Source organism: Bacillus capparidis (assembly GCF_017832095.1).
In the GTDB taxonomy this organism is placed as follows: domain Bacteria; phylum Bacillota; class Bacilli; order Bacillales; family Bacillaceae; genus Bacillus; species Bacillus gobiensis.
Genome location: NZ_JAFDST010000008.1, coordinates 1 through 115,343, shown reverse-complemented (window position 1 = coordinate 115,343; position 115,343 = coordinate 1). Strand labels below are relative to the sequence as shown.

Sequence of the window (115,343 nt, the reverse complement as noted above, 5' to 3'; positions counted from 1 at the left end):
AGCTGGATTCGAACCAACGAATGACGGAGTCAAAGTCCGTTGCCTTACCGCTTGGCTATAGCCCAATGTCACAATGACCCGTACGGGATTCGAACCCGTGTTACCGCCGTGAAAGGGCGGTGTCTTAACCGCTTGACCAACGGGCCGCAGTATAAAAACAATGGCGGAGAAGGAGGGATTTGAACCCTCGCGCCGCTTACGCGACCTACACCCTTAGCAGGGGCGCCTCTTCAGCCACTTGAGTACTTCTCCATTGGCTCCACAGGTAGGATTCGAACCTACGACCGATCGGTTAACAGCCGATAGCTCTACCACTGAGCTACTGTGGAATGAATCAGACTTTCTTCATTATATATATCGTCACAATTCGAGTCAAGAAATAATTAAAAAATTAATTCCTTGTTTAACGAAGCTTTTATAATTTAACATGGATGCCAATATAGAGTCAACCTACTTTATTAAATTTCTTTAATTTTCCCGCCGCATTTTCCGCAAACATACCTGCTGATATTCATTGACCTTTTTCTTTTAAAAACTTGAGTGCAGCTAGTACAGGTATAAACATATTTATAAGCTTTATTTTCCTTCAATATTAAAGGAGTACAATGTCTGGGGGCTCCAACCTCTTTAAGCAAGCTTTTAAAATCCCTGTCCCTATGCTTATAACCCTTTCCTTCAAGGTGCAAATGATAGTGGCAAAGCTCATGTTTAATTATTCCTTCAAGCTCAGTAAGCCCATGCTCCTCATAATATACCCGGTTTAACTCAATATTATGGGATTGAAGTAGATATCTTCCGCCCGTGCTTCTCAGCCGGGGATTAAATACCGCTTGATGGCAAAAAGGTTTATGAAAAAAGGAGTTGGAAATCTCCTCAACAAGTTGCTGCAACTGTTTATCATTCATTATTCGAACACCTCTGTTTAAAAATACGAACAGGACAATAATTCATCCGCATACACTAAGAATAAATGTTTTTCACATGCTGAGGAGGGCAGATAACATGCCAATCTGGCTTAGAAATCAAATGCAAAAAGCTTTTTATGAAAAAGACCAGCATCAAATCAAACTTTTAAACCAATGCTGGTATTTTTACAGAAAAAAATATTGCTCTTAGACCAATGATTATACCTCTAAACTTCCTAACCTTTGTTATAAATCATTACTTGGAAACAAAGGGCTTACGGAGTGAAAGCCCTCTGTCTTGCTATTTTCCTTTAACCATAGTTAAGGATACTCTTCCCTTTACGGCATCGACCTGTTCGACCCATACCTCAACGATATCACCTACTGACACAACATCGAGCGGGTGTTTGACAAAATTATTGCTGAGCTTTGAAATGTGCACAAGCCCGTCTTGTTTCACACCTATATCGACGAAAGCACCAAAATCAACGACATTTCTAACCGTTCCTTGAAGCTCCATTCCCTGTTCTAAATCCTCGAGCTTCAATACATCTGTCTTTAAAAGCGGCTTGGCAATTTCATCACGCGGATCACGTTCAGGCCGATGAAGCTGCTCAATGATATCCCGAAGCGTAATACTTCCTATACCTAGTTTTTCTGCCGTTTCTTCAATTTGCAGTGTTTTCAGCTTGTCTTTCAGTTCATCAGTGCCAAGCCCCGATGCACTTATTTCCAGGGATGCAAGGAGCTCCTTTACTTCTTTATAGTTTTCTGGATGTATTCCTGTTCTGTCCAAAGGCTCTGATCCATCCACTACTCTAAGAAAACCAATACATTGCTCATAAGTTTTTGCGCCTAGTCTTGGAATATCCTTTAGTTCTTTACGGCTCGTAAATTTACCGAGTTCCTCTCTTTTTTTCACAACGTTAGCTGCAACGGACTTTGAAAGACCCGCCACGTATTGCAAAAGTGCAGAAGAAGCTGTATTTACATTTACTCCCACCTGGTTAACGACAGTCTCGACGATAAAACCAAGTGATTCCTGCAGTTTCTTTTGGCTTACGTCATGCTGGTATTGACCAACTCCGACTGACTTCGGATCAATCTTGACCAGCTCAGCTAACGGATCCTGAAGTCTTCTGGCAATCGACACAGCACTTCTTTCTTCTACCTGTAAATCAGGAAATTCTTCTCGGGCTAAGTCGGATGCTGAATAAACACTTGCTCCCGCTTCATTTACGATGAGGTAGTAAATACTCCGGTTCGATTCTCTTAAGGCTTGAACAACAAACTCCTCTGATTCTCTGGAGGCCGTCCCGTTTCCGATTGCGACTACTTCAACTTGAAACTGTTCAAGTATTTTTTTTACCTTTTCCAATGCTTGTTCTTTTTTGTTGACCGGCGGATGAGGGTAGATCACATCAATTAAGAGAACTTTACCTGTCTCATCTACGACAGAAAGCTTACATCCTGTACGAAACGCAGGGTCAACTCCTAATACAACTTTCCCTTTCATAGGGGGCTGCAATAGTAGCTTTCTCAAGTTTTCCGAGAAAATATGAATCGCTTGGTCCTCTGCTGTCTCGGTGAGTTCTTTTCTTATTTCTCTTTCGATGGCCGGCTGTATCAGGCGTTTATACGCGTCTTCCAATGTCTCAAGCAGAATATCTCGCACAATCGTTTGCTTACTGCCGATCACTTGTTTTTCTAGATACACCAGGATTTCTTCTATGTTAGGCTCAATTGAAACCCTTAATATGCCTTCCTTCTCTCCACGGTTTACAGCAAGCACGCGGTGAGGGACGATTTTCTGCAACGGCTCTGAATAGTCATAGTACATTTCGTACACATTTTTTTCATCTTCTTCTATTTTCTTTCCGACAGAGGTTAAAGCGCCTCTGCGAAATGTTTCTCTTCGTATCCACTTTCTATATTCAGGTTCATCAGAAATTCTTTCAGCTAAAATGTCCTTAGCTCCCTGCAACGCATCTTCAATGGAATGTATTTCCTTATCTTCCTGTATGTATTTACTTGCTTCCTCCTGTAAATTTCCTGATGAAGGAAGGGAAAAAAGGTAATCCGCTAACGGCTCCAGCCCTCTGCTTTTCGCCACAGTCGCTTTCGTTTTTCTTTTTTGCTTATAAGGGCGGTATAAGTCCTCTATTTCTTGAAGCTTGGAAGCAGACTCTATTTTTTTCTTAAGGTCGTCTGTTAATTTATCCTGCTCGGAAATTAAGCGAATCACTTCTTCTTTTCTTTGATTTACATTTTGGATATATGTCCATCTTTCTGATATCGTCCGGATTTGCAATTCATCCAGTGATCCTGTTTGTTCCTTACGATATCTGGCGATAAAAGGGACGGTATTCCCGTCTTCGAGCAGGTCAATGACATGCTTAACGTTTTTTGTGGGAATTTTCATCTCCTCTGAAATTTGCTTAATGACTACAGTCGTATCACTCACTAGTAAACGTCCTCCAATTTGCATGATATCCTTCATTTTATCATATTAAGTGGACTTTCATGCCAGTCAGGAGGTTATACGTGTTTACTAATCTTTACTTTTCCAATAAAAAAAACAGCCTTAATTACAAAAGCTGTCCAAGAATATAAGTCAGATCATCGTTTCTTTTACGGGTGTAAATATCAAGCTGCTTCGATAGATGTTCTATGGAATAGTCGCTTTTTAGATAGGATCGAATCGTTGGAACTTCCAGCCCGTCAGTGTATATTATAAATTTTGATCCGGGTTCGTATTCATAAGTTTGTGTCTTGTATTTTCGAGGCTTCCCCGACAAGTACCCGCCTACTGGCAGTGGATACACACACTTACCTGATGGAGAATAAAGAATAAATCGCACATTTCCTACTGAACAATACGTGAAATCTTTTTCTACAAATCGAAACTTAAGAACCGAAACGGTTGCACCTCTTTTGCTGCGTAAGGCCACATTGCAGCGCTCAATGATTTCAGCTACCTCTTCATTGCTGTATTTTTCAACTATCTCACTAATGATTGACGAGGATTCATTTGCAGCTTTACCACTTCCTAAACCATCAGCCACAGCGCAAATTAAACCCTCGTCATCTGCACTGATGAAATAGCTGTCACCACAGCAACTGTTCCCATCCTTATTTAATTGAAAAATAATAGCTCGCATATATTCATTTGATTCAAATTCAATCATTACGAAATCTCCATACTCGGATCAGCAGTTAACGCCTCTCTTAATTTTTTAACAGCTTTCCGCTGTAATCTTGAAACGTGCATTTGCGAAATTCCCAAGATATCTCCTGTTTCTTTTTGGCTTTTATTTTGAATATATGTTAAATCAATAATTTGTTTTTCTCGGTCGGATAAAACATACAAAACGCTTTCTAGCATCATTCTTTGGTTCACCTGTTCATAGCCGGACTCTTTAGAACCAACAACATCCAAAATGGTAACAGTACTGCCATCTGAATCCGCTTCAATGCTGTGATCTACGGAAAGGGCTTGATAGCTTTTCCCCATTTCCATCGTTTCAAGAACTTCCTCTTCAGTTACATCTAAAAAATCAGCAATTTCTTCAACAGTTGGTGATTTTTGAGAGTCAATTGTCAGTTGGTCGACAGCCTTTTTAATTCTAGGACCCAGTTCTTTAATTCTTCTCGGGACATGCACGCTCCACGTTTTATCCCTGAGAAACCGTTTAATTTCGCCAATGATGGTTGGTATGGCAAATGCCTCAAATGATTTTCCAACGATGGGGTCATACCGCTTCATTGCCCCGAGCAATCCGATCATTCCTACCTGGCACAGATCCTCATGAAAGCTTTTGCCCTTGGAATATTTTTTCGCCAGCATTTCCACAAGATTTGTATACGCTGTAACCAGTGTAAGCTGAGCCTCTTCGTCTTGAGTTTCTTGATACGTTTTTATGAGCTGATCGACTTCATCTTTATTTAGCTTCGTAGTTTTCGACGGTTGTGTCATGCTCAACCCGCTCCCTGTTTAGAAACTTTGTCATTGCAACAGTTACGCCGGACTCTATTTGGACGTTTACTTCATCCATCAGCGTATCCATTAAATATAGTCCGAGTCCTCCTTCTGCCAATTGATCAACCGATTGGGACGGAGTATAAGGGCCCAAATCCTGTTTCTTTTGATTTATGTCAAAACTTGATCCCTGATCAGATACAATGACTTCTAAACGATCTTCGTATACACCGAAACGAATCGATACATCTCCTGCTGAAGATGATTTATAAGCATGCTGAACCGCATTCGTACATGCCTCGCTCACAGCAATCTTTAAATCTTCAATATCATCATAGCTGTAGCCCATTTTGCTGGAGATTCCGGATAAAGTAAGGCGTACAATGCCAACATACTCAGGCTTTGCCGGAATTTTCATTTCAATATAATCTACAGACGTATTCATTGTACCCCACCTTCTGTTTTTGCAGAAATATCAATAATATCTTTTAACCCTGTAATCTCAAACAACCTGACCAACCGATCGGACAAATTGTATAATTTCAAAGCCCCGTTTTCCGCACGAAGCGTTTTATATAATCCAACAAATACGCCCAAGCCCGTACTGTCCATATATGAAACATTTTCTAAATTTATTTCCAAATGGCTTTCCGGAGCGGCATGAGCCATTAGTTTCTCTCTTAATACAGGCGCCGTATGAACATCAATTTCGCCTGAAACATCTATTTGCTTATGATTTAACTCAGATTTCGTTACTTCAACTAGTAAATTCATATTATCACCTCTATTTATGACTAAAGTATCTATGCATTAATCAGATACCCCAATCTGGCGAAGACTAAACCTTTCGCCTAATCACAATTAAAGTAAAATCATCGTGCAGTTGAAAATCCTGAAGCTGCAACAAGCTGTTATAAATATCATTCACCATATCCTGAGCCGGTTTTGACATGTGCTCAATCAGTAAGTTTTGTATATCTTCTCTGCTTACAAAACCTTCCTCAGATCTGGATTCTGTCACTCCATCAGAAAACAATACAATCATATCGCCTTCTTCAAGCGTTGTGCAACACTGCTCGTACTCTACTTCATGTTTTATTCCAAGGACTAGGCCTTTTGCAGTTAAATCGTAAAAGGCCGCTTCTTTATTCGAATAATAAAAACCCGGCTCATGTCCGGCGGAGGCAAATGTAAATTGATGATTGTTGATATCGTAACTGCCATAACACATCGTAATAAACATGCTTGGATCGACATTTTGTTCGACAACTCTGTTTAGATTTGTCAATACCTTAGAAGGATGAAGACGTAATTCAGGCAGTGAGTCCATCGCATATTTTATCATTGACATGCACAATGCTGCCGGTATCCCTTTTCCGATTACATCCGCAATCGCAATACTAATGCTGTCTTTATCCCGGACAAAATGATAATAATCACCGTTCATTTGTTTTGCAGGGATGCTTATGGCCCCAATATCAATTCCTTCAGCAACCGGTACCTGCGTTTCAAGAAGAGTGTGCTGCACATTTGCCGCTATCTCAATCTCAGACTTAAGCTCCTGCTGAATCCCCCGTAACGTCTGATGCTCCTGATACGCCATTCCGTAGCCAATCATCACTTCGATTAAAAAATCTAAAGAGTGGAAAACATCTTTCGGAAGATCAGGGTACAGCTCCTGAATTACTTTACGGTGAATACTAACGATTTCTTCTGGAGGAATTTGATTTTCCAAAGTTTTCCTGCTGAATTTTTGTCCTTGATACAGCGATGTTTCAGTTAAGTCCGAGATATACTTTGTGAGCAGTTGTCTGTATCTTTGCTCAATCACTTCCCCGAATTCCATAAACTACCTCCTACCTAAGCCACTTCACTGCGTGGATATCAGTTCCTTTCCCCGGATTGGAATGAAGCTGAAATTCATCCATCAGTCGTTTGACACCTGGGAGACCCGCTCCAAGACCTCCTGATGTAGAATAACCGTCTTCCATTACTTTTTTTATATCAGATATCCCGGGTCCATCATCCGAAGCGATCAGCTTTAAGCCGCGTTTTCCTATATCGTGAAGTTCTTCTATACAAATTTGACCTTTTCCCGCGTATAAATAAATGTTTCTTGCCAACTCAGAAATAGCAGTTGTGATTCTCGCCTGATCTACCGTGCCAAATCCCAGCTCCTTCGCAACCTTCCTCCCCAGCTGCCTTGCAGCAACTATATCCCACTCAGTCATTATTTTCACACAGGGTTGGTTTTTCATACCTATTCCCCCAATTCCCGCTTCAATGTCTCAAGCCCTTGTTCAAGATCCAGCCCGGTATCAATTTCGTCCAGTTCTATACCGAGCTCGATTAGAGTAATCGCCACAGCAGGCTGAATCCCTGTCAGGACAACCTTGGCTCCCATTAGTTTCGACATTGTAATAACGTCTCCGAGCACCTTTGCAATGAAGGAATCAATCATATCAACAGACGTTAAATCAATCACTACGCCATTTGCACCAGTTTCATGGATCTTATTTAACAAATCCTCTTGAAAATGCAAGGCGGTTTGATCGTCAAGCTCCCATTGGATCGATACCAATAAACAGTTATAAAGTTTAAGTATAGGAATTTTCGGAAGTCTCATTGACTAATTCCCCCAATGGTACTATTTTTCGATTTGTCATCTCTAATGCGGTTTGAATTCCTTTTTGAAGGGTATTTTTAGTAATAACCTGTGATAAATCAATCCCGAGGGTGACAATCGTTTGGGCAATTTCAGGCCGTATTCCGACAAGAAGGCATCTTGCTCCTACCAATCTTACAGCTTCTGAAGCTTGGATTATATGATGGGCTACCATCGTATCAACAACCGGGACGCCGGTAATGTCGATAAGTACGACCTCTGAGCGGTGCTTCACAACCCCGTGCAGAAGATTTTCCATAATTCTTTTCGCCCGCTCCGTATCAATTGTACCGACCAAAGGCATGACAGTAACATGCTCAAAAACCGGAATAAGCGGCGCAGATAATTCCTGAAGTGCTTCTTTTTGAAGAGAGACCGTCTTTTCCCATGAGATTGAATATTGATTGAGTATTTCATTATTAATCGGAGTAATATTTTCTTCGATTTCCCAAACCAGCTTTAGGCTTTGCTTATCTGATGTGCTTTTCTCATCCATTAACCGATAGAGATACTTCCAAAAATCAGCCAACGCCTGCGCAATTAGTTTTAATGAAAGACCCAGTTGGACAATTTTCACTGCAAATTCAAAGATTTTCTTATCTGTATATTCATCATTAGTTTCCGGAGAAGTTAAAATAATTGCCATATATTCTTCACAAATTGTGCGAAACATTTGCTCATTTACAGCTTTTAAAGAGTCATTTTCTCCAAGTTGTGATAAGATACTTGTCCATTTTTCAATGAGATCTTGCCGGTTGTCAGAGATAAATTCAAAGACTTGCTGTGTAGACATGCATCGTTCCTCCCTATATATGTATAAAGTGCATCTGCAATCTGTGGATGATCGCCTAGTTTCCCGATGTTGAACGACGAACCAACCATATTTTTTCAGGCAGCATCTATTGCCTGCAAAGATTGCTTAATTTTAGCCGGTGCTTCCCCGTTAAAGGTTCTCTGCCTTTTATTATAACGTTATTTTATATTTAAAACAAAAAAAGTTGCCCTGTAGTGTGAGCAACCTTGATATGTGACCTATTAAAAATCGATAAGAGCTAAACTGACTTGCAAGGCCTCATCAACCTTATCCATCATTTCATCATCAAGATGTGTGATTTTATCTGTCAGCCTTTGTTTGTCAATCGTTCGGATCTGTTCAAGCAATATGACGGAATCCCTTTCAAAACCGTAACGTTTCGCATCAATTTCGACGTGGGTAGGCAATTTCGCTTTTTGAATTTGAGCTGTTATGGCTGCAACAATAGCGGTCGGGCTAAAGCGATTTCCTATATCATTCTGAATCACTAAAACCGGGCGAACACCACCCTGTTCTGAGCCAACAACAGGAGATAAATCAGCAAAATAAACATCACCGCGTTTGACAATCAAATGTTTATCCTCCGCTTACTAAGCGCTCAACGGTGTTTTCAGCCTCATACTCCGCGAGAAATGCTTCAGAAGCGATGTTCAAGTTGATTTTCGCCATCTCCATATAGCCGCGTCTCATAGATTCACGAATTTGTCGTTTTTTGCGTTCACGTAGGTACATTTTAGTTGCTTGATAAATTAATTCATTTCTGCTTCCGTTATCCTGCATGACGACACCATCCAATTCTGATAACAATGCTTCTGGTAAACGAACCATAATTTCAGTTGTTGCGCTGGATTCAGACAAAAACCATACACCTCCACAAAACTTCCGGATACAAACGCTATATCCAATTCCAATCATAATCATATCATTATTCCTAAGTCGTGCAAAGCTGTTTTCAAAATAATCCGTGGAACACGACAAATTTTTTCTCCCGCATTAACACACTGCAAGACTTCCTCAAGCAGTCTCTCGCACGGATGAACGAAGGCTAAAAAACGTGCGCCAGGTAACTCTTAGATTGAAGGTTCGCTTTATCAAACGTCCGATAATAAAGAATTCCTTATCTCCATTATACTCCCATTTTTCAAAAACATACGAGGAACGCGTGAAGTAATTGTACAAGGTATTTCATAATTAATCGTATCAAGCCGCGAAGCAATTTCATCAATCGTGATCATTTCATCTCCTTGTGTCCCGATCAATGTCACCTTCGTTCCAACAGGAAGAGCTTCAGGCAAAGTCACCATCATTTGATCCATGCAGATTCTTCCCGCCGTTTTTTGCCGTATGCCGTCTATGAGCACCTCGCTTCCTGATAGCTTTCGGAGCCACCCGTCAGCATAGCCGATCGGCATAGTTCCGAGCCATTCATCTTGTTTCGCTGTGTAGGTTGCACCGTAGCTGACACTTTCTCCTTTTGCAATTTTTTTAACGTGCACAAGCTTTGTGTGAAGCGTAAAAGCTTGCCGCAATGGAAAAGGAAGCAGGCTTTTCATTTCCTCAGAAGGAGACAGACCATACATACTTATGCCAAAACGGACAGCGTTAAACAATGAGTCTTTATGCCGCAATCCTGCCGCACTGTTTGAGGAGTGTACCAAAATGTCATCCAGAGGCAGAGAACGGATAAGCGTTTTGAAGCAGGTAAGCTGCTTTTGAAAATAGGCAGTGTCTAATTCGTCCGCAGTAGCAAAGTGCGTATACACGCCTTTTAAATGCAGGTTTTCATGGGAATTTGCCAAACGGGTCATTTCCAACACTTCATTTTCTGTTTTCAAACCGATTCTGCCCATGCCTGAGTCAATTTTCATATGGAACAAAAGCGTTGCTCCCTCCAAGTAAGGAACAGCCGCATTAAGCCATTCGTTCGAGTAGGCAGTCACAGTAAGCTTCTGGTCAGCACAAGTCTTGACAGCTTCAGGTGGTACAGCACCCAAAATCAAGATAGGAGCTGTAATCCCCTGGTTTCTAAGGGCTAATGCCTCATCCAAAAATGCAACGGCAAGCATCGCTGCTCCCGCCGATAGAGCCGTATTTGCCACTTGGGCGTCTCCGTGCCCATATGCATTTGCTTTCACTACAGCAATGAGATCAACTGAGCTGCCAATGTGATGCTTCATACTTAAAATATTTTCTTCTATGGCTGAAAGGTCTATTTCCGCCCATGTATCTCTGTAAAAACTGTTTCCAATCATGCTGACACTTCCTAGTACGTGAATTTCTAATCCAATCATACTAGAAAGAAAGGATAAAGTGAACCTTGATTCAGTGGTGGTTACGACGAACAATGCTACTATATCCTGACTCGTCCAATTCAGAACTAAAAAAACAGGCGAAAGCTCCGCCTGCTATTTTGTAGACTGTCCATACACGCTCTTCGCTATTTGAACAAGCTCTTCCTGCTCGATATTATCAGACGCAAGCAAATACTCCACTCCGTCATACGTCCAAGAAACTGAATTGTCTGTTAAGGCGCCGATCGCAAACCCGAGATCAACCGGGTTTCCGCTTGCTGTAACAGATGCCGCGGCTTGCGCGACACGTGCTTTTTCTTGTATTAACGTAAATGAATGCTTTCCGCCATATGTCGTAATGATCCGTTTTCCATCTGCCGTTGATATTTCTTTTTCTTCCAGCTTTTCCGTTCCTTCAGGCAAATACACCGGAGCGGCAACAGCAAAATCATCAGAGGCTTCTGCACTCGTAGCTATATCCATATGGGAAAGAGTCATATTTTTCTTCTCATCAAACGATTCCTTTTCAAGCGGTTCGTCGAAGGCAAACTTTTCAAAATCAACTTTAACCATCTCTTTACGGTCCGTGTCCATGACTTTTACTGATTTTGGAGCAAGATTTTTTTTATTTAAAACGATTTCTTGAACAGGCAGCGATTGATTATGCTGATAATTCGTTTTCGTTTCAAACACATAATTTTCTTCGTTCGTGCTAAACTCTGCCTCTGTGTCTTTTTTAATGTCGTTTACAAGGGAATCAAACAAGTAAACCTGGCTGCTGTTCGTTGGCCAATCACTTTGGAAACGAAAGCTTTTATTGAGAGACGGAGTGAGGACAAACACCCCGTTGCCATTCCGAAGGATGACCTGATGCTGATCTTTTTTAGAATTTTCTAAATAGACTCTGTAGTAATCTGGCTTCTTATGCCAAATTTCTACCTTGTATTCCTGAGGCTCTTCTCCTGTTTCAATTACCATTTTCGCAGTTGCTTTATACGAAGTATATTCTTTTACCTTTTTTTCCAGGCCGTTTACTACTTCATCCTGAGACTTTTGACCGCATGCAGAAAGAAGAATGACACCAAGCAGTCCTATAAAAAGCAAAACAAAGCTTTTTCTCACCCTTTTCCAACTCCTCTTCACTATTGATTGTAAAAGGAAGAAATCGCCCGCTTGGCTTGCCGCATGATGCGTTCTTTGCCAAGGTAAATGCAACTTGTCTCCCTTCGTCCACATTCCAATATATGAGGAGGGCGAACGCAATATGCAGACTAGCCTGACAACCTGAAAAATCTTCGTAGCTTGTTATTCTTCTATTATTACTTGTGCAGCTGCATACTCCCTCGTGTGAGTGATAGAAAGGTGGATTTTCTTATCCTTTGTCTTCTGGCAAAAAAGCGTCGGTTTCCCGCGATCATCGGTTTCCGTCACAATATCCTGAAAGCTTAAATGCGCTCCAATTCCGGTACCTAGCGCCTTAGAAAAAGCCTCCTTTGCAGCAAACCTTCCTGCGAGATATTCCGGTTTCTTTTTATTGCTCAAGTTCTTATAAATATTTAACTCTTCCTCTGCAAGCACTCGATCAGCAAATTTTTCCTGACGCTTAATCAGGTCATTAATTCTGCGAAGCTCAATCAAGTCGATGCCAATCCCGATGATCATTCCGTACACCTCTGTTTCAAGTACTTATTTATCTCTACATTTCATAAACATGTTATTATAACAATATTAGAATGACGTTAAAAGGGGCTTGTTCATGTTTGTAAGAAATGAAAGTTTCCGTTCTTTTATCAGTCTTTATCCGATAGTATCGGCTTTAACCGCGATACAAATCCTGCTATGGCTTGTTTTTCAGTTTGAATTAGCTTCTATAGAGCTGTTAATTGGCCAATTGATCGGCTATAATTTTGGAGTCGCTAATGGAGAATGGTGGAGACTGGTGACACCTATCTTCATGCATCAGGGTTTTACCCATCTGCTGTTTAACTCGATTTCGCTTATTTTATTTGCACCCGGATTAGAAAGGATGCTCGGAAAAATAAGATTTATCTTTTTGTACCTTGGCTCAGGAATCATCGGAAACTTAGGGACATATTTTCTCGGATCTGAAGAATATTATCACCTCGGAGCTTCAGGAGCTATTTTCGGTCTATTTGGCACATATCTTTATATTTATTTTTATCGAAAAGAGCTCATGAGCAGATCAAACTCCCAAATGATCGTCACCATCATTGTCATTTCCCTCATCATGACCTTTGCCGGAGCGAATACCAATATTCTGGCCCATATCTTTGGATTAATCGGAGGGTTCACCCTATCACCGATTGTACTAAGCAAAAAGAGTGGACGGCCCTTTTAGCCGTTCACTCTTTTTTCGTAGGAATACCATTGAAACAGTGCCTGAGCATCTTCCCATTCTGTATCAGTAATTGAAAAGCTTTCCGCCGTTACTGAGGACTTTGTGGAAGTATGGATGGTTGCGAGCTTATTTTTCTTTTGGAAGTACGTTTGTTTTACTTCATAGATCTGCATTTTTTTCCGTAAAACAATTGCGGTCGTCTTTCCGATATCCCGATAGGTCATTTGCAGCTTATCTCCTGTTAGATTCCACCCGGCATCCTTATATGCGAAATAACCAAGCAGCAAGCTTACAGGAATCAACAGAAGGCCTAAATACCCCCACGGAGAAAGAAAAATGCTCAGAAGAATGCCTGCAATGAGCGGGAAAAAACCGTACCTGATTAAATAACGTCTAAGCGAGCGGGCAGGAAGTGGAGTTATATCTGTTTCATATGTGTAGCCCTCTACATACTGCTGCAGCAATTCCCTCACCATTTTTTTCGGAATGACGGGAAATAACAGCGTGGATGTATTTTTTTCAGACTCGCTTCCGCCGGCACTCACGATCATCACTGTTGCGTATTTTAATGGTTGCCTTATCAGGTTTTCTTTAATTTTAATCGCTTGAATTCGGTGCATCGGGATTGTTACCCGATTTTTTTCAATCAATCCTTTGCTGATGATAATTTCTTTGTTCTTGCGAATCACGGTGAAATTAGCGTATTTTAGCAGAACGCCGATCATACTTAAAATCCATGCAATAATAAGCCCGATAAAAACAAGCAGCGCATAAACTTCCAAACCAGCATTATTTAAAAACGAAAAGCGCTCATAAATCCGTTCAATCGGCAGAATCTCATCAAATTGGGTCACAAAAGCCACAATACCTGAAATAATGACGCCGATCCCGCTCGAAGTTGAAGCAGCGATAAATAGTTCTTTCGCCCCCATCTTGTAAGTGACATCCGCTTCGTTTTCCAGATTTTGAACTGGAGATTCCAATTCCTCCCCCGTATTTACATCTGTTTGAATTTCTTCACTGCTGATTTTTTGTTTTCGGTCAAATAACTCCTTTTGGATCCGCTCGGCTTCATGCTTTGTAATCGCTTTAAGGGAAACTTCCGATTCCTTCCCTCCACCGGCTGTTTCCACTTGAAGCTTGACGAGCTTAAATAGCTGCTGAATTATTCCTTCGCTGGTATTGACTGATTGGATGCGTTCAATCGGGATATACCTTCTTTTTTTACGAATCAGTCCTTCCTCAATTCGCAATTCATCCTCTTCAATCCTGTATGTAAATTTCCGCCACTGCAACACACTAAAAACGATGACAACGATAAGTAACACAGCTAAACCCAGTAACGCAAAAAACTGAATCATCGCGTTTGAGTTTACGAAAAAAATAAAGGCGAATGGAATAACGATTTGCTTGACAATATTAATAACTCCTGAGATGAGATTCAGTATCATTGCAGCAGGATGCATTCGTTTCGGTTCAGACATCATCTTCTGTCACCCTCGCCAGCCGTGAAATAAAGTCTCTGAGCTGGTCAGCTTCCTCCGCGTCCAGAGCAGGTATCAGGTGTTTCGTTGCCGCAGTGGAAATCTCAACCGTAGATAGGTTAAATCTTCGGAGCAGCGGACCTTGTGTTGTATCAACGTGCTGAACCTTTACCATGGGAACGATGACCCGCTTATTAACAAAAATGCCATGCTGAATGTCTATTTCATTTTCAAGAACCTCATATCTCCAATATTTGTGTTTCACATTCGGATAAATCCAAATACTTACTATTGAAACAATCAACCATAATACCGCTGCAATTGCTCCGATCCAGTACGGCCAGTTAAAAAAATAACTAAGCGTGAATAACGCAATAACAACTAGGAGAAAAATGATAGAATTTATGATTTCCTGCAGTCTCCAAACCTTTAAACCTCTTAAATTAATTTGATTTTTTGGTGGCTGTCTCAAATGTATCCCCCTTATCTATTTAAGTTTTACGATCCATATTTAAAAAAGTTTCATTATGTAAATTTCCCCTAACATTATATATGTTCCCAGGAAGAAAGGAAACTTGCTCAAGATAAAAAAACGAACCTTTTTGGGAAAGGTCCGCATTTTTGAGTTAGTTATTATATGATTTTTTTTGGCGTCTCTCACCAGACTGGCGATTGCGATCATTTGAAGAACGCTTTTTATCATAAGAAGATCGGTTGTTTTTTCCTTTTCCCCGATAGCCTCCGCGGCCGGAAGAACGATGGCTTTTATTTCTCTTGCTGGCAAGAGGCGCTTCATCAGTTAATCGAACCGGTGTACTATCAGGTTCTTTCGTCATCATCTTAATCGCTGCAGCAACAACTGTAACAGAATCGTGATCCTCTAAAAGCTCAGCAGCAGACCTCATATAAAAATTGAGATTATTTTCGCTCATAATCTGGCGAAGACGGTCTACAGTGACTTGCTGTTGCCCTTCAATCGCTTCGTCAAGCGTCGGCTCCTTCATGCGGTCCATTTTACGTTTCGTTGTCTGCTCGATTGCCCGTAAAATATCCTTTTCCCGCGGAGTGATAAAAGTCATGGCCATTCCGGTCTTACCCGCACGTCCAGTTCTGCCTATGCGGTGAACATAGCTTTCAGGATCCTGAGGCACGTCAAAGTTGTAAACATGCGTTACACCTGAGATATCAAGACCTCTTGCTGCTACATCCGTAGCAACCAAAACGTCAATTGCTCCTTGCTTAAATTTACGAAGGGCAACCATGCGTTTCGCCTGCGTTAAATCTCCGTGGATACCTTCAGCAGTGTAACCCCTTAAATTTAAAGCTTCCGTTAATTCATCAACACGGCGCTTTGTCCGCCCGAAAACGATCGCAAGTTCAGGAGATTGGATATCGAGAAGGCGTGTAAGAGTGTCAAATTTCTTTCTTTCATGCACTTCAAGATAAAACTGCTGAATATTGCTTACTGTCATTTCCTTCGCTTTTACTTTCACATGCTCGGGATTCGTCATGAAACGCTCGCCGATTCGTTTAATCGGCGCAGGCATTGTTGCCGAGAAAAGCAATGTTTGATGCTCACTTGGAACATTCGAAAGGATCGATTCAATGTCTTCGATGAATCCCATATTAAGCATTTCATCAGCCTCATCAAGAACAACGGTGTTCACATTTTGAAGACGAAGCGTGCGGCGATTAATATGGTCAAGCAAGCGTCCCGGCGTTCCTACAATAACGTGTGGATTTTTCTTAAGAGCGCGTATCTGTCTGCCAATGTCCTGTCCGCCGTAAATTGGCAATACACGAACACGCTTATCTTGTCCAATTTTATATAGCTCTTCTGAAACCTGAATGGCTAATTCACGTGTTGGTGCAATAATAATGGCTTGAATATTAGGAGACTCGGTGTTGATTTTTTCAACAAGGGGGATACCAAACGCAGCAGTTTTACCCGTACCGGTTTGCGCTTGTCCAATAACGTCTTTATTTGCAAGTCCCAATGGAATCGTTTCTGCCTGAATCGGTGTTGCTTCTTCAAAACCCATGCGGTTAATTGACTTCATGAGTTCGGAACTTAATTGAAAATCTTGAAACGTAATAGTCAATTTATTCATACTCCTTCTAATAGCTGTTTCAGTAAATCAAGTTTTATCAATAAAAACTGCCCTTTTTATAAAGAAGGACAGGTCCAGTTTGTATACAAAGCCCGAATTACTTTACATTTTATCTTACCATTTAGATACAAGTATTTCAATATCCATTAAAAACGGCACACAGCTATTATTTATTTTATTTGGAATTAAACCTAAAGCTAGTGTTCTTCTGGACGTGTCAGTAGTTGGCCTGCTGAAATTGTGCGTTTTGGAATTCTTTATTTAAAAAACTTTCTACATGCTTAAACAATTGTCCTGCGTTTTCTTCCAAACAAACATGATGCTTGCAATCAGGAATCAAATACAGTTCTTTATGCGACGAAGGAATCGTGTTGTATAAAAAACGCGCACTCGAAACCGGAACAATGGCATCACACTCTCCCTGGACGATCAGCACAGGCAATTCAAGGCTTTTTAAGGCCGGTTTTGTTGCTTTCACAAGTTTTTGAAATTGAAACGCAGAAGAAATAGGGGTCTTCAAAAATTTCTTTTTGTACCTGGAGTAAATGATGTTTTCAGCCAGAGTGCCTCTTACTGAATCCTTCCATAAGTGAGCCAAGTCTGCAATAAATTGCCTCGGATTAATATAGAGAGCGGCTGCACTGAGAAGCACAAGTTTTTTTACCGGATACTTTGCTGCAAGATAAGCAGCGATCATTCCTCCCATTGAGAAACCGATGATATAAAGTTCATCACATCGCTTCAGCATGCGGACGAGCTCGATTTCAGCGCAAGCTAGCCATTCTTGAAACGAAATCCCTTTTAGAGCAAGGGTATCTCCATGCCCTGGAAGTGTGATCGTTTGGACGTCCCAGTCTGTCGATTTTTTAAAATAATCGGCCAGCGGCTCCACTTCATAAGGAGCCCCGGTAAACCCGTGAATGCACAAACACCCTATCATTGTTCCGCCTCAATTCTAAACCTTTTCTTAAAGTATGCCCACAGTCATATCAAGAAAACCGCCAAATTTATCACAGTTTCTCAAGAAATTTTCAAATGTGAAATGACGTCTTCCAGCTTCATGCCGCGGGAAGCTTTAATTAATACGATATCCTCTGGAGCTGTCCTGTTTTGAAGCTCTCTCGCCAATGCTTTTTTATCATCAAAATGCATTACACAGCCTTCTTGAAAATTCCCGTTAGCTCCATTAGCAATATATTCACCAAGTTTGCCGTACGTATATACAAATTGAATTTGGCTTGAATCAATTTCCATTCCAATCTGTTCATGATACATTTTCTCATCCTTGCCCAGCTCAAGAATGTCTCCCAGTACCAAGTGTTTTTTTCTAAATCCTTGCATTCCTTGTAATAAATCAATAGCTGCCCGCATAGATGTCGGGCTCGCATTATACGCATCATTAATGATGGAAAGACCATCAGACATCTGAAGCATTTCCAGCCGCATCCCAGTCATTTTTAGATTTGTTAACCCTTCTGCTATTCGTGAAAGATCAACATGAAATTCGTTAGCTGCTGCTATTGCGGCTAAAGCGTTTCTGACATTATGCTTGCCAAGAACCGGAATATAAAACGGCTGTTCAATATCTCGCAACTTAAAATATGTGCCTTCTTTTCCAAGCTCTATCTCGCTGATTTGATAAGAATTGTCTTTATTTTCTCCAAAGGATTTCAAAGCAAAAGCAACATTTTTCACTTTATCTGCCAAGAGAGGTTCATCTCCAGTATATATGAGTACTCCATCCTTTGAAAGTCCATTTGCAATTTCAAATTTAGCATCCGCAATATTTTCTCTCGATCCCAAATCCAGCAAATGCGAATCTCCGATATTGGTTATGACAGCGATATCCGGCTTTGCCAGCTTTGTAAGAAAATCGATTTCTCCTTTTGCGCTCATTCCCATTTCTAAAATGGCGATTTCCGTTTCCTCCGGCATATCTAATATGGTTAAGGGCAAACCAATGTGGTTGTTGTAGTTCCCTTGGGTCTTATGAACACGATATTCTGTGGTTAAAATCGAATAAATCATATCCTTTGTCGTCGTTTTCCCGTTGCTTCCCGTTACGCCGACAACTTTCGGATTAATGGATTTGCGATATGCAGAGGCTAGCTGTTGCAGTGCTTCTAACGTATCATTGACTACGATCACTGCTCCGTGCTCTGGGGGATCAGGTTCAGCTGCACTCCACAGTACAGCGGCTGCTCCTTTTTCAAGCGCAGCCTTTGCAAATGTGTGCCCATTAAAATTTTCACCTGAAATTGGAACAAACAGCTGGCCTTTTTCAATTTTTCTCGTATCTGTCGTGACCCCTGTGATTTTCTTTTGATAATAAGCTGTATCCCCCAACGTACCATTTGTCATGTCAGCAATTTCCTTAGCTGTACGTTCGATCATTGAAAGGGCTCCTCTCGTCTCTATTATGGAAAATAGACACCGCCATTTATGACAGTGCCTCTTTGATTTTAAAATGTGTGGATGATTTGCTGTTTTTCTTCATATCTCTCAATTGCTAATTCGACAAGCCTTTCGATCAGTTCGGGGTATTCGACTCCCGTATGCTTCCAAAGCAACGGAAACATGCTGAACGGTGTAAAGCCAGGCATTGTGTTAACTTCATTAATGAGCACTTTCCCATCATTTGTTACAAAGAAATCCGCTCTGACTAAGCCTGCTCCGTCAATTGCTTTGAAAGCCTTGACTGCCATTTCTTTCAATTTCTGCAGCTCTTCCTCAGTAACTTCTGCAGGAATAATCAAATCCGTATCTCCATCTTCATATTTTGCCCGGTAATCATAAAAATCTGTTTTCGGAGCGATTTCACCAGGTACTGAACAGATCGGCTCGTCATTTCCCAGGATACCCAATTCGATTTCTCTGCCAATAATTCCTTCTTCAACGATGATTTTCCGATCGTATTTAAAGGCACCTTGAAAGGCTTCAACCAATTCAGCTCTATTTCTGCACTTGCTGATACCGACGCTCGAACCGAGATTTGCCGGTTTGACAAAACAAGGATAGTCCAGCTCGGCTTCAACTTTTTCATAGCACTTAATATCTGATTTTTCCCATTCTTTTTTAATAAAGGACACGTAGTTCGCTTGTTCCAATCCTGCCTGCGCAAACAGATTTTTCATGACCACTTTATCCATTCCGGCAGCAGAAGCAAGCACACCATTCCCAACATAAGGCACATTTAACAAATCGAGCATTCCTTGCAGCGTACCATCTTCACCATTTGGGCCGTGAAGGAGCGGAAAAACAACATCTACGGAAGCGTTTTTGCTTTTTTCGCTTTGCGGGATAGGAAACATTTCTTGATTTAACCCGGACGGTGCAAACGTTTCGCCATTTTGTTCATGCTGCAGCATTTTTACATTAGAAACAGGTTCAGACAGAAGCGGCCCCCTTATCCATTCTCCTTGTTCCGTAATGTAAATAGGGTGTATTTCAAACTTTTCGGTGTTTAACGCTTTTATGACAGCGAGAGCAGTCTGTAATGATACATTATGTTCTGCTGATTTACCTCCGTAAACCAACCCTAATCTCGTCTTCACTTTCAAATTCCCCCTACTAACAATTCGTCGTTATTATATTATCACTTTCATGGGTATTTGCTCTAATTAATTTCATTCTTTTCAAAATCCAGTTAAAAACCGTTCATTTTTATGTATTTTCAAACCAATTTATATTAGAATGGCATGGAAAAGGAGATGTCAGCATTGAAAAAAATTAACACAACTGAACAGTTTCAAGAAGTTATTGCATCACATAAAGAAGTTATTATTAAATTTTTCGCCGATTGGTGCCCTGATTGCACTCGTTTAAATATGTTCATCGGTGATATTATGGATACTTATCAAGAAAATGAATGGTATGAACTAAACAAAGACGAGCTGCCTGAGCTTGCTGATAAGTATCAAGTGATGGGAATTCCGAGCCTATTGATTTTTAAAAACGGCGAAAAAACAGCCCATCTTCACAGCGCAAATGCAAAAACTCCAGATGAAGTGACTGGATTCTTATCTGAACACCTTAGCTAATTCGAAGAAAGAATTCATTTTATGTCGCTCGGTTCAATATGGACGTGAACATGTGAAACACCATGTTCATGTTTCATTTTGTTTTCCACCTCATCGGCAATTTTGTGGCTTTCCTCTGTTGTTAATGCAGAATTAACGACCACACTTGCTTCTAAATGCACTGTACTTCCCAAATATCTTGCTTTAATATCCGTTAGCTTATGTACTCCTTCAATTCGTTGAATCGATTGTTGATATGCTTCAAGATCATTCCTGTCAAATCCGTCCGTTAATGAATGGGTCGCGTCTCTGAATATATCCCAGGCTGTTTTGCAAATAATGATCCCTATGATAAACGCAAATACAGTATCGATCCAGGGAAGTTGCAGCCTGGAAGAAAATACCCCTACACATGTTCCTACGCTTACAATCGCGTCCGAGAAATTGTCTTTTGCAGCTGCCATTAAGGCATGGCTGTTAATTCGATCGGCCAACCTTTTGATATAAAGATATACTCCAAACATGAATATAGCGCTAATGCCGGCCGTCCATCCAGCAACAATTCCGGGAGAGGCTTCTTTTGGGCGAAGAATCGATTTTCCGGCTTCAATCAGTACCTCCAAACCTACCATCATCATAATAAATGACGCAATTAAAGACGAAATAGTTTCAGCACGGTAATGTCCGTATGGATGGTCACTGTCCGGAGGATACTGGGAAATCTTTAGCCCAATTAATATAGCAACAGAAGCAATAATATCTGTGCTATTGTTTAATCCGTCGGCACGGAGCGCTTCCGAGTGGTACGTTATTCCGACAATCAATTTGACAGCCGCAAGAATCAAGTAGGCAAATATACTGATCCAGGCACCTTTTTCACCAGTCTTTAAATCCGTCGACTCATTCATTTTACAACCTCCATTTGTCCATTAGTATGGATAATTGAAGGCTGGAGTATTTTCTGCAAGTTAAAAAAATTCCGCCGCCAGCATCTTATTCTATTCGACAGCAAATTATTCCCCGGGAAAGAAAATATAAAAACCCGCCGAAGCGAGTTTTTGAATGTTTACTTTTCCAACGATTCAAATGCAAGAGCCGAAAGCTTCTGGATCGTAATATCATCCATTGGAGGATTGTGCAATCCAGCCCGCACATCTCTGTAATATCTTTGCAGAGGATTTGTACGCTGAAGGCTTTTTGCCCCAACCACTCTCATTGCCTTATCCACAACATAAATAGCAGTATTCGTAACCGTGTGTTTAACGGCAGCTAATTCTTGTCCGATATTCGGGCGCTGTTTAGGATCATCGTACATCTCGGCTACGTGATAAAGAAAATGCCGTGCTTTCATTAATTCAAGCTCAATTTCGCCGATATGCTTTTGTACAGATGGAACATCCTTGATCGGTCCCTTCAAGCTATTCGGTGAGTAGACATTCGCGAATTTCACTGCATAGTCTCTGGCTGCTTGGGCAATCCCAAGATATACAGCCGGGATATGTAAGAGCCAGCCATTTACCTTTGTTCCGCGTGGATGATTCAAGCGTTCGACCAGCTTTGACTCATCGAGAATGACCTCTTCCATAACAAGGTCATGACTTGCAGTCCCTCTCATAGCAATAACATCCCACGTTTCTTCAATGCTGACACCGTTCGTGTCTTTATGAATTAGAAAGACGCCAATCGTGTCTTCTTCGTCGATCCACGCTGTGACTAAGAAATAATCCAAAACCGGTGACATCGTCGTAAACGTTTTTCTTCCGTTTACTATCCACGAGTTGTTCTTTTTTTGCGCAGTTGTCCCGGGCCGGCCGCCTCTCGTCGGACTCCCTGTTTGCGCTTCACTCGCTGCTCGATTGACGAGTGCCCCCTGCAATACTTCTTTTGCTATAAAATCAAAGTCCTTTTTCTCCCAAATATCCCCTTCCGCGAGTTCACCCATAATACTTAAATGCCAGCCGATACTCAGTGCAGTGACGGCATCTCCTTTGGCGAGCCGCTCCTGGTACAAAATCATGTCATAAACAGAGAGTCCTTCCCCTTCGTTTTTTTCTGGAACAGGCAATGCAGTATAGCCGGATTCCTTTAATGCTTGGATATTTTCATAAGGAAATGAAGCCTGTTCATCATGTTCGGCAGAACGTTTTTCAAACTCATCCGACAGTTCTCCTATTATATCCAGCCATCTTTTCTGTTTCTCTGTTTTGATAAACAACGATGACACATCAATCCCTCCAATTTGTCCCGGTCAATTTTATGTATTATATTGATAAGTTCCTTCCGATTGCAACAAATCAGCTTAGAAAAAAATAAACAGCCCGCTTTCAAGTACAGAAAGCAGGCTTAAAATCTATGATAAGGCTCTAGTTTGCCCGTCTTTTTTCATCGATAAATATATCAGCATATAGGATAAATACCCCATTGCCATTACTAATCCGCCAAAGAAAAAGCTTGAAAAAAGAGCTTCTTCAATCGCTGCCAACGCTGCCAAGACAGCCCAGCTGGAATACAAATAGACCATAAAGATTAATTCATTATTTTTTAATTTGTATAACATGTACAAACCTGCGATTGAAAAACATCCCAACGCCAGCCTGAAAAGAACCAAATGGTCAAAGTGAAAACCAAATGACACAAAAGAAAACGACAACAGCAGCAAAATAGGCAAAGCTTTTATGAAATATCTCATATCCATATCTATCATCCCCCGCTTTGGTCCTCTTAATTATAGATAAAATTTTGGGAACGCAGTTGATTTCGTGAGTAATTTCACAAAATTGCCAAGATTTCTCTTCACCTAATCGACATATTTTACACAGTCACATCACGTTTACAAAAACTCCACCACGCCACGGTCAAAAAGGTGATCAGATGAATGGCAATAATAAAAATTGAAAATACAGGACTTGTCCCATCAAATAATGGATTTACCCCGCCTGCGTATTGCCTGAAATCAGTATTGGCAAACAATAGAAATTTTCCCCACTGATTCTCCATCACATCGAAAATCGTTACCAATGTTTTGGCTATGTATATCACTACAAAAGAAACCACTAAAGAAAATACGCTGTTTTTTAATAAAGCGGAGCATAAAAAAGCAAAAGCAATCATCATAAAAATTTCAAGCCATTGCGAAGCAATCCAGATAAGCGTATTTGAAAACAAAACACCCGCTCTTTCATCTATGTTCACCCCGAAAAACACCAATCCATAAACAAGTGTCAACGAATAATATATGATAAAAAGGTAGATGCTGGCTAAAATAGAAGTCGTCCATTTAGAAAGAAGAATCTTCCACCGTTTCACAGGACGTATTAGCAAAAATTTAATCGTTCTTTTATCAAATTCAGATGAAACGATCGTCGCTGCAATAACTACTGAAAAAAGCTGCAATATTATGTTTAAATTAGGAGCGTAAGAAAAATACCCAATAAAATGATCCTCAACCCTCGCGCTCATCAACAGCCTTTTGATAAAAAGCGCCATTAAAAATTGCAGGACCGCCATACTTATCAATGCTACGACTACAATTCTTTTTTTGAACAGCTTTTTATGCTCATTTCGAATCAGTCTGTTCATACTCTTCCCCTTCTCTTTCGCGCATAACGTTTTCAGTTGTCCAATCGATAAAGCTTTCCTCAAGTGATCGTTTAACAGGAATTACACTAAATATATCAATGCCATCAATGGACATTCTTCGGCATAAATCGGGGACTTGCTCTTTTTTCACCTTTACTAAGAGAAAATCTCCATTTGCTTCTGCTTCAAAACCTTGGCCGCTCAGCCAGCTGAGTGCATTCTCCTGCGGACGAAGCTCCATACGAAGAGTAAGTTCGGTTTCAAGGTTTTCCGATAAGCTTACGGTTGACTTAATTTTTCCATTTTGAATAATGATGACTCGATCACAAAGCTCCTCCACCTCACTAAGAAGGTGAGATGCAATGAGAATAGCGACATTTTCACGTTTTGCGAGTTCTTTTATATGCTCCCTGAAATCCTTCATCCCCGCGGGATCTAACCCATTAGTCGGTTCGTCCAAAATCAACAGGCTGGGCGAATGCAGAATTCCCTGGGCAATCCCTAGCCGCTGCCTCATTCCAAGCGAATAAGCTTTCACCTTATCGTCGATCGCGTGGCTTAATCCGACCCGCTCTACGACTTCATCGATTCTTGTTTTGGAAATGTTGCCCGCCATTTCGGCATACTGCTGGAGATTCTCATACCCAGTCATATTTTGATAAAATTCAGGATTTTCAATGATGGCTCCGACAAAACGGATAGCTTCCTCAAATTCCTGATTGAGAGGAAATCCATTAATTAAAATAGTCCCTTCGTTTTTTTCCATTAAACCGACGATAATTTTGATGAGTGTTGTTTTTCCTGAGCCGTTTGGTCCCAGCAATCCGACAATTTCTCCGGGATAAACATCTAAGCTGATTTCTTCTAAAATCTTCTTTTTCCCGATTTTCTTATGTATATTGTTAACCGTTAAAACCGGCTTGATTGTCATTGCTTTAAAGCCCTCCCATTCTAGTATATAGTATACCATTTACAGTCATTTTTCTGGTTAAAAGGGTGTTTCCAATTTGGAGCTTGATATGTCAAAAGGGTCTTTTTTATGGCGGTGTACGGAAATCCGCATCATCGACTCTAATTCATCTATGAAAAGGAAAAGATGGAGCATCTGTAGATAGCTCCATCTTATTCATTGGAATATTTTAGAAGGATTGATTAACGTTTTGTTCAGAAGTAACTCCGTGTTTTTTCTCTGATTCAGCAACAATAACGGCGCAGGCAGCATCTCCCGTAATATTGACTGCAGTCCTTGCCATATCAAGCAAGCGGTCAATCCCTAATATAAGTGCAATCCCTTCAACAGGAAGATTGACGGATTGCAGCACCATGGCCAGCAGGATCAAACCGACTCCGGGCACCCCGGCAGTACCTACACTTGCAAGAACAGCAGTTAGAACAACAGTGACAAGCTCCACAAAAGTCAGATTGACATCATATACCTGGGCGATAAACACTGTTGCAACACCTTGCATGATCGCTGTTCCATCCATATTAATGGTTGCTCCCAAAGGTTGAACAAAGCTGCTTATCGATTTCGGCACCTTTAAATTTTTTTGGGCAGTTTCCATTGACATCGGAAGTACCGCGTTACTGCTCGATGTACTGAAAGCTACAACCATAGCAGGTGAAAAGCCCTTAAAGAAAGCAATCGGATTTAACTTGCCTAATACGGCAACAGTAGAACCATACGTAACAGCCATGTGGATAATCAAGGCTAAAAGAACAACAATAAAATAGAGTCCCATTGCTTGGATTGCGCTAAAGCCTTGGCTTCCAATTGCAGAAGCAATCAATCCAAATGTACCGTAGGGAGCAAATTTCATAACGAGACCGACAAGATACATCATGAGGTCATTTCCCTGCTCTAAAATTTTCAACAGCCCTTCTGTCTTCTTACCGAGCATAGCAATTCCAAGCCCGATAAATATAGAAAACACAATGATTTGGAGCATGTCTCCATTTGCGAACGCCTCGATTGGATTTTTAGGGATAATGTTCATAAGCGTTTCAGCCGTTGATGGTGCTTCTTTTGCTTCATAGCTTCCTGCGTTCTCAGGAGTGATATTTCCCACTTCACCCGGTTTGATCAACAACGTAAGAACAAGCCCTATAATAATTGCAACAGTAGTGGTTAATAGAAAATAGGAGATCGTTTTTGCACCAATCCGACCTAATTTTTTTGGGTCTCCAAGCCCCGCCACTCCTAAAGTAATCGAAAAGAAAACGATTGGAATCACAATCATATTAATCAAATTTAAAAAGATTTTGCCTAAAGGGGAAAATAAATATGGATCCAGCACATCAAATGCTTGAGGTGCAAAAACGTTCAAGATAATTCCGACGATAGCACCTACAATAAGTGCAATGATGATTCTTGTTGCAAGTTTCATAGATTTACCTCCTAAAAAATAATAAAAAAAACCACGAGTTCATTCGCGGCTTCGTGCTCTATTCAGACATAGAGATCCCACATATGACTCTCTTCACGTATACGGGGTTAGCTGTCGGGTTCGGACGAAGAGATGTCCGTTTTTATACATAAAACGTATAAAAATTCACCCCGTAATGATTTTGGGTCCCCCATTCCTTCAAAAAAGGATTAAACGAGTGTAGTATAGTTTTGTAATATAATTAAACACCATTATTTCCATCTTGTAAATAGTTTTTCAAGTATGTCAACTTTTGTTAACACCGACCGTTTCCTCTGTACTGCTATTTGTCACATCAAGAACATCCAAGAGAAAGACAACTACGGGAATACCGATTATCAATCCCCATATTCCAAAATAATGCTCGGAAAAAATCAATACGATAAATGTCATAAAGATAGGGAGCTCAGTTTTTGCAGACATAAGCTTCGGGTTGAGAAAATACGCTTCAATCGCATGAATGATCATAATAACGATAAACATATAGAACACATAGATCCAGTCGCCGATGCTATAGGCAATAATACTGAGAGGGATCAAGGACAAGACGACTCCGGCCACCGGAATCAGCCCCAGGAAAAAGACCATAACGGCCAGGCCGAACAACTGCGGAAAACCCATGATCCAGAGAGAAATCGTAGTAAGAGCACAATTTACAATCGCAATGATAAATTGTGCTTCTAATACCTTTCCAAACGTCTTTACAAATTTCCCACCGAAAAAAGCAATCTCTTTATAAAAAATCGCCAATTTGCTCGTTTTAAATTTTTGCATAAAAGCGACCAAACGGCCTTTTTCGATTAAGAAAAACATACTGAGAATTAATGAGAGAAAAACTTGCAGACTGAATGAACTCACATCAGCAAGGTATGTATAAAGAAAATTAAGCCCCTTTTCAAAATATCCCGAAAGATTCACGTCTCCAAACACAGTGGTGATCTCATAATAAAATGGAATATTCTCTTCTGGACGAGCAGACAGTTCTTTCGCCAAATCTGCCAACTGCTTGATTTGATCCGCGACCACAGGATAATAGTTGAAGATTCCGATTGCCAATAAGCCGCCAAGCGTAATATATAAACTGGTTATCACCACTTTTTGACTCACTTTTAAAAAGTGGTTAAGAAATCCTCTTACTACGTTTTCCAGCCTGTCCATCAAAAAAGTAAAGATAAACGTGAGTAAAATAAGATTCATCATTCCTCGAAAAAGATAAAGGACAGCAGCTATGATAAGAAAAACAAAAAATCGCCTTACTCCCGCATGCTGTAAAAATTTATTCCATGCTGCCGACATTTATTACACTCCAGTCAAATACATCAAGATAAGTAAAATTATATAATAAAAAGACGCGAAAATCTCTTTTCGCGCAGAAAACTTTGCAAAAATATTTAGAATTTCATCAGTTTTCGTCAAATTTTTTCTTTTTATATATTATCAGGCAGATTAATAGTATGGCGACTGTCCATGCGGCTATGATTAGAAAGTGTGAATAGATTTCATTTCCAAGGTTTGATGCCATTGTCAGGTTCATACCGTCGATAAGATGCCGAGAAGGGAGCCATTCAAGCACTGTTACAATCGGTTGAATATCAATTGCATCTTTTATAATCGATCCTATAAAAAAGACGAACATGATCGGCAATCCAATGACCGACGATTGCATGACATTACTGCTGATTAATCCAATCAAGGTACCCAATCCAATGAAAAAAATAGTTGTCAAGGAGATTAAAAGCATGAGAACAGGATAATGATGAACCGCTCTGTCACTGATTTCGACAGATAATATGCTGACAATCAAAGAGGTCAAAAAAGTAATGATTCCTTTTCCGGCTAATACTTCAAGTGCAGAGGCTGGAGACAGCATTAATACCTTTAACGTATGTTTTTCTTTTTCTTCTGCAAGTAAAAGGTGTAGCTTGAAATAAAGTTTAAATCATTTCCACTTGTTTTTTCATCAATCACGTACGATTGCGAAATAAGAAAAGCATATTTCTTTTTCTGAAGTGGTTTATGAATTCTATAGTATATAGGACATACAATTGCAGGAAATTGATTCAATATTCTGATCCTTTGTTATTTTAATCGATCCTACGTTTTCTATAAATAACTACCGTAGTAACTATTGATATAGCTGCCCACACCAAGAGTATAAGTATATTTTCGATGATTCCACTAAAGCCTTCTCCATTGATTAAGGCAACCCAAATGGTGTTTAGTTGCTCATTTGGTAAATAATCGATGATCTTTAAGAAGGTTTTATTTTCCACCATTGATTTAAACATAGAGCTCATCCCAAAGACTACTAATACAGGCATTCCAATAATACTTGTTTCCATTACGGTTCTTGAAATCAAGCCGAGAATGGTTCCAGTCGCAATATAAAAAACCAAACCCAATAGTACACTTACTGCAAATAATGGAGGTGATGGGACCTTGAAGTTCGATAAAAAGACAGAGCCAATAATCACAACAATGGTCATAACAGCAGATAATGCACTTTTTCCTACAAAAATTTCAGCTATACTAGCAGGCGATAACAATAATCCTCTTAATGTATTTTTCTCTTTTTCCTCTGCCACCATTGCAGCTTGAATAAAAGCACCTGCAATGACAAGAGCAAGATTAATGGGATAGGTGCTAAAGACGCCATTTCCTTCACTCATACGACCTAATAAAGCTGCAAAAACTAAAGGGATTGCTAATGTAAAGATGACGTAGGAATTTCTTTGCAAATCTTTCCAATCCTTTATAAATATGGCGTTTACTCGTTTAAAAGAAAAAGTCATGATAAGTTCCTCCCTGTTAATTGTACAAAAATGTCTCCAAGTGTCGGCTCATTGGAATGAATCGTCAGAATCTGTCCATCTTTCATATATTGGTAGATTTCCTTTGCTCCTTCTTCGTCTTTCTCAACAACCACTGTACGATTTCCTTTTAATAAAAGAGAAATCGTTGTGTTTTTTTGTTGTGCTCTTACATTTCGGGGTGTATCCAGTAGCATGATCTCCCCGTTATTCAAGAACGCAACTCGATCACAAAGGTCTTCTGCTTCTTGCATGTCATGGGTTGTTAAAAAAATGGTTGTCCCTTCTTGATTCAATTTTTTCAGGCCCGCATGAATATGCTTTGTATTGATTGGGTCTAAGGCAGAAGTTGGTTCGTCTAAAAAGAGAAGATCGGGTTTATGTAAGATAGCTCTTGCCAATGTGATCCTCTGCTTCATCCCTTTTGATAGTTTTTGAACCGATTTCTTCTTATCTTGTATTAGATTAACAGATTCAAGAACCTCATTGATTCTACTTTTGTCCACATCATATAAATCACAATATAATGTAAGGTTATCGTAGATACTAAGCCGTTCATAAAGGCCACTATTATCCGTTAAGATTCCGATTCTCTTCATAAAAGTCGGATCTTTTAATTTTTGGATTGGTTGACCGAACACCATAACCTCTCCAGCTGTTGGATGAAGTTGGGCTGTCAAAATTTTAATCGTTGTCGTTTTACCGGAACCACTTGGTCCTAAGAAACCAATTGTTTCTCCTTTTTTCACTTCAAAATTTACATTTTTTAAAGCCATCTTGGTTTCAAATGATTTAACAAGTTCTCTTACTTCGATAACATTTTCCATTTCTGTTACTCCTTTTCCCGTTTCTGCTTCTTGATTCAAGTTTAGTTGCAATTCGAGCGAAATGCAGTAATATCAAGGCGAAAAGAGTATAAAAACGGGTGAATGGTACTAATTTCAGGGTGAATGGAGCATTTTTTTGAACAAAAATGCTCTTTAAGAAGTGAACGTTAAATTCCGAGGATCACTTTTAACTCATTTAATTTTCCTTTGGATAATGGAACAGAGCTTTTCTTAGAATCTTCAAGAATGAGGCAATAACTATTTCTAGTCCAAGTAATCACTTCACGTACCTTTTGTAAATTGACAATATAGGATCGATGACAACGAAAAAATCCAAATGATTGCAATCGTCCAAATAGGTCATTCAATGTAATGGAACAGGGAAAGACTTCTCCATTTACATGTAGGTGTGAAATCCCTTCATTACCCTCAACGAAGACAATCTCCGTAGGATCGAATAGAATTATTTTATCGTCGACTTTTGCTGGAATCTTTTCAAACCGTAATGGTCTGTGAATGGTAGTAGCTTCCCCTTCTGCTTGTTCTTTACCATTGTTTTCCTCTTCAGCAGTTGAAGTTTCTATTTCTTCATTCACGATTGTCGGCTGCGAATCTATTACCTGGTCATCTATTGAAACGGAATGCAAACACCCTTTTCCTCATCAATGACGTCAATTTTCTTTAAGCCTTCCTCATTCAGACGGTAAACCGTATTTGTCATAGTAATGGCACTTTCAAAGTTGTTTGTCGTAATGAGAACGGATTTTCCTTGTCCTTTGAACTCCTCTAATACTCTTTGCATAATGATTTTACTTTCGATATCAATATTTTGATCGGGCTCTTCCATAACGATCAAGTCCGGCTGATGCAATATTACCCTAGCAAGCTGTATCCGTTTCTTTTCAGAATACGAAAGTTTGCTAATTTTCGTTTTCACTTTCTCAGCTAACCCAACTTTTTGAAGGAGAGAATCAATCTCTACGTTCACATCATATAACCTTTTTAAAAAATTAAGGTACTCCCTCGGTGTCAGTCGTTCATACATCGCTTCATCCAATAAAAATAACCCTACACGGTTAGATAGGCTTTTAAAATGGTGGTTTAGAGGCAAGCCTTCCAGCAATACCTCCCCATTTGAAAGGGATGTCTCTCCAATCATCATCATGATTAACTGTTTTCCAACTTCATTATTGCACTGAATCGCAATAATCTCTTCTTTATGAATATCTAAATCTATCTTTGGAAATATAATCGTATTTCCTTTACTTTTTTCAATTTGTTTTATTTGCAATAAGCTCATGTTATTTATACACCTCAAGTTGGAAATTTTTTAGAATAAATCAAGTGATAGTATTGAAATATATCGTACCTGTTCGTGCAACCTCTTATTTTATTAATTAATAAATCTCCATCGGATCAAATAGAATAATTTTTTCATTTATTTTTGCTGGCACCCAATTTAAGCGGATGACTCGCCATTTCTTCTATTTCCGGGTCCTGTATTTCATTAGTATTTTCCAGCCCAGAGTTTACTTTTCGAATCCCGGTTTCATCCATACGGTACACTTCATCAGTAACACTTATAGCTTCTTCCAAATTAGATGTAATGACTAAAACGGTATAGCCGTTTTCAGGAAGCTCTTTAATAAACCGGCGGATAATCATCGAGGAATGGACGTCTGTGTTTTGTTCAGGCTCTTGCAATATCACAATATCCTGCTGGTGTATAATAGCCCTTGCTAAATGAAGTGCCGCTTTTCAGAAAAAGTCAGGATCGAAATCTTATCTACAACTTTATCAAGCAGGCTTGTTGCCTCGAGGGCAAAACCCAAATCTGCTTTTACTCCATAAAGGCTGCTGAAAAAGGTTAAATACTGTTTTACAGTCAGACTATCGTATAATTCCTCGTCTAAAAGACTTCTTCCAATTTTGATCTTCTCATTAGAAAAACGAATTTCCCCGCCAGAACTTGTATCCTTCTTTAATAAAAGCTGAATAAGAGTGTATCCCATATCTTTATTGCATTTTATGGCGATGCATGCTCCCTTTTTTATTTCAAGATCGATTGGTGGAAGCTGCACTGTATTTCCCGTTTTTTCCGAAAGCTAATTGATCGTTATGTAAGTCACATTAAAATTTCCTAACCACTAATGTATAACAATATTATACAGGGATATTATGCTTATGCGGCAGCAGATACTTTTTTCATGTTATCCAGTGACTATCTTAATAGTTCATTCCATAATTGGGCATATTTAAGTTGACTAGTAAAGGAGGGTTTTCATGAAAGAGGGACAACAAGAATACGAAGGAACGAATGTTCAAGGCGATGAGCATTTGCTTTCCAGCAGCATATCTGCAACGAATGAAACCGAGGATACATTAACCAACAGGCAAGGTCACCCTGTAACAGACAATCAAAATATGAGAACTGTAGGAAATCGCGGGCCTACCACATTGGAGAATTATGATTTTCTCGAAAAAATCAGCCACTTTGACCGTGAACGAATTCCTGAGAGAGTAGTTCATGCCCGCGGTGCAGGAGCCCACGGCTATTTCGAAGCCTACGGAAGCTTTGGTGACAAACCGATTTCAAAGTATACAAGAGCTAAAATTTTTCAGGAGAAGGGCAAGAAAACCCCTGCGTTTGTCCGATTTTCATCAGTTATCCACGGCAACCATTCACCTGAAACACTCCGTGATCCGCGAGGTTTTGCCGTTAAATTTTACACAGAGGACGGGAACTGGGATCTAGTTGGAAATAATTTAAAAATTTTCTTTATTCGAGATGCCCTCAAATTCCCGGACCTGGTTCATGCGTTTAAACCGGATCCTGTGACAAACCGTCAAGATCAGGAACGAATTTTTGATTTTGTTTCTCAGTCTCCGGAAGCTACGCATATGATCACCTTTCTGTTTTCGCCATGGGGCATTCCCGCCAACTACAGACAAATGCAAGGATCTGGGGTTCATGCCTACAAATGGGTCAATCAAGAAGGAAAAGCCGTTCTTGTAAAGTATCATTTTGAACCGAAGCAGGGAATTAAAAATCTGACACAAAGCGAAGCAGAAGAAATTCAAGGAAAAAATTTCAACCATGCCACACAGGATTTATATGAAGCGATTGAAAATGGAGAGTATCCGGAATGGGAGCTTTTTGTCCAAATCATGAGTGATGGCGAGCATCCGGAGCTCGATTTTGACCCGCTTGATCCAACAAAGCTTTGGTATAAGGAAGACTTTCCGTGGGTACCTATTGGGAAGCTTGTGTTGAATAAAAATCCGGAGAACTACTTTGCTGAAGTGGAGCAAGCCGCCTTCGGAACGGGAGTACTTGTAGACGGACTCGATTTTTCTGATGATAAGCTGCTTCAAGGCCGGACGTATTCCTATTCTGACACCCAGCGTTACAGAGTGGGGCCTAATTATTTGCAGCTTCCGATCAACGCACCGAAAAAACATGTCGCGACCAACCAGCGAGACGGGCAGATGGAATATCGAGTAGACCGTGGTCCAGACCAAAATCCTCATGTCAATTACGAACCTTCCATAATCGGCGGCCTGAAGGAAGCAAAACAAGATGGAAAAGACCATACTCCCCACGTAGAGGGAGACGTCAAACGAGAAGCCATCGACCGCCCGAATAACTTTGGACAGGCCGGAGAAACTTACCGGCGATTAACAGACTTTGAACGAGATGAGCTGATCAAGAATTTAGTGAATGCCTTATCCACCTGCAGAAAAGAAATTCAAGACCAAATGATTGAGAATTTTACAAAGGCAGACCCTGATTATGGTAAACGGGTAGCAGAAGGCTTAAAAATGGAATCTGACAAAAACAGCAAAGGACCTATCGGCTCCACTCAATCTGAACAAGCGATTATGCAGGCTCGTGAAGAAAGCCATCCTTCAGATCCTTATTGATTGTTTTTTTGGCTGGAAGTTGAGGTGAGAAAAAGCGCTTTTTGATAAGGTGCAAATAAGAGGAGTATCGAGGAAAAAAAAGGATGCACGGGTGCAATTATGTCGTGCACCCGTACAATTATGGCGTGCATGCACCCGTGCAATTATAGCGTGCACCAGGTGCAATTGTGGCATGCACCCGTGCAATTAAGGCATTAATTTTCCGAAAGCGTTTTCTTAGCGGAAAATAACCGATGATTGACACTTATGCGCGATTTCACTTGGTTTATGCACGATCTTTCCTGGTTTATGATCGATTTTGAGATTTTATTTGCGATCTTGATCCTTTATTTGCGATTCTCAGTTTTTATTTGCGATCACGACTTGTTTTTTGTTAATTCCACCTGATTACTAGTACCTTAGGGTTCGTACTATTTCACTCGCTGCTCTCAATCTCTGTTTCAGGCTTCTCGTGCTGCTCAAGCCGTTCGATAATTCTTCTCTTTTTATAAAGCATGTTTCCTGTTTCAGCCAATTCTTGAATGGTGGCCCGGTTTGTAATGGCGCCAAATAAAATTCCTGCAATCGGAACCATTTGCAAAAGCTTTTTCCATCCAAATGAATCGCGATAGCTGTAAACTACTTCGCGCCAGCCTTGAATTTGCGAGAGCATGTTTCGGTGGGATTCCATTTTTTGATCGTAGTTGTCCAGCTCTTGTAAAATACTTTTCTTGCCGACTACATCCGCGGATGCCAATTGGAGACATTTTACGATAAAAATTCGTTCTTTCTTTACTTTCGGATTATATCCGTAGGCTACCGCGATATCCTGCAGGGTTTTCAGTGACAATCCTAAAACGGCCGGAATATCGATAGCCAATGTTAAGATGCCGCCAATTCCTGTTGTTGCTCCTTGCACCGTTGCTGCGTGGGATCTATTTTTCCCCATTACCGTGCTGATTTCTTCCATTACGGAAAGAGGAGCTTTTTTTATATCTTCAATATCATTGATTTCTGCTTCAGGTACTTTTTTAGAAATTTGTTTAATAATATGTTTTTGGCTGGTTAAGTATTGTCCCCCAGTTTGGATAAAGCTGCCGATTTCGTCAAGAATGACGCCAATTTTCCGTTGGATGAAAGCAGGTGTCAGCTTATCCAAAATCAGAAAAGGCAACCGCCCGAGTTTTTCCCAGAACCAGACCTTTTGCTGATCCTTTTCCCACTTATGAATTTCTTTTAATTGTTTTCTCAAAATGTCAGGGTGTTCAATTGGCATAAAAAGGTTTCCTCCCCTGGAAGATTCGTTTCTTCTATTGTAATACATTACGTTTTATTCTGCTCCATTGGGGTAAACTTAAAACAAATCCAAAAGGAAAGGAATGATGTGAAATGCCATGGACCATGAACGATTATCCCAATTCCTTAAAAAATTTGGATCCCGCAGTGAAAAAGAAAGCCATTGAGATAGCCAATGCGATGGTAGATGAAGGATACGAAGAGGGACGCGCAATCCCGATCGCCACCAGCCAGGCAAAGGAATGGCATGAAAATGCAAGCAAAAGCGAAATTGATGAGCTCCTTCATGATACAGATGTTGAAGAAAGAGACGATTCTGATGATAATGACGCGAGACCCGAGCTCATGGATCAGGCCGCTCACGTTATCAAGCATGATGACGGGTGGGCCGTCAAAACAGAAAAAGCAAAACGAGCCAGCTATGTAAAAGAAACGAAGCAAGAAGCGATCGACAGGGCGGAAGAAATCGCCAAAAATAAAGGGACAAAGCTTGTCATTCAGAAAAGAGACGGATCGGTTCAACGAACGAAAAACTTTTCCTAATATATACCGGCATATGCAATAATATTGCAATGCCGGTTTTTTTTGTTTATATTTCTTCCGGAGCCTCTATTCCGAGGATGTCCATTGACTCTTTTAAAAGTAATACGGTCTGCCTGCAGACAGCAAGTTTCGTAAATTGCTCTTTCTTGTCATCTGACAACACTCTTTGCTGTTGGTAAAACTGATTAAAATGCTTACATATTGATAGAGCATACTTGGCAATATGGGAAGGCTTATGTTCAGATACACTTTTCTTTAATACGTCCGGATATACAGACAAAGTTTTTAACAGCCTCCACGTCTCCGGAAAATCAAGAAAGGTCTCCTTAATCTCTGCTGTTGAATCTGTTTGCTCTCCAGCCTTTCTAATCAGACTCTTGATTCTTGCATAGGTATATTGAAGATACGGTCCTGTCTCACCTTCAAACCGAAGAGCTTCCTTTAATGAGAAATTCACATCGTTTTTCCGGTCGTTCTTTAAATCTCCAAAGATGACCGCACCCGTTCCCATCGCTTTTGCTGTTTGATCATGAATAGTCCGGTCCGGGTTTTTCTCCTTTGAAATCTCTATTGCACTCGAGATAGCCTGCTTCATTACTTCCTTTAACGTAATTACACGGCCTCTCCTGGTCGACATTTTCTTACCTTCGAGTCTCATTAATCCAAACGAAACATGGAAGCAGTCTTTTGCCCATTCATACCCCATTTTCTCCAAGACGGCAAAAATTTGTTTAAAATGCAGGGTCTGTTCTCCCCCAACAACATAGAGAAGCTTTTCCCCTTTCATTATTTCATGACGATAGATAGCCGTGGCCAAATCTCTTGTCGCATAGATGGAAGACCCGTCGGATTTAATAATTAAGCAAGGCGGCAGATCGTATTCCTCCAGTTTTACAACCATGGCGCCGTCGCTTTCCTCCAGAAGCCCTTTTTCTTCGAGTTCATCGATGACGGCCTGCATTTTGTCATTGTAAAAGCTCTCGCCAAGCACTTCTTCAAAATCAACGCCAAGAAACCGGTACATATCATTAAACTCCTCTTTGCTGACTGCGACAAATTGCTCCCAAAGACCTCTTGCTTCCTGGTCCCCTTTTTCCAGCTTGTGAAACCAGCTTCTTGCCTCGTCTATAAGACCGGGGTCGTTCTCTGCTTCTTCGTGGAATTGGACATAAAGCTCAAATAAATGATCAACCGGTGAAGCATTTAGTTTGTCTTCATTTCCCCATTTTTTATAAGCTGCGATTTGTTTTCCGAATTGTGTTCCCCAGTCTCCAAGATGGTTGACACGAACAGGCACATGTCCTGTTTTTTTGTATAAATGATACAGCGCGTTCCCAATAACAGTGGAACGCAGATGTCCGATTCCAAAAGGCTTCGCGATGTTAGGAGAAGACATATCGATAATCACTTTTTTCCCATTCCCAAAGTTTAAATTTCGAAACTGATTCTCGCTTATTTTATCAATAAGCATTTTGCCATAAATAGCTTTGTTAAAAGTAAGGTTTACGTAAGGTCCTTCTGCATTTGCTTTAATTCCCGTGATGTTCCACTCTTTCGCAAGCTGAGCAGCGATTTGCTGTGGTGCCATTCTTTTTTCTTTAGCCAAATGAAAGCAAGGAAAGGCAGCATCACCAAGCTCCTCATTCGGAGGTATTTCAATGAGAGAAAGAAGAGCATCCGCACCTCCATGTGTAAGCTTTGCCAATTCCGTTGCAGCTAGCCATTTTATCATTGCGCTTCATCCTTTCTTCAAATAAAAAAGCCTCCGCCTCTCTTAAAGAGGCGAAAGCTTAGTTCCACGGTACCACTCTTATGACACAAAAAATGTCACTCATACACGATAACGGTTGCTCACCGTGCCTGCCTACTCTGTTTCAGCAAGCCTTTTCATGGGTGCGGTTCTTTTATCCTTCAAAAATCGGCTTCCACCATCCCGACTCGCTGCTTTTTTTCAGATAAAGTACTCTCCCAATCATAAAATGTAAATAATTGTTCTTATTTTACGTCAAGCCGCAAGCTGAATCAACCCCAATTCTCTCAAAACAGTTGGGATGTTTCATCCAGCCTCAAGAAGGAAATAAGTATAGTAACAACGAAGAAAGAGGTGAAAAAGCATGTTAGGTTTTCTTGTTTCATTACTCGTGGCTATTGTGATCGGATTAATCGGAAGTGCAATCGTTGGCAATCGCATGCCAGGTGGAATACTTGGAGCAATGGTTGCCGGCCTCGTCGGAGCATGGATTGGTCATTCACTGCTTGGAACATGGGGTCCTACTCTCGCTGGATTCGCCATCCTTCCCGCCATTATCGGAGCGGCTATCTTCGTATTTATTCTCAGCTTAATTATGAGAAATTCAAATCGAAGCCACAGCCATTAATGATATGATTAATTTAGAAAAGCACGGATTCGGGTGAAACCCGGATCCGTGTTTTTTTGTTGACAATATCCTTTATAGGGAATAAAATTTGCCCTGAGGAAACAATTTGTTGTTAATCAAAATTGATAGAAACTCAGGTGGAAAAATGAAGAATAATAATGGTTTACTTCAAGAATCTGCGCTTTCTCATAGTGCTCAAGCAGCATTAGACGGACAAACGAGCGGAATCAGAAAAGTTCTCCCTTTTTTAGGACCTGCGTTTATCGCTGCTATCGCGTATATTGATCCAGGAAATTTCGCTACAAATATAACTGCAGGATCAACCTACGGGTACATGCTTCTCTGGGTTATCCTATTATCAAATTTAATGGCAATGCTCATCCAATCATTATCAGCCAAGCTGGGCATTGCGACAGGAAAAAATCTTCCGGAGATCGCCAGACAAGAATTTCCTAAACCGGTCTCTTACGGATTGTGGATTCAAGGGGAATTGGTTATCATGGCTACCGATTTGGCTGAATTTATCGGAGCGGCACTTGGCATTTATTTATTATTCGGAATCCCTATGCTGCAATCCGCCCTTATCGCAGCCGTTGGTTCCTTTGCCATTTTAGAGCTTCAAAGAAGAGGTGTTCGCTCGCTTGAAGCCGGAATCGCAGGAATGCTTATGATTGTTGTGGTCTCTTTTGCGGTTCAAACCTTTTATGCTCACCCTGATGTTCCCTCTATCCTGACAGGGTTCATAACACCACAATTTCAAGGAACCAATAGTATTTTGCTTGCAGCGGGAATTTTAGGGGCCACCGTTATGCCGCATGCTATTTATTTGCACTCTGCATTAACTCAAAGAAGAGTCATTGGTAAAACGGATACTGAGCGTAAAAAGATTTATCAATTTGAAAAAATCGATATTGTTATCGCCATGGTTATAGCTGGTGCAATAAATGCCAGTATGCTAATTATCTCAGCTGCTTTGTTTTTTAAACACGGAATGATTATCGAAGATTTAGATATCGCCTATGAACAATTCGGCCATCTAATTGGTCCTGGTTCAGCGATTTTGTTCGGAATTGGACTGTTGATTGCAGGTTTGTCAAGCTCATCAGTAGGTACGATGTCCGGGGATGTTATTATGCAGGGTTATATTAACTTCAGAATCCCTATTTATATAAGAAGGCTAATTACAATGATTCCGCCGCTTGCCATTATCGCTTGCGGTGTGAATCCGACAACTGCTCTTGTCGTAAGCCAAGTCGTGTTATCATTCGGAATTGCTTTTGCTTTAGTTCCGCTGATTATGTTTACGAGCAGCAAGCGGATTATGGGTTCTCTCGTGAATCGCCGCCTGGTCACCGGACTTGCGTGGATCATCGCAGGTTTGATAATCGTATTAAATCTGTATCTTTTAGGGCAAACCTTTTTAGGTTAACCCGTATCATTTCATTCATTTCTTACGTTTTGGTAAACTAGTAAAAAAGAACAGAGGTTTTGCAGATATGAAAGTTTATATTCTTTTTTACTTGTGGATTATCCCAATTGTAGTTGGTATTATATCCTCTTTTTTCACCCATAAAGCAAGCTTTCAAAAACGATTTTATCCTGCTTATACTATGATTGGGCTGGCCGTGCTTTTGTTAATCGCAACGTTTATCGTTCGGAATTCGTTTGATCTCTTTATTAGTGGTTTGTTTTTGTTTGCCACGATGCTTGCAGGATCTGCTATTCCGTTTTTTCTTGCTTTTTCTAAGAAGAAAAGAAGCTGATGCTAACGCTCAGCTTCTTTGTTTATTCTCCTGCATCAAAAATACCATTCACTTCACAGCCGTTTCATAGTTTTCTTTAATGGCGGGAGATCCAATTCTTTTTTCTCGTGTAGTTTTTTCAATAGGTATTTTGTATAGCCTTTTGCTTGGCCATAAGTTATTTTCCCTGGTAACGGCGGTTCGTTTTCTACCGATACATCAATGATGACAGGGACATTAGCTGCAAATGCTTCCTTCATTGCAGGCAGCAGATTCTCAGGCTTTGTGATCTTATATCCTTTTCCTCCACAGGCTTCTGCAAATTTTGCATAGTCGACATCTTTCAGGTCTGTACCGTACTCAATATTCCCCTTTGCCTGCTGTTCAAACTGAATCATCCCTAAATCCTCGTTGTTAAAAACGACAACGACTATTGGGAGCCGATATTTGACAGCCGTTGGAAAATCCTGCATGACCATTGCGAATCCACCATCTCCACAAACAGCTACAGCCTGCCGTTCAGGATAAGCCGTCTTAGCTGCGATCGCTCCAGGAAGGCCGCAGCCCATTGTTGCCAGCCAGCTTGATACAACAAAATCTTGGTTGGTCATTTTAAAGTGGCGGGCCATCCAAACCGTCACATTGCCGACATCGACAGAGAGCACCGCGTCATCATCTACTGCTTCCTGAAGTCTCGCGATCACTTGCTGAGGTTTAATCGGAACGGATGCTTCTTCCTCATCCATTTCCATAAAGCTCCACCATTTCTTCATATGATCTGCACACGCTTCGAGAAATGTCCGGTTTTCTTTTCGCTCAATATATTGCGCTAATTCCCTTATACCTTTTTTGGCATCGCTGACGATCCCCATCGTAACCGGATATCGTTTTCCGATTTTAGCAGGATCAGAGTCGAGTTGAATGGCAGGTGCATCCTCAGGGAGATATTCACGATAAGGAAAGGAGGTGCCAAGCATGATAAGCAAATCACTTTCTTCCATTGCTTCATACGCAGGTTTTGTGCCAATCTGTCCTAAATTCCCGAGAATATACGGATTGCTGTCGGGAATAATCCCTTTAGCAGGAAGGGAAAAGATAATGGGCGCTGCTGCCTTATCGGCAAATTCAAGCAGCTCATTTTTAGCATGCTTAACACCCTTTCCTGCTAATATTACTGGTTTTTCCGCTTCATTTATAAGCTGGGCGCTCTTGATCAGATGCTCTTTTTTTGGCGTCAGATCACCTTCTATATAAATAGGTGAGGTGAAAACAGGCTGATGTTTAATTTTTTGAGAAAAAAGATCATCCGATACAGTAAGAACAGCAACTCCTTTTTTACTGTACGCTGTCCGAATGGCTTGATTCAATAAATCCGGGAGAGCTTCTGCAGATTGTACCTCCTGGTTAAAAACGGACACATCATCAAACATTCTCTCGAGATTGACCTCCTGAAAGGAATCCCTGCCCCTTAAATTTGAATCAACCTGTCCCGACAACACGAGAACTGGCGCACCGTCAGCTTTCGCATCGTATAAGCCGTTCAGCAAATGAATTGCTCCTGGTCCGGCAATCGAAAGGCAAACCCCGATTTTCCCTGTCAGCTTTGCTTCTGCCGCAGCAGCCAGCGCCGCTGTTTCTTCGTGGCGAACCTGGATAAAGCGTATTGCATCCTCTTCTTTTCGCAGCTCTTCTATGAATTCATTAATGCTGTCTCCGGGAAGTCCGTAAATGTGATCAATGTTCCATTGTTTCAGCAGTTCAGCAGCAACTTTTCTAGCAGTTTGTTTCGGCATAAGACGTACCTCCTTTTATAATCCCATACCACTTTATTCCACGAACAAAACGTAGGAAACCATACTATTGTTGCTTTTCCTCGAGAGTGGTATCGGTTTACTTAGATTAATCGGAGTTACGAGAAATACATATTCCTTCCTGTCATAACAAAGCACAAAATGACAGGATTAATTTAAATCAGATTGCTACTATCTAATTAAGGGTGTGAGCGAGTGTAGAGTGGGTTGAATCTTTACAGAAGGAAATCGACTTTATGGAAGAACATTTATTATATTAGACGAGCATTTAACGATCTCAAAAATATCCAAACATGCGAATTCATCGGCCTTTCATTTTCAGCGCATCTTTTCGATTTTGACCGACATAGCGGTATTTCGTCGACCGATAGTAGTGTTACTGTTATAGGAGGCAGTTCCAATGGGATACCTATGGGAATTTTTCAGATAAATGAAGAAGGAGAAATTAGAGGGGCTATTAACCCTTCGATACTTGCAAAAACATTTATATATGAGAAAAAATCTTTTGTATTTAAAGATTCAAAGAAAAACGTTATTAAATTTTTAAACTTATGTTTGCAAGAAATAAAAACTTTTTATAATAAGTTTTATAAGCTTTTAGAAGAAAGAACATCACTATTCGAAGGCATTGATACTATTAAAGGGCAATAAATGCCTTTAAAAACTTGATCTTTTACCCTAATGCTTGGGCAAATGAACAGTTTGTTAAACAAAACATATGATATTCGAAAACCGTCTATCCACTTTAAAGCATTAAAATATGGGAACCAGCAATTCGCTGGTTCCGGCAGAAAAAGCTGGCGTTTTATTGTAACAAAAACGAATTTAAAAGGAGCATTCCTGTTAGCAGATTTTTCGGGGGCTTGAACAAAAAGTCCTCTTGGTATGATGGTGGTTGTCCGCCAGAATACAAACGTATGTACTCTTATGAAAAAGCGAGTTAAAAGAAATCATTACTTTTCCTCTTCTAAAATGATTAAAAAGGAGATCATTTCAATGAAATATACTAAGAAATTAATAATAGTTTTTATCTTATCTTCATTTCTTTTAAATGGTTGTGGTGAATATAATCCATCTGATGAAGATGTTATCGATTCACATGGTGAAATTACTAATTATGATAAATTTACATAATTTGTAAATAGTATAAATTCAGGTAATAGAAAGAAAGAAAAAATTAGAGTAGTTAGATATACAAATGAAGGTGACCCACTTTTACACGATCTAGAATATGACGGAAAAAAACTCATTTCGACCCTTGATACGACAAGGGATGAATTTGGTGTTCAACAAGTGAACACTACTATCTGTAAATCAATTGATATGAAAGAAGATGAAGATAAAACAGAATACGTACTATCTGGATGTGAAAAAACAAATAGAATGAATACCATTTTAGTTGTCCGGAAATAAATTAATGGGATATGAAAAGACCTTTGAAACCCAAAAGTAAACCATATCTGAGAGGAGAGATAGTATGCAAAAGGTTGGAATTGTTGGAGGAATGGGACCAGAATCAACGGTAGACTATTACAAGTCAATCATTTCTAAATTTCAAGAAAAGATAGGAAGTAAAGAAGATTTACCAGAACACTTTATCAACAGCATTAATATGTATAAGATGTTTAATCTGCTTATGAATGGACAGACAGAAGAGTTAATAAATTACTTGGCTGAGGCAGTTCAAAATTTAGAAAAGATAGGGTGTGATTTTGTTGTAATGTCGCAAACACACCACATATTGTTTTTGAACAAGTTCAACAAAAAGTTCAAATACCTATGATAAGTATTGTAGAAGAAACATATAAAAAAGCAGATGAATTGGGGTTAGAAAGGATTGGTCTTTTAGGAACTAAGTTCACGATGGAAAGTGATTTTTTCAAAAAACCTTTTATTTCGAATCAAAAGGATATTATAGTGCCGAATCAATCAGAACAGGAATACATACATAAAAAGATTGTTCAAGAATTAGAAAATGGTATTGTGAACAATGAAACAAAAAAAGAATTTTTGAATATCTTCACTCAAATGATAAGTAGAGATGATATACAAGGGATCATATTGGGTTGTACAGAGCTCCCTATATTAATTAAAAAAGAGGATTTAAATATCCATCAATTAAATACAACAGAAATTCACGTTAATAAGATTGTCGATACCATTCTTATGGACAAAAACTATTAACCTTGTTGAACTAAACCGGCTAATCGAAGCTACTCGGTTATTCCATTATAGGGCGCTAATCAGGAATAAGTATGCGTCCGTTATTGGCACATCGGGCGCGCTTCTTGAATAGGAAGGCGCCTTTTCGTATCTTCCGTGTAGTATGAGTAAAAATGTTTGCCGGAAGTGGGTTGACAATGTTAATCTCATTTGTACAATAGTATTATGACATTAAAACAATTAGATGACCAGCAACGTATTAAGGTCTTTAATGCGTTGGCAGATGAAAAAAGAATTCGTATGATTCGCTTGTTGTTTCACGAGAACAGTCAACACATGTGCACGGATATAGGGAGGAGTTTGGGTATCAGCAAGTCAAATGGTTCATATCATTTGAAAATTTTATCCGATGCACAACTAGTGTTGATTGAACGTGAAGGTGTAACAAAATATGTCACCTTAAATAAAGAGATGTTTGACAGATATTTACCAGGATTTTTGGCTACACTCTGATGTGGTCACTTTTTTTAATCGTTAGTAATAAAGTTTTATGACTATTTAACAATGTGGAGGAGGAAAGTAGAGATGAAAAGTAAAGAGAATAGTTTGATATTAACCTTGTGCTTGATTGTTTTATCGGGTGTGATGAACTCGATCTTGTTTAATGTGGCGCTTATCGATATGAAAGAAGAACTGAATGTAACGGCTTCAATGATTAGCTGGGTCGTGATTATATATACAATGATCATTGCCTTTGGTTCTATCACTTACAGCAAATTGGCGTCATACTTCCAGCTTAAAACCTTATTGATCTTTGGTGTTGGTTTGTTTGTATTTGGTTCCATCATTGGTTACATAACCAATCAATATATTTTTGTAATCATTGCACGGATGATTCAATCTGCCGGGGGCAGTGCCTTCATTGCCTTATCCATGATTGCAGCCAATCAATATATGACAACATCCAAAAGAAATCTGGCTTTAACGTTAATTGGCGGCTGTTTATCCTTAGGTTCCGGGATAGGTTTTTTGATTGGTGGCACGTTTACCTACCTGTGGGGTTGGCATTCTTTGTTTTTATTGATGGTTCTGGTCGTTGTAACACTGATCGGATTATTTAAGGTCATGCCTTCCGGATATGCCAACGGGCAAAAGGAGATCAGACCTTTTGACTTCATCGGATTATTGTTTTTGTTGATGTTCATTGTGTCGTTTATTCTGGGTGTTAAACTGAATGGCTATCTTCTTATCTTAACGGTCCTGTCTGTTTTTTGTTTAATGGCTCATGGTAAACGTAAAGATTTAGTTCTATTTGTCGATCTGTCTGTATTTAGACATTTTGCTTTTAACAGATTACTCGTGACTAGTTTTGTCAACAACGCAGGTATGGTTGGTGTTGTATTTTTATTCCCATTATTAGCCGAGAGGATTTTTCATTTTACTGCCATTGGCACAGGTCTTATTTTATGTGTGATCTCAATCCTGGCCTTTTTGATGAGTTTTGTTGTAAAAAAGAGCCTGCATGTCATAAGCGGCAGGCAACTCATTGGATATTCCGCAATCATACAACTTATTGGATTCCTAATATTGGCGACTGTTGGTGTAAGCCAACTTGTATTCGCAATTCTTGGCGTGTTCGCCGTTTATAGTGCCTTTACAATGATGACTGTGGCCATCAATATTGAAATTCCACAAACGATAGAAAAAGGCAAAAATGCGATGGGATTGGGGATTTATAATCTTATCAACTTTATGGGCATGTCATTTGGACCGGCCATATCAAGCCGTATTTTAGACTCATTCTCTCATTTCAGTTATGCTTTCACCTTTTTTGTTGTCATTTTGATCTTGTCGAATGTTTTATCATTAATCGGTGTTAACAAATCATCTTCAAGGCATGTGGAAGTATAAGTTTGCGGACGATGTGTTGTACAAAAATAAAATCGGTAACTTAAAAACAGTGTTGGTAACACTATAATAAAAGTTGTTCATTAAAACCGATTGTACGTATTCCTCGAACGGGCGCAAGAATCGAACAAATAGGGGCTGTTTATGGAAAAATATAGGGATAGTTTTTTTAGCGTGATCAAAAATGGACGAACTCTCTATTTGTTCGTCCATTTTTCATTTGAAGCTACAACGTCTGATTTTACAGAGAGTTCTTCTTCAAAGGCCTTTCCCCACTCATACATATGTTTAATAATCGGCTGAAGCGTCCAGCCGAATTCTGTTAGCGAATATTCAACCTTTGGAGGGACTTCCGGATAGACTTTTCTGCTTAGCACTCCATCATTTTCAAGCTCACGAAGCTGCAGAGTCAGCATTCTTTGCGTTATACCAGGCATCAGTCTTTTAAATTCATTAAAACGTTTTGTTCCCTCCATTAAGTGATATAGTATAACACCCTTCCATTTGCCGCCGATGACATCAAGGGTTGTTTCTACAGGGCAGCCGTTCTCACAAGGGCCATATCCGGCTTTACGATTTCTCATGCTACCACCTCCGATAAGTATCATCCTTTATACTATACCACTTGATTGTGCGTTCTTTTAATCAGATGCTTTATCCTTTTATAATAATAACAGACACAAAAAGGAGGTATTATCAATGAAAGCAGTTGGTTTGTATCAATATTTGCCGATCGAAAACGAAGAAAGCTTACTAGATGTAGAGGTTCCAAAGCCGAAAGCTACGGGGAAGGATCTATTAGTCAAGATAAACGCCATCTCTGTAAATCCTGTGGATACAAAAGTAAGAGCACCGAAAGACGCAATTGAAAAGGAACCGAAAATCCTCGGCTGGGATGCGAGCGGAGTCGTAGAAGAGGTTGGGGAAGACTGCGAGCTGTTTCAGCCCGGAGATACAGTTTTCTATGCCGGAGATATTACACGTCAAGGCTCCTACAGTGAGTACCAATTAATCGACGAACGGATTGTCGGGAAAAAACCTTCAAACCTTTCATTTGCAGAGGCAGCTGCCATGCCTTTGACGACCATCACGGCATGGGAAGGGATCTATGAAAGACTTGGGATCACTGAAAAGGACAAAGGCAAAACGATTCTTATTATTAACGGAGCTGGCGGTGTCGGTTCAATAGCAACGCAAATTGCTAAATACGCCGGTTTAAAAGTCATCGCCACAGCTTCAAGGGAAGAAACGAAAAACTGGTGCGAAAAAATGGGAGCCGATGTCATTATCAACCATCGGGAAAACCTTTTGCAGCAACTAAATGATGAAGGTATTGGAGAGGTTGATTATATTTTCTGCCTGAATGACACCGACGGGCATTGGGACGGAATGGGTGAAGCCATTAAACCTCAAGGCTCCATATGTTCAATTGTTGAAAATGAAAAAGACTTGGACTTAAATGTGCTAAAAAGCAAAAGTGTTACTTTCGTATGGGAATTTATGTACACTAGATCGATGTTTCAAACGGAAGATATGATTGAACAGCACCGTCTGTTAAATAAGGCAAGTGACTTATTTGAAGAAGGAATCTTTCAAACTACGTTAACGAAAACCTTCCAGCCAATAAATGCTGAACAATTAAAGAAAGCACATAAAGAAGTCGAATCCGGAAAAATGATCGGCAAGCTTATTGTTGAAAATGAAGCATAATTGGAAAAATAGGGATAACAAAAGAGAGACTGATGATTAAGTCAGTCTCTCTTTAACGTATCACAAAAATAAGTCATTTACCCGGCTGGTAAATTTCCCAACCAAGCTTCAACGTTTCCACTATATAATCAGCAACTTCCTCAGGGGTGAGATTGTCAGTTTCTATCCTTGAATTATGCTCGGAATAAAGACTCTTTCTTTCAATGAAAAGCTGCTCAATCTCATCAATCGAGCGATTATTGATGACCGGGCGATTTTCAATAAGGATATCCATGCGCTGCTTCCAGTTCTCCCAAGAAAGATCAAGATGCAATACGATGCAGTTTTCCAAGCATTTTTTCCTGATCTCCTCTTGGTTAAAAGCTCCCCCGCCAAGAGAGATTACCTTATATTTTGTTTGCTCGCATAGGTTAACAATAACGTCTTTTTCTGTTTTTCGAAAAAATGCCTCTCCTTTTTCCTTAAACAAATCGGGAATAGTCATGTTAAAGGCTTTTTCGATTTCCTGATCAGTGTCTATGAAGTCTCTATATAATTTTTTGGCCACAAGCTCACCAATTGTTGTTTTTCCTACACCCATAAAACCAATTAACACAATGCTTCTTTCTCTCACGGGAATGGCTCTTTTTGAATTCACCTTACACAAAATCCTCCTTAAGCTAAAAGGAAATATAAACAGTACGTTCATTATATAATAAATTTGTATGCAAAAATATAGAGGATGTCTGTTTAAATCCTGCAAAAAACTGTGTTTAGCTTTGAATTCCTTCAGTCAGCTAACCACAGTTTCTCCTATTACTTATCAAGCTTTAATTTTTTCAACTGTTCTGCCAGCGCGTTGTTGATTGGTTCATCTTTGTCTTGCTTTTTCATGTAAGAATGGACATCCCGTTTTGAAGCACGTCCTGTTTTTTCTTTTGCTTTGCGTTTTTCAAAGGAAGAGAGCTTCTCTCTGTGGCCGCAAACACAAGCGAAAATTTGTCCTTCTCCTTCACCTCTTAGCTCTAAGCGCTTATGGCATTTTGGACAGCGGGCGTTCGTTGTTTTCGATACTGATTTTCTGCTTCCGCATTCGCGATCCTGGCAGACAAGCATCGTACCACGCTTCCCGTTAACCTTCAGCATCAGCTTTCCGCAATCTGGGCAATGGGTGCCTGTCACGTTATCGTGTTTAAATTTTTGGCTGCTTTGCTTAATTTCTTTCACTGTCTCTTTCGTATAATCTTTCATATCCTTAATGAAGAAAGAAGATTTCAGCTTGCCTTTTGCAATGTCGGAAAGCTTTTGCTCCCACTCGGCTGTCAAAGCAGGAGATTTTAAATCCTCAGGGACTAGCTCAAGCAGCTGTCTTCCTTTTGAAGTGAGAAAAATATCTTTTCCTTTTTTCTCAAGCAGAAAGCTGTTAAACAGCTTCTCAATAATATCCGCTCTTGTTGCTACGGTTCCGAGTCCGCCGGTTTCTCCCAATGTTTTCACAAGCCCTTTTTCCTCATTCTTCATAAAAGCGCCCGGGTTTTCCATCGCTGACAGGAGGGTTCCTTCATTGAATCTCGCAGGCGGCTTCGTTTCCCCGTTTGTTTCCTTAAGAGACCTGACGGCTAATGTATCGCCTTTTGTAAGCTTCGGCAGGGTTTGGTCCTTTTCCTCGTCTTGGTCATCCTCGTCATAGGAATGATCATACACTGCTTTCCAGCCTTGAGAAAGAACGACTTTCCCCTTTGCTGTAAAATTCTCTTCCCCGATCAGTGCGGTAACCTTTGTTTCTTCATATTCAAATCCCGGCATGAGCACTGCCAAAAAACGTTTGGCAATTAAATCATACAACTTTCTTTCTTTTTCGCTCAGCCTGCCTAGAGCAGCCGGCTCTTCTGTTGGTATAATCGCATGGTGGTCGGAAACTTTGGCATCATTGACAAAGCCTTTATGTGCTTTGATGCCTGTATTTAGAATTTTTCTGGCAAACGGGGCGTATGGTTTGATCTCGATCGCTTCTAACCTGTCCTTTAATGTCGGTACAATATCGGCTGACAAATATCTCGAATCAGTCCGTGGATAGGTAACCAGCTTGTGCTGCTCATAGAGCTTTTGCAGAACAGAAAGCGTTTCTTTTGCAGAAAATCCGAATCGTTTATAAGCGTCTCTTTGAAGCTCAGTCAAATCATACAACGCTGGTGAAAAGCTTTTTTTCGCAGTTTTTTTCAAATCGTGAATGACAGCCTGCTTCCCTTTCAGCAAGTTCATCAGCTTTTCCGTGACTGATTTATCGAAGGTTCTGCTTTGCTTTGAATGCTTATCCTGCCAATTCAGTACCATACCATTTGTTTCGGCACGAAGCCCGTAATATGGCTTAGGCTTAAATTTTTTGATCTCCTCTTCCCTATGTGCAATCATCGCTAACGTCGGCGTTTGAACCCGGCCGCATGACAGTTGGGCATTGTATTTGGTGGTTAAGGCCCTCGTTGCGTTGATTCCCACAATCCAGTCTGCCTCGGCTCGCGCCACTGCAGAGGCATAAAGATTTTCAAATTCTTTGCCGTTTTTCAGCTTTTTAAACCCATCGCTTATCGCTTTATCGGTGACTGATGAAATCCATAGCCGTTTTATTGGCTTAGACACCTTTGCTTTGTCAATAATCCACCGGGCAACAAGCTCTCCTTCTCTCCCGGCATCCGTTGCTATGACAATTTCTTTCACATCCTTGCGCAAAAGCTGGGATTTGACTGCTTGAAACTGTTTTCCCGTTTTCTTTATGACGACAAGCTTCAAAGGCTCGGGGATAATCGGCAAGTCCTCAAGCTTCCAAGACTGATACTCTTTCTGATATCCATCCGGATCGGCTAATGTAACTAAATGGCCAAGAGCCCACGTGACGATATAACGGTCGCCTTCCAGATAGCCATTTCCTTTTTTATGACACTTCAGCACGCGGGCAAGGTCGCGCCCGACTGAAGGTTTTTCTGCTAGAACTACGGTTTTGCTCAATATGAACATCCTTTCTTGCTTACTGCTTAATACTTTACCACAACCAGGAGTTTTCTTCTAAGTGCAGGTACCCTTAGGCATTTTGTTGATGAATGATCTAGTTGTCTTCTATAATAATTTCTCTCATCGTTTCCACCTCTGAAAAAATAACATGAGTAACCGTTTGGGCATAAGGCGCTGTTTCGTTAATAAAGGTTTCCACTTGTTCAAGGCTTTCCCGATTAATTTTCAGCATATAGCAAGCTTCCCCTGCGATCCGGTAACAGAACTCAACATAAGGCAGCGTTTTAATGTGCGCTTTAAACCTTTCATATTCTCCATTTTTGATCGTAGCCTCAATCAAACAGCTGACCGGAAAGCCGATTTTTTTATAATCGAATTGAGTGGAATAATGCTTAATCATTCCAAATGACTCCATCCGCCTTACTCGTTCTGTCACAGAAGGTGCAGAAAGATTTACCTTCTTCGCCAACTCCCTCATCGATTGCCGGCTGTCTTTAGAAAGCTCATTCAAAATATGCACATCCACTTGATCAATTTTCATTTGCAAATGATTCCCCTTATATAAATTTCATTTTAATAGAATTATGTTCTTTTTCATTGCAACTATGATGTAAAACCTTATCATTCTTAGCTATTATTATGACAGGAGGTGGCAATATGACAAGAATAAAAAAGTCGGCCAACGGAACTACTCCTTTCTCCCAGCTGCTCGGTCACTCTGATTCTATATTAGAGAAATGGAATGCACTAGATGGCGAGCTTGCCAACGGAGGAAGGCTATCACCTGAATTGAAGGAGCAAGTAAGGAGAGTGTTAGCGACAGGAAACGGCTGCACCTATTGCCAGACAAAGGGAGCGCCCGTTCATTCGCCAGAGGATATCAAGCTTAGCTGTGCCATGGGATTTGCAGAGGTTTTTCTCCATGAACGAGATCAAGTCAAGGATGCACAGTTTGATATTTTGAAAGAGCATTTTTCAGATGAAGAAATCAGTGAGCTGGTGGCTTTTATTTGCTTTACAACCGCACAGCAATTTTTCGGGGCACTTATGAAGCTCCAGCCAGTTGGTGGAACGGTTTAATATGAAGAATACGGCATTCTTATTCATTGACTTTCAGCAGGCATTCGCTGATCCTTCATGGGGGAAAAGAAACAATCCTTTTGCTGAAAAAAATGCTTACGAGCTTTTAAAGCAGGCAAGGATGGTTGGACAAACTATCATTCACGTAAAACATATCTCTACGAATAATGAGAGTCTTTTTTACGAGCACTCGCCTACATCTAAATTTATCGACGGGCTCGAACCTGAAAAATCAGAAATGGTATTCACGAAATCCGTGAATAGTGCATTTATCGGGACCAAGCTGGAGGAATATCTTAGGGGTAAAAAAATCGAAGCTCTGATTACACTTGGACTAACAACCGATCATTGCGTCTCTACCACAGTCAGAATGGGAAGCAATCTCGGTTTTCAAATGATTCTCGTTTCAGACGCAACGGCCACCTTTGAAAGAAAGGGGATAGATGGAAGCACCTTATCTGCAGAGCTTATTCATGACGTTCATTTAAGCAGCCTGAACAGGGAATTTGCAACCATCTTGTCAACTCAGGAAACACTAAAACTGCTCCAAAAATGAATTTATTTTGACGATTCATAAAAACCCATCATAGTTGTCCCATTCATAGTTTATATTTATTATAGTAACTGATGTTTAAGGAGGGCTATAAAAACATGCTAAGCACACCGATTGGACGGTTGAGAACGATGGGTTTTCTTGAAGGAATGTCATTGCTTATTCTATTATTTATTGCTATGCCGCTTAAGCATTTGGCTGACATTCCGATGGCAGTGACCATTGTCGGCAGCATTCACGGCGGATTGTTTATATTGTATATCCTTGTTCTTGCGTATGTTACGTTTGTATTGAGATGGTCACTAAAATGGACAGCAGCCGGCTTAATTGTTGCTTTTGTGCCTTTTGGGAACTTTTTTTACGATAGAGGGCTTCGTAAATACGAGAAAAAATGACGCTGCATTCGCAGTGTTTTTTTTCTTTACTGGCAGTAATTAAAGCCATTTCGTCATCCAAGCGATATAATAGGCAGCCGGTATGAATAAAACTTGAGCCAAAATGGTTCCGCAGACCCTTGAGAACACTAAGGTAACCGAAGTCCATTTTAAATACTTGTAGTTTATCTTGCCTTTTGAAACACCATCAGCAAGCACGGAAATCTTGGGATCGACAAACAGCGCCAACAAAATCGTGGCTACCCCGTTAACAAGGCCTGATGCCGTAACAGCTGTCGTTGACCTTTCAGGAGCAAGCAGTCCCGCGTAAAGAGCCGAGAGAACACCAATTGTGTAGATAGATGTAATGAGCATATTTAAGACAAAAAGCCGCTTCGGAATGAGCCGGAAATGAAATCCTTTAAAATAATGAGCTGAAGGCAGCTTTATGTACCTACGAACATGCGCAAACCATTTATTAGAAATTCCTTTACGAAAGAAATTGAGGACTGAACCGTTTTCTTCTGATAAATGGAGTATAGCCCTCGAAAATGCAGCGATAAACGTAGGCAGCAAAATCATTCCTATAATCGATCCTGCCGTTGATCCAAAGATCAGCACGCGAAATTGTTCACTGACCACAACCAGGGCATTTTCTCCTGAATGATCAATAATCCCTCCTGTAAATGGCTGCTGCAACATATTCGACATCCGCGAAACAGTGACCATAACATTAAACAGCGATAAAGCCGAAGCAATCAAGCCTATTCTAGCCCCGGCAAGACGTGTAGTATAAGCAAGCGTTTCGACCGAATGAATGAGCAATAAAAAAAAGAAAATAATGATTACGTTTGTAGTTATAAACTCCATGGGGAAACCTCCTTGTTCCTTCATTAGACTAATTCAAGTTCGGCATGGTTTCATTTTTTTATTTATGAAAGTGGAGCCTCGGATTCTATCCTTAAATAAGGTTTCTCCAAACTGATTTTTTCAGTACAAACACGCAAAAGCGCCTGACAGCAAAGTCAGGCGCACATTACATCTTATTCTTTAAGCAAATCTTATTTATCATTATCCCACTTATCCAGTGAGAGTCTTGGATAGCATTTCGTTCCGTAAAATCCTATACGAAAGTAAACTTCATGGAAATTCTTGAAAAAACAAGACAACGAAAGCCCTACCTCTCAATCGTCCTTGCGGCTCCGAAGCCGCGCCAGTTTGAATTGTGAAACAAAAAGTCTTTTTTCTAATCATTTAGGGGCAGATTAGAAAACAAAGAATAAGGTTTAAATAGAAAAAAGCAGTTTACTTTCTCATTTGCTTCTGTTTTCTAAGTGTAAATCATAGCATAAATTTCCAATGAACGCAAGTTTTTTTATAGCTCCAGAGTTTGCGGAGTATTTTCATTGGCATTCATCAACCGGATGTTTGTCGGCTTGATTTCCAAAACGACAAGATTCGGATCATCTTTTCCGTCGAACCATCTTTCCAGCTTTTCGCTCCAAATTTTATCCTTAAGCTCTTTGCTGGAATTAAATTTTGCAATTCCTGAAAATTCAACATACGCATCGCCAAAACCATTGTCATCGTAACCGAGAAGCACATGGACGTTAGGGTTTGCCTCGATTTCTTCAGCTTTATGCGTATCTTCGCTTGTTGGAGTAAATAACGTTAAACCCTCGTTAAAAAACGTCATGTACCTTGAATGAGGCTTGCCATCTATAACCGTAGCCAGTGATCCTACCTTATGATTCTCCAGTACATCCAATACTTTTTGTTTAATCTGTTCTTGAGTCAATTTTTAGCCACTCCTTTGTATTGTCTCCATAGTTATTTATTTTCCACCAAGGTTCGAAATTTAAACGGCAAAAATTTAACGGATAGGCAAAATAGTAAAAAACTGCGTGAGGAAGGGCGATGTTAGGCTGGTTATAAGCGATCTTAGGCCGATATGCGCAATCTTTCCTTTTTAAAAAGAAAAAAAGGACGGGAAATCCATCCCATCCTCTCTCGCTAATCCTTACGTGGAAATAAAGTCGCCGCCGTTGACATGAATCGTTTGCCCAGTCATATAAGAGCCTTCATTTGATGCCAATAATAGATAGGCTCCGATGTGTTCTACGGGCTGACCCGCTCTGCCCATTGGCGTATTTTTCCCGAATGATTCTACTGTTTCTTCCGGGAATGTAGCTGGGATCAATGGTGTCCAAATCGGTCCCGGTGCTACCGCATTTACGCGGATTCCGTCCTTTACAATCTGTTGGGAAAGTGATCTTGTTAAACCGTTGATTGCTCCTTTTGTGCTGGTGTAATCAATCAGGGACGGATTTCCACGATAAGGATTAATTGATGTTGTATTGATAATCGCGCTTCCAGGCTTCATATAATCTAAAGCTTTTTTTATAAAGTAAACAAAGGAAAAGAAGTTTGTTCGGAACGTTCTCTCCAGCTGCTCACTGGAAATCTCTTTAATGCTGTCTTTCGGATGCTGCTCTGCAACATTGTTGACAAGAATGTCCAGCTTTCCAAGTTCACTCACTGTTTTTTCCACAGCTTCGTTGCAGAATTCCTCACTGCCAACGTCCCCTGGAATAAGCAAGCATCTTACGCCTTCTTTTTCGATTCTCGCTTTTGTCTCTTCTGCGTCATCATGTTCATCTAAATAGACAATCGCAATATCTGCGCCTTCTTTTGCATAAGCGATGGATACCGCACGTCCGATTCCGCTGTCGCCCCCTGTGATTAAAGCGACCTTGTCTTTTAATTTTCCTGTTCCTATATGATTCTCGTCTTCATAAACAGGTGTTGGATTCATATCACTTTCAATTCCAGGTTGCCTGTTTTGTTCTTGTGCAGGCTGTCCGCTTGGAAAACGTGTTAAATTATTCATTTTGAATTCCTCCTATTTATGTGATTACGTAATACACTATTCCTCAGGAAAATTCTTATTAAACATGTGAAGTGTTTTGAAAAACGACAAACAGCCGGACGCTTCTCTAAAAGTGCCCGGCTGTGCATCAAATAAGGCTTATCATTCATGGTTTTGAATGAATGTAAGCGCCTTTTCCATTTTCCTTATGTAATCTGGATTTTGACTTGAACAAAGAAATTTTGTGTCTGCATTTCCGTCTGCATGCAATTGTCCGGCTTCACTTAATATAACCGCTAATCGATGAACAGTTCCAACGCTTCCATCAACGATTTGAATGTGGTTTGGCAAAATACTTCGTAAAACGTGTTTATAAAACGGATAATGGGTGCATCCCAGAACAACTGTGCCATAGTTGTTTAGATCAAACGATGAAAGTTTTTCTGTAAAATAATCAATCACTTCTTGGCTCTCAAAGTTTAATCGCTCACATAACTCAACTAACTCCGGCAGCGGCAGGGAATCTACAAGACGCTGATCATCGATTCGAGATACCAGCTGTGTATATTTTGATTGCTTCAGTGTTAGCGGAGTAGCAAAAACGAGTACTCTTTTTCCGGCAGATCGGCTTATTTCCAAAGCAGGTTTAACCGCCGGCTCCATGCCGATAATCGGAAAATCATATGTGTTTCTTAATTCAGAAACTGCGATACTCGTTGCTGTATTACACGCGATAACAAGAGCTTTTACCTCTTCCTCTCGGATCGTTTCTACAGATTGTTTCACATATTCTTTTACGTCTGCCTTTGATTTAGTCCCATATGGAACATGAAGGGTATCGGCAAAAAAAACAAAATCCTCCCTAGGAAGCTGCTTCATTGCCTCGTGAAGCACTGTAATTCCGCCAATTCCCGAATCAAAAAAAGCTATTTTCATATTGTATTCACCTTGTATTTAAAAATTGTTTTTTGAAATTGATATAAATTATTATACATGATATCAAGCAAGGCGAACATCGTACGTTATAAATTGGAAATCCTTCGTTAAAAAGTTCGGAAAGTTGTTGGACTTAAATAGAGAATGAGAGTTAAGGTCTCGTAGAGTAAACTGCTTCTTAGGATAGAAAATAAACCGCCGGAAATTGGCGGTTTATTTTGATAATGCATAAGGGTGATAAAAATATGGTATTTCCAATTCTCTTTTTAAATAGTTTGCCAGCTCCAGCATTCCGTAAACATTTGCCGCTTTTTCAGCATCGGCATTGTAGTTCGTGTTTGTATTAATATCATAGGTATATAGATTCCCATCCTTGTCTTTAATAAATTCGATACCTGCTACAAGGATTTGCTGCTGCTGCAGGAAGTTTTCATATTTTTCAATAATCGTTTCATGAAAATTAGCAAGGATTTGAAAACTCGGTTTCGAAACCGCTTCTCCATCTGCCGGGCAGATTTGATCGCCAATCTGGCAAGCATCGGCCGGGCAAAGCTCAAATCCTCCAGACGTATCAACCTTTACAGCATATAAGAATTTCCCGCCGATAAATTCGCACCTTATAATTGACTGATCAGGGGATTCAATATACTCCTGAACGAGAGTAATTCCATCAATCGGCTCTTCAAAACCTGAACTATAAACATAGTCTTCTAAAGCCTCAATCGAATGAAAAAGCTGGACGCCCAATCCTTTCCCCGCACGATTATGCTTTGTAATAAAAGATGTCTTGTTTAAATATTTCGCCGCTTTAATAATCTCTTCTTTCCCGGCAGCGGCTATTGTCTCAGGGGTACGGATTCCATCTCGACTTAATGCGGCGTATTGAGCCGCTTTGCTTAATTCAAGTTTTAAAGCCATGCTCCCGTTTATAACCTTCCTATCATGCGCTTCAAGCCAATCGAGTACTGTTGCAGTGAATTCAGGCGCAAATCGGTTGCCTCTCGTATGGGAAGACGCGCTCATTCGGCTGTAAAAAACGCCTTCAGGGGGCTCTTCTGTCAAGTCAATTGAGCCTTCATTTAAATTCCACACTTCATATGGAAGCTTCAGTTCGTCCAAACGCTTTGTTAAATGTAACGTCCATTCATCATTTTCATGAATCACGTAAATTTTGCCCATACTGATCCCTCCATGATTTTTCTTTTCCCCTCATTAAAAAAACAAACAGCCTCTTCTTTAAACTGCATAAGAAGAGGCTGTGAATATCTAAATATTCAATTACCTATTCTTATCACTCAAGCTATTGCTTGCAGGAATTAGCACAGTACTTATCATGTAAGTCCGCTGCCGAAGCTTCACAGGGCCAGTCCCTCCGCTTCTCAAGATAAGAAGAATTCATATTTAACTGATAGGGTTAGTAACATTAAGATACCATGATACTTTCATGAAATCAACACAGAATTAATTTTTATCCCTTATCGAATAATAAAGTAAAACTTCAATCAGTGGTTCTAGTGAAGGTGCCCGCACAAGACGCCTGAGTAATTAGCCTTCTTACATTCATCCCCACTGATTGTGAGTTGAAGCCAATCCTAGCTTTTATGGGCAGTTATCCCCGCCTAGGATTGTACGTTTTCACTCATAACCTTGAGATGGGGGTCTTACTGCCCGTTAATGCGAGATAATGCCTCTAACTGCGCTGAATATGAAGCCCTCTGATTTCATGCCACTCTGAGTAAAGAACCTCTTTGTAATCATGAATATTTTCAGCTTCCAATTGTTTTTTCAGCCAATCCTCATCAAATCCAGCCTCCGTTAAATTGTTTTTGACTAACTCACCATCAAGGATTAATGTGATCGGCAAAGAAACTGGTTTATATTTGATATCAAAATCCTGTTTTGTCAGCGGAGAATTGGGATGCTTCGGCAATACACTAACTGAACCGTCCGTTTCTAAGAGCGCGTACTCAACTTCCGTTATTGAAAAATATCCTTTTTCACGGACTAACGTCTGAAGCTGGTTGATATCCAATTTATTTATTTTTAAAGCCTGGTAATCAATTTTCCCCTTACCGATAACTATCGCTGGCTGTCCTTCCAACAGCCCCCTTAGCCCTTTAAACTTTTGCGATAAAAGTTCTATTATATAAATTAAAATTCCCCATACGGCTACTGCAAATAATATTTCCCAGACACTCACATTTTCATCAAAAATCGCATTTCCAACCATTTCTCCAAGTATTAGTGCTGATATAAAATCAAACGGTGTGATTTGTGCAAACTGGGTTTTTCCTAATATCTTCGTCACAAGAAATAAAGCAAAAAATCCAATAATAAGTTCAGTGGTTATATGTAGATAATCCATAATACACCCCCTAAAATATGTCTTTCATCATTGTTAACAAGTAAGTAACAGTTTAAACGGATTTAATTTATTTGAACTGGATGGCTTAAGATATGTATGATGGTAATGTAAATGGAAAAATGAAAAGGATGTTTTCGGTGAACAAATGTATTGTTATAGGAGCGGGAGTGCTTGGCTCTGTTACCGCTTATAAATTAGCCAAATCCGGTGCAGAAGTTACTGTGATCGACCGCAAGGATAAAGGCCAAGCTACTGACGCAGCTGCAGGTATCGTATGCCCCTGGCTGTCACAGCGGCGCAACAAAGCATGGTATCAATTGGCGAAAGGAGGCGCAAAGTATTACCCCAGCTTAATTGCTGAATTAGAAGCTGACGGAGAAACAGATACAGGCTATGCAAAAGTTGGTGCGCTAAGCATTCATACGGATGAAAAGAAATTATCCGAAATGATAAAACGTGCTGAAAAACGACGAGAGGATGCGCCTGAAATTGGCGGCATCACTCTGCTTTCTTCCGATGAAGCAAAAGCTAAGTTTCCTCCGTTAGCTGACGGTTACGGAGCAGTTTATGTGAGTGGGGCTGCCAGAGTCGATGGACGTCGTCTGAGAAATGCTCTAAACTTGGCTTCAAAAAAGCGGGGAGTCCATTTTATCAATGGTGAGGCATCACTGTATATTGGACATGACAATAAGGCTGGCGTCCGGGTTGACAATGAGATAATAAAAGCAGATAAAATCATCGTTACTGCCGGCGCTTGGGCAGAGAAACTTCTAAGGCCGCTTGGAGTCAATTTTTTGGTTTCTTCGCAAAAAGCACAGATCGTCCACCTTGAATCCCCGAATGCAAAAACAGAAAATTGGCCTGTCGTTATGCCTCCAAATGACCAATACCTGCTTTCCTTCGAAAATGGCAGAATTATTGCCGGAGCTACCCATGAGAATGATGTCGGCTTCGATCACAGAGTAACAGCCGGCGGGCTGCGGGAGATTTTTGATAAGGCACTAGCAGTGGCACCAGGTCTGGACGATAGCACGCTTGTTGAAACCAGAGTCGGCTTTCGCCCATTCACACCAGGATTTTTGCCTGTCATCGGCAATTTGCCAAACTTCCCAAATGTTTTGGCTGCAAACGGCTTAGGTGCTTCTGGACTTACGATGGGACCGTACATAGGATCACAGCTTGCAAAGCTTGCATTGAACGAACCGACTGATATTGACCTTTCTCCTTACGATTTGGCCGGCGCCATCGGGTAAGCAGAAATGATTCGAAACAAAAGAAGGAGTGGTACCAATGGACGTACTTTTAAATAATGGCGTAAAAATGCCCCAGCTTGGTTTAGGGGTTTATAAAGCAGAAGAAGGAACAGAAGTGATTCGTGCAGTAAAAAAAGCACTTGAAGTCGGGTACCGGTCGATTGATACAGCCGCAGTCTATAAAAATGAAGCAGGTGTCGGTCAAGCGATTAAGGAGTCTGGTCTCCCGCGTGAGGAACTTTTTATCACTACCAAGGTGTGGAATAGTGATCAAGGATATGAGCAAACATTACAAGCTTTTGAAACAAGTTTAAATAAGCTGCAGCTTGATTATATTGACCTGTATCTCATTCATTGGCCGATGCCGAAGAGCGACAAGTACATAGAAACGTACCGTGCCTTAGAAAAGCTTTATGAGGATGGGCGGATCCGTGCGATCGGAATCTCCAATTTTAAAATCCCCCATTTGGAACGCGTATTAAAGGAATGCAGCATAAAACCCGCTGTCAATCAAGTGGAATGCCATCCATTCTTCAGCCAAAATGAATTGAAATCATTTTGCAGGGAACATGATATCTTCATTGAAGCGTGGAGCCCGATTATGAGAGGAGGAGAGTTGCTCAACCACCCAGTCATTCAATCTCTCTGCGAAAAGCACAAGAAATCTCCTGCACAAATTATTATTCGCTGGCATATTCAAAACGATGTAATTGTCATTCCAAAATCGGTCACTCCATCGAGAATCGAAGAGAACTTTAACGTGTTTGATTTTTCTCTCGATGATGAGGATTTAGCACATATTGATGAGTTAGATAAAAACGAACGACAATACCGTGATCCTGATGAGATGCATTTAACTGAAATATAATGTCTTATCACAGTCAATCCCCCGGGATCCTTCCCGGGGGTTTGTGTTAGAATTTACGTTTGTCTCCATAGAATTCTTCTAATGTCTGACCGCTTGCAGCTACTTCTTCAGCAACTTTTTCCCCTACGTAGCGCAGGTGCCATGGTTCGTAGATAATACCGGTGACATCTTCTTTTCCTTTAGGATAGCGGATGATAAACCCATATTGAGATGCATGTTCAGCAACCCACTTTCCTTCCGGTGTATCACCAAAGCTTTGATCTAGGCCATATCCTTCAGCGGGACTTGAAATATCCATGGCCAGCCCGGTTTGATGGTCACTTTGGCCAGGTATGGCGACGGAATCCTTCGCTTTTTTCTCGCCGTCTTTTTGAATCGCATTGTTTAAAATTTCTTCTTGTCGCTTATACGAACGATAGCCTGAAACAGCGAAAAGATCATGTCCATTTTCTTTAGCGGCTTTAAACAGCTGCTCTAAAGCGCCGGCAGCTTCCTTCCTCATATATCTCTTTTCAATATCCTCAGCAAATGAAAATTTCACATTGGGCTTAACGAGATCTTTCGGTTCATAATCTGAAGGAAGCACATTTTTTTGATTGACCATCGCTTCAACATTCTCCGGATTTTGAATCGTCGCAACTTCTGATTCCTGTCTCTCGCCTGTTTCTGGTTTATTTGTTTCTGTATTTGTTTCTGGATCTTGATTGCCGCCTTCTTTATTGTGATCCTTATGCTCTGTTTTATTTTGATCCTTGTTCTCTTCCCCTTGCGACGATTGGTCAGCAGAGGACGAATCCTTTGCTTTTGGCTCTGCTGCCTCCTGTTTTTCTCCGTCCTTTGTATTCTCATCAGCTGAATTGCCGCAAGCCCCGAGAATAAACAATGCTCCCAGAGAAAAAATGGTCAGCCATACCTTCATTTTAGTCACTCCTGATTTTTGTTCTTTATTCCCAATATTATTCTATCACTCAAGATGGGATTGGTAAAATGATGAGAAATTTCAGCTTTTCCCCGTATGAAATGAAAGTTATGGTCATTTATTCAAATAAAAAAAGAGCGCTTGGCCCTTTTTAAATTAAACAGATGATCGCTTTGGATTCAACACCCAATGTCTGATGGCTTTAGCTACTCCATCTTCCACGTTAGTATCTGTGACCCAATCGGCTGTTTCCTTCACGATGTCTTGTGCATTTCCCATAGCTACACCGATTCCTGCTTCTGATATCATGGCAATATCATTTAAGCTGTCTCCCATAGCAATTACGTTATCCATTGTAAGCCCAAGGCGTTCAGTAACCTTTACTAACGCAGCGGCTTTATTAATCCCGACTGCATTTACTTCAATATTTGTCGGGCTGGAATTTGATATTTCCAATCCAGTATTTTTTCTAAGCTCTTCTAATACTTTTTCGCGAATTTCGTCATCTTCAATATCAAAACCGAACTTGAGCCATTCGTGTTTCGTAACGTCTTCGGGGATCTCATCTCTCCATACCTTATCTACACTCGCGGCCCAAAAACTCGTATTATGGGTATTTCTTAAATTGAGCATTTGCTCGATATGATCACAGCCTAGCAGCTGGCGCTCAACGAGAACAAAATCCGAATCCCAGATTTCACTTCCGTTCGTTGTAATCACATAAGATGAAAGTTTAAGCGGCTCAACTAGCTTTTTGCAAGTCATAATTGTACGCCCAGTACTAATGACCACATGAATCCCCTGTTTTATTGCCTCGGAAATTGCTTGCTTGTTTCCTTCCGAAATGTCATTTTCATGATTTAAAAGAGTCCCATCCATATCCAATGCAATCAGCTTTAGATCTTTTTCGTTTCCTTTGCTATCTGGCACGTAAAAATTACCTCGCTTATTTTTATTTTGATCCACTTCATATTCTAATACAAGAATGTGTCCCGGGCAAAGGAGTTAGAAGACCCATTTCTTACTTTTGAATAAGATATTGATAAACAGAATCTGTTACAGGAATCCCTTCTTTGCGCCGTGTATTTTCCCGAATCTGTTCAGGTTCTCCCGGGACCATAACTTTATCGAAGCCAGCAGCAGGCGTTATATCATGCAGCTCATTAATCATTTGATCCATATTGGTTAAAAAGCCGGTTACATCGGTAAACACCTTCGGATTGATCGCACAGAAAAAATGCCCCAGATGACGTTTTTTGTTGTAATCGCCATACATAGCCGTGATATGCGGGCCAAATGCAGAGCCGGTTAAAATACCAGACAAAATATCTACGACCATCGCTAAGCCGTAACCTTTTGGTCCTGCAAATGGAAGCAGGGCGGAAACGTTGTCCGCATCTGTTGTCGGCCTTCCGTTTTCATCAACTCCCCAATCGGCTGGGATTGAATGACCTGCTTCACGGGCGTGCAATACTTTTCCAAAAGCTACATTGCTTGTTGCCATATCAAGAATGACGGGCTTATTTTCTTTTGCCGGAAAACCGAAAGCGATTGGATTTGTTCCGAAGTAAGGCTTGGCACCGCCAAATGGCACGACAATTTTGTCCGTATGAGTCATCGCCATACCAATCATATTTTTATCGGCCGCCTGCTGTACAAAATAAGATAACGCTCCACAATGGCTGCTGTTGATGGCCGCCACCATACCGATCCCGTTCTTCTCTGCAAGCTGGATTGCGTATTCCATTGCTTCTTTTGAAATAACATGCCCCATCCCATCGTTACCGTCAAAAATAGCTGAGCAAGGACCTGTTTCTTTAACGGAAAATTGAGGATCGGGATTTAATCCCCCATTCGTTAAACGCTTTACGTAATGCTCCGTACGCAATACGCCATGGGAGCTTACCCCTCTAAGATCAGCATGAACCAAGACATCTGCCACAACCTCGGCATGTTCTTCATTAAGGCCTGCCTCCGTTAATTTTTTGACGACTAATTCTGTTAATTCTTCAAGTGAAACAGTAGTTTCTATCATTTTATTACATCCTTTCATTCTATTAATTAAGTAAATGTAATCCTATTCATCGGGGTTTGTTTCCGCTTTCATTTCAGCTGTTAATTTTTTTCTTTTTTCTCCTCCCTCCCCACAAACTGATTTAGTAAATCGTTTTAGTTCATTATAATCTATATGAAAGCGTTTCACAAATAAATGTTCTATTTACTTTTCTATGATTCTATAAATTTTCATCATCGATTCTCTTAAGACAAAAAGTCGGAAGTCTTACATTATAATACTGGTTCTTTTGCTTTACTTATATCTTCATTTCCGTCATAGACAATTTTACCATCTACTTGTTTATAGAAGTGATGAATGTTGGGAGTATCTTTATAGACCACTCTGACCAATACTCCATAATCTCCACCTTTCGAATTTAATCCTTTAACCTCTTTAATCTCCTCTTTTTTCTTATTTGGATGGTTGATTAAATATTGTTCAGTTTTATCTGCGATTTCATTTGCTTTCGTTTCATAAAAGTGTTTTACAGAATAAATTCCGGCGACAATAATAGCGACTACAACAATTATAGAAATAAACATCTTTTTCATTTGAACCATTCCTCCACTAAAAATCCCAGATATTTCTTAAGTTTTAGTGTAATCCAATAACAAGTGATTGTTAACTACTATTTATTTTCAGTTTACATATACCGGATGCTATATAAGTTTTTTTCTTTCATAATAGGGGAATAAAATAACAAGGGGTGAATCGAAAATGGGAGAAAAAAAGACAGAAAAAGAAAAACTGGCGGAGAATGTGAAAAATGACAACCATGTTGATCCAATTCCAGATGAAGAGGTAAAAGAAAATATGAAAGATGAAAAGAAAAAGCATAAAACAAAGGATCGATCTATCACGAAGCGAAAATAAACTTATTTCGTTTCAATATGGACCTGAGAGAACCATTAATAAATATTACCACTGTCCTTTTTTCAAAGGACATTTTTTAAAGAAAAATAAAGAGATAGCCTAAAGCTACCTCCTAAATTCTTTAGCGGAAAAACGGCACATCTTTTACACCAACCATGCGGGCATACATGAAAAGTTGGCCTTTATGGTGAATTTCGTGATCATACATCGCAGTAAGATATCTCTTTTTCGGTCCCTGGAGCTTCGGGTGCGACGAACTATTTTCAGCTTCTAATTCCGTGTCGGTAAACATCTCGTATGTAGCCTTCGTTTTTTCAGTAAAATCCTTTACAGCTTTTCGTACGTCTGCCATCGTCTCACATTTAGGTATGTCCGGTACAGAAAGTTTTTCCGTCTTGACCATAGAAACGAATACATCATTCCATCCTGCAACGTGCAAGGCAAGCTCGCCAAGCGACATGGCATCGGCCCACGGTTTAAAATCAATATGTTCGTCGTCGATTAATTCTAGCAATTCTTCCAGAACATTGCGGTGCTGGAGCCAATCTTTCATCATTTGCTCTGCTTTGCTCAAATTAATTCCTCCTTATATGGTTTTTCCACTTCTTCTAAGTCTAACAACATTATTATGAATCAACAGCCGTCATTTAGCACATTCGAAAGAAGCGAGAAAATATGAGGTGAATCCAGGGATTCAATCTCCGCTGTTTGTTAGATAAACCAATCGGGCTTTTACATTAATGCGAAATATATATTCCGATATCTGCTTTCGCTATCTTATTGCCATTAACCGATGCTGTCCCCGTGCCAAACAGAAATCCTTTTTTAAACCTGATGACCTCAAAAAATAAGTCGAGTCTGTCTCCAGCATGAACATCACCTTCCCGGCTAGCGTTTTTAATAGAAGATAACAAACCAAGGCTGTTTTCATTATTTTCAGCTGCTGCATATGCACTGAGCTGTGCCAGAGCTTCAATGATCAGTCCAAATGGCATCGTTCCGTTTTGTGAAATGAGAAACCAATCATTATTGGAAATGTATTTATACCCAAGTGCGCTTTTTCCAGGCACTACCTCTACTACCCGATCAATGAATAGAAAAGGATATTGATGCGGAAGTTTGTTCATTTTCGCCTCCGTTTTTCCATTAGTATATCATTTCGTCTTAGGCTAAAGCATTTTAATAGGGGATGTGACTCTGCTTGCATGGAAAAAAAGCAGCAGGTTATTCCCTACTGCCCTTGGATGATGTTATGAAACTTGCTTTCTTTTACGATAACTTAAAATAGCCGCACCAAAAATAATCAAGATCATTCCGAACAAGAGGAATTGATAATTTGCAGTAGCCGTGCTTGGAAGGGATGATGTATCACTGCCACCCTCTCCATTATTTCCGCCATTGTCATTGCCGTCTAAAGGATCTGGAGTATTTCCTCCACCGCTATTGCCATCTGATGGATCTGGATTGTTTCCATCATTATTACTGCCATCTGATGGATTTGGAGTATTTCCGCTATTGTTACTGCCGTCTGATGGATCCGGGTTATTCCCTCCATCGTTTCCATCGTCTGGATCAGGGTTATTATTTTTTCCTTTTGTAAATGTCCAGATGTCTGATGTTGCTTCTCCTGTGTAGTCATCTTCTGCTGTTGCGTACCAATAGTATCCAGCGCCTTCTTTCAGCCCTGTCCACTCCATTTCTGCGACTTCACCGCTTTTCACATTTTCTACTTTTCCGATTTCAGAATCAGTGAACACATTAACGGCAAAGTAATCAGTAGCGACGCGTTTTTCTTTCGGCGTAAGATCAAGATCGATCGTAAATTCGTCCTTTCCTGGATAAATTTCCCGGTCATAGTAATTGTACTTGTCTTTATACGGTGAATATGTATTAACAATGATGCGATTATTATCCTGATCAAAGTGAAGCAGCCTAATATAGCCTTCTCCGCCTTCAGGTCCTGCCTGGTAGTCCGCCAGAATTTGATAAACCTTCCGATCAGGCGTGCCATCTTGATTATCATCAATTTCATCAACGAGCATCTGGCTCTCATGATAATGTCCGCTTAATACAGCTACGACATTTTCATTTGGCAGCACGACTTCGTTATATAGCTTTTCACCAAGCGGATGCCTTGTTCCTGATGCAAGCAAGTATTCATGGAAATTCAAAAAAGCTTTGCGGTCAGGGTAGGCTTTTAACACCTCATTCATCCATTTGATCCCTTCGTCGTCAATCCCCCAGCCCATATAGATCATGATATAGTCGTTGCCGCCTTCTGAAATCAAATCGTAGTGGCCACGGTTGTTTTTGTAGGATTCACCGTAGTACGGCTTGTCTTTAAATCGGTCTTGTCCGAAATATTTATAGTACTCGGTATAATCCAATGTTTTCTGATCAACGTCATGGTTTCCGGCTAAAACGCCATAAGGAATCTTGGCATCATCAAGCACCTTCATCGAACGGTCAGCATTTATCCATTGAGGCTCGTCTAATGAATTATCGACAATGTCTCCCGTATGGAAAACGTACTTGATCTTCATTTTTTCCTGCATGTCTGCAATCCAATTTGTTTGTCTGTCATAGATATATGGATAGCTATCAGAATAATACTGAGTATCAGACATCCATACAAAGGTATAGTCGTATTCATCAGGAGTGCTTGGGATCTCATCCTGAACCAGTACATTTACTTTGCCGTTTGCAACAAAATCTTTAACAGCTACTGTCCCTTTTAATGAAAAATCTTCAGCACCGGCGATTTTAACATCAACAATGTCCCACTTATCCGCTGTATGGTTCCATGCATACATCGTGACCTTTCTACTTTCAAGAGACTTTCCTTGCCAAACCACTTCCACTTTATCATTCTCATCCACTTCTTTATCGACCGCAACATCAAAGCGATGATAAGGAAATTGGGTCGTGGAATCGGTCGTCAAATACTCGCCGTCTAACTCGGATACAAGCGACCTTTTGTTATCAGAAAGCTTTGTCTCTCCATTTGGCGCTTGCGAGTTAGGCGGCTCAGTATCAGCAGAATGTTGATAAATCTCTACATTTCGCTTTTGCTTGGCATCATATTTGAAGCCTTTATAGAAGGTAACATCCAAATCGTCGTTCATCGGGTCAGACGCTTTTACTTTCAGCTTTGGATTTCCATCGATGATCTCCTCGGAATTGTTGCTTGGTCCTATCAATTCCGGTTTTTCCGGATTTTCATTCACGACAGAAAAATGAATGACTTGTTCTGCTGCATTCCCCACATTGTCTTTTGCTGATAGGACTAACTTGTGGCTGCCAGGAGAGAGCTGAGAAGAAGCCGTGTCATACGGCAGCGTGATTTTCTCGCCATCCAGAAGTGCTGTTGTTTCGGCTACGCCCGCAATTTCATCTTGAATCTCTGCATCAATCGTAAACTTCCCTTTAAATTCTTGATTATTCTTTACATTCGGGTGAATGGAAGGCGCCGTATTATCCACATCAATCGTGGATGTGATCTCCTCGTTAGCGTCTTTGACAGAAACGGTATGCTTTCCATCCGCTGCTTTTGTTGTGTCCCATTTCATTGCTTTCGAATTGGCCATTTCCTCTGTTACCGAAAAAGTGAAATTTTCAAATGGACGGTTCGTTCCATCGTCTCCCATATCAAGCACTTTTTCCGGATCACTATGTTTTAAATCATAAATCATTGTACCGTCAGCAAGAATCAAGCGAACGTTTCTTAGATTGTAGTCATCCCGATTTTCTTCAGATTCTAAATCGAATGGTGATGCCTTGTTGCCTGCCCGGATTGTAAGAGTGTTATCTCCTGTTTTTAGCCTGTCCGCTTCAATCGGAACGGTAATCGTTTCCCATTGGGCGATCCAGTCGTCAAAAATATGGAGAATTTCATCTCCCATTGTTACACCGTTTTGAAACCACGTATTGATTCCACTGACTTCAAATGCAAGATAAGCTTCATTTTCAACCGCCGAGTAGGTCTCCTCCGATTGTTTTCCATCAATGAAAAGCTGGACATTTTTTTCTGGCTCTTCCTTTGAGGTACCCTTGATAATCGATTGACCTGATAAAATATCTCCATCTTTTACATTCATGCGAAGGCTGGAATGATCCAGATCATTGGTAACAGCAATTCTGTAGTTGCCGCTTTCTGTTTGATTCGTGCCGTCGGAAACGACAAAATAGTAATCTACATATGTTTTCCCGATAATTTCAGGAGAGTACAAGATATGATGGTAAAATGTATCATTATAGTCCTGGGAGAGAGTTGCTTTCTTATAGTCTTCCTCTCCATCTGTTTTATAAAAGAGATTGACTGTTTTTAATTCTTTGTTGTCCTTGGCTTCAGCTACCAGTTCTATATTCTCCTTCTGATTGACCTTCGTAATTTTTGTCAAATTTTCAACTGAAGGCTTTTCAGTGTCGCTTTCTACCATCACTGGCTGCTTAGGCACTTGGTACGGCTCGATGCGCCCCGGTGTAGCAGATTCTTTACCAGCACTGGCTTTGATAGACTGTGTGGACCCGTCAACAGGATATTTGTAAACGATCCCTTTATCAGGCTGCGTATCATCATTTGTCGTGTCATTGTAGTATCCTACGGAAATCTCTGTTTTGGTATTCGTTGTTATGACAAGCCCTCTCGCGCCGCTGTTCGCCATGCCGCCGCTAAAGACTTTTACAATATCTTTATTTTCCACTAAGTTCGTTCCGTAATTTGCATTAAAATCTGCAACGGTTTTGTCCGCATTTTGACCATTAATAATCCAAAATACAAGTGTTTTACCAGCCGAAATTACTACATCATCCGGAACAGATTCCCAAATGACATCAGACCCTGGATCCGTGCCGTAACGGTATCTAAGCTTGTAATCTTTAAAGTTGATATCCTGATTCGTATTATTGTAGATTTCGATAAATTCGTAGCCGTCTGCTCCGTTTACATTTGCTGTGTCAGGCGTTACTTCTGTCACAAGCATAAGAGGCAGCTTTTGATAATCTACATTCGGTGCCTTAATTGTGACTTGAAACTCGTTTGTCTTAGAAACAATCGTACCGTCTGATGCTTCGATATAATATACAATGTCAGATTCAAGCTGAATTCCCGGTATTTCGGCTGTGAAGGATGAACTTTCTCCCGGAGTCATGGTCAGTGCAGTAAATTCCGTTTCTGATAATTTTTTATAATACAACGTGGCAGAAGGTGCAGCCATATTATCTGTTATTTCCGCTTCGATTGTAAGCGGTGCAAAAGCTTCGGATTCATTTATTGGCTGGTGAGTTATGTTTGGCGCTTCCGTATCGTCAACTTGCTCAGGCAAATCGACAGGAACTTCCGGAACCTGCTCTGATTGGATCACTCCAGGAGATGGATTAGCAAACACCTTCTGCTTGTTCATTTCTGTACCTTGTTTGGGATAGGAATATTGAATAACTTTTCCGCTGTTATCCGATTCGCCATTCAGATAAGCAGCAGAAGACAATTCATTTCCTTGATTATCCTTTATGGCAACAGCTCTATTTCCACCGTTTGCAAACCCGCTAAAACCAGTAAATTCATAAACCTGCTCATTTGTTAAAGACGTTCCGAACTGTTGATTAAAGTCATTCAGCGTTTTTCCGCCATTATTAAACCAAAACACCAATGTTTCCCCCGGGTCAATCGTTTCATCCGGCACTTGCAGCGCTGTTTCTGCTCCTGAATCAGTATATCGATAAACAAAAGCATATTTGTTTAGCTTGAGTGGCTGGTTTGAATTGTTATATAGCTCAAAATACTCATAGTAATCTGTTCCGCCCCCTTTGGAATTCGGTGCGATTTCTGTCAGCAGAAGATAAGGATTAGTGTTGGAACTTGCTTTTTTAACGGTTTGTGTATCATCTATGTTTTTATCTTTCTTTACCAATTCATGATCCTTCTTTTCTTCCTTGCCAGTGTTCTGAATTTCTTTTGTTTCCTCTGCTTTTAGATTGATTTGATGTTTCTCTGTGACCGTCCGAGCATTTTCATCTACTGCCTCAATATAGTATGTAAAATAACCTTCCTGCCATTCACTTTTCGAAAGAACGAATTTATAGTCGGAACCTGTATTCACTGCTTCCATTTTCTCTTTTTTCCATTCTGATTCTGAGTCAGCCTGATAGTAGAAGTAGACAGACGTATCCTTATGATCATCGGCAACGTTTGCCTCAATCGATAAATCGTTTGATCGCTTCCATTCGGAAATCGGCTTGTAGTCAATTGTTGGTTGCTTGTTTTCTCTTTTTGACTGAAGCTTTTCCGGAACCTGATTCTGCTCAGCAGTCCCCGGTGTAGGTGAAGGCTCATTCCCATCCGCCAGCTGATTCATCTCAATTCCCTCAGGAGGATATGCATAGTGAAGATTTGAAGCATTTTTCTTATAGTTGGCGAACAAGAGAGCTTTTCCCTTACTATCTTTTAAAACGATGGAGAAATCAGTTTTGCTATTTAAACCAGGAATTTGTTTATTTGCAGCGATGTCTTCAGAATTTAGTGAGGATTTATAATACGAATTAAAATTCTCTTTTTCTTCGTTATTGGTAAACCAAATCACTTTTGATTTTCCAGGAGAAATGGTTGTTTTGGGAAGAGTCACATTCAAGCCTTCTCCATTCACGCGGTAGGAAAACGTATAATAATCTAAATTCACCGGCTTATCAGAGATGTTATACACTTCGACAAAATCATATTTACCGGTACCCGCGTTTACTTCAGTAATAATAAGAGAAGGCAGATCTTTTAGATCGGCGGCCTGCCTATCTTCAGCTGGTTTCTCCGATTCATTCTTTGTATCTGACTGTGCTTTTTCCTGCGGTTGAATCTCCACTTTTATTTTTTCATTGGCAAAAACAGCTGCAGGCATAAAAAAATTCGACAAAACCATTATTGCCGCGACAGAACAAACAATCCATTTTTTTAATTGTTTCACTATAATCCCTTACCTCCATTTACAAAATTTGTAGAACCAAAGTAAATTTTATAGCTGAAGTTTTAAGGAATATTAAGTGATTAGTAAACTTATTGTAAAATTCGAAAATATTATGAAATAAGTTTAATAAATAAAAAAACTGCCACAAGGGCAGCAATTAAATTAATATGTTCGTTATCTTTAATTTTACGACAGCTTTTCCGATTTAGTCCGAACGCCTTTTCCTCAGAATTTTCTTCTTTTTATCCTTTAGTATATCTCCGGTCCAGCCTTTCTTCACCAAATAAAGATAGATAAGCAAAGTAGATAAAAGAATAAGTACAATCGCAAATAAATAGCCGTATTTGAAAGACAGCTCAGGCATAAATTCAAAGTTCATTCCCCATAACGCTCCTAGTGCTGTCATTGGCGTAAATAGCACTGTAAATATTGTTAATGATTTGACGATTTCATTGCCGCGGTGAGAAGTGATGACCTCTTCTGAATGCATCAGATAACTTAGTTCCTCTTCAAATTCACTTGCAAAAATAAAACCTCTGTCCACTCTCTTGCTTGTTCGAAGGAACGCTTCTTTTTGAGGGCTGTCAATTAAAAAAGTTTCCTCAACCGCCATCAAAATTTTCTTTATCGACATAATCAGGCCTTTCCAAATTAATATCTCATGGCGAAGCACAAGAACTTGATCAACAATACTTTTATTATTGTCAGCATAAATTTGCCATTTCAAATTCTGAAGCCGCATTTCTAAGATATCGATTCCTTCCAAATACCCCTTCAACATCTCCCCTAATATGACCAAAAAGCCTTCGATCGAATCCGGAGCATTTTTGGCTTGGTCATTTACTTGTTTTTGGTCAATCCCTTTAAGAATGGACATATCCAGGTCAACCGTAAACAAATGATCGCGTGTCACATAAAAATGAAACACTGAGTGATCCGCCTCTTCGTGAAGATCTTGTGTGTAATGAAACGATCCATAGACTGCTTCTTTATTCCTTAAAGCAGTATCAATATGTAGTGTATTACGTTTGTTCGGGTCGATCGTCTCATACCAATGCAGGAATTGCGGCATTTGAAACTGCTCGGTTAACTTTTTTCCTTCCTCCTCGGTTTCATTTATCAATTGATACCATACCCAATCCTCACCACGATGTATTTCCATAAATGCTCTCCTCTTTGCTGAATGTTTTTTTTATTTCTTTGCCCAAATTACGATGAAATTAAACAAATAGGTGGTTTCAGCAAAATTTTTTGTGGAAACATACTAAAGGATGGGAACGTTTTTAGGGGAATGAATAGGAGGTGTCGCCTTTCTTATCCAAAGAAAGGCGGTTGATTTGGTTATTATCAAACTAATTTTATTAATAATACTAATTGCCTTAACTGGATTTTTTGTAGCAATGGAGTTTTCGATTGTAAAAGCACGAAAGTCAAGGATTGACCAGTTTGTAGCCCAAAGGGCAAAAGGAGCACTAACAGCAAAGCACGTCATTTCACATATTGATGAGTTTCTTTCTGCTTGCCAATTGGGAATAACGATGACAGCATTAGGACTGGGATGGCTGGGTGAGCCGACTGTTGTATCCCTTTTGCAGCCTCTATTTTTAAAAGCTGGATTAAATGAAGCAATTACACATCTAGTTTCATTTGCAATCGCTTTTTCTCTAGTTACGTTTTTAAATGTCGTCGTTGGAGAACTGGCTCCAAAATCAGCAGCTATTCAAAAAGCGGAACAGATCACGATGCTATTTGCAAAACCGCTCATTTGGTTTTACAAGATTCTCTTTCCTTTCATCTGGTTATTGAATCAATCCGCTCGGCTTATCACCAGATTTTTCGGATTAAAGCTCACGTCAGAGTCTGAATTAGCGTATTCGGAAGAAGAGCTTAGGCATCTTTTATCCGAGAGCTACCAAAGCGGTGAAATTAATAAGAGAGAATTGCAGTACGTCAATAATATTTTTAAATTCGATAATAGGTTGGCAAAAGAAATTATGGTACCCCGGAATGAAATGATTTGTATATCTATTGATGATCCGCTGAATGACATGAAAAAATTCATCAACGACACTCATTTTACACGTTATCCGTTAATAAAAGGGGATAAAGATACAGTGCTTGGCGTGATCAACATTAAGGAAATGATGTTTGCCTTGCTCTCTGGAGATCCCCCTGATAAAAAGCATTTAGAGCCCTATATTCATTCTGTCATCCAAGTTATCGAAACCATTCCTGTCTATGATTTATTGATTCAAATGCAAAAGGCACGTACACCAATGGCCATTCTGTTCGACGAATATGGCGGAACATCCGGTTTAGTGACGATTGAAGATATTCTTGAGGAAATAGTTGGCGAAATTCAAGATGAATTTGACGAAGATGAAATTTCAGATATCCGAAAATTAAAGGATGACCACTATATTTTGAATGCAAAACTATTAATCAACGAAGTAAACGAGCTGCTGGGCATTGATTTATCTAACGAAAATGTTGATACAATCGGGGGATGGATCCTCTCTCAACGTATTGATGCCAAGCCCGGAACCGAAATTAGAGATGAAGGGTACATTTTCAAAGTAAAGGATATTGAAAATCATCACATTTTATTAGTTGAAGTCAAAGCTGCTTAAAGGGCGTCGGTCGAGGGATCCGATGCTCTTTTTGTTTTGAAGATGCTCTTTTTAGAGTTTAATAATCGAAAATCGGGTATATAGAAAATACACAACAAAGGAGAGGATAATCATGACAAATCGAAAAACAATGCATATCGTATCATCCGCAGATGACAATTATGCGCAGCATTTGGGAGTGATGTTTGTATCCTTGCTAAAGAATATGGATAAGACAAGAAAGGTTAAGCTTTACGTCATTGACGGAGGCATTAAAGAGCATAATAAGAAACGATTACAGGAAACAACTTTTAAATTTGGCATACCAATTCAATTTTTAGAAATTGATAAACAACAGTTTGAACATGCTTATGAAAGCAAGCATATTACAAAAGCTGCTTACTATCGGATCTGCATCCCTGAGCTTATTACTGACCCAGATGTAAACAAAGCCATTTACATTGATTGTGACGCCGTGGTCTTGGAGGACATCTCAAAGCTATGGGATTATGATTTTCATCCTTATCCGTGTGCAGCGGTTGAAGATGCAGGACAGCACCATCGATTAGAAAAGATGCAGATTAGCGAAACATCGAAATATTTTAATTCTGGAATGATGATCATTGATTTTGTTCAATGGAGAAAGAAAGATATTTCTAACAAAGTTCTGAATTTCATGAAAGAATCTCCAGAATTAGAATTTCATGATCAAGATGCTTTAAACGCTATTTTACATGACAAATGGCATCAGCTTCATCCAAGGTGGAACGCGCAATCCCACATTATTTTGAAGGAAAAAATTCCCGCATCGCTAATCGACCAGAAAAAGCATATAGAAACCCGGCTGAATCCGGCGATTGTTCATTTTTGCGGACCTGAAAAACCTTGGAACTCACAAACAAAGCATCCATATGCAAAAAAATACTTTGACTATTTGCAGCTGACAAATTGGACGAGTGCTACCGCAATTGCTAATAGCATTTAAAATGACTTCGACACTGTTCAAATGATTGAATAGTGTCTTTTTAAAAGAATTAACACGGAGGTACGAATAAATGTTTGGAGCCATCAGTTTAAAAATAATTATCGGATTAATTACATTATTAATCTGTGTACGTATTTTAGGAAAAAAAGATATGTCACAGGTCACACCTATTGATTTCATTTATGCAATCGTTCTAGGGGGAATTTTAGAGGAATCGCTTTACCAGGATAATGTGAATGTCTTGCATCTTGTTTATGCAATCGCACTCTGGGGAACTCTTATATTTTTATTTGACTTCGCCGTACAAAAAAATGATAGATTCAGAAAGTTTTTAAAGGGAGAGCCTTCCATACTTGTGGAGCATGGGCGAGTGAAGCCGGAAATATTTGAAAAAAACAAGCTGGAGATGGAGCAATTCCGTACGATGCTTCGAGAGCAGGGAATTTTTTCACTTAAGGAAGTCAGGTTTGCGCAATTAGAGCCAAGCGGAAAACTTAGTGTACTACGAAATGATGAAAGAGTTACGGAGCCTTCTTCACTTGTCGTAAATGAGGGCGAGATCATCGAAGACGAATTAAAATGCAAAGGCAAAAACAAAGAATGGCTGATCCGTCTTTTGAAGGAGAACGGCTATACGAAAATGAAAGACATTTATTATGCGGAATGGTCTGAGGAAAACGGCCTCTACGTTGCAAAGAACAATGAGTGAAAGGATGGGAGATGAGATCCCATCTTTTTTTGTTAATTCATTTTATTCAAATAAAGTCCACATCAAAAATACATCTGTTCATTCAGGAAAGAAAACTCTTGATTATTCCCTGAAAAAGAGCGATAATGAAAGATAATTTTAGAATGACACTTTAACTTTAGGAGATGTAACATGAAGGTTGTAAAATTTGGCGGCAGCTCACTAGCTTCAGGACACCAGCTCGAAAAAGTTTTAGATATCGTAGTATCGGATCCTTCTAGAAAGATTGTTGTAGTTTCTGCACCTGGGAAACGATTCGGTCATGACACAAAAGTAACAGATCTATTGATCTCTTGCGCAAAAGCATACTTGCATAAGGGAGAAACTCCAGATATTCTGGATAAAATCATCGAAAGATATTCTTCAATAGCCAATGAAATCGGGTTATCCGAAGAGATAATCCAACAAATCAAAAGCGATTTGATCAGTTTATTAAATGGAGATAAAAAGAATCCCGACAGATATATTGATGCAATCAAGGCTAGCGGTGAGGACAATAATGCAAAGCTCATTGCTGCATTTTTTCGGCATAAGGGAATTGAAGCTACGTACATGAACCCTAAAGATGCCGGTCTTTTTGTAACAGACGAACCTGGATACACACAAGTTTTGCCTGATTCGTACACTAACCTTTACCAATTAAGAAATATTCCCGGTGTCGTAGTTTTCCCTGGCTTTTTCGGATATAACGAAGCAGGCGAAGTCATCACCTTTTCAAGAAGCGGCTCAGATATTACCGGATCAATTCTTGCAAATGGAACAAAAGCAGATCTTTATGAGAATTTTACAGATGTAGATGCAGTTTTTTCAGTCAATCCAACCATTGTTGATCAGCCGAAAGAAATTACAGAATTGACGTATCGGGAAATGCGCGAGCTCTCATACGCCGGATTTAATGTCTTTCATGATGAAGCGTTAATCCCTGCATTCCGAGCTGGCATTCCGGTTAATATTAAAAATACGAATAACCCGTCTGCACCGGGAACTAAGATTGTCAGCCAACGTCAGCTTACAAACGGACCTGTCGTCGGGATCGCGAACGATAATGGATTTTGCAGCATTTACATCAGCAAATACTTAATGAACAAAGAAATCGGATTTGGCAGAAAAGTTTTGCAAATTCTCGAAGATTACGGTTTAACGTATGAACATATTCCATCCGGTATCGATGACATCACGATTATCCTTAAGCAGGACCAAATGGATGAACAGACAGAAATAGCCATCTCTGAACGATTAAAGAATGAGCTTTCTGTAGATGAAGTACTAATCGAACATAACCTTGCTCTTATTATGGTGGTTGGGGAAGCAATGAGGCACAACGTAGGAACGACTGCAAGAGCTTCAAGAGCCCTTTCCGAAGCCAAGGTCAATATCGAAATGATCAATCAAGGCTGTTCTGAAGTCAGTATGATGTTTGCCGTAAAAGAAGCCCAGGAAAAACAATCCGTTAAAGCACTGTACGAAGAATTTTTCTCAAAAGTTCCAGCTTATTAAAACCTCATTTTTTTTGAGGTTTTTTTGTTGTAAGAAAATATACCATAGTCACCATTAATCCCTCAGTTAAACCAAAAAATACAAAATCAGGTTTAAGAGCAATTACGGAGGGGAAAATATTTCATGCCGTAATTTGTAAGCGATCATGCCCATATTTTATCTTTTTATAATTTTTTTATTATTCTAAAGTGTTTTCTTACTAAAGAAATAATGTTTCCATTCAATTAAAGCTTTCTCGGCACAATCGATGGGCTTGTGGTTTATGTCAAACGCTTCAGCCCAAGCAATTAATGCGCAAATTGTAAAGCTCTATACTCCGGAAACGGAATTGATTTATTTTGGAGCGATTGGATTGGTTTCAATTTTACTTGGTTTCTTACTTTTGTTTTTCTCTCCTTTCATACAAACTTTTATGAAAGGCGTACGATAATGGAAAGTCAGCCCCGATTGCATAATGGGGCGGTTTTTTTATTATCCTAAAGAATTGCCAGAAGGATCATTTCAAATAATGTTAGAAAACTCACATATTTTTTATTTTTCTTACTACAAAAAACTAATGAAAAACTTTTTATAAATTTTTACATACAGGGTTCAAACCTATTAGTTAGTGTGTTATATTATTTCACGGACAATAATAGAAGGAAGGGACAGTATTGAAACACGAGTTGCTTATACGCTGGCTTTTTTATTTTGCGGGACTCTTTATTCTCGCTTTCGGCGTGTCGTTGACAATCGAAGGAAAAGCTTTAGGAATATCACCGTGGGACTCCTTTCATTATGGATTATTTGCACATTTCGGTTTAACGATCGGTCAATGGTCGATTATTGCCGGAGCATTTATTATATTTGGTACATGCTTGTTTACGAAATCACTGCCCAAGCTCGGCGCATTAATTAATATGCTGCTGATCGGGCTGCTTATAGACTTTTTTACAATGATCATTCCAGAACCGCACAGTCTGATCGTATCAACAATTACGTTTATTACCGGCGTTTTAATTATTGGCTATGGAATAGGCATCTATGTATCAGCTGGATTAGGAGCCGGCCCAAGAGATACACTGACGATGTTAATCTCCGAAAAAACCGGTATGAACGTGAAAAAGGTCAGAAACATGATTGAAATCAGCGTTTTAGCTATCGGCTGGCTGCTTGGAGGACCAATCGGGATTGGCACGATTATCATTGCCCTATTTACCGGTACGATTTTGAGCTACTCCTTGCCGCAGTCAAAGCATCTGTTAGAACTTATCATTATAAAATTTGCTGAAAAAGCATCACATCCGGCTCATTAGGCTAAGCATTCTCTATAATGCTTGGCTTTTTTGTTTGGGTTCTTTTCATTAACTCTGTTGAAATTTATCAAGTTGACAATTACTTATTTTGAACAAATGCTATTTATGATAGGCTAAAATAACCAATCAACAAATATAGTAAATAGAGAGGAATTAAATGAGAAAAATAAAATGGCTTCTATATGGAATTATTGTAATTTTCATTATCCTAAGTGGGTTTGCATATCAAAAAATTACAGACGATACTTATAAGGGAATGACCATTATTCCAGAAGAGCACAAAGACATCCCTTTATTCAAAGGGTTAAAACCAACTGAACATCAATATATTATTGAAGGTAATCATTGGATTGATATCTATGAATTTTACTCGAAAGCACTTCCTAAATATGGGTGGGTCGTTAAAAATAAGGACTCGGCACTTAACGATGATGACTCAGAAAATGATTGGAGCGGATTTAATTCTCGATGGATAAAAAAAGGATTTGATGCTGAGTTATTGATTTTAGCCCACTACAATTAATTAGAAGATCAAACAGAGGTCATTTTCGATAAAACTCCAATCTATAATTCAACAATTTGGATAGATAAAGTTCCAGAACGTATCTGTATCTACCAAAAACCGTCTGATAACAACTGTACTGAAATAAATGATAAAAACAAAATGGAAGAAATTACTCGTTTTATTAACGAAGCGACTGATTGGAATAAAGATATAGAACCTCGCAATGAATCAAAGGTAATTGAACTTGGAAACTTAGAAATAAAGGTTCTCTTTGAAAGCGATAAAGAAATTTATTTACAATCAGAAAAAGGTACAAAAATGATGAAACCAGAACACGAATTCTTTGAACTTTTAAAATAGATACAATAGGTCACTTTTTAGAATTCAAGAACGGGGCTTCCACTTTTGGAAGTCCCGTTCTTGAATTTAAGATTTAACAAATCATGTATTTAAAAAAAGTTAAACATTAAGTTAAAAAAATTTAAACATCCCCATTTATTCTAAAAGTGCCTAAGAAATAAAAGTGCATAATTTTCTTGTTCATCCTTGCAGTGTAATGTTTTTTATGCTGGGTTATGATTGTTTTTAGAACACGGAATTCACATAGAAAGCTGGTGAAATCGATTCGTACGTCGTCAATAAGAAAAAGACTGCTGATCTCCAATATTTTGATGGTCGTTATTCCATTCCTATTATTTGTAATTGCGGTATTTAGTTTACAGGCTTTTTATTTCAATAGCGGTGACCATATAAGCTGGCGAAATGATCATTCTGCTGTATCTGCCAAGCTGCTAAAACAGGCGAATCTCACACCAGATAAGCTTACAGACTCTGCATTTCTTTCTGAAATCAATGAAGAATTAAATCAAAAACAAACCACTCTTGCGATTCTAAAAGGAAATGAAACGATTTATCTCTCCCCGGGAAGTTCATCGGTGAAGAGCAGTGACCTGCCGGCTTTTGGTGCAACAGGCCCTCCGTTTACAAGGATCGGGCATGACTTCTTTTCATTAAAACAGCTGGATTTTTATTATCCAGATGGGGAGCAAGGTTCGATTTTTTTAATTCAAGATGCCAATGTATTTTCAAGTTTTTTCAAAACCTTTATTCCTATCCTTTTAGGAGTCATTCTAATTGGGTTGATTGCTACAAACGGTTTCCTAACTTATTTCGTATCAAGAAGCATCATAAAACCGGTGAATCAGCTGTCTCGGGCAGCTAAAAAGATAAGCACAGGAGAATTAGATTTTACCATCACATCCCATAAAAACGATGAATTAGGGAGGAATCATGGACGGGGTCGCCAATACACCAGAAAAAACACAAGAATACATTAAGGTTATCTTTGCAAAATCAAAGGAATTAGATCATTTAATTGACGAGCTCTTTTTATACTCAAAGCTTGATTTAAACAAAATTACCTTCCATTTTGAAACAATAAATATTCGCGCTTATCTTATGGATTTTATCGAGGAACTTACCTTTGATTATCAAAAGGATGGTGTAACCTTTACACTTAAGGCAGAGGCGAAGGACCCTTATTTGGTAAAAGTAGACAGAGATCAGCTAAAAAGAGTCCTTATCAACATTGTTGGAAACAGCCTGAAATATCTTGATAAGGAAAATAAGAAAATTACACTAAGCATTATTCCGAAAACGAATCACCTGATCATCCAAATAAACGACAATGGCTCAGGAATACCAGAGGATGTTCTCCCCCATATTTTTACCAATTTTTTTAAAGCGGATCCTTCAAGGGATTCAGCAAAAGGCGGCAGCGGACTTGGACTGGCGATTGTAAAGGAAATCGTAAAAGGGCACGGCGGTTCAGTTTGGGCAGAGAGTACGATGGGAGAAGGAACGACTATTTCCTTTACTCTAAATAGAAAGAATGAAGGTGAGCAATCTGAAGAACATACTCATAATTGAAGATGAAGCAACCATTGCAAATCTTGAGCGAGACTACCTTGAAGCAAACGGCTTTTCCGTTGATATATCGGGTACAGAAGATGACGGACTCTATCAAGCCATGACTGGGAATTATGATTTAATTATTCTCGACCTTATGCTGCCTGCAATCGATGGATTTGAAATCTGCAAGAAGATTAGAAATACGAAAAACATCCCGATTATCATGGTATCTGCAAAAAAGAAGATGTTGATAAAATCCGTGGACTTGGAATCGGAGCTGATGATTATGTCGTTAAACCGTTTAGCCCGAGTGAATTGGTGGCAAGAGTGAAGGCCCACATATCCAGATACAGCCGGCTGACGAACCATGCGGAACCTAGTGATGAATTATATATCGACGGCATCCGAATCGATAAACGGTCCCGCAGAGTATTTGTCCATGAACGAGAAGTCATTTTTACCTCAAAAGAGTTTAACTTGCTCTATTTTTTAGCTGTGAATCCGAACCAGGTGTTTAGCAAGGAGGATTTGTTTGAAAGAATTTGGGGTCTGGATAGCATGGGTGATGTGGGCACAGTATTTGTCCATATTCGTAAAATCAGAGAAAAAATCGAAACTGATCCATCCAAACCGAAATTTATTGAAACGATTTGGGGCGCAGGCTATCGTTTTAAAGCCTGACCTCTAAAAGGAGGAAGCTCAAATGAAAAAAATCAGCCTCAACCAAAGAAAATCACTTTTGCTTCTTCATATCTTATTTGCCGCCATATGGTTTGGCACAACCGTTGTTTTTCTAGTTCTGAGCATTAATGCGGCCGCAACTGAGAATGAGCAAACTCTTGTCTCATCCTATACAGCAATGTATTTACTTGCCTCATCAAGCGGAAGAGTTTCAATTTTCGGCACGGTAATTACCGGAATTCTGTTATCCGTCCTCACTAACTGGGGCCTGTTTAAACATTACTGGATCATTGCAAAAGAGGTACTCTCACTCGTTATGATGGGATTAGGGCTCGTTGCTATCTATTCCATCAGCCTAAATGCTTTCAACGTTTCATCTGCAAACGGACTGGCAGCCAAAGAGATGATTAATCAAGGCTGGCTCTTCACAGGTGTGATTTTGCAGATTCTGTCTTTGATTTTGACATTCTGGCTCTCTGTAATTAAACCATGGGGCAAAAGAAATGCTTCTAGGCCGAGCAAAATTTCTCTCTAATCAAACTGTAAGTGATATACTAAACGGAAGCAAGGAGGGATTTGTGTGTACAAAATTGATGCAAATGATATTTCTGCTAAGGATAACTACAAAATTTTGTCAGGCAGTGTCATCCCTAGACCGATTGCCTTCGTCAGCTCCATCTCTTTAGAAAATCAAGTTGTAAACGCTGCGCCTTTCAGTTTCTTTAACGTTGTTAGCTCGAATCCCCCGCTCCTTTCCATCTCTGTTCAAAGAATAAACGGAGAAATGAAGGACACTGCAAGAAACATCACAAACAGCAAAGAATTCGTCATTCACTTGAGTGATGAATCGATTATCGAGGAGATCAATAAAACAGCTGCCTCCCTCCCGCAAGACGAAAGTGAGCTGGAGCAAACATCGCTATCTTTAGTGGATAGTGAAAAAATTTCAGTGCCGGGAATTCGAGAAGCAAAAATTCGATTTGAATGCAGACTTGAGCAGCATCTAACTTTTGCAAACGATCATAATGAAGAAACGACGGATTTGATAATCGGCAGAGTGCTTTGTTATCACTTACACAATCAGGTGTATGATCCTGCTAATGGCTACATACTTTCGGAACACTTGGCGCCAGTCTGCAGGCTAGCAGGAAATGACTACGCTGCTCTCGGAAAAAAATTTACGATCGAAAGACCATTATAGAAATAACACTAGCCATTCTCTCATATTCACTCGAAAGAGCGGATATCCCAAAATTTCCATCAATGCCTAAATGTCATAGAAATTTAATCTTTTTTAAATCACCAAATTTAATCAAATAACGACATTTTTTTCCGGTTCATATATTCTGCTTTTATTTCCTACTTTCCTTGATATGAAGGCATTTCCAACGGTTATTACCTCTCACAAATTATAGAGATTTTCGGTAATGAAGAAACTCTCCACATTTTAACTAGACTATTTTCACTTGAAAAAATGAAGACTTAAAAATAAAATGGATAGGTGAATCAAACTTCGATTCACAGAATTGTAAATAGAGATATGGAACCATGTAAATTTTTTTTAAATGTTTTAAAAAAGGAAGAGGAATGAATGAAAAAAATTTTTTCAAATAAGATGAGCTTTTTCTTATTAGCTGTTGTCCTGGTATGGGCGAAAACCTATGCCTCGTATTTTATGGAATTTAATCTTGGTGTAAAAGGCGGATTTCAGCAATTTTTATTATTCCTTAATCCATTCAGTGCAATAATTGTGTTCTTAGGCCTTGCACTGTTTGCAAAAGGAAGGATTTCCGCGGCCATCATTTTGATCATGGATGCTGTCATGACCTTAATCTTGTACGCAAATATCCTATTTTACCGATTCTTTGATGATTTCTTGACGTTTTCAAATTTTATCCAAAGAGACAATCTAAGTAACATGCAAGACGGTGTATTTGACATTATGAACTTTCACGATGTCATCTACTTTCTTGATTTTTTGATTCTCATCGCGATTATGATTTGGAGACCGGAAATAAAAGCGTTTAAAATGAGCAAGAAAATGGCATCGCTTGTTATCGTTAGCGGCCTTGCGTTATTTATGATTAACTTGGGACTAGCTGAGAAGGATCGCCCTGATCTGCTATCAAGAACCTTTGACCGGAACTACATCGTCAAATATTTGGGACCATACAATTTCACCGTTTATAACGGGATTGAGACAGCCAAGTCTGAGTCTCAAAGAGCTTATGCGACAAGTGATGATTTAACGACGGCCAAAAACTATACAAGTGCTCATTATGCCGAACCGAATCCAGAGTATTTCGGTGTCGGAAAAGGAAAAAATATTATTAAGATTCATTTGGAAAGCTTTCAATCTTTTTTAATTGATTACAAATTAAACGGTGAAGAAGTGACTCCATTTCTTAATAAGCTTGCCCGCGGAGAAGAAAACATGACGTATTTTGATAACTTCTTCCATCAAACCGGGCAAGGAAAGACAGCAGATTCGGAACTGTCCCTTGATAATAGCTTATTTGGTCTCCCTGAAGGCGCTGCTTTTATGACAAGAGGACAAAATACGTATCAGTCGCTTCCGGCGATTCTTAATCAAAAAGAAGGATATACAAGCGCAGTGTTCCACGGCGATTATAAATCCTTCTGGAACCGTGACCAGATTTACAAGCAATTTGGCGTCGATAAATTTTATGATGCCGGCTATTACAACATGAAAAATGAAAATTTAATTAATCTTGGTTTAAAGGATAAGGAGTTCTTTTCTGAGTCAATGCCGATGCTTCAGTCCTTAAAGCAGCCTTTTTATGCTCATTTACTGACGCTTACGAACCACTATCCGTTTATTCTCAATGAGCAGGATGCGTCACTTGACAGGGGAACAACAGGTGATAGCACGGTTGATGGTTATTTCCAAACGGCGCGTTATTTAGATGAGGCATTGGAGCAGTTCATCAATGATCTAAAAGCTTCCGGTTTATACGATGATTCCATCATTATGATTTACGGTGATCATAATGGAATATCAGAGAACCACAATCGTGCCATGGCAGAGGTTCAAGGAAAAGAGATTACGCCTTATCAAAATATGCAGAACCAGCGGGTGCCGTTGATGCTTCATATCCCTGGCAAAGAAGGCGGAGTCAATCACACATACGGCGGTATGATTGACGTCATGCCTACACTTCTTCATTTGCAAGGGATTGATCAAAGGAACTATATTAACTTCGGGACCGACTTGTTCTCGAAAGAACATGACCAGACAGTTGCCTTAAGAAACGGAGACTTTATCACACCGAAGTACACTTCTGTTGATAATACCATTTACGATACGGCTTCTGGAAATACGCTGGAACCAAACGAACAAACAAAAAATATTAAAGAAAGGGTGGAGCAGCAGCTCAAGCTCTCAGATCAGGTTCTTTATCAGGATTTGCTGCGCTTCCATGACCTTGAAGATTTCAAAAAAGTGAATCCTTCCCTTTATCACTACGGAAATAAAAATAGTGAAGAAGGAAGCAAAAGTCAAAAAGAAGGACAATAAAGCAAGACGATTATAAAAAACCTTGGTGAGAAATTATTTTCTCGCCAAGGTTTTTTCTGTCACGATATTCTTGAAGGAAAATTCATCGTTCAGAAGCTTTCCTGTAACTTGTTAAAAAGGCGCCGCTGATCGTAATAATACCTCCTAAAAGCGTGATGCCAGTTATTTGTTCATGTAATAGCAGGACACCTAATACTACTGTCCAAACAGGAAGCAAGTTGATGTATGGAGCTGCTGTTCCCGCTCCAACTATTTTAACCCCCGTATTCCATAAGAAGTAAGCACCTACAGAGGCGAACGTGCTGACATAAATGACACTTAACCATGCGTTACCTGTCATATGTATCATATCTGGCTTCACCGCTCCTATACAGCTTATGGCACTAAAAAGCGTTCCGTAGAAAGCCGCCCCTGCTGTCATCGTCAGTGGATCCAATTGCTTTCCATATCGTTTTCCGAGCACAGTGTACAATCCCCACGCCAAACAGGATAAAAGAATTACAAGCTCTCCAACAATAGAGCCTTCAGAAGATGCTGAGTGTTTCCCTTGTACTAAAATAATAACGCCTGCTATTGATACTACAGCACCAATCCAAGCTTTCATTTTTATAGTTTCTTTCAAAAGAAAAGGAGTAAATAGTAAAATTGCGATCGGAATTCCTGCCGAGATCATACCAGCTTGAGATGCACTTATAGATCCCAGCCCTAAGTAAGTTAACGTTGAAAATGCAAATACACCGAAAAATCCTAAAATCATAAATTCCTTCCACTTTGAAACAATCGGGAATTTCTTTTTATTGATAGCCAGCAATCCCCAAAGCAGAATAGTCGATATCCCCCATCGAATTGTGTTCAGTAACGGTGCAGGCAACGCATCTGCTAAATAACGTCCGCAAATAAAATTGCCGCTCCATAGAAGTGTAGCAAGTACTAATAGAAAAATTCCGCGTTTCATAGAAAACTTATCCTCCAAACTCTAGCTCATTTCAATTTTGTATCAATAATGGACACTTATGTATCAATAATGATACAATTAGAATAAAATTTGTGTTGCAAACTGTCAAGGGGGTACAATAAATGCCGGTAACAGAAGGTGTTAATAGTGTCGTACATGCGATTAGAATTTTAGAACAATTTAAAAATGGCGCGGGTTTGAGTGCAGGAGAAATTAGCAAGCTCACAGGAATCCCAAGAGCAACAGTCTATCGTTTGTTAAAAACGTTAAGCCTTCAACAGATAGTGAGACAGGGGGATGACAAAAAATATCGCCTTACATTACGTTTGATGGAATTAGGAAACGCCGCGTTAGCCATCCCGTCATTGCAGCAAACAGTTTATCCTTTTCTTGTTTCTCTATCAGATATCACTGGTGAAACTGGTCATTTTTCTGTATTAGATGGCTACCATGTTGGATATATCGCTAAGAAGGAATCTCCTCATCCATTTCGAATGCTGTCTTATATCGGTTGGCGCGGCCCTTTGCATGCAACAGCTGCTGGCAAGATGTTATTATCATATTCAAATTCGGATTTTATAGATAGTGTTTTAGATCAGAAGCTACATCAATATACCTCTCACACAATTACAGACCCTGATAGGCTAAGACAGGAAATTGAAAATATCCGATCCTCAAAATATGCGATCGATGATGAAGAATTAAGCGAAGGATTACTGTGTTTTTCTGTTCCTGTTTTTTTTGAAGAAAAAGCGATAGGCTCCTTATCCGTATCTGGGCCTAAACAACGCTTACTACAAAAAACAACTGACGAGTTCATTGAGATTTTAAATCAAAAGAGCGAAGGGATTACGAAGAAGCTAATGTATGGGATCAAATAGATTAAATCCTTCTTTATCGACCTTGCCCTGTCGTTAAAGAAGGATTGTCTAACTACACCAGGAGGGGAACTTGATTTGAAAAAAGGACCGATATTTCCGATAGAAAAACTCCTAAGTTCAAAGTCAGCAGCCATATAACAAAAATTGCTTCACTGTTTGATTAAATTTGTCCGTCTCTTCATTTTGCGGCCAATGGCTGCACCCCTCAAATAAAAAGAGATTCGAATTCTTTATGCTTTCATTAGCTGAGATCGCGCAGGAAAGCGGGATCGTTTTATCTTTTGTACCCTGAACAAGCAATGTCGGCATCCTGATTTCAGATAATCTTTCAAGAAAATTTGACTTGAGCCCCTTTTCCATTAGCTCGCTTCGTAAAAATGAGCAATAGGCTCTTCCTGCCTGAGGATCCTGCGAAGCCAGATAAACCTCTTCAAGCAATTCATCGCTTAGCTTTTCCTTGGCACAAATTAATCCTGATAACAGCACCCTTTTCGTCAACAAGCGGCTTCTGCTTTTTTGCAGCACCAGATACCCCCATTCCATTACCGCTGTCTTTATCGAGAAAGCAGTAAGAGGGTGAAACGGCAGTCTCTGCATAAGTCCATAGGAGGAGACCAACACCAATTTTTTTGTCCGAGCAGGATGTCTCAAAGCAAAAGAAAGCGCAATTGCCCCACCCATTGACAGCCCAATTATACAAATTTCTTTTTCATTAATGTGGTCTAAAAACTGCTCTAAAAACGCAACATAGTAATCGACAGTGTAGTCGACCTCAGGCTTTTCGCTTTGTCCATATCCGGGGAGATCAGGAGCAAATACGCGAAATTCTTCTGCTAACTCCCCCAGCACTCTGCTCCACGAGATAGAAGCCGAATCTAAACCGGATCCATGTATAAAAACAACCGGAGATCCTTTATCACCGGCTGTAAAATATCGTATGTTCATATCATTTATCACTGTACTCACACTTTGAACCGTACGATTATCCTGCAATTTACTTCCACCAATCATCAAACATGGATACAGGTACTTGACGTTTATGTTCGGTAAGCAGATAGCGCTTTTCTAGCACTTCTTCGACTTCTTTTCGGACAGGCTTCCCTTCCAAATAGTCGTCAATATCGTTATAAGTAACCCCAAGCTCTTTTTCATCCGCCTGTTGAGGAACCTCATCCAGAAGGTCAGCTGTCGGCGATTTTGTATAAAGCCGTTCAGGAGCATCTAATTCCATAAGCAAACTTTTGCCTTGACGCTTTGACAAACCCGTCAACGGCAGGATATCGGCACCGCCGTCTCCGTATTTTGTGAAAAACCCTGTCACCGCTTCTGCTGCATGATCCGTACCGATGACAAGCAGCCCGTTTTGCCCGCCAACTGCATATTGGACAATCATTCTGACACGCGCCTTTACGTTCCCTTTGTTAAAATCGGATAAGTGCTCATTCGTTTCAATTCCATACTGTTCAGCGAATGCGCTGACCGTAGATTGAATATTAAAGACTATAGAGTTATCGGGGCGAATAAACTGAAGTGCCAACTGGGCATCAGCTTCATCGGCCTGTGCGCCATGTGGCAGCCTGACAGCAGTAAACTCAGCTTCTTCACCCTCGTTTCTTAATTCCTCAACGGCCAATTGCGCAAGCTTTCCTGCAAGCGTTGAATCTTGTCCCCCGCTAATTCCCAAGACAAAACCTTTAGCACCTGTTTTTTTCTTATACTCTTTCAGAAAGTCTACTCTTTTTCTAATCTCGCTTTTTGGATCAATCTCTGATTGCACATTTAGGGCATTTATAATCTGTTCTCTTAAAGACATCTTTGCTTCCTCCTAATTTTAATGCAATTTATCTTAATTTAAAGATACCAATCCTCGCAATTGAAATAAAGGGATATGTATGGATTTTTACTATTCAAAGCACTAGCCATCCTGCTAAAGGCTTGAGATTGTAAATGTAGACATACAAGTAATGGTCTGATCTGGATCCAAACCTTTCAATCCTGTCAATGAAGCTGACTGATTCACGTTTGGCGCATTCGTTACCCACGTATAGGGCTCAAGACATAACAAACCCTCTGCTCCATTAAATGCAACCCAATGCTTAAACGAGTGATCGCACTGATATTCAACCTTCAAGTTCGCGGCATGATCCGTTAATGCGGCGATACTGTTACCCTGCTGATCGATATCAGCAAGAAAAATATCATCAAGCTCTCTGCCAATCGGGCTCGTCTCTTCTTTGTAATTGTGCTCACTCGATTTTAATTCACCCGTAGGCAAGGAGCGTTCATTCAGGATCCATTGCTTGCTGACAGGAAGTGTGAACGTGCAAGCTTCTTTGTCACCCTTGTTATTCAGCGGAAATGGAAAAGCAGTATGGTAGCCGAAGCCAAAGGGCATTGGTTTATCACCAAGATTTTTCATTTCGCCTCCAACACGAAGGCTTGAACCATCAAGCGTGTAAATCATTGTTATTTTAAAAGAGTGTGGAAAAACCCTGATAATATCGGGGAAATGGCTAGATTGCAGCTCGGTTTTTACGACCGCTTTTCCATCCTCTAATTCTGCACTTTTTAAGCTGAAAGGTTTATCATGCAGAAAGCCGTGAAGATGGTTTTCTTTGTCTGTTTCATTAACCTCCAGCTGATAATCTTGTCCGGCGTAGCTCATTTTCCCTCGATCGATTCGATTAGGAGGAAAGAGAATCGGTATTCCGTAGAAAAATGGAGCTGAGAGATACTCTTCTGATGACTTCGGCACATTCAAAACGTTTACATTTTCTTTTTTCCATTGTAAAGAAATAAGATTGCTTCCCCAGGATGGAATAAGTATCGCGTCCAAATATGAACTGCTTAATTTAACCGCCTTTTCGTCTAAATATTCTACGTGTTCAATATGATTTGTCATCAATCCAGCTCTCCTTCATATTTAACAGTCTATTGTATCAACATCGGCAAGCAATAATTTACGACCTTGTTCATTCGAAATGGACTCGCTCATTATTAAAGCCAGTGCCTTTTTCTTTTGCACAGCTTCTATATCTCCGGCAACACGATACGCCCGGTCAAAGCATCACAAGCAAATGCCATGTCAAAATCGGCGATCTTATATTTTTGAATCAAATCCATATTCACTTCCGCATGGTAAAGAATGGGTTCAGCTCTACTTAAGAGTGCATACAGTCTGGACAACAGCCACTCCCCACGAGAGAAATTAACCGGCTGCCCCGCGATTCCCCAATGAAAACGGGAAGCATGTGCCATATGGAGCATCGTGGTGTCTTCTTCTTTAGTTCGAGTTGGTTTTTCTATGTAGTCCCATGTTTAATTAATTTGATCAACTGCCAATTTTCTATGCTGTCCATCAGATAATGCATCTTCTCTTTTCATATATATCCCCCTGCCATCCGATTTTAATCCTATCATAGCACATCGAAATGTGAGAATTATCAATCAAGATCTTTGATAAAAAATTCGCGGCTTGAAATAATAGAAGCAGATGAATAGAGAAAGGAGTTTTATACATGAACGTACTGATAATCGGGGCAAACGGACAAATCGGCCGTCAGCTAACAGAGCTTCTGCACAACAGCAAGGAACATCAAGTTACTGCAATGGTCAGAAAAAAAGAACAAGCTGAACATCTGAAACAATCAGGAATTAATACGGTGATTTCCGATCTTGAAGAAAGTGTAGAAAGCTTGACTGAGGCTGCAGGCGGCAGTGACGCGATTATTTTCACCGCTGGATCCGGCGGGACAACCGGCTACGACAAAACGCTACTCATTGATTTGGACGGCGCGGCGAAAACGATTGAAGCAGCAGAAAAAGCAGGAATTGAACGTTTCATCATGATCAGCGCGCTGCAATCCCACGTAAGAGAGAACTGGAATGAAGCGATTAAGCCCTACTACGCAGCGAAACACTATGCGGATAAGATTTTGGAAGCAAGCAGCCTGAATTACACGATTATCCGCCCGGGGCGATTATTAAATGATCCTGGAACCGGCCAAATTTCAGCTGCGGCAGATCTTGAAAGAAACAGCATCCCGCGTGAAGACGTAGCAAAAACAGCGCTAGTTGCACTTAATGAGAAAAATACTTACCGGAAAGCGTTTGACTTGGTTTCTGGGAATGTGCCGATAGCAGATGCATTAAAGGAGTTGTAAGCTCAGTAAGCCTGTCTTAGAAATGGACAGGCTTTTAGTTGGTGATGGAGAATGATCGGGTTTTCCGTCGATATGATACAAGAGCTAGAGCTATTTTATCTATAATGATAAAGTTAAAAAAGACAACACGTTTATTAAAAAGGAAGTGACATTCCGATGCACCCTTTCCGACCACTCCAACCACCTGCCTTTCAACAAGAATTCTTCGATCCATGTTATCGCTATCAAGAATATGCGCCAAGCAAGAATTTAGAGAAATATATTGCTTGTTATTGGACAATTAACATTCGGGCAAAAGATAAAAATAAGCTGCATCGTGTCATCCCTGATGGCTGTGTTGATATTATTTTCGACCTGCGATCCACTTCTGTTTCAAAGGGAGCTTTTGCAGCAGGGGTTATGCCTGAATACATGGTCACGTATTGCTCGGAAGACCAGTCTTTATTTGGCATCCGATTTTATATCGAAACCGCTCACTTTGCCTTGAGTCATCCTATTTCTTCGATTACTGGCAATCTGGTATTTCTCGAAGATATATGGGGCCATGAAACAGCTTTTGTTTGGGAGGAAATTTTAAATGCAAAAAGAATTGAGAAAATTATTCAGATAGTTGAGTCTAAATTAAAAAACCGTTTTGAAAAGCATGAATTCAAATCAGATGGTTTTCTCCAAACGGCACTGAATTATATGTATGCTTACAAAGGAAATCTTCAAATACGTTTACTGGCAGAAAAAATCAGCTGGAGTGAGAGGAGTTTAAGAAGAACATTTCAAAACGAACTAGGAATAAGTCCAAAAGAACTATTAAATATTGTTCGGTTTCAATATCTATTACAGGATCTGAAACAAGGCAGCCACTCTCGTTTCGTTGATATGGCTCTTACTTCCGGCTACTATGATCAACCACATTTGATTAACAGTTTTAAACGCTATTACGGTTTATCACCTTCTGACATTTTCGGTTCATAATCTGTCCGTTTTTTCCAAGTCATAAAAAAGATAAATAGTTATGCTGATGAATGAAGGAGGTTTTTATGGACCATTCAACTTTAGAAGCCTATTGCCTTAAGTTACCGGGTGCCGTACATGATTATCAAGCGGATTGGAAAGCTGACCGCTTTCAAGTAGGCGAAAAAATGTTTGCTATGATCGGTGGTCACCCGACAGGAAAGCCCATTCTATCATTAAAATGCAATCCAGAATACGCAGAAGAATTAAGAGAAAGCTATGAAGGGATTATGCCCGGCTACTATCTGAATAAAACACATTGGAATTCAATCTATATCGATTCAGATCTTCCAGAAGAGCTATGGGAGAAGCTAATCATACATTCTTACACATTGGTTTTTCAAAAATTAACGAAAAAAGTTCAAAAAGAGATTAGTACAGCAGAAGGAGGCATTCAAAATGGGAATTAAACTGGACATGGTAGGTATTGTAGTGAAAGACATGAAGAAAGCCTTGGATTTTTACCGCGTGCTAGGATTTGAAATTCCTGAGAGCGCAAACGAAGAGCCGCACGCAGAAGTAGAGCAAGCAGGTTGTCGACTGGCTTTTGATACACAGGAAATTGCAAAAAGCGTATACGGAAGCTGGGCAGAACCTTACGGGCACCGGGTTGAATTAGCTTTTAAGTGTGACAGCAGCGATGCACTTAATGAGTTGTATTCAAAAATAATCCAGAGTGGATATGAGGCACATCGTGAGCCTTGGGACGCGTTTTGGGGGCAGCGCTACGCAATTGTCAAAGACTCGGACGGTAACCTCATCAGTCTTTTTGCCTAAAGCAAAAAACAGCATTCTCGCATCTCCCGAGATTGCTGTTTTTATTTTTTCTATAACTTCATCCCCATACGGCTTTTATAACGCTTAATCAGCATTTGACAATCGACGCTTACTACTCCTTGAAGAGGATACAGCTTTCCAGTTAAAAAGTTTTCCATTTCTTGCTCGTTTGAAAAAATCCCGTGCATGTGCAGCTTGCTCGGCCCTGTCATATGATAAAGGCTTGTCACAGCCTGTTCTCTTTCCAGCTGGTCGGCCACTGTTTCTAAATACTTCGGCTCTACCTCCACATTAAAAAACACCGAAACATGAATGCCCACCTTCACCGGATTGATAACTGCGGTGAATTTTTCAATGATTCCTTCTTCCATCAAATTGTTAATTCTAGCTTGAACAGCGACTCTCGAGAGGCCGATCCGTTTTCCTAAATCAGTATAAGAAATCCTGCCTTCCTCATGAAGGATGGAAAGGATCTTTTTATCCGTCTCATCCAAAGTCAAATCCGGAATAAAATAGTTTTCTGCCACTTGAGCTCACTCACTTTCGATATGTTTTGGAAAACAGATTTATATCTTCATTTAGAAACTAATATATCATTTATATGTCCAAGTTGGAAAAGAATAAATGATTATGACAGAAAACAATACCAATATTATACACTTTCGATACGACATCAATTAATAACATTTTAAATCTTTTCGTTTGTATATTTATATATTTAATTTATCTAATCAATTATTATTATTTTTTTCATTACGTTTTGAAATTTTTTTCGTTAAAAACCCTATTTCTTTTTTCTTAAAGATGCTATAATTCTGACTATATTCCTACGCCCGAACTAGCTGGGAAAGACTTAAAAAGCTACTGTATAATGATCGGAGACTGAGCTGCTATGATAAAATTTGATCCATTGTATCACCCTTATTCTTCTATAAGAAACACAGTATACGGAAAAAAAGGAATGGTTGCCACCTCGCAGCCGCTTGCTGCACAGGCCGGGCTCGAGATATTAAAGAAAGGCGGCAATGCCATTGATGCTGCAATTGCCACAGCAGCCTGCTTAACCGTGGTGGAGCCAACGTCAAATGGGATCGGCGGCGATGCATTCGCAATCGTTTGGACAAAGGGCGAAATGCACGGGTTAAACTCAAGCGGCCCTGCTCCAAATAGTATCAGCATTGATGCTGTAAAAAACCAAGGACACGAGGAAATGCCTAAATATGGATTAACTCCGGTGACTGTACCGGGGGCTCCTGCTGCATGGGCTGAGCTTTCAAAAACATTCGGCCGTTTGCCTTTAAAAGAAGTTCTGCAGCCAGCCATTACTTATGCAAAAGAAGGATATCCGGTATCCCCGACTCTCGGGCACTTTTGGAAAAAAGGCTATCAATCTTTTAAAGACACACTAACGGATGATGTGTTTGAAGGCTGGTTTAAAACCTTTGCACCAAATGGCAAGCCTCCCGAAATCGGCGAGATATGGAAATCTCCAGGTCACGCAAGAACACTGGAACTAATCGCAGAAACAAATGCTGAAGCCTTTTACAAAGGAGAGCTCGCCGAAAAGATCGATGCTTTTTCAAAAAAACACGATGGATTTATTCGCAAAGAAGATCTTGAAGTCTTTGCTCCGGAATGGGTGAAACCAATCTCTGTGTCCTACAAAGGCTATGATGTGTGGGAAATTCCCCCTAATGGGCAAGGAATTATTGCACTGATGGCACTGAATATGCTCAAAGATGATACGTTCCATTCGAGAGATAGTGCAGAAAGCTTCCATTTACAAATTGAAGCGATGAAGCTTGCATTTACAGATGGGCTTCAGTACATTACGCAAAAGGATAAAATGGGAGTGGCGGTCGAACAATTGTTGTCCAGCCAGTATGCGAAAGAACGCAGAGACTTAATTGGAACAGAAGCGATCGATCCATTTCCAGGTAAGCCTTCAAAAGGGGGAACCGTTTATCTTGCAGCCGCCGATGATGAAGGAAATATGATCTCATTTATCCAGAGCAATTACATGGGATTCGGCTCTGGCGTGGTCGTGCCGGAAACAGGGATTTCATTGCAAAACAGGGGCCATGGCTTCAAATTGGACCCAGATCACGATAACTGCTTGGAACCCGGCAAAAAAACCTATCATACGATTATTCCCGGATTTCTTACAAAAGACGGGAAGCCGGTGGGTCCATTTGGTGTCATGGGAGGATTCATGCAGCCGCAAGGTCATTTACAAGTCGTTATGAATCTGATTGATTTTTCTCTGAACCCCCAAGTCTCCCTGGATGCGCCCCGCTGGCAATGGGTCAAAGGGAAAAAGGTTCTGCTTGAACCATCATTCCCAGAACATATCGCCCACGCACTTGCAAGGAAAGGCCATCAGATTGAATGGGCGCTCGATTCAGGATCGTTCGGAAGGGGCCAAATGATTATTCGCCAAGAAAATGGGGTTTTAGCAGGCGGAACCGAGTCACGAACAGACGGAGCGATTGCTTCATGGTAGAAAAAATAAGATAACAAAGCTTTCCTGATATTCAAGCTTTGTTTTTGTCGAAGAAGGTGTATTCGTTGTTAAAAAGATATGTAGAAATTTTTATCGGAATGTTCCGTGCCGGTATGCTGGGCTATGGCGGTGGACCTTCCTCCATACCGCTTTTATACAAGGAAGCTGTTGATCGTTTTAAATGGTTAACAGATGAAGAATTCTCTGACACACTCGCAATTGGAAACACATTGCCAGGACCAATTGCGACGAAAATGGCCGGTTATATCGGCTACCGGGTTGCGGGAATCATTGGTTTGCTTATTGCAATTATCGCGACAGTCATGCCAACCGTCATTTTATTAAGCATTTTTCTTAAGTATCTATATGCCTTTAAGGATTCCGGCTGGGTAAACGGAATTACTACGGCTGTACAACCCGTGATTGCTGTCATGCTGTTTGTCATGGCTTACAGCTTTATGAAGCAATCATGGAAGGGTCAAGGAATGAAAAAGACCATTTTTTTAGGTGTGATTAGTTTTGTTCTTTTATTCTTTGCAGGCCTGCATCCTGCGATCTTAATCGGTGCCATATTGCTTTACAGCTTTGTGACCGGTAAAGAAAAAGAGAAATCGATCACACGCGGGGAGTCGACAGGCGTATGATGATTTACTGGCATCTTTTCTTAGCATTTTTCGTACCTGGCATCGTCGGCTACGGGGGCGGTCCCCCATCGATTCCTCTTATACAATATGAGGTTGTCGATCACTATGAATGGATGACGAATAGTGAGTTTGCAAATACACTGGCATTAGGAAATGCCCTTCCTGGACCAATAGCAACAAAAATGGCCGGTTATATCGGCTATGAGATTGGCGGCGTACCAGGTGCTGCAGTTGCATTATTTGCAACAATCGCCCCATCCCTCATCGTAATGATTGTCTTAATGGGAATTCTATTAAAATTTAAAAATTCCCCCCGTATCAAAAAAATGACCGGAATGATCAAGCCAACCATTGCCATCCTCCTTGTGATGATGTGCTATGAGTTTGTAACAGGTGCATGGGAAAAAGCAGGCTTGTGGCACACGCTTTTCCTGCTTGCATCCAGCTACCTTCTGCTTGAAAGGTTTAAGGTTCACCCAGCCTTTGTAATCGTGCTTACACTTGGTTATGGTGCATTTTTACTGTAATAACGAAAAGCTGCCTGAGAATGTCTCGGCAGCTTTTTTGTTGTTCTGGCGGATGTTAGTTGAATATCTGATTTATTACGTTCTGACTATGTATTTGTAGAGACTTGCTTAGTTGAATCGACTGGCTCGGCTCTATTAATTGCACGGATAACATTCATAATTACACTAGTGTACGCCTTTTTTGCACCGTTGCTCGCTTTTATTGCACCGTTGTTCAACTTTCGATGCACAGCTTATTTGCACCGGTGTAACCTTTATTGCACCGATACTCACCTTTTTTGCACCGAATGTATGCCTTATTGGCACTGGAGCTCTTCTTAGAATGAACAAGTAGTTCACTTCTTAATCTGAACCAGTATACCTATTATATACTGGCTCCCAACACTCTCATTTCGGGTTTACAATTCAGAAATTAAAAAAACAGCAATCTCCTAATTTCAGTGTTTAAGAGATTGCTGTTATGGGAAATTAATTACTATTCAACGACTCTTTTCACGACACCACTAAAGTGTCCGCCCCAATAGGAGCTGCTCATAGAGTCTACTGATACGCCGTCAGATGAATTGCTGTTTAAGAATTTACCGTTTCCTAGATAGATTCCAACGTGACCGTTCGTTTTATAAGTGTCGAAGAAAACCAAGTCTCCGCGTTTCATTTCAGATGTGCTTACGGATCTGCCTTTACCAACAAGAGTGTCCGTGGTAGCTGCATAACCGTTGCCTAATTGAAGACCGCCTTGATCATAAGCCCATCTTACAAAAGAAGAACAATCAAATCTTCTGTTTGCAATATCAGAAGCCGAGCGTCCGCCGCCAAATACATAAGGGGCTCTGCCGACAATGCTCATTCCTGAGCTTATCGCATTCTCAATTATTTGTGATTTGTTTCCGCTTGGTGCAGAATCTTGAACCACTGGAGCACTCGCAGTTTTAGCAGCAGGTTTGCTCGTTTTTTCAGAAGATGTTGAGGTTACTTTTGCTGAAGCCTCAGCAGCTGTTTCTTCTTCGACCTCTGCCAGTGCAGCTTTCTGCGCTTCTTTTAATTGCTGTTCTTCTTGCTTAACGGAGGCAGCTTGATCTGCAAGGGCATTAGATTTGCTATTTAGATTACTAAGCTCTTTTTCTGCTGCTTTCTGCTTATCTTCCATACTAGCAAACAACGCATCTTGGTCTTCCATCTGTTTGTCTAGCTCTGCTTGAAGACCTTCAAGCTCCGATAACGTGTTTTGGATTTTTTCTAATTTTGAGTTCAAATCTGATTCAGATACTTGAAGCTTTTTCTTGTCTTCTTCCTGAGCTGCAAGCAAATCTTTATCCGCGGAAACAATCGTTGTTACCGCACTCGCACGGTTAATAAAATCTCCGAAGCTTTCAGATCCTAAAAGCACATCTATGTATCCTAAAGACCCGCCATTCTCTTGCATCGTACGGACTCTTTCCTGTAAAACTTTATTTCTCTTTTCGATTCTTTCTTCTGTTTCTTTAATTTCTGCTTTCAATTTTTCGATTTGTTGCTTTGTTTCTTCATTTTCGTCTTTCTTATTTTCTATTTTGCTGCTCGTATCAAGTGCTTTCGTATCGAGTGCCATGATTTCTTTTTGAATTTTCTTCAGATCTTCTTTAAATTTTTCGATCTCAGCTTTTTTCTCACTAATGCTGTTGTCTACATCAGACTTCTTTCTTTCGATTTCCTGTTTCTTCTCTTGAATATTTGTTGCAGACGCTGTGTTCCCAAAAGGGAGTATGAGGCCGCTTGTCCCGATAACGGAAACCAGACCGATTGTGATGATTTTCTTTTTCACGTTCATTTTCCTCTCTTCCATTTCTGAACTACACTTTCCACTAACAATTTAATCCAAATAGATTACAAGTGAAAGAGTTCTGCAATGTTTTTAGTTCGATAAAACTAAGACTTAATACCCGAAAACTAAACCAAAAAACTAAATACCAGCAAAAAATACCATATTCTTTTCAATTATTAATTCACGTGACAAAGTATGTAAAATTGACAATATATTATATAGAAGTGTAATCTTATGTCGTTATTTTTGATTATTTAATGTACATTGGTTATTATATCGACAAAAGACGCCAAATTATATTACAGTTTCATTTCATTTTAGTATCATAGCGTAACATTCTTCATATAGACTGTTAGACCTAATTATTTGGGAGGACAAGGTTATGATTACATTCAGCATATTAGATCAGGTTCCCGTTCCAAAAGGAAAAGACCATTCTTCCGCTTTACAGGATTCAGTCACTCTTGCCAAACTGGCAGACAAATCTGGCTATAAACGCTACTGGTTCGCCGAGCATCATAGTACAAAAGGACTTGTCAGCACTTCACCGGAAGTCATGATCGCCCATACCGCTGCCAATACGTCTTCCATCCGGATAGGATCAGGCGGAGTACTCCTGCCTCAGTACAGTCCATTGAAGGTCGCAGAGAATTTCAGACAGCTGGAAGCTCTTTATCCAGGAAGAATCGACTTAGGAATCGGCCGTTCTCCCGGCGGAACAACAAAAACAAGACTTGCCCTTACTGACGGCATAAAAAAAAGCTTGACCGAGTTCCCCCGACAGCTTCAGGATCTTATCTATTATTTAACGGATACCCTTCCAGCCGAGCATGAATATGCCGGGATACAAGCTTCTCCTCCCGTTCCTGCTTCACCTGAACTATGGTTGTTAGGATTGGGAGAAAACAGTGCAAAGTTAGCGGGAACACATGGTATCGGCTATGTTCAAGGCCATTTTATCAATCCTGAAAGAGGGGAACCCGCTTTTGCCATGTACAAAGATCGCTTCCAGGCTTCTACGTTTTTTTCCAAACCGATGCCGCTGGCTGCTATTTTCATAGTTTGTGCTGAGACAGATGATAAGGCGGAAGAACTATGCCTTAGCCAGGATCTTTGGCTTTTGCGAGTAGAAAAGGGATTGGACAGCAGGATCCCGAGTGTTAGTGAAGCGAAGTCCTATACTTATTCTGCAGCGGAAAAAGAGAGAGTGCTCCAAAATCGTAACCGCATGATTATCGGATCTCCTTCAACAGTGAAACAGAAGCTGCTTGAACTGTCCGATCGCTATCAAATTGAAGAAGTGATGGCAGTCACCAACCTTTATGATTTTGAAGAAAAAAGAAGGTCATTCGAACGATTAGCTGAACTTTTTTGAAATAGTCAATCTTCCTTCCAATGGGTAAAAATCGTATCGTCCCCAAAAAGAGGATCCGCTTTAGGAAGCGGTACCACTTTTATATTTTGAATCGCTTCCTCCCTTTCTTCTGCTTTTCCCGTTTTTAAATCAAAGCCGCTGCCGCCAGGGTATGCACCTATCACTTTGAAATCGTTGCTGGACTGAATTTTTTTGTGCCCTACGCCTGCCGGAATAACAACAGTGTCTCCTGCTGTTACCTTCACTTGCTTTCCTGCCTCTCCTCCAAATTGGAGAAGCGCTTCTCCGCTGATAACGCCCAATACTTCGTGGGTGTTGCTGTGATAATGATGATAGCCAAAAACTCCTCCAACCCAGCTGTTTTTCCAATCATTTTGATCAAAAATTGACTTAGCTTCCCCAGTACGCCCATCTAACACTTGCGTATAGATTAATAAAGGCAATGTTGGGTTATTTGGAATCTTTCCGTCATCTTCAAACAAAAGAGTATCGATTCTTCGTTCTGCCATTTTATCTCGCCTCCTTAATCCATTTATTCCACTGCTGGAAACACTTAAAACGCGGATAATCTTTATAGTTTTGTATACGATAATGCTGGTAAAATAGAAGGCAAAAGCATTTAGAGGGCAGGGGTTTTACATGAATCATCGGACTTATTTATCTTTGGCATTTCCTCTTATTATTTCAACGATATCAACTCCATTACTTGGAGCAGTAGATACAGCCGTAATCGGACAGCTCCCTGATCCCTCTTATATTGGCGGAGTTGCGATAGGTACGATCATTTTTAATACCATGTATTGGCTGTTCGGCTTCCTGAGGGTAAGCACATCTGGGTTTGCGGCCCAATCGCTTGGTTCAAACAACCATTTTGACAGTATGATGGCAATCATTCGGCCTTTTTTTATCGCACTCATTGTTGGAGTTATATTCATTCTGTTTCAGTCGCCGATTTTGCAGTATTCTTTAGTATTTATCGGTGCGGATGCTTCCGTTAGTCAAATTGCAGCAGAGTATTTCTATGTGAGAATATGGGGAGCTCCCTTCACTTTAATGAATTATGTCATTTTAGGCTGGCTGATGGGGATGGCTCGCATTAAGGATACGCTGATTCTGCAGCTTTCTATGAATTTCCTCAATATTGCACTCGCGTTACTCTCTGTGAACGTGTTTCACATGGGAATTTTAGGGGTTTCATCCTCTACCTTGATTTCCGAAATTGCCGCATTTTTTGTCGGTATTTGGATGATCAATAAGCGAAGGAACGATTCTTTTCATATTTCATTTAAACAGGTGAAAGAGGAGCTGCTAGACCCGCTTCCCTTCAAGAAAATGATGATTGTAAATCGCGACCTCTTTATTAGAACGATATGCTTGCTTATCGTGTACAACACCTTTACAGCAAAAGGTGCTTCCTTTGGGGAAGAAGTCCTGGCTGCAAATGCAATTCTCTTTCAAATTCACTATATAATGGCCTACTTTTTTGACGGATTCGCAAACGCTTCAAGTATATTAGTAGGTAAAGCAGTCGGAAAGAGGAGTGAGGATTCTTACTTGATGACGATTAAACTTTCAATTCTATGGTCGATAATTGCCTCATTTACCCTTGCAGGCTGCTTTTACCTTACAAAGGATTTTATTATTTCAATTTTCACCCCGCTTAAACGGATTTTGGATTTGACTAATGACTATGCCATTTGGCTCATTTTGTTTCCGATATGCGCTTGTATCGGGCTCGTTTTTTACGGCGTTTTTATTGGCGCTACAGAAGCAGGTTCTATACGGAACTCGATGATTTATTCTTGTATTCTATATTTGTTAGCTTTATTTTTGCTCCCGCCAAGTCTTGGGAATCATGGATTATGGATCGCATTTATTTTGTTTAGTTTAGGGCGCTCCATTTTCTTGCTATGGGATATTCCGAGATTAAGAAGAAAGATTTTTATCTCGCAGCAACAAGCTGTAAGACCTCCGCATTAAGCGATGGATTCTAGCGGGAGTTAGCTTCCCGCGTGCAACAGTCAGTGGGAACGATACCCCGCTGACTGGATTATCTAAAGAAACCGCTTTCTACCCTTTAACCCCCACCATGTAAATACCTTTTATTTCCTCCAATGTTACAAATGTCATCTTTGCAATAGTCTATCATTGACTCGTTAGAGAACTGTAAACTCGTTTACAGCCTTTCTGGTTTATAGTGATATTTAGAAAGCTTCAACAAGATGTAAAGGAGGGGATGTAATGGGGAAACGAATCGAGTGGATTGATGCGGCCAAAGGAATCGGAATTATTTTGGTTGTAGCAGGACACGTTCCAACGACTGATCCCATTAAGCAGTTTATCTATTCCTTTCATATGCCGTTATTTTTCTTTTTATCAGGGCTTGTCTTTAAATCAAAAGACCTCGGTTTAAAAAGCTTTATTCAAAAAAAAGCAAGAAGTTTGCTATTTCCATATGTTTGTTTTGCGATCATTACTTATTTGTTTTGGTTTACTGTAGAAAGACATCTCCCATTTAGCTCAGACAGCAACGTGGATCCTTTTACTCCATTTATGGGCATTTTTCTTTCAATCGAAGATAATCACATGATGACTTATAACCCTGCTGTTTGGTTTTTAACTGCTTTATTTTTGGTTGAAATTGCCTTCTTTCTATATACAAAGGTTGCGAAGGGAAGGTTCGTTGTCTTATTTGCAGCCTTATGCGGGGCCATCGGTTATTATGGATCGCTGAAACTGGATGGCAGCCTTCCATGGAATGTGGATGTTGTCTTTACGGCAATCGCTTTTTATGCTTTCGGCTATGCTATGAAAAATCACCTGGCACAACATAAACCAAAAAGAACGCTGATCACTTGTGTTTTGTTATTTATAGTAACCGCTTATGTTGAATCGTATAACATTAGAGTTGATATGCGAGGAAATGATTACGGCAATGGATTAGTCTTTTACCTAGCGTCTTTACTTGGAATTGCAGGAACCATTTATTTGAGCCACAAGCTAAAACGAGTTGCTTTTCTCACCTATCTGGGAAAAAATTCGATCGTCATTCTGCTGCTTCAGTTTGTAGCGATTCCGATTGTAAAAACCTTTATCTACTATGGGATGGAAATCGATATCAAGGATACGGATACTGCAGCTTGGACCCTTTTTTATACCGTCTCGATTTTATTGTTTATGATTCCATGCATCTCATTTTTGAATAAATATCCTCTTTTGTTGGGGAAAGTATCCCAGAGGAGAATAGAAAACCTGTAGAGTCGATAATTTCTGCAGGTTTTTTTCGTTATTTTTTCAATTGTTCATAATGGAGTGCAGCAGCAATTGACAAATCATCCGATTCATCTAAATGGCTAATAGCTTTTAGTACGTAGGATGCACCATGAGCTTGAAGCATTTCTTGAAGCTGAACTGCTTCAGGATCTTCTTGGCTGTCGAAAGCAAGAGCAGCCGCGATTGCTTTTGACAGCTGCTGAAAGCTTAGACCTGCTTTTTTCGCTTCATATGCGGGACGTACCAATCTATCCTCCGGTCCAAGCTTGCGGATCGGTGACCGCCCAACTCGTGTCACAGCGTCATTCAAATACGGATTTTGAAAACGGCTGATAATTTTCTCAATATAGTTTTGGTGAGCTTGTTCATCTAAACCATACTGACTCACAAGATATGCTCCTGTTTCCTCCAGCGTCTTTTTGACCTGCTCATAGATGGCTGTATCGTTTAACGCCTCATCAATCGTTTTTTTGCCGAATAAATAACCAAAGTAAGCGGTCACTGCGTGTCCTGTGTTTACTGTAAAGAGCTTCCGTTCAATGTAAGGAGCCAAATCGGGAACAATGGTCATTCCTTTTACCTCAGGAACCTCTTGGTCGGCTTCTACAATCCATTCATGATATGTTTCCACGAGTACATCCATGCCTTTTTGATCCTGAATCGGCACAATTCTGTCCACAGCAGAATTGAAAAAGAATGCTCTTCCTTTCAGCTCTGATACGGATTTTTCATCGATGCTTTCAAGAATGTGCCCTCTTAATAGGTCTGTTGCAGAAATTTGGTTTTCACAGGCAATAATATAAACAGGATTATCATTTGTCTTTATGCGTTCCGCTAGTCCTTTTGCAATTAATGGAGCAATTCTTGGCAGGATTGAAGGACCGATTGCAGTTGTCACAAACGTTGCTTGACCAATTGCTTCAATGACCTCATTCTCCTGTTTGAGATTATTGAGTCCCGACACATTGTAAATATCCGTTACTTCTTGCGGATCTGCAGCCGTTTTTACTTTGTAGGCTTTTTCTTGATTCAATTTATTTATTAGCTCATCAGCAATATCAACAAAGGTTACATGGTAGCCTGATTGTGAAAATAGTGCGCCTATAAATCCTCTGCCAATATTCCCGGCTCCAAAATGAACAACACTTTTCATTTCAAATCATTCCTTTATTATATGGTGTAAATGTTCATAAAACGTTTCCTCGAGCTTCTTTCTAACCATTTGTTCATTAGACGATGAAAAAATTAATATGGCCTCTTGATCTTCCACAATGCTTGTGCTGACAATACTTATGATTTCAAGCTGCTGAGGGCTAATGTGTTCAGGAGCAAGCATTAAAAGTAGGTTTCTGCATTCAACCGGCTTTCCTCCCATACCTTTCAGCAGGTAGGGGCTGTTCAGATGGGCAATGTGAAATATGATTTCATTGACACATTCATGCCTGCAATGGTACAGAGCCATACTCGTACCGGGAATGCCCAAGCCCCCCTGCTCCTCCCTTTCCAGCAGTTGATCCAGAACATCCTGGACATTCTTAACAAACCCTTTTTCTTTGCATCTTTCTACCATATCACGTATACACGACTGATAGTCTCCTTCATTTTCAACCGGATAAAGCTCAAAATTTGAAAGAATCGATTTCATGCTGAGCAATGTGCTTTCAATTTCCTCTATGGTCGATAAAAGAGGTCTTTGTTCACCGGATGAGCGGAAGGTTTCTTGCTCTTCTGTATGTGAATATTCTTTTTTGTCGATCATTTTTTTAATATTTTTCTTTAAATATGTTCTGATAGATTTGCTATCTTCATCACTCAAAAGCGGGTTGACCAGCACGTAGTCGTCAAAAGGTAGCCTTACGGTCGAAATGATGACGTCAAAATTTTTTAATGCAAAGCTCCGAAGCTCTTTGATAGACGCGATTTCAACTGAAGATATTTCACTTACCTCTTTTTTAACTCGGCTTGCCAGCATTTTTGAGGTACCGATTCCTGTTGGACAGACGATCAGTGCCTTTATCGCCATTTCCTCTTTTCTTAGCTCTAAAGACGAGCCAAAATGAAGAACCAAATAAGCAATTTCATCATCCGGAAAATTAATTTCTTCAAATGCCTTTTCCAGACTATTGCTGACGGCCATAAATAAGACTGGATAGCTCTTTTTTATATCTGCTGTTAACGGATTATATAAGCCCATATTTTGAGATATCCTGTATATTGCAGGCTCCATATGGGCGAGCAGCCCTTGGAACAGTGAAAAATCGGCAGTCATATCAATGTTCAGCTGAAATGAAACATCCTGGATCATTTTTCTGACAGCCCTGCCGATAATGACGCTGTCGTAATAAAACGCTTCTGCTTCTCGTAGCTTTGAGCCTTTTAAAATGACCGTTAAAAAATCGATATCTTCATCTGACAGCTTTTCGTCAAGATCAACGTTTATCTCCTTCAAGAGCCTGGACTCAGCAGTTTGCTTACTGCCATTTTCAAAAACGCCTTCTTCGATTCGAAACCCCAATGCATTTCTCTGTATTGAAATGCAAATTGCTATTAATAGACCAATATAGTCACTGTCCGCCAGCTTCATAAAGCTATTGTTCATTTTTGTTTTGGATGAAAGAATATCATCGATGGCCTTAAGATACTCAAGCTTTAAGAAATGTAAGATCACTGACTTTTCACTGGCGATATCCCGTTTGCTCAGAAGAAACAGCTTTTCAAACAGCTCCTGATTGTAAAACATCAAAAGGTAGTTCCCCAGCGCCTTTCTTTTTGCAATCTCCCTGCCATCAAAAACAACGCCAACTCCGCGTTTTCTCAACACTTTTATGCCGAAACCAGACAGCCATTCCGTTAAGTCATCCAAATCTGTTCCGATCGTTGTTATACTCGTATTTAATTCATTGGCAAGGGTTAACACCTTCACTGCTTCTTTTTCATGAAACAATCGGATTAAAATTAATAGCTTCCGTTCCTCCGCGGGCAAATCTGTCGGCTTTACTTTGGCTAGCTCCTGCATCATCCGAAAAATATTCTCATTGCTTCCTACTATTTCAAGTCCTTGTCCGCTTACCCTCTGAAGCTTAAGGTTAAAACGATTCAGTAGATGCTCGATCGTTTTCAAATCACGATTCACGGTTCTGACGCTTACGTTTAAAAAATGGCTGATCGACTGTGCGGTATGCAAACCGGATGTTCTGATCATATACTCGATAATCGCTTTCTCTCTGGTAGTGATAAACATACCCTTCACTCACTTTAATGGTTAGTTTGCCATACAAATCAACGCTGCACACCGCACCATGAGGTCTTGATTTGTATATTAAGACGAAAGGAGCTTTTTAGAAGCACCTTCGCCTTACTTATTTAACGATCCGATAATATCTAAAATTTCTTTTTCGGTTTTAGCAGCTGCCATTTTCTCGATATTATTCATATCCGAGCAGGTAACGGCAATCCCCGAAAGAATTTCTATATGAGTACCGTCTTTTCCGGCAATACCGAATAGCAGCCTGACTTTTTCTCCGTTAAAATCGACGCCGTCAGGGACTTGCAAAGCCGTTACGCCTGATTTTAATACCGCTTTTTTCGCCTCTTCTGTGCCGTGCGGAATCGCTACATCGTTGCCCATATAGGTCGAAGTCATTTCATCCCGCTCGATCATAGCATCAATGTATGACTCTTCGACGTATCCTCCGTCAACAAGAACCCGGCCGGCAAAACGAATCGCCTCTTCCTTCGAATTGAATTTCTGGTTTAAGAAGACATTTTTCTCAACGAGCACATCTCCAGACGACGGTCCTTCAGACGGTTCTTCTGCTTCAATGCTATCTTCAGTAGTATCGCCACTGTTTAACTTTTGAACCAGCTTGTCGTACTCAGGGCTTTGAAGGAAATTATCAACAGAAATATGATAAGCGCCCGGAACCTTTTGCTTCGCACGCGGTGTCAACTCTTCCTGGGTAATTACAATTTGCGCATCACTTGGCAGATTGCTGATCGCCATATTGACTGATTTTATGCCAAGGCCTGCTTCTTTGAATTTTTTTCTAAGAATTGACGCGCCCATAGCACTGGATCCCATTCCCGCATCGCAGGCAAAGATCACTCGCTCGACGTTTTCCGTTTTCGGAAACTCTCCGTTCTGAGCTGAGAAAGTACCGGCAACACTGCTTTTCTTTCCTTTCATTTCCTGCATACGCTGCGCTGCACCTTCAATGTCGCCGTCTTCGGCTTTGCTCGTTTTCAAAATAAAGGCGGAAACGAGGAACGATACGGCGGCAGCAATGAAAATACCGGCTATGTTAGCAAGATAAGCACCTGCACTTTGCGGAGTAACCGCGAGTACGGCAAGGATGCTTCCCGGTGAAGACGGCCCTTTTAATCCGCCATTTAATAGTACAAATGTAAAGACACCGCTCATTCCGCCTAATATTGCGGAAATAAAGAGCAAGGGCTTCATGAGGATATACGGGAAGTAAATTTCATGGATTCCCCCAACAAACTGAATTAGTGCTGCCCCCGGTGCAGATCTTTTTGCAGAGCCTTTCCCGAAGAACGTATAAGCAAGCAAGATCCCAAGCCCCGGTCCTGGATTCGCTTCCAAAAGAAACAAAACCGAATGCCCTTGCTGTTTCACTTGTTCTAACGCAATCGGTGATAAAATACCATGATTAATTGCGTTATTTAAAAACAATACCTTTGCTGGTTCGATCAAGATGCTTATTAACGGAAGGATGCCGAGCCCGATCATCCAGTTTACTCCCGCAACAAGCACAGCAGTTAGCCCTTCCACCGCTGGGCCTACTCCTAATAACGAAAGGATGGCGAGTAGTCCTCCTAAAATTCCAGCAGAGAAATTGTTGACGAGCATTTCAAAGCCCGCTTTGATTTTTCCTTCGATCATGTCATCAAATTTCTTAATGACATATCCTCCAAAAGGACCCATGATCATGGCTCCTAAAAACATCGGAATATCCGAGCCGACGATCACACCCATTGTGGCAATTGCGCCAACAACTCCGCCCCGTTGATCATAGATAAGCTTACCTCCGGTATACCCTATGAGCAGCGGCAATAAATAGGTAACCATAGGATCAACTAAAGATGCTATATGTTCATTAGGCGTTAAGCCATCTGCAATAAATAGTGCAGTAATTAATCCCCAAGCGATAAATGCACCGATATTCGGCAAAACCATGCTGCTTAAGAAGTTCCCAAACTTTTGAACTCCTACTTTTAAGCTGCTCTGAGCCATGGTGACTACTTCCTTTCTAAAGGTGAATTTCTTACAGACTATATCTTAGGTGATAAACCGCTTACATTCAATCAATAGTTACGTTAATTTTGTCCCGATGGAAATCGGCAAATCTTTTATTAATAAGAAAAAGTCGGATATATTGCGAGATTGAGAGGATATATTTCATTACGGGCGGATATATCTCTGAGATAGGAGGATATATTCTTAATAAGGACGGATAAATCTGAAACGTGAACGTATATTTATTTTATAGACGGCAGCCGTAAACAAGCGGCAACCACTTAACCGTAATGTAAGAGGTGTTGATGTAATGAAATCGTTTATTATTCAATTAAATACTAAAAAATACGTTAAGATTATTTTCATAATTTATTTGGCCATGCTGCTTACGGTTAGCTTCTGGGGAATTAGTATGTTTCTCCCTAGACATACTTATAATGATGTTTCTCAAAATCTTATGCCGTTTAAGACGATCACAAATTATTTGTTTAATTTTGAGAAATATAATTTCAGAACTTGGTTTAATAACACATTTGGGCTTGTACTATTATTCATCCCTTTTGGATTGTTGATCCCGCTTGTTTTTGCCGATATAAAACATGCTACACAAATGATGTATCTATCATTTCTTGTCAGCTTATCTTTAGAAATAGCACAATATATAACTGTGTTAGGTGTATTTGATGTCGATGATGTTATTTTAAATACGTTTGGTGGTATGTTAGGTTTCTTAATTATTACTCAATTGATAAAAAGGAAGAAGTACTCTTAACGAATATGTGTGCTTCTTCCTTTTTATATTTACTTCTCAGGAATGTCATCGAGCTCAAACACTTTGCCATTATGTAATTCATATTCATAATATTCAAGGGTGTCCTTGAGGACAAAAGAACCGCCATATTTTCTTCCACCTGGAGCTGTAAAATTATATATTCCCTTAATAGCTAAGATATCCCCTCTACCGTAACCCTTTGAATCCAAATGACTAATCATAATCTCTTCTGACTCTTTAATTTTTTTAGGATTCCCATGAAACTCGTATTCAATGCTAAGAATAAAACCTCTGACAGAAAAAATGATTAATAGTAACAAGATTAGATATTTTGATGTTCTTTTCATTTTTCTCCCTTCAAATCCGATCTAAGTTTCACCGAATAAAACCTCATCGCTTTCGGAATGCCTTTTATATCGAACACTCCTTGCAAAATCAAACTTCTGACTCTGTATTCAAAAAAGAGATCATCGAGGTTTTGATCGATTTGGCCAATGGCTTCTCCGATCAACCGAGCTGATTTCATAAATGAATGTTCTCCTCGCTCGTTGTGAAGCTTTTTGGCTAAGTTGATAATGAAACGATCGTACCTGCTCACATCAGCAAGTTGAATCTCGCCATTTTTCCAAATACGCAATACATCCTTTGTATTAGCAAGCCCCAGCCATTCATTGATGTATGCTTGCTTTTCTTCATTAGACAAAGGTTTATTCCGTAATTGCTTTTCATACATTTCTTTCAACTTTTCTGCTGATACCTCACCAGTTCTCCTATATTTTTCATCGACATTCATCAAATAGACGTCGTTTCTTTTTTCTCGTAAATGATAAAGAGCATAGCGAACGCCGATTTGTTCGTGGGCATTGCTTCCGGTCCAGATGAAGATCGAAATTCCTTCTGGGACTTGGAGAAGCTCGTTGATTTTTTCTTTGTTGTCCCTTATTTGATCGTCTAATTCGCCTTCCTCGTAATTTATGTTGTCATTCAGCCATTCCCATCTGCATTCCTTCCCTGTTTCTTGATGCAGCTGCCAAATTGGTCTATATGAGAATTGGTCGTCTATTGGGATGACTTTTACTTTTTCATCTCTTGGATGATTGAGGGCTGCCTTTAAACTGCCGCTGGTTGAATGACTAAACGCCACATGCACTTTGCTGTATTTTTCCTTCTGATTTTTCTGTTTATGATAGTTTAAAAGACTTTCGGTTGTTTTATTGAGCTGTTTTGCCAATTCCTCATTGAGGTCTTTCAATAAGTCCCCTTGGAGAAGTACGGTGAATAATAAGCTCTTCGCTTCCTCCTCGGACAGCCTGATAATTGCTTTTTTCAGTTCATCAATCATATTAGCTCACCCCCCTTCTCTTATTTGTAAATGTTACCAAAAGTGTTCTCATTTTGAAATGTCGGATTTTGTGGTATTCTCATACTAGATTAACAGTTTAAAAGACAGGAGCACTCTATAAGTGAAACGATTTTTGCAAGTTCTCTTCGTAGGAAGCCTCTTGATTTTTATTGCCAGCACACTTATTTATGCAAAAGATTCTACTGAACCTAGTCTTCAAGATGTAAAGGATGCACCGCTCCCTACTGAATTGCATCCCGTTGTCGCAGAAAATCGGGACAAGCTGGCCAATCGTGCGAAAGAGATCGGCATATCTATCGTGATTACCGACGACTTCCGTTCGTTTGAGGAGCAGGACAAGCTTTACGCCAAAGGAAGGACAACAAAAGGATCGATTGTTACCTATGCAAAAGGCGGAGAATCCTACCATAATTACGGACTCGCCATCGACTTTGCGCTTCGATTAAACAATGGAAATGTGAGTTGGGACATGGAGTATGACGGTAATAAAAACGGAACATCTGACTGGATGGAGGTTGTCAAGATTGCCAAGGAACTCGGCTTCGAATGGGGCGGAGACTGGAGCGGATTCAAGGATTACCCTCATTTGCAAATGATCCCGGAAACTGACTAAAAAAAGCTCCTCACATCAGGTGGGGAGCTTTATTATTACCCTTTTTTCGAACGATAAGACAGCGGGGCATTTCTCATAAAAAAGTAGGTGCTAAATAGAGTGATAAGACCTATGAGTCCGATTCCGGTAAAGAGCGTAAAGTGATTGATGTGAGCCATCCATTGAAACGCAGCCTGAAACCCTATATTGTAAAGGAGCAAAAATGCGATCACCCCTAAAATAATCGATCCGATCGAAATCCTTATAAATCCATATTTATACCATAACGAAGTGACGAAAAATACCAGTCCAAGAAGGCAGATCCCAATCATTATATCTACCCATAAATATGGGAAGAACCCTTTTTGAAAGCTGGTCACATTCCCGATATGAAACAGGCTGACACGGGTGATACCTAAATCATACAAACCTTCCATTATAAAATAGAGGATATTAAGGAAGAGCATGACGACTATAACAAATAGAATTCCTAACGTATAAAATACTTTTAAAAAAAGACTTCGAGTAGAGCCGAATCCCATAGCATAACGAAAACTCGTAACATAAGCGCTGGCACCAAAAACAGAAATTAACCCATAAAAGGGGCCAAATATGACACCTGCTTGTATAGGGGTTTCAATGAATAATCCAATCATAAGAAAGACAAAAGCAACAAACAAAGTAATAAGTGAAAACATGACAAACTGGTATTTCATGTCTCTGTAGACCAGCATCGCAGTTCCTTTTAACGTCCCTCCCATAACAACTCCTCCTTTTTCGGCTCTGTAATGTTGATCAAGTAGTCCTGCAGGCTCGGCTTTTCCACCGAAATATTCAGCGACTTGGCACGTTCAATGATGTCTTTTCTATAAGCAGCATCGACCATTACTTTTGCCGTCGAACCAAGCTGGTCTTTTTCCATAACAGCCATTCCTGAAGTTATTTGATCGATTGCTTTTTGATCGCCAGTTAAAAAGACGCCTCGCTCCCGCAATTCTTCCATCGGTTCATAAAGCTTGATTTTTTTACCATAGACAACTGCAATCGACTCGCATAAAGGCTGCACCTCATTAATGTGATGAGAAGAAATCATAATCAAACGTGGATGATCTTCATAACTCTGCAGCAGCTCATGATAGAATTTTTTGCGAATGACGGCATCAAGGCCGTTCGTCGGTTCGTCAAATATCGTCACTTTAGCATGGCTGGAAATACCGATGATCAACTGAACGGCTGTTTTCATTCCCTTTGAAAACTTGCCGACTCTTTTCTTTTCCGGCAGCTGAAATACTCTCATCAAATGATCGGCAGTTTCCTTATTCCAATCAGGATAAAAGTGCTCTGCCAACTGTAAAATATCTTTTATTCTCCACATAGGATGAAACGGATGATCTTCCTGCATAAAGCATATCGATTCCTGAGCCTTATCATTGTTATACGGCTTCAATCCATTTACATCCACCTTGCCGACTTCCGGTGCATACAGTCCCGCGATCAGCTTCATTAACGTGGTTTTTCCCGCTCCATTTCTCCCCCACAGCCCCATGATCACAGGTTCATCTTCTTGCAGCGTAAGATTCTTCAATACAGGGCTTGATTCATAAGAATATGAGACATTTTGCAAATCAATCATTGGTTTCCCCCGTTCTCCCATTGATTAAATCAATGACATTTTCTTTTGACATTTTAAGGCGCTCAGCTTCTTCAAGCATTGGTTTAACATACTGCTCAAAAAAATCTTGCCTTCTTTCCTGAAGCAGCTTCAATTTTGCCCCCTCCTTAACAAACATTCCTACTCCTCTTTGCTTGAAAATCACTTCATTATCTACAAGAGCTTGCAAGCCTTTGCGCGCCGTAGCTGGATTAATGTTATAAAAACGAGACAGTTCATTCGTTGAAGGCACTTTCTCTCCTTCCTGCAGTCGCCCGCTCACGATATCTTCCATTATCATTTCAGCAATTTGATAAAAAATCGGTTGTGATTCATCCAACGTAGGCTTCAATCAAAAACCTCCTTCCACAGTGATACAGATTAGTTAGTTATTTGGTTAGTTACTTATGTAACTAACTATAACACCGTGATTTTTTAATGTAAAGCCCAAATTTTTAAAATTTGGCAAAAAAATAACCGTCTAAAAAGACGGATGATTGCATTAACCAGACCAATTCATGATTCGGTTCATTCTCTATATAGCTGCTAAATTTCTAGTCAACAAGATGAATCCGCATCTCGTTACAATTACAACCCTAATTCTTCCTTCAATACCTTCTTGGCTGCTTCAGAACCACTCAAGGTTAATGTAACAGGGTGATCGCTCCTTATAGTTAGGGATAATTCAAGGAAAGGACAGCATAATCGCTCTAGTAAAATCCATTCAGTTAGAGTCACAATCACTTCATCTTCATTAGGGTAAACAAATGTGTATCCATGTGCGAATTCTTCTATTCTTAATACGGCTTTATTTAAATGATTTTGGATGTCCTTGTATCTGTCTTGTTGATCAGGATGCAATGCACCAAAATTACAAGCAATAGGTAATTTCATTAATTCCATCTCCCTTTATGATTTATAATCAAAGTATAATACTTAAAGTTAACCTTAAGCCCTCAGCTATACGCTACTATGAACAAGTAGGGCTGTTACCGCCGCCAAAACGGGAGAAGGTGATTCATTTTATATTAGAAGCTAACAATGTATTTTGATGAAGAGAGGTGAGGTAATAGGTGAAAAAATGGATTTTTTTAAGCGCTTTAATTGTTGTAGGATTTTTTGCAACAGGGCTTGGTGAATTTGTAAAAGCTGAAGACCACAATCTCGACCCTATAGGAAGTCAAATTGGCTGGGAAGACGGTGATGACAATAATCCGGTTGTAGAAAATGATGGACCAGACGATGGAGCAATAGATTATTCGTCTGATGCTGTTTCGAAACCGAAGATTTCAAAAATATCTGATGAGGTTCGACTATATCCTTCTGGTCCAGAAGAGTGGGATAACTAAGCGGAATGAACAGCCGAACACCTTAAAAGACAAAATAACGACTTGCTCAGGCATTAAGTCTTTCAAGCCAACAGAATCGAGGCTACACAATAATTCAGTAGCAGCTTTTGGAGGCGGCATCCGTTTTTTGTCTGATGTCGTTTCTTTTCGATAGTAATAGCCTCATTTTTCAGTAACGACACTAAGTTTTGACACCAACGCAAATAAAAAATATCCCCTTAAACATATGTTGACTGGAGAAATGTGCATCTAAATAGATGGAGTATCTAGACATTTTAGTTTTCCGATCTTTCTTCCAATTCTTTAAATAATTCATAAGATGCGACTTCTAACCCCATTAACTTTACATTCCAGTTAACACCAACTAACAAACGTTCTTTATTCATTCCATATAGCCAATTATTCATAAATTCTTTTAAAGGTATGATGGAAGAGCAAATCAACAGGTTATTAGTGCAGGATACGCTACTGATCCATTGGAAGACATATATGTAGTACAAATGGATCCTGACACACAAATGTTATGACTGTTTTACTTCGTTCTAGCACATTGTGGTCTTATTCACCATCATCTAGAATTCATATGTGGTTGATTGTAAAAGAAAGTTAATATCGAGACCAGATCCGATAGCTACTCCAAAATAAAAACCCCTTCTTCGTCTGAAAATGTCGTTTTTAATGCGACTACCTATCAGGAGGTTCATTTATACTGCCCGATGGAAATATTGATTTTATAATGGCCGTAGACAAGAATCTCATCCAACAGCTTGGACAGCTGATCTTGGTCAGGTACCTGGGCTTTTAAAATAAAACACGGCTCCCCGCTGACACGGTGAGCTTCTTTAATTTCATCTCGCTCCTGAATAAATTCCTGGA

122 protein-coding genes, 4 tRNA genes, 4 pseudogenes, 2 riboswitches and 1 other annotated feature (1 of these 133 running past the window's edge) are annotated in these 115,343 nt (G+C 40.0%); of the genes and pseudogenes, 51 read left to right on the top strand and 79 right to left on the bottom strand.

Annotated features, from left to right (window positions below; all coding sequences use genetic code 11):
• From JOC74_RS22160 to JOC74_RS22140, 5 genes are all read right to left on the bottom strand, one after another.
• Positions 1–65: transfer RNA gene (locus JOC74_RS22160), tRNA-Gln, on the bottom strand (it extends 10 nt beyond the left edge of the window).
• A 9-nt stretch (positions 66–74) separates the two neighbouring features.
• Positions 75–146 (bottom strand) — tRNA-Glu (locus tag JOC74_RS22155).
• A gap of 15 nt (positions 147–161) precedes the next feature.
• Positions 162–252, bottom strand: a tRNA-Ser gene (locus JOC74_RS22150).
• 2 nt (positions 253–254) lie between these two features.
• A tRNA-Asn gene (locus JOC74_RS22145) sits at positions 255–329 on the bottom strand.
• 129 nt (positions 330–458) lie between these two features.
• A complete protein-coding gene (locus tag JOC74_RS22140) occupies positions 459–905 on the bottom strand; it encodes a SprT family protein (RefSeq protein ID WP_053605692.1) in 447 nt (148 codons plus the stop codon).
• Between the two features lie 97 nt (positions 906–1,002).
• On the opposite strand from JOC74_RS22140, the gene cmpA reads away from it, so the two are divergent.
• Complete coding sequence (gene cmpA / locus JOC74_RS22135) at positions 1,003–1,116, top strand: cortex morphogenetic protein CmpA (protein WP_098945273.1); 114 nt, start codon at positions 1,003–1,005, stop codon at positions 1,114–1,116.
• A gap of 90 nt (positions 1,117–1,206) precedes the next feature.
• Here cmpA and JOC74_RS22130 read toward each other — a convergent pair whose 3' ends face one another.
• The 14 genes from JOC74_RS22130 to acpS form a co-directional block, all read right to left on the bottom strand.
• Positions 1,207–3,369, bottom strand: a complete 2,163-nt coding sequence (locus JOC74_RS22130) for a Tex family protein (RefSeq protein ID WP_376773429.1) — start codon at positions 3,367–3,369, stop codon at positions 1,207–1,209.
• 124 nt (positions 3,370–3,493) lie between these two features.
• The gene (locus JOC74_RS22125; protein ID WP_053605690.1) at positions 3,494–4,093 is read right to left on the bottom strand and encodes a PP2C family serine/threonine-protein phosphatase; all 600 of its coding nucleotides are present in this window, start codon (positions 4,091–4,093) and stop codon (positions 3,494–3,496) included.
• Entirely contained in the window at positions 4,093–4,881 is a 789-nt protein-coding gene (sigB, locus tag JOC74_RS22120) for an RNA polymerase sigma factor SigB (RefSeq protein WP_053605689.1), read from the bottom strand. The genes JOC74_RS22125 and sigB overlap by 1 nt, the downstream gene beginning before the upstream one ends.
• Positions 4,847–5,329, bottom strand: a complete 483-nt coding sequence (gene rsbW, locus JOC74_RS22115; RefSeq protein WP_053605688.1) for an anti-sigma B factor RsbW — start codon at positions 5,327–5,329, stop codon at positions 4,847–4,849. The genes sigB and rsbW overlap by 35 nt, the downstream gene beginning before the upstream one ends.
• Positions 5,326–5,658: an anti-sigma factor antagonist gene (locus JOC74_RS22110; protein WP_053605687.1), complete on the bottom strand. Its 333-nt coding sequence runs from the start codon at positions 5,656–5,658 to the stop codon at positions 5,326–5,328. The genes rsbW and JOC74_RS22110 overlap by 4 nt, the downstream gene beginning before the upstream one ends.
• Positions 5,659–5,722: 64 nt before the next feature.
• Positions 5,723–6,730 carry a phosphoserine phosphatase RsbU gene (locus JOC74_RS22105; RefSeq protein WP_053605686.1) on the bottom strand — a complete coding sequence of 336 codons (1,008 nt, stop codon included), beginning with the start codon at positions 6,728–6,730 and terminating at the stop codon, positions 5,723–5,725.
• 10 nt (positions 6,731–6,740) lie between these two features.
• On the bottom strand, positions 6,741–7,142 hold the full coding sequence (locus JOC74_RS22100) for an anti-sigma regulatory factor (protein WP_053605685.1): 402 nt from the start codon (positions 7,140–7,142) through the stop codon (positions 6,741–6,743).
• A 2-nt stretch (positions 7,143–7,144) separates the two neighbouring features.
• Positions 7,145–7,510, bottom strand: coding sequence for an RsbT antagonist protein RsbS (locus JOC74_RS22095; protein ID WP_053605684.1), 366 nt, complete (start codon positions 7,508–7,510; stop codon positions 7,145–7,147).
• Positions 7,482–8,342: an RsbT co-antagonist protein RsbRA gene (rsbRA, locus tag JOC74_RS22090; RefSeq protein WP_053605683.1), complete on the bottom strand. Its 861-nt coding sequence runs from the start codon at positions 8,340–8,342 to the stop codon at positions 7,482–7,484. Before rsbRA ends, JOC74_RS22095 begins: the two co-directional genes overlap by 29 nt.
• 242 nt (positions 8,343–8,584) lie before the next feature.
• On the bottom strand, positions 8,585–8,935 hold the full coding sequence (gene ndoA, locus JOC74_RS22085; protein WP_053605682.1) for a type II toxin-antitoxin system endoribonuclease NdoA: 351 nt from the start codon (positions 8,933–8,935) through the stop codon (positions 8,585–8,587).
• A gap of 4 nt (positions 8,936–8,939) precedes the next feature.
• Entirely contained in the window at positions 8,940–9,221 is a 282-nt protein-coding gene (locus JOC74_RS22080) for a CopG family ribbon-helix-helix protein (protein WP_053606217.1), read from the bottom strand.
• Positions 9,222–9,454: 233 nt separating this feature from the next.
• On the bottom strand, positions 9,455–10,615 hold the full coding sequence (gene alr, locus JOC74_RS22075; RefSeq protein ID WP_053605681.1) for an alanine racemase: 1,161 nt from the start codon (positions 10,613–10,615) through the stop codon (positions 9,455–9,457).
• Positions 10,616–10,768: 153 nt separating this feature from the next.
• Positions 10,769–11,776, bottom strand: a complete 1,008-nt coding sequence (locus JOC74_RS22070; protein ID WP_211086326.1) for a LolA family protein — start codon at positions 11,774–11,776, stop codon at positions 10,769–10,771.
• Between the two features lie 183 nt (positions 11,777–11,959).
• A complete protein-coding gene (gene acpS, locus JOC74_RS22065) occupies positions 11,960–12,316 on the bottom strand; it encodes a holo-ACP synthase (protein ID WP_053605679.1) in 357 nt (118 codons plus the stop codon).
• Between the two features lie 94 nt (positions 12,317–12,410).
• On the opposite strand from acpS, the gene JOC74_RS22060 reads away from it, so the two are divergent.
• Entirely contained in the window at positions 12,411–13,013 is a 603-nt protein-coding gene (locus JOC74_RS22060) for a rhomboid family intramembrane serine protease (RefSeq protein ID WP_053605678.1), read from the top strand.
• Here the strand turns inward: JOC74_RS22060 and JOC74_RS22055 are convergent.
• The 6 genes from JOC74_RS22055 to JOC74_RS22030 all read right to left on the bottom strand — a co-directional run bounded on the left by JOC74_RS22055 (position 13,010) and on the right by JOC74_RS22030 (position 20,162).
• Positions 13,010–14,500: a PH domain-containing protein gene (locus tag JOC74_RS22055; protein ID WP_053605677.1), complete on the bottom strand. Its 1,491-nt coding sequence runs from the start codon at positions 14,498–14,500 to the stop codon at positions 13,010–13,012. The genes JOC74_RS22060 and JOC74_RS22055 overlap by 4 nt on opposite strands.
• Positions 14,490–14,969, bottom strand: coding sequence for a PH domain-containing protein (locus tag JOC74_RS22050; protein ID WP_053605676.1), 480 nt, complete (start codon positions 14,967–14,969; stop codon positions 14,490–14,492). The genes JOC74_RS22055 and JOC74_RS22050 overlap by 11 nt, the downstream gene beginning before the upstream one ends.
• Before the next feature lie 154 nt (positions 14,970–15,123).
• The gene (gene cshA, locus JOC74_RS22045) at positions 15,124–16,599 is read right to left on the bottom strand and encodes a degradosome RNA helicase CshA (RefSeq protein ID WP_053605675.1); all 1,476 of its coding nucleotides are present in this window, start codon (positions 16,597–16,599) and stop codon (positions 15,124–15,126) included.
• Between the two features lie 226 nt (positions 16,600–16,825).
• On the bottom strand, positions 16,826–17,548 hold the full coding sequence (locus JOC74_RS22040; protein ID WP_053605674.1) for an alpha/beta hydrolase: 723 nt from the start codon (positions 17,546–17,548) through the stop codon (positions 16,826–16,828).
• A gap of 80 nt (positions 17,549–17,628) precedes the next feature.
• Positions 17,629–19,002 carry a UDP-N-acetylmuramoyl-tripeptide--D-alanyl-D-alanine ligase gene (locus tag JOC74_RS22035; protein ID WP_053605673.1) on the bottom strand — a complete coding sequence of 458 codons (1,374 nt, stop codon included), beginning with the start codon at positions 19,000–19,002 and terminating at the stop codon, positions 17,629–17,631.
• Between the two features lie 68 nt (positions 19,003–19,070).
• A complete protein-coding gene (locus tag JOC74_RS22030) occupies positions 19,071–20,162 on the bottom strand; it encodes a D-alanine--D-alanine ligase (protein ID WP_053605672.1) in 1,092 nt (363 codons plus the stop codon).
• Positions 20,163–20,327: 165 nt separating this feature from the next.
• On the opposite strand from JOC74_RS22030, the gene JOC74_RS22025 reads away from it, so the two are divergent.
• The gene (locus JOC74_RS22025) at positions 20,328–20,648 is read left to right on the top strand and encodes a thioredoxin family protein (protein ID WP_053605671.1); all 321 of its coding nucleotides are present in this window, start codon (positions 20,328–20,330) and stop codon (positions 20,646–20,648) included.
• A 14-nt stretch (positions 20,649–20,662) separates the two neighbouring features.
• Here the strand turns inward: JOC74_RS22025 and JOC74_RS22020 are convergent, their stop codons facing one another.
• From JOC74_RS22020 to JOC74_RS21955, 14 genes and pseudogenes are all read right to left on the bottom strand, one after another.
• Positions 20,663–21,535: a cation diffusion facilitator family transporter gene (locus tag JOC74_RS22020; RefSeq protein ID WP_053605670.1), complete on the bottom strand. Its 873-nt coding sequence runs from the start codon at positions 21,533–21,535 to the stop codon at positions 20,663–20,665.
• Positions 21,536–21,693: 158 nt separating this feature from the next.
• Entirely contained in the window at positions 21,694–22,851 is a 1,158-nt protein-coding gene (locus JOC74_RS22015) for an acyl-CoA dehydrogenase family protein (protein WP_053605669.1), read from the bottom strand.
• 126 nt (positions 22,852–22,977) lie between these two features.
• Positions 22,978–23,316, bottom strand: a complete 339-nt coding sequence (locus tag JOC74_RS22010) for a hypothetical protein (protein ID WP_053606216.1) — start codon at positions 23,314–23,316, stop codon at positions 22,978–22,980.
• A 122-nt stretch (positions 23,317–23,438) separates the two neighbouring features.
• The gene (locus JOC74_RS22005) at positions 23,439–24,206 is read right to left on the bottom strand and encodes an ABC transporter permease (protein WP_053605668.1); all 768 of its coding nucleotides are present in this window, start codon (positions 24,204–24,206) and stop codon (positions 23,439–23,441) included.
• Entirely contained in the window at positions 24,184–25,137 is a 954-nt protein-coding gene (locus JOC74_RS22000; protein WP_053605667.1) for an ABC transporter ATP-binding protein, read from the bottom strand. Before JOC74_RS22000 ends, JOC74_RS22005 begins: the two co-directional genes overlap by 23 nt.
• A 208-nt stretch (positions 25,138–25,345) precedes the next feature.
• A complete protein-coding gene (locus tag JOC74_RS21995) occupies positions 25,346–26,593 on the bottom strand; it encodes a dicarboxylate/amino acid:cation symporter (protein WP_053605666.1) in 1,248 nt (415 codons plus the stop codon).
• Positions 26,594–26,675: 82 nt separating this feature from the next.
• A riboswitch (cyclic di-AMP (ydaO/yuaA leader) is annotated at positions 26,676–26,819 on the bottom strand.
• A 59-nt stretch (positions 26,820–26,878) separates the two neighbouring features.
• Positions 26,879–27,928 (bottom strand): AI-2E family transporter, encoded by a 1,050-nt coding sequence (locus JOC74_RS21990; protein WP_053605665.1) that lies wholly within the window; start codon positions 27,926–27,928, stop codon positions 26,879–26,881.
• A gap of 106 nt (positions 27,929–28,034) precedes the next feature.
• Positions 28,035–28,529, bottom strand: a pseudogene (locus JOC74_RS21985) (ABC transporter permease); the annotation flags it as partial.
• 187 nt (positions 28,530–28,716) lie between these two features.
• On the bottom strand, positions 28,717–29,424 hold the full coding sequence (locus tag JOC74_RS21980) for an ABC transporter permease (protein WP_053605663.1): 708 nt from the start codon (positions 29,422–29,424) through the stop codon (positions 28,717–28,719).
• The gene (locus JOC74_RS21975; protein ID WP_053605662.1) at positions 29,421–30,269 is read right to left on the bottom strand and encodes an ABC transporter ATP-binding protein; all 849 of its coding nucleotides are present in this window, start codon (positions 30,267–30,269) and stop codon (positions 29,421–29,423) included. Before JOC74_RS21975 ends, JOC74_RS21980 begins: the two co-directional genes overlap by 4 nt.
• A 167-nt stretch (positions 30,270–30,436) precedes the next feature.
• Positions 30,437–30,916, bottom strand: a complete 480-nt coding sequence (locus tag JOC74_RS24420; protein ID WP_082364290.1) for a LytTR family DNA-binding domain-containing protein — start codon at positions 30,914–30,916, stop codon at positions 30,437–30,439.
• Positions 30,898–31,569, bottom strand: coding sequence for an ATP-binding cassette domain-containing protein (locus tag JOC74_RS24415; RefSeq protein ID WP_082364287.1), 672 nt, complete (start codon positions 31,567–31,569; stop codon positions 30,898–30,900). Before JOC74_RS24415 ends, JOC74_RS24420 begins: the two co-directional genes overlap by 19 nt.
• Before the next feature lie 134 nt (positions 31,570–31,703).
• A complete protein-coding gene (locus JOC74_RS21960) occupies positions 31,704–31,979 on the bottom strand; it encodes an ATP-binding cassette domain-containing protein (protein WP_148564359.1) in 276 nt (91 codons plus the stop codon).
• A gap of 29 nt (positions 31,980–32,008) precedes the next feature.
• Positions 32,009–32,350: a P-loop NTPase family protein gene (locus JOC74_RS21955; protein WP_053605660.1), complete on the bottom strand. Its 342-nt coding sequence runs from the start codon at positions 32,348–32,350 to the stop codon at positions 32,009–32,011.
• Positions 32,351–32,552: 202 nt separating this feature from the next.
• On the opposite strand from JOC74_RS21955, the gene katX reads away from it, so the two are divergent.
• Positions 32,553–34,193 (top strand): catalase KatX, encoded by a 1,641-nt coding sequence (gene katX / locus JOC74_RS21950; protein WP_053605659.1) that lies wholly within the window; start codon positions 32,553–32,555, stop codon positions 34,191–34,193.
• Between the two features lie 415 nt (positions 34,194–34,608).
• On the opposite strand, the gene JOC74_RS21945 is transcribed toward katX, so the two are convergent.
• Positions 34,609–35,448, bottom strand: coding sequence for an EcsC family protein (locus JOC74_RS21945; RefSeq protein WP_053605658.1), 840 nt, complete (start codon positions 35,446–35,448; stop codon positions 34,609–34,611).
• Between the two features lie 113 nt (positions 35,449–35,561).
• Here JOC74_RS21945 and JOC74_RS21940 point away from each other — a divergent pair, with 113 nt between their 5' ends.
• Positions 35,562–36,011 carry a DUF2188 domain-containing protein gene (locus tag JOC74_RS21940; RefSeq protein WP_211086325.1) on the top strand — a complete coding sequence of 150 codons (450 nt, stop codon included), beginning with the start codon at positions 35,562–35,564 and terminating at the stop codon, positions 36,009–36,011.
• Between the two features lie 46 nt (positions 36,012–36,057).
• Here JOC74_RS21940 and argS read toward each other — a convergent pair whose 3' ends face one another.
• A complete protein-coding gene (argS, locus tag JOC74_RS21935; protein ID WP_053605656.1) occupies positions 36,058–37,743 on the bottom strand; it encodes an arginine--tRNA ligase in 1,686 nt (561 codons plus the stop codon).
• Between the two features lie 43 nt (positions 37,744–37,786).
• Positions 37,787–37,996: a binding site (T-box leader), on the bottom strand.
• Positions 37,997–38,125: 129 nt separating this feature from the next.
• On the opposite strand from argS, the gene JOC74_RS21930 reads away from it, so the two are divergent.
• From JOC74_RS21930 to JOC74_RS21920, 3 genes are all read left to right on the top strand, one after another.
• On the top strand, positions 38,126–38,389 hold the full coding sequence (locus JOC74_RS21930; protein ID WP_053605655.1) for a GlsB/YeaQ/YmgE family stress response membrane protein: 264 nt from the start codon (positions 38,126–38,128) through the stop codon (positions 38,387–38,389).
• A 145-nt stretch (positions 38,390–38,534) separates the two neighbouring features.
• Positions 38,535–39,818, top strand: coding sequence for an Nramp family divalent metal transporter (locus tag JOC74_RS21925; protein WP_053606215.1), 1,284 nt, complete (start codon positions 38,535–38,537; stop codon positions 39,816–39,818).
• 67 nt (positions 39,819–39,885) lie between these two features.
• Positions 39,886–40,152, top strand: coding sequence for a hypothetical protein (locus JOC74_RS21920; RefSeq protein WP_053605654.1), 267 nt, complete (start codon positions 39,886–39,888; stop codon positions 40,150–40,152).
• Positions 40,153–40,205: 53 nt separating this feature from the next.
• Here the strand turns inward: JOC74_RS21920 and JOC74_RS21915 are convergent, their stop codons facing one another.
• Positions 40,206–41,924 (bottom strand): pyruvate oxidase, encoded by a 1,719-nt coding sequence (locus tag JOC74_RS21915; RefSeq protein ID WP_053605653.1) that lies wholly within the window; start codon positions 41,922–41,924, stop codon positions 40,206–40,208.
• 429 nt (positions 41,925–42,353) lie between these two features.
• Here JOC74_RS21915 and JOC74_RS21910 point away from each other — a divergent pair, with 429 nt between their 5' ends.
• The 7 genes and pseudogenes from JOC74_RS21910 (at position 42,354) to JOC74_RS21880 (ending at position 46,016) form a co-directional block, all read left to right on the top strand.
• Positions 42,354–42,593, top strand: coding sequence for a hypothetical protein (locus JOC74_RS21910; RefSeq protein WP_053605652.1), 240 nt, complete (start codon positions 42,354–42,356; stop codon positions 42,591–42,593).
• A gap of 51 nt (positions 42,594–42,644) precedes the next feature.
• Positions 42,645–42,809 (top strand): hypothetical protein, encoded by a 165-nt coding sequence (locus JOC74_RS21905; protein WP_211086324.1) that lies wholly within the window; start codon positions 42,645–42,647, stop codon positions 42,807–42,809.
• A gap of 129 nt (positions 42,810–42,938) precedes the next feature.
• Positions 42,939–43,076: a hypothetical protein gene (locus JOC74_RS21900; protein WP_158320333.1), complete on the top strand. Its 138-nt coding sequence runs from the start codon at positions 42,939–42,941 to the stop codon at positions 43,074–43,076.
• Between the two features lie 12 nt (positions 43,077–43,088).
• Complete coding sequence (locus JOC74_RS24410; protein ID WP_082364284.1) at positions 43,089–43,355, top strand: DUF4362 domain-containing protein; 267 nt, start codon at positions 43,089–43,091, stop codon at positions 43,353–43,355.
• A gap of 64 nt (positions 43,356–43,419) precedes the next feature.
• Positions 43,420–44,126: pseudogene (locus JOC74_RS24405) on the top strand (aspartate/glutamate racemase family protein).
• A 204-nt stretch (positions 44,127–44,330) separates the two neighbouring features.
• Complete coding sequence (locus tag JOC74_RS21885) at positions 44,331–44,618, top strand: ArsR/SmtB family transcription factor (RefSeq protein WP_053606214.1); 288 nt, start codon at positions 44,331–44,333, stop codon at positions 44,616–44,618.
• Between the two features lie 72 nt (positions 44,619–44,690).
• Positions 44,691–46,016 (top strand): MFS transporter, encoded by a 1,326-nt coding sequence (locus JOC74_RS21880; RefSeq protein ID WP_053605650.1) that lies wholly within the window; start codon positions 44,691–44,693, stop codon positions 46,014–46,016.
• A 194-nt stretch (positions 46,017–46,210) separates the two neighbouring features.
• On the opposite strand, the gene JOC74_RS21875 is transcribed toward JOC74_RS21880, so the two are convergent.
• Positions 46,211–46,597, bottom strand: coding sequence for a winged helix-turn-helix transcriptional regulator (locus JOC74_RS21875; RefSeq protein ID WP_053605649.1), 387 nt, complete (start codon positions 46,595–46,597; stop codon positions 46,211–46,213).
• A 115-nt stretch (positions 46,598–46,712) separates the two neighbouring features.
• Between JOC74_RS21875 and JOC74_RS21870 the strand changes: the two genes are divergently transcribed.
• Positions 46,713–47,723 (top strand): zinc-binding alcohol dehydrogenase family protein, encoded by a 1,011-nt coding sequence (locus JOC74_RS21870; RefSeq protein ID WP_053605648.1) that lies wholly within the window; start codon positions 46,713–46,715, stop codon positions 47,721–47,723.
• Between the two features lie 73 nt (positions 47,724–47,796).
• Here the strand turns inward: JOC74_RS21870 and JOC74_RS21865 are convergent, their stop codons facing one another.
• The 3 genes from JOC74_RS21865 to JOC74_RS21855 all read right to left on the bottom strand — a co-directional run bounded on the left by JOC74_RS21865 (position 47,797) and on the right by JOC74_RS21855 (position 51,249).
• Positions 47,797–48,360 carry a shikimate kinase gene (locus JOC74_RS21865; RefSeq protein ID WP_053605647.1) on the bottom strand — a complete coding sequence of 188 codons (564 nt, stop codon included), beginning with the start codon at positions 48,358–48,360 and terminating at the stop codon, positions 47,797–47,799.
• Between the two features lie 158 nt (positions 48,361–48,518).
• On the bottom strand, positions 48,519–50,705 hold the full coding sequence (locus JOC74_RS21860; protein ID WP_053605646.1) for a DNA topoisomerase III: 2,187 nt from the start codon (positions 50,703–50,705) through the stop codon (positions 48,519–48,521).
• 97 nt (positions 50,706–50,802) lie between these two features.
• The gene (locus JOC74_RS21855; protein WP_053605645.1) at positions 50,803–51,249 is read right to left on the bottom strand and encodes an Lrp/AsnC family transcriptional regulator; all 447 of its coding nucleotides are present in this window, start codon (positions 51,247–51,249) and stop codon (positions 50,803–50,805) included.
• A 116-nt stretch (positions 51,250–51,365) separates the two neighbouring features.
• On the opposite strand from JOC74_RS21855, the gene JOC74_RS21850 reads away from it, so the two are divergent.
• From JOC74_RS21850 to JOC74_RS21840, 3 genes are all read left to right on the top strand, one after another.
• Positions 51,366–51,788, top strand: coding sequence for a carboxymuconolactone decarboxylase family protein (locus JOC74_RS21850; RefSeq protein ID WP_053605644.1), 423 nt, complete (start codon positions 51,366–51,368; stop codon positions 51,786–51,788).
• Position 51,789: 1 nt separating this feature from the next.
• Entirely contained in the window at positions 51,790–52,344 is a 555-nt protein-coding gene (locus JOC74_RS21845; RefSeq protein WP_053605643.1) for a cysteine hydrolase family protein, read from the top strand.
• 95 nt (positions 52,345–52,439) lie between these two features.
• Positions 52,440–52,736: a DUF3817 domain-containing protein gene (locus JOC74_RS21840; protein ID WP_053605642.1), complete on the top strand. Its 297-nt coding sequence runs from the start codon at positions 52,440–52,442 to the stop codon at positions 52,734–52,736.
• 39 nt (positions 52,737–52,775) lie between these two features.
• Here JOC74_RS21840 and amj read toward each other — a convergent pair whose 3' ends face one another.
• From amj to JOC74_RS21810, 6 genes are all read right to left on the bottom strand, one after another.
• Positions 52,776–53,585: a lipid II flippase Amj gene (gene amj, locus JOC74_RS21835; RefSeq protein ID WP_053605641.1), complete on the bottom strand. Its 810-nt coding sequence runs from the start codon at positions 53,583–53,585 to the stop codon at positions 52,776–52,778.
• Positions 53,586–54,090: 505 nt separating this feature from the next.
• Positions 54,091–54,513: a pyridoxamine 5'-phosphate oxidase family protein gene (locus JOC74_RS21830; RefSeq protein WP_053605640.1), complete on the bottom strand. Its 423-nt coding sequence runs from the start codon at positions 54,511–54,513 to the stop codon at positions 54,091–54,093.
• 222 nt (positions 54,514–54,735) lie between these two features.
• A complete protein-coding gene (locus JOC74_RS21825) occupies positions 54,736–55,605 on the bottom strand; it encodes an SDR family oxidoreductase (protein WP_053605639.1) in 870 nt (289 codons plus the stop codon).
• A 141-nt stretch (positions 55,606–55,746) separates the two neighbouring features.
• The gene (gene murI, locus JOC74_RS21820; protein ID WP_053605638.1) at positions 55,747–56,520 is read right to left on the bottom strand and encodes a glutamate racemase; all 774 of its coding nucleotides are present in this window, start codon (positions 56,518–56,520) and stop codon (positions 55,747–55,749) included.
• A 213-nt stretch (positions 56,521–56,733) separates the two neighbouring features.
• Positions 56,734–57,699 carry an ATP-grasp domain-containing protein gene (locus JOC74_RS21815; protein ID WP_053605637.1) on the bottom strand — a complete coding sequence of 322 codons (966 nt, stop codon included), beginning with the start codon at positions 57,697–57,699 and terminating at the stop codon, positions 56,734–56,736.
• Positions 57,700–57,805: 106 nt separating this feature from the next.
• A riboswitch (SAM riboswitch) is annotated at positions 57,806–57,911 on the bottom strand.
• A 299-nt stretch (positions 57,912–58,210) separates the two neighbouring features.
• Complete coding sequence (locus JOC74_RS21810; RefSeq protein ID WP_053605636.1) at positions 58,211–58,885, bottom strand: DUF421 domain-containing protein; 675 nt, start codon at positions 58,883–58,885, stop codon at positions 58,211–58,213.
• Positions 58,886–59,022: 137 nt separating this feature from the next.
• Between JOC74_RS21810 and JOC74_RS21805 the strand changes: the two genes are divergently transcribed.
• Together JOC74_RS21805 and JOC74_RS21800 are read left to right on the top strand one after the other, a co-directional pair.
• Positions 59,023–60,138: an NAD(P)/FAD-dependent oxidoreductase gene (locus JOC74_RS21805; protein WP_098945345.1), complete on the top strand. Its 1,116-nt coding sequence runs from the start codon at positions 59,023–59,025 to the stop codon at positions 60,136–60,138.
• 37 nt (positions 60,139–60,175) lie between these two features.
• The gene (locus tag JOC74_RS21800) at positions 60,176–61,006 is read left to right on the top strand and encodes an aldo/keto reductase (protein WP_053605635.1); all 831 of its coding nucleotides are present in this window, start codon (positions 60,176–60,178) and stop codon (positions 61,004–61,006) included.
• Between the two features lie 46 nt (positions 61,007–61,052).
• Here JOC74_RS21800 and JOC74_RS21795 read toward each other — a convergent pair whose 3' ends face one another.
• The 4 genes from JOC74_RS21795 to JOC74_RS21780 all read right to left on the bottom strand — a co-directional run bounded on the left by JOC74_RS21795 (position 61,053) and on the right by JOC74_RS21780 (position 64,532).
• A complete protein-coding gene (locus JOC74_RS21795; protein WP_053605634.1) occupies positions 61,053–61,925 on the bottom strand; it encodes a M15 family metallopeptidase in 873 nt (290 codons plus the stop codon).
• A gap of 156 nt (positions 61,926–62,081) precedes the next feature.
• A complete protein-coding gene (locus JOC74_RS21790) occupies positions 62,082–62,855 on the bottom strand; it encodes a Cof-type HAD-IIB family hydrolase (RefSeq protein ID WP_082364282.1) in 774 nt (257 codons plus the stop codon).
• A gap of 91 nt (positions 62,856–62,946) precedes the next feature.
• Positions 62,947–63,960 carry an ureidoglycolate dehydrogenase gene (gene allD, locus JOC74_RS21785; protein ID WP_053605633.1) on the bottom strand — a complete coding sequence of 338 codons (1,014 nt, stop codon included), beginning with the start codon at positions 63,958–63,960 and terminating at the stop codon, positions 62,947–62,949.
• Positions 63,961–64,211: 251 nt separating this feature from the next.
• Positions 64,212–64,532 (bottom strand): DUF3139 domain-containing protein, encoded by a 321-nt coding sequence (locus JOC74_RS21780; RefSeq protein WP_053605632.1) that lies wholly within the window; start codon positions 64,530–64,532, stop codon positions 64,212–64,214.
• Between the two features lie 166 nt (positions 64,533–64,698).
• Here JOC74_RS21780 and JOC74_RS21775 point away from each other — a divergent pair, with 166 nt between their 5' ends.
• A complete protein-coding gene (locus JOC74_RS21775; RefSeq protein ID WP_098945271.1) occupies positions 64,699–64,854 on the top strand; it encodes a YczO family protein in 156 nt (51 codons plus the stop codon).
• Positions 64,855–64,975: 121 nt separating this feature from the next.
• On the opposite strand, the gene JOC74_RS21770 is transcribed toward JOC74_RS21775, so the two are convergent.
• The 4 genes from JOC74_RS21770 to JOC74_RS21755 form a co-directional block, all read right to left on the bottom strand.
• Complete coding sequence (locus JOC74_RS21770; RefSeq protein WP_053605631.1) at positions 64,976–65,428, bottom strand: DinB family protein; 453 nt, start codon at positions 65,426–65,428, stop codon at positions 64,976–64,978.
• Between the two features lie 163 nt (positions 65,429–65,591).
• Positions 65,592–65,981, bottom strand: a complete 390-nt coding sequence (locus JOC74_RS21765; protein ID WP_053605630.1) for a 3-hydroxyacyl-ACP dehydratase FabZ family protein — start codon at positions 65,979–65,981, stop codon at positions 65,592–65,594.
• 123 nt (positions 65,982–66,104) lie between these two features.
• Complete coding sequence (locus JOC74_RS21760) at positions 66,105–71,807, bottom strand: lamin tail domain-containing metallophosphoesterase family protein (RefSeq protein ID WP_053605629.1); 5,703 nt, start codon at positions 71,805–71,807, stop codon at positions 66,105–66,107.
• A 205-nt stretch (positions 71,808–72,012) separates the two neighbouring features.
• Positions 72,013–72,969 (bottom strand): magnesium transporter CorA family protein, encoded by a 957-nt coding sequence (locus tag JOC74_RS21755; protein WP_053605628.1) that lies wholly within the window; start codon positions 72,967–72,969, stop codon positions 72,013–72,015.
• A 175-nt stretch (positions 72,970–73,144) separates the two neighbouring features.
• Here JOC74_RS21755 and JOC74_RS21750 point away from each other — a divergent pair, with 175 nt between their 5' ends.
• The 14 genes and pseudogenes from JOC74_RS21750 (at position 73,145) to ltaS (ending at position 85,576) form a co-directional block, all read left to right on the top strand.
• Positions 73,145–74,437 (top strand): hemolysin family protein, encoded by a 1,293-nt coding sequence (locus JOC74_RS21750; protein ID WP_053605627.1) that lies wholly within the window; start codon positions 73,145–73,147, stop codon positions 74,435–74,437.
• 112 nt (positions 74,438–74,549) lie between these two features.
• Positions 74,550–75,401, top strand: a complete 852-nt coding sequence (locus JOC74_RS21745) for a glycosyltransferase family 8 protein (RefSeq protein ID WP_053605626.1) — start codon at positions 74,550–74,552, stop codon at positions 75,399–75,401.
• Positions 75,402–75,471: 70 nt separating this feature from the next.
• Positions 75,472–76,110 carry a DUF421 domain-containing protein gene (locus tag JOC74_RS21740; RefSeq protein WP_053605625.1) on the top strand — a complete coding sequence of 213 codons (639 nt, stop codon included), beginning with the start codon at positions 75,472–75,474 and terminating at the stop codon, positions 76,108–76,110.
• A 171-nt stretch (positions 76,111–76,281) separates the two neighbouring features.
• On the top strand, positions 76,282–77,646 hold the full coding sequence (locus JOC74_RS21735) for an aspartate kinase (RefSeq protein WP_053605624.1): 1,365 nt from the start codon (positions 76,282–76,284) through the stop codon (positions 77,644–77,646).
• A 229-nt stretch (positions 77,647–77,875) separates the two neighbouring features.
• Positions 77,876–78,076 (top strand): annotated as a pseudogene (locus JOC74_RS21730) (MFS transporter); the annotation flags it as partial.
• 223 nt (positions 78,077–78,299) lie between these two features.
• The gene (locus JOC74_RS21725) at positions 78,300–78,941 is read left to right on the top strand and encodes a YczE/YyaS/YitT family protein (RefSeq protein ID WP_053605623.1); all 642 of its coding nucleotides are present in this window, start codon (positions 78,300–78,302) and stop codon (positions 78,939–78,941) included.
• A 157-nt stretch (positions 78,942–79,098) separates the two neighbouring features.
• On the top strand, positions 79,099–79,464 hold the full coding sequence (locus tag JOC74_RS21720) for a hypothetical protein (RefSeq protein WP_053605622.1): 366 nt from the start codon (positions 79,099–79,101) through the stop codon (positions 79,462–79,464).
• 141 nt (positions 79,465–79,605) lie between these two features.
• Complete coding sequence (locus tag JOC74_RS21715; RefSeq protein WP_053605621.1) at positions 79,606–79,806, top strand: hypothetical protein; 201 nt, start codon at positions 79,606–79,608, stop codon at positions 79,804–79,806.
• Between the two features lie 215 nt (positions 79,807–80,021).
• Positions 80,022–80,783, top strand: coding sequence for a HAMP domain-containing protein (locus tag JOC74_RS21710; RefSeq protein ID WP_053605620.1), 762 nt, complete (start codon positions 80,022–80,024; stop codon positions 80,781–80,783).
• Positions 80,737–81,375, top strand: a complete 639-nt coding sequence (locus JOC74_RS21705) for a sensor histidine kinase (protein ID WP_053605619.1) — start codon at positions 80,737–80,739, stop codon at positions 81,373–81,375. Before JOC74_RS21710 ends, JOC74_RS21705 begins: the two co-directional genes overlap by 47 nt.
• A pseudogene (locus JOC74_RS21700) lies at positions 81,353–82,038 on the top strand (response regulator transcription factor). The gene JOC74_RS21705 and the pseudogene JOC74_RS21700 overlap by 23 nt, the downstream one beginning before the upstream one ends.
• Before the next feature lie 22 nt (positions 82,039–82,060).
• The gene (locus JOC74_RS21695; protein ID WP_053605618.1) at positions 82,061–82,573 is read left to right on the top strand and encodes a DUF2269 family protein; all 513 of its coding nucleotides are present in this window, start codon (positions 82,061–82,063) and stop codon (positions 82,571–82,573) included.
• A 45-nt stretch (positions 82,574–82,618) separates the two neighbouring features.
• Complete coding sequence (locus JOC74_RS21690; protein ID WP_053605617.1) at positions 82,619–83,239, top strand: flavin reductase family protein; 621 nt, start codon at positions 82,619–82,621, stop codon at positions 83,237–83,239.
• A 390-nt stretch (positions 83,240–83,629) separates the two neighbouring features.
• On the top strand, positions 83,630–85,576 hold the full coding sequence (ltaS, locus tag JOC74_RS21685; RefSeq protein WP_053605616.1) for a lipoteichoic acid synthase: 1,947 nt from the start codon (positions 83,630–83,632) through the stop codon (positions 85,574–85,576).
• Between the two features lie 82 nt (positions 85,577–85,658).
• On the opposite strand, the gene JOC74_RS21680 is transcribed toward ltaS, so the two are convergent.
• Positions 85,659–86,531, bottom strand: a complete 873-nt coding sequence (locus JOC74_RS21680) for a DMT family transporter (protein WP_053605615.1) — start codon at positions 86,529–86,531, stop codon at positions 85,659–85,661.
• A gap of 122 nt (positions 86,532–86,653) precedes the next feature.
• Here JOC74_RS21680 and JOC74_RS21675 point away from each other — a divergent pair, with 122 nt between their 5' ends.
• Positions 86,654–87,412 (top strand): IclR family transcriptional regulator, encoded by a 759-nt coding sequence (locus JOC74_RS21675; protein ID WP_053605614.1) that lies wholly within the window; start codon positions 86,654–86,656, stop codon positions 87,410–87,412.
• A 123-nt stretch (positions 87,413–87,535) separates the two neighbouring features.
• On the opposite strand, the gene JOC74_RS21670 is transcribed toward JOC74_RS21675, so the two are convergent.
• The 4 genes from JOC74_RS21670 to JOC74_RS21655 form a co-directional block, all read right to left on the bottom strand.
• Positions 87,536–88,405 carry an alpha/beta fold hydrolase gene (locus JOC74_RS21670; protein ID WP_053605613.1) on the bottom strand — a complete coding sequence of 290 codons (870 nt, stop codon included), beginning with the start codon at positions 88,403–88,405 and terminating at the stop codon, positions 87,536–87,538.
• Between the two features lies 1 nt (position 88,406).
• Positions 88,407–89,225, bottom strand: a complete 819-nt coding sequence (gene nadE / locus JOC74_RS21665) for an NAD(+) synthase (protein ID WP_053605612.1) — start codon at positions 89,223–89,225, stop codon at positions 88,407–88,409.
• 114 nt (positions 89,226–89,339) lie between these two features.
• A complete protein-coding gene (locus JOC74_RS21660) occupies positions 89,340–90,314 on the bottom strand; it encodes an aldose 1-epimerase (RefSeq protein WP_053605611.1) in 975 nt (324 codons plus the stop codon).
• A 128-nt stretch (positions 90,315–90,442) separates the two neighbouring features.
• Positions 90,443–90,679: a hypothetical protein gene (locus JOC74_RS21655; RefSeq protein ID WP_053605610.1), complete on the bottom strand. Its 237-nt coding sequence runs from the start codon at positions 90,677–90,679 to the stop codon at positions 90,443–90,445.
• Between the two features lie 251 nt (positions 90,680–90,930).
• On the opposite strand from JOC74_RS21655, the gene JOC74_RS21650 reads away from it, so the two are divergent.
• The 4 genes from JOC74_RS21650 (at position 90,931) to JOC74_RS21635 (ending at position 93,360) form a co-directional block, all read left to right on the top strand.
• Positions 90,931–91,575 (top strand): SDR family oxidoreductase, encoded by a 645-nt coding sequence (locus tag JOC74_RS21650; protein ID WP_053605609.1) that lies wholly within the window; start codon positions 90,931–90,933, stop codon positions 91,573–91,575.
• Positions 91,576–91,731: 156 nt separating this feature from the next.
• On the top strand, positions 91,732–92,544 hold the full coding sequence (locus JOC74_RS21645; protein ID WP_053605608.1) for an AraC family transcriptional regulator: 813 nt from the start codon (positions 91,732–91,734) through the stop codon (positions 92,542–92,544).
• Between the two features lie 65 nt (positions 92,545–92,609).
• Positions 92,610–92,993: an MmcQ/YjbR family DNA-binding protein gene (locus JOC74_RS21640; protein WP_211086323.1), complete on the top strand. Its 384-nt coding sequence runs from the start codon at positions 92,610–92,612 to the stop codon at positions 92,991–92,993.
• Positions 92,983–93,360: a VOC family protein gene (locus JOC74_RS21635; protein ID WP_053605606.1), complete on the top strand. Its 378-nt coding sequence runs from the start codon at positions 92,983–92,985 to the stop codon at positions 93,358–93,360. Before JOC74_RS21640 ends, JOC74_RS21635 begins: the two co-directional genes overlap by 11 nt.
• Before the next feature lie 50 nt (positions 93,361–93,410).
• On the opposite strand, the gene chrS is transcribed toward JOC74_RS21635, so the two are convergent.
• Complete coding sequence (chrS, locus tag JOC74_RS21630) at positions 93,411–93,887, bottom strand: chromate efflux transcriptional regulator ChrS (protein ID WP_053605605.1); 477 nt, start codon at positions 93,885–93,887, stop codon at positions 93,411–93,413.
• A 365-nt stretch (positions 93,888–94,252) separates the two neighbouring features.
• Between chrS and JOC74_RS21625 the strand changes: the two genes are divergently transcribed.
• The 3 genes from JOC74_RS21625 to JOC74_RS21615 all read left to right on the top strand — a co-directional run bounded on the left by JOC74_RS21625 (position 94,253) and on the right by JOC74_RS21615 (position 97,034).
• The gene (locus tag JOC74_RS21625; RefSeq protein WP_053605604.1) at positions 94,253–95,863 is read left to right on the top strand and encodes a gamma-glutamyltransferase family protein; all 1,611 of its coding nucleotides are present in this window, start codon (positions 94,253–94,255) and stop codon (positions 95,861–95,863) included.
• A 65-nt stretch (positions 95,864–95,928) separates the two neighbouring features.
• A complete protein-coding gene (locus JOC74_RS21620) occupies positions 95,929–96,507 on the top strand; it encodes a chromate transporter (RefSeq protein ID WP_225970296.1) in 579 nt (192 codons plus the stop codon).
• Positions 96,507–97,034 carry a chromate transporter gene (locus tag JOC74_RS21615; protein ID WP_053606210.1) on the top strand — a complete coding sequence of 176 codons (528 nt, stop codon included), beginning with the start codon at positions 96,507–96,509 and terminating at the stop codon, positions 97,032–97,034. Before JOC74_RS21620 ends, JOC74_RS21615 begins: the two co-directional genes overlap by 1 nt.
• A 475-nt stretch (positions 97,035–97,509) precedes the next feature.
• Here the strand turns inward: JOC74_RS21615 and JOC74_RS21610 are convergent, their stop codons facing one another.
• Positions 97,510–98,835 (bottom strand): coiled-coil domain-containing protein, encoded by a 1,326-nt coding sequence (locus JOC74_RS21610; RefSeq protein WP_053606209.1) that lies wholly within the window; start codon positions 98,833–98,835, stop codon positions 97,510–97,512.
• 382 nt (positions 98,836–99,217) lie between these two features.
• Here JOC74_RS21610 and JOC74_RS21605 point away from each other — a divergent pair, with 382 nt between their 5' ends.
• Complete coding sequence (locus tag JOC74_RS21605; RefSeq protein WP_053605603.1) at positions 99,218–100,210, top strand: LLM class flavin-dependent oxidoreductase; 993 nt, start codon at positions 99,218–99,220, stop codon at positions 100,208–100,210.
• A 5-nt stretch (positions 100,211–100,215) separates the two neighbouring features.
• Here the strand turns inward: JOC74_RS21605 and JOC74_RS21600 are convergent, their stop codons facing one another.
• Entirely contained in the window at positions 100,216–100,719 is a 504-nt protein-coding gene (locus JOC74_RS21600) for a cupin domain-containing protein (protein ID WP_053605602.1), read from the bottom strand.
• A 130-nt stretch (positions 100,720–100,849) separates the two neighbouring features.
• Between JOC74_RS21600 and JOC74_RS21595 the strand changes: the two genes are divergently transcribed.
• Both JOC74_RS21595 and JOC74_RS21590 read left to right on the top strand, forming a co-directional pair.
• Positions 100,850–102,190 (top strand): MATE family efflux transporter, encoded by a 1,341-nt coding sequence (locus JOC74_RS21595; RefSeq protein ID WP_053605601.1) that lies wholly within the window; start codon positions 100,850–100,852, stop codon positions 102,188–102,190.
• Positions 102,191–102,451: 261 nt separating this feature from the next.
• The gene (locus JOC74_RS21590; protein ID WP_053605600.1) at positions 102,452–103,468 is read left to right on the top strand and encodes an acyltransferase family protein; all 1,017 of its coding nucleotides are present in this window, start codon (positions 102,452–102,454) and stop codon (positions 103,466–103,468) included.
• 28 nt (positions 103,469–103,496) lie between these two features.
• Here the strand turns inward: JOC74_RS21590 and JOC74_RS21585 are convergent, their stop codons facing one another.
• The 3 genes from JOC74_RS21585 to JOC74_RS21575 form a co-directional block, all read right to left on the bottom strand.
• Complete coding sequence (locus JOC74_RS21585; RefSeq protein WP_053605599.1) at positions 103,497–104,636, bottom strand: mannitol-1-phosphate 5-dehydrogenase; 1,140 nt, start codon at positions 104,634–104,636, stop codon at positions 103,497–103,499.
• Positions 104,637–104,642: 6 nt separating this feature from the next.
• Positions 104,643–106,724, bottom strand: a complete 2,082-nt coding sequence (locus JOC74_RS21580; RefSeq protein WP_053605598.1) for a BglG family transcription antiterminator — start codon at positions 106,722–106,724, stop codon at positions 104,643–104,645.
• Between the two features lie 114 nt (positions 106,725–106,838).
• On the bottom strand, positions 106,839–108,737 hold the full coding sequence (locus JOC74_RS21575) for a PTS mannitol transporter subunit IICBA (RefSeq protein WP_211086322.1): 1,899 nt from the start codon (positions 108,735–108,737) through the stop codon (positions 106,839–106,841).
• Positions 108,738–109,050: 313 nt separating this feature from the next.
• Here JOC74_RS21575 and JOC74_RS21570 point away from each other — a divergent pair, with 313 nt between their 5' ends.
• Positions 109,051–109,512, top strand: a complete 462-nt coding sequence (locus JOC74_RS21570) for a VanZ family protein (RefSeq protein ID WP_053605596.1) — start codon at positions 109,051–109,053, stop codon at positions 109,510–109,512.
• A 29-nt stretch (positions 109,513–109,541) separates the two neighbouring features.
• Here JOC74_RS21570 and JOC74_RS21565 read toward each other — a convergent pair whose 3' ends face one another.
• Both JOC74_RS21565 and JOC74_RS21560 read right to left on the bottom strand, forming a co-directional pair.
• Entirely contained in the window at positions 109,542–109,859 is a 318-nt protein-coding gene (locus JOC74_RS21565) for a hypothetical protein (RefSeq protein ID WP_053605595.1), read from the bottom strand.
• On the bottom strand, positions 109,856–110,854 hold the full coding sequence (locus tag JOC74_RS21560; protein ID WP_211086321.1) for a DUF1835 domain-containing protein: 999 nt from the start codon (positions 110,852–110,854) through the stop codon (positions 109,856–109,858). The genes JOC74_RS21565 and JOC74_RS21560 overlap by 4 nt, the downstream gene beginning before the upstream one ends.
• Before the next feature lie 121 nt (positions 110,855–110,975).
• On the opposite strand from JOC74_RS21560, the gene JOC74_RS21555 reads away from it, so the two are divergent.
• On the top strand, positions 110,976–111,488 hold the full coding sequence (locus JOC74_RS21555; protein WP_053605593.1) for a M15 family metallopeptidase: 513 nt from the start codon (positions 110,976–110,978) through the stop codon (positions 111,486–111,488).
• 35 nt (positions 111,489–111,523) lie between these two features.
• Here the strand turns inward: JOC74_RS21555 and JOC74_RS21550 are convergent, their stop codons facing one another.
• The 4 genes from JOC74_RS21550 to JOC74_RS21535 form a co-directional block, all read right to left on the bottom strand.
• A complete protein-coding gene (locus JOC74_RS21550) occupies positions 111,524–112,228 on the bottom strand; it encodes a hypothetical protein (RefSeq protein WP_053605592.1) in 705 nt (234 codons plus the stop codon).
• Positions 112,213–113,100 (bottom strand): ABC transporter ATP-binding protein, encoded by an 888-nt coding sequence (locus tag JOC74_RS21545; protein WP_211086320.1) that lies wholly within the window; start codon positions 113,098–113,100, stop codon positions 112,213–112,215. Before JOC74_RS21545 ends, JOC74_RS21550 begins: the two co-directional genes overlap by 16 nt.
• Positions 113,093–113,470: a GntR family transcriptional regulator gene (locus JOC74_RS21540; protein WP_053605590.1), complete on the bottom strand. Its 378-nt coding sequence runs from the start codon at positions 113,468–113,470 to the stop codon at positions 113,093–113,095. The genes JOC74_RS21545 and JOC74_RS21540 overlap by 8 nt, the downstream gene beginning before the upstream one ends.
• Before the next feature lie 236 nt (positions 113,471–113,706).
• Entirely contained in the window at positions 113,707–114,012 is a 306-nt protein-coding gene (locus JOC74_RS21535; RefSeq protein ID WP_053605589.1) for a hypothetical protein, read from the bottom strand.
• 17 nt (positions 114,013–114,029) lie between these two features.
• Here JOC74_RS21535 and JOC74_RS24400 point away from each other — a divergent pair, with 17 nt between their 5' ends.
• Positions 114,030–114,170, top strand: coding sequence for a MerR family DNA-binding transcriptional regulator (locus JOC74_RS24400; protein WP_148564357.1), 141 nt, complete (start codon positions 114,030–114,032; stop codon positions 114,168–114,170).
• A 21-nt stretch (positions 114,171–114,191) separates the two neighbouring features.
• A complete protein-coding gene (locus JOC74_RS21525) occupies positions 114,192–114,467 on the top strand; it encodes a hypothetical protein (RefSeq protein WP_053605588.1) in 276 nt (91 codons plus the stop codon).
• Between the two features lie 275 nt (positions 114,468–114,742).
• Here the strand turns inward: JOC74_RS21525 and JOC74_RS21520 are convergent, their stop codons facing one another.
• Together JOC74_RS21520 and JOC74_RS21515 are read right to left on the bottom strand one after the other, a co-directional pair.
• Entirely contained in the window at positions 114,743–114,910 is a 168-nt protein-coding gene (locus tag JOC74_RS21520) for a DUF2750 domain-containing protein (RefSeq protein WP_225970415.1), read from the bottom strand.
• Positions 114,911–115,167: 257 nt separating this feature from the next.
• The gene (locus JOC74_RS21515) at positions 115,168–115,332 is read right to left on the bottom strand and encodes an Lrp/AsnC ligand binding domain-containing protein (protein ID WP_312883861.1); all 165 of its coding nucleotides are present in this window, start codon (positions 115,330–115,332) and stop codon (positions 115,168–115,170) included.
• Positions 115,333–115,343 lie beyond the last annotated feature (11 nt).

Bases quoted from the DNA above. Each gene is read 5' to 3' on its own strand.
- JOC74_RS22140 (WP_053605692.1), bottom strand. From the start codon at position 905: ATGAATGATAAACAGTTGCAGCAACTTGTTGAGGAGATTTCCAACTCC.
- cmpA (WP_098945273.1), top strand. From the start codon at position 1,003: ATGCCAATCTGGCTTAGAAATCAAATGCAAAAAGCTTTTTATGAAAAA.
- JOC74_RS22125 (WP_053605690.1), bottom strand. From the start codon at position 4,093: ATGATTGAATTTGAATCAAATGAATATATGCGAGCTATTATTTTTCAA.
- sigB (WP_053605689.1), bottom strand. From the start codon at position 4,881: ATGACACAACCGTCGAAAACTACGAAGCTAAATAAAGATGAAGTCGAT.
- rsbW (WP_053605688.1), bottom strand. From the start codon at position 5,329: ATGAATACGTCTGTAGATTATATTGAAATGAAAATTCCGGCAAAGCCT.
- JOC74_RS22110 (WP_053605687.1), bottom strand. From the start codon at position 5,658: ATGAATTTACTAGTTGAAGTAACGAAATCTGAGTTAAATCATAAGCAA.
- JOC74_RS22105 (WP_053605686.1), bottom strand. From the start codon at position 6,730: ATGGAATTCGGGGAAGTGATTGAGCAAAGATACAGACAACTGCTCACA.
- JOC74_RS22100 (WP_053605685.1), bottom strand. From the start codon at position 7,142: ATGAAAAACCAACCCTGTGTGAAAATAATGACTGAGTGGGATATAGTT.
- JOC74_RS22095 (WP_053605684.1), bottom strand. From the start codon at position 7,510: ATGAGACTTCCGAAAATTCCTATACTTAAACTTTATAACTGTTTATTG.
- rsbRA (WP_053605683.1), bottom strand. From the start codon at position 8,342: ATGTCTACACAGCAAGTCTTTGAATTTATCTCTGACAACCGGCAAGAT.
- alr (WP_053605681.1), bottom strand. From the start codon at position 10,615: ATGATTGGAAACAGTTTTTACAGAGATACATGGGCGGAAATAGACCTT.
- acpS (WP_053605679.1), bottom strand. From the start codon at position 12,316: ATGATCATCGGGATTGGCATCGACTTGATTGAGCTTCGCAGAATTAAT.
- JOC74_RS22060 (WP_053605678.1), top strand. From the start codon at position 12,411: ATGTTTGTAAGAAATGAAAGTTTCCGTTCTTTTATCAGTCTTTATCCG.
- JOC74_RS22055 (WP_053605677.1), bottom strand. From the start codon at position 14,500: ATGATGTCTGAACCGAAACGAATGCATCCTGCTGCAATGATACTGAAT.
- JOC74_RS22040 (WP_053605674.1), bottom strand. From the start codon at position 17,548: ATGATAGGGTGTTTGTGCATTCACGGGTTTACCGGGGCTCCTTATGAA.
- JOC74_RS22035 (WP_053605673.1), bottom strand. From the start codon at position 19,002: ATGATCGAACGTACAGCTAAGGAAATTGCTGACATGACAAATGGTACG.
- JOC74_RS22020 (WP_053605670.1), bottom strand. From the start codon at position 21,535: ATGAATGAGTCGACGGATTTAAAGACTGGTGAAAAAGGTGCCTGGATC.
- JOC74_RS22010 (WP_053606216.1), bottom strand. From the start codon at position 23,316: ATGAGATATTTCATAAAAGCTTTGCCTATTTTGCTGCTGTTGTCGTTT.
- JOC74_RS22005 (WP_053605668.1), bottom strand. From the start codon at position 24,206: ATGAACAGACTGATTCGAAATGAGCATAAAAAGCTGTTCAAAAAAAGA.
- JOC74_RS22000 (WP_053605667.1), bottom strand. From the start codon at position 25,137: ATGACAATCAAGCCGGTTTTAACGGTTAACAATATACATAAGAAAATC.
- JOC74_RS21995 (WP_053605666.1), bottom strand. From the start codon at position 26,593: ATGAAACTTGCAACAAGAATCATCATTGCACTTATTGTAGGTGCTATC.
- JOC74_RS21990 (WP_053605665.1), bottom strand. From the start codon at position 27,928: ATGTCGGCAGCATGGAATAAATTTTTACAGCATGCGGGAGTAAGGCGA.
- JOC74_RS21980 (WP_053605663.1), bottom strand. From the start codon at position 29,424: ATGACTTTTTCTTTTAAACGAGTAAACGCCATATTTATAAAGGATTGG.
- JOC74_RS21975 (WP_053605662.1), bottom strand. From the start codon at position 30,269: ATGGAAAATGTTATCGAAGTAAGAGAACTTGTTAAATCATTTGAAACC.
- JOC74_RS24415 (WP_082364287.1), bottom strand. From the start codon at position 31,569: ATGAGCTTATTGCAAATAAAACAAATTGAAAAAAGTAAAGGAAATACG.
- katX (WP_053605659.1), top strand. From the start codon at position 32,553: ATGAAAGAGGGACAACAAGAATACGAAGGAACGAATGTTCAAGGCGAT.
- JOC74_RS21945 (WP_053605658.1), bottom strand. From the start codon at position 35,448: ATGCCAATTGAACACCCTGACATTTTGAGAAAACAATTAAAAGAAATT.
- JOC74_RS21940 (WP_211086325.1), top strand. From the start codon at position 35,562: ATGCCATGGACCATGAACGATTATCCCAATTCCTTAAAAAATTTGGAT.
- argS (WP_053605656.1), bottom strand. From the start codon at position 37,743: ATGATAAAATGGCTAGCTGCAACGGAATTGGCAAAGCTTACACATGGA.
- JOC74_RS21930 (WP_053605655.1), top strand. From the start codon at position 38,126: ATGTTAGGTTTTCTTGTTTCATTACTCGTGGCTATTGTGATCGGATTA.
- JOC74_RS21925 (WP_053606215.1), top strand. From the start codon at position 38,535: ATGAAGAATAATAATGGTTTACTTCAAGAATCTGCGCTTTCTCATAGT.
- JOC74_RS21920 (WP_053605654.1), top strand. From the start codon at position 39,886: ATGAAAGTTTATATTCTTTTTTACTTGTGGATTATCCCAATTGTAGTT.
- JOC74_RS21915 (WP_053605653.1), bottom strand. From the start codon at position 41,924: ATGCCGAAACAAACTGCTAGAAAAGTTGCTGCTGAACTGCTGAAACAA.
- JOC74_RS21910 (WP_053605652.1), top strand. From the start codon at position 42,354: ATGGGAATTTTTCAGATAAATGAAGAAGGAGAAATTAGAGGGGCTATT.
- JOC74_RS21900 (WP_158320333.1), top strand. From the start codon at position 42,939: ATGAAATATACTAAGAAATTAATAATAGTTTTTATCTTATCTTCATTT.
- JOC74_RS21885 (WP_053606214.1), top strand. From the start codon at position 44,331: ATGACATTAAAACAATTAGATGACCAGCAACGTATTAAGGTCTTTAAT.
- JOC74_RS21880 (WP_053605650.1), top strand. From the start codon at position 44,691: ATGAAAAGTAAAGAGAATAGTTTGATATTAACCTTGTGCTTGATTGTT.
- JOC74_RS21875 (WP_053605649.1), bottom strand. From the start codon at position 46,597: ATGAGAAATCGTAAAGCCGGATATGGCCCTTGTGAGAACGGCTGCCCT.
- JOC74_RS21870 (WP_053605648.1), top strand. From the start codon at position 46,713: ATGAAAGCAGTTGGTTTGTATCAATATTTGCCGATCGAAAACGAAGAA.
- JOC74_RS21855 (WP_053605645.1), bottom strand. From the start codon at position 51,249: ATGAAAATTGATCAAGTGGATGTGCATATTTTGAATGAGCTTTCTAAA.
- JOC74_RS21850 (WP_053605644.1), top strand. From the start codon at position 51,366: ATGACAAGAATAAAAAAGTCGGCCAACGGAACTACTCCTTTCTCCCAG.
- JOC74_RS21845 (WP_053605643.1), top strand. From the start codon at position 51,790: ATGAAGAATACGGCATTCTTATTCATTGACTTTCAGCAGGCATTCGCT.
- JOC74_RS21840 (WP_053605642.1), top strand. From the start codon at position 52,440: ATGCTAAGCACACCGATTGGACGGTTGAGAACGATGGGTTTTCTTGAA.
- amj (WP_053605641.1), bottom strand. From the start codon at position 53,585: ATGGAGTTTATAACTACAAACGTAATCATTATTTTCTTTTTTTTATTG.
- JOC74_RS21825 (WP_053605639.1), bottom strand. From the start codon at position 55,605: ATGAATAATTTAACACGTTTTCCAAGCGGACAGCCTGCACAAGAACAA.
- murI (WP_053605638.1), bottom strand. From the start codon at position 56,520: ATGAAAATAGCTTTTTTTGATTCGGGAATTGGCGGAATTACAGTGCTT.
- JOC74_RS21815 (WP_053605637.1), bottom strand. From the start codon at position 57,699: ATGGGCAAAATTTACGTGATTCATGAAAATGATGAATGGACGTTACAT.
- JOC74_RS21810 (WP_053605636.1), bottom strand. From the start codon at position 58,885: ATGGATTATCTACATATAACCACTGAACTTATTATTGGATTTTTTGCT.
- JOC74_RS21800 (WP_053605635.1), top strand. From the start codon at position 60,176: ATGGACGTACTTTTAAATAATGGCGTAAAAATGCCCCAGCTTGGTTTA.
- JOC74_RS21795 (WP_053605634.1), bottom strand. From the start codon at position 61,925: ATGAAGGTATGGCTGACCATTTTTTCTCTGGGAGCATTGTTTATTCTC.
- allD (WP_053605633.1), bottom strand. From the start codon at position 63,960: ATGATAGAAACTACTGTTTCACTTGAAGAATTAACAGAATTAGTCGTC.
- JOC74_RS21780 (WP_053605632.1), bottom strand. From the start codon at position 64,532: ATGAAAAAGATGTTTATTTCTATAATTGTTGTAGTCGCTATTATTGTC.
- JOC74_RS21775 (WP_098945271.1), top strand. From the start codon at position 64,699: ATGGGAGAAAAAAAGACAGAAAAAGAAAAACTGGCGGAGAATGTGAAA.
- JOC74_RS21765 (WP_053605630.1), bottom strand. From the start codon at position 65,981: ATGAACAAACTTCCGCATCAATATCCTTTTCTATTCATTGATCGGGTA.
- JOC74_RS21755 (WP_053605628.1), bottom strand. From the start codon at position 72,969: ATGGAAATACATCGTGGTGAGGATTGGGTATGGTATCAATTGATAAAT.
- JOC74_RS21745 (WP_053605626.1), top strand. From the start codon at position 74,550: ATGACAAATCGAAAAACAATGCATATCGTATCATCCGCAGATGACAAT.
- JOC74_RS21740 (WP_053605625.1), top strand. From the start codon at position 75,472: ATGTTTGGAGCCATCAGTTTAAAAATAATTATCGGATTAATTACATTA.
- JOC74_RS21735 (WP_053605624.1), top strand. From the start codon at position 76,282: ATGAAGGTTGTAAAATTTGGCGGCAGCTCACTAGCTTCAGGACACCAG.
- JOC74_RS21720 (WP_053605622.1), top strand. From the start codon at position 79,099: ATGAGAAAAATAAAATGGCTTCTATATGGAATTATTGTAATTTTCATT.
- JOC74_RS21715 (WP_053605621.1), top strand. From the start codon at position 79,606: ATGGAAGAAATTACTCGTTTTATTAACGAAGCGACTGATTGGAATAAA.
- JOC74_RS21710 (WP_053605620.1), top strand. From the start codon at position 80,022: ATGATTGTTTTTAGAACACGGAATTCACATAGAAAGCTGGTGAAATCG.
- JOC74_RS21705 (WP_053605619.1), top strand. From the start codon at position 80,737: ATGGACGGGGTCGCCAATACACCAGAAAAAACACAAGAATACATTAAG.
- JOC74_RS21695 (WP_053605618.1), top strand. From the start codon at position 82,061: ATGAAAAAAATCAGCCTCAACCAAAGAAAATCACTTTTGCTTCTTCAT.
- ltaS (WP_053605616.1), top strand. From the start codon at position 83,630: ATGAAAAAAATTTTTTCAAATAAGATGAGCTTTTTCTTATTAGCTGTT.
- JOC74_RS21680 (WP_053605615.1), bottom strand. From the start codon at position 86,531: ATGAAACGCGGAATTTTTCTATTAGTACTTGCTACACTTCTATGGAGC.
- JOC74_RS21675 (WP_053605614.1), top strand. From the start codon at position 86,654: ATGCCGGTAACAGAAGGTGTTAATAGTGTCGTACATGCGATTAGAATT.
- nadE (WP_053605612.1), bottom strand. From the start codon at position 89,225: ATGTCTTTAAGAGAACAGATTATAAATGCCCTAAATGTGCAATCAGAG.
- JOC74_RS21660 (WP_053605611.1), bottom strand. From the start codon at position 90,314: ATGACAAATCATATTGAACACGTAGAATATTTAGACGAAAAGGCGGTT.
- JOC74_RS21655 (WP_053605610.1), bottom strand. From the start codon at position 90,679: ATGCTCCATATGGCACATGCTTCCCGTTTTCATTGGGGAATCGCGGGG.
- JOC74_RS21650 (WP_053605609.1), top strand. From the start codon at position 90,931: ATGAACGTACTGATAATCGGGGCAAACGGACAAATCGGCCGTCAGCTA.
- JOC74_RS21645 (WP_053605608.1), top strand. From the start codon at position 91,732: ATGCACCCTTTCCGACCACTCCAACCACCTGCCTTTCAACAAGAATTC.
- JOC74_RS21640 (WP_211086323.1), top strand. From the start codon at position 92,610: ATGGACCATTCAACTTTAGAAGCCTATTGCCTTAAGTTACCGGGTGCC.
- JOC74_RS21635 (WP_053605606.1), top strand. From the start codon at position 92,983: ATGGGAATTAAACTGGACATGGTAGGTATTGTAGTGAAAGACATGAAG.
- JOC74_RS21625 (WP_053605604.1), top strand. From the start codon at position 94,253: ATGATAAAATTTGATCCATTGTATCACCCTTATTCTTCTATAAGAAAC.
- JOC74_RS21615 (WP_053606210.1), top strand. From the start codon at position 96,507: ATGATTTACTGGCATCTTTTCTTAGCATTTTTCGTACCTGGCATCGTC.
- JOC74_RS21605 (WP_053605603.1), top strand. From the start codon at position 99,218: ATGATTACATTCAGCATATTAGATCAGGTTCCCGTTCCAAAAGGAAAA.
- JOC74_RS21600 (WP_053605602.1), bottom strand. From the start codon at position 100,719: ATGGCAGAACGAAGAATCGATACTCTTTTGTTTGAAGATGACGGAAAG.
- JOC74_RS21595 (WP_053605601.1), top strand. From the start codon at position 100,850: ATGAATCATCGGACTTATTTATCTTTGGCATTTCCTCTTATTATTTCA.
- JOC74_RS21590 (WP_053605600.1), top strand. From the start codon at position 102,452: ATGGGGAAACGAATCGAGTGGATTGATGCGGCCAAAGGAATCGGAATT.
- JOC74_RS21585 (WP_053605599.1), bottom strand. From the start codon at position 104,636: ATGAAAAGTGTTGTTCATTTTGGAGCCGGGAATATTGGCAGAGGATTT.
- JOC74_RS21580 (WP_053605598.1), bottom strand. From the start codon at position 106,724: ATGTTTATCACTACCAGAGAGAAAGCGATTATCGAGTATATGATCAGA.
- JOC74_RS21575 (WP_211086322.1), bottom strand. From the start codon at position 108,737: ATGGCTCAGAGCAGCTTAAAAGTAGGAGTTCAAAAGTTTGGGAACTTC.
- JOC74_RS21570 (WP_053605596.1), top strand. From the start codon at position 109,051: ATGAAATCGTTTATTATTCAATTAAATACTAAAAAATACGTTAAGATT.
- JOC74_RS21565 (WP_053605595.1), bottom strand. From the start codon at position 109,859: ATGAAAAGAACATCAAAATATCTAATCTTGTTACTATTAATCATTTTT.
- JOC74_RS21560 (WP_211086321.1), bottom strand. From the start codon at position 110,854: ATGATTGATGAACTGAAAAAAGCAATTATCAGGCTGTCCGAGGAGGAA.
- JOC74_RS21550 (WP_053605592.1), bottom strand. From the start codon at position 112,228: ATGGGAGGGACGTTAAAAGGAACTGCGATGCTGGTCTACAGAGACATG.
- JOC74_RS21545 (WP_211086320.1), bottom strand. From the start codon at position 113,100: ATGATTGATTTGCAAAATGTCTCATATTCTTATGAATCAAGCCCTGTA.
- JOC74_RS21535 (WP_053605589.1), bottom strand. From the start codon at position 114,012: ATGAAATTACCTATTGCTTGTAATTTTGGTGCATTGCATCCTGATCAA.
- JOC74_RS24400 (WP_148564357.1), top strand. From the start codon at position 114,030: ATGATTTATAATCAAAGTATAATACTTAAAGTTAACCTTAAGCCCTCA.